We start from the raw sequence: 85,062 nt of genomic DNA, 5'->3' as shown, positions 1-85,062 counted from the left end.
ACGGGTGCCACAGGCGACGTTGGCGCTACGGGGCCTGCCGGACCTACGGGTGCCACAGGCGACGTTGGCGCTACCGGACCTGCCGGACCTACAGGTGCTACGGGCGACGTTGGCGCTACCGGACCTGCCGGACCTACAGGTGCTACGGGCGACGTTGGCGCTACGGGGCCTGCTGGACCTATCGGACCTATCGGGCCTATTGGCGACACTGGACCTGTCGGACCTACGGGCGACACGGGACCGATTGGACCAACTGGACCGACCGGGCCATTTGGTCTTGGCTTTACCGGTCCAATTGGACCGACTGGACCTACAGGACCTATCGGACCTACGGGGCCAACTGGTCCTACTGGACCCACTGGGCCGACCGGACTCTAATCTTCTATTATTACCACATCATGGACTTAAACGACGTATCATATCCTACCGCCAAAGCCTCTTAGCAAGTTATGGCTTTGCCATCCTTGCCCTGCCGCAATTGCGGCAGGGCTTCTATAATCAGGTCTCTTTTAATTCCAATTTTAGGTTTGACCTCAATCCTTAAATGGTTCCCAAAGGAGTGATACTCAATTGATCAGTATCAGCCTGTGCATGATCGTCAAAAATGACCAACATACCATCGGCCCTTGCCTTGAATCGGTCCATCATATTGTAGATGAAATCAACATCGTGGACACAGGTTCACAGGATCGGACTATTGACATATGTCGCAGCTTTACAGATCGGATTTTTCCGTTTGAATGGGTAGATCATTTTGCCCTTGCACGTAACTATTCATTTGAGCAAGCTACGCAGGAGTACATTCTCTGGCTGGATGCCGATGACATTTTCAAGGAGCAGGATGCTATCAAGCTGCTTGAGCTAAAGCATACTCTTGATTCCTCAGCTATATCAACCGTGGATGCAGTGTCCATGAAGTATCATTATGCCTTCGATGATCATGGCAATGTCACCCTGCATTTTCGTCGGAATCGCTTGGTCAGACGGTCGGCCGGGTTCCGTTGGCATGGAGCCGTGCATGAGTATCTCGCCGTAGACGGAAATATTCTACATGCGGATATTGCCATAACTCACACCAGAACACATACCCATACCCCGGGCCGAAATCTGCGAATTTATGAGAAGCAGCTCGCCCAAGGCCATGACTTCTCTCCCCGCGACCGCTACTATTACGCTAACGAGCTTAGAGACAATGGAAGATATGAGCAGGCCGTGCAGGCTTACCGAGACTTTCTAAACACCGAACAAGGCTGGGTAGAGGACGCAATTAGTGCATGTGGCAAAATGGCTGACTGTCTGCAACAACTCGGCAAACTGGAGGAAAGTATTACCGCGGCTCTCCGTAGCCTGACCTTCGATACGCCTAGAGCGGAGCTTTGTTGTCGGATGGGTCATTATTTTTTGCATAAAAATGAGATTCCCAAAGCCGTTTACTGGTACGACATGGCTACCACTCTGAATCCTCCTAACACGCTGGGCCCGGTACAAGACGCATACCAAACATGGTTTCCTCATATCCAGCTATGCATTTGCCATTTTCGGCTAAAAGACTATACACGTGCGAACTGGCACAATGAGCAAGCAGCCACGTACGTTCCCAATGACCCGCATGTCCAGCATAATCGACAATATTTCAGCTCAATCCTGAACCCTTCCCAATAGAGATGCCTCCCATAGCCAGCCATCATTCTTTAAGTCAGTCAAAGGAGGAGCAAACCAATGCAACCACAGAAACGGTACAAGATAGCGGTCTATGCCATCAGCAAAAATGAAGCCCGATTCGCCAAGCGCTGGATGAACTCCATGCGGGAAGCTGATGTTGTCATTGTAGCCGACACCGGTTCTACAGACGACACCGTTGCTCTACTGCGCGAGGCGGGTGCAGAGGTACATCCTATTCAGGTAGTCCCTTGGCGTTTTGACAAGGCTCGCAATGAGTCCCTGCGGCTGGTCCCTGACGATGTAGATATTTGTGTCTGTACAGATCTGGATGAAGTCTGGGAGGAGGGATGGCGGTCGCGCCTGGAAAGCAACTGGAAGGATGGAACGACTCGAATGCTGTATGCCTTTACACATGGACAGCCTGGAAGGGATACCGCTTATACATGGTTCTGGAAAGAAAAAATACACACTCGTCATGACTACCACTGGGTACGCCCGGTTCATGAAGTGCTTGAATATATCGGGGAAGGCGAAGAATACAGCATCCGATCAGAGCAACTCCGCTTGTATCATGATCCCGATCCGCACAAGTCACGCAGCCAATACCTTCCACTGCTAGAGCAGTCTGTACGTGAATTTCCCGAGGATGATCGCAATATGCATTACTTGGGGCGAGAATATATGTATCATGCCCGTTGGGACGAATGCATCACTACGCTGCAACAACATCTTGCCATGCCACAGGCGCGCTGGGCCGATGAACGCAGCGCTTCGATGCGTTTTATCGCTAGAGCGTATAAGGCAACTGAACAATGGCATGAGGCTGCACGTTGGTTATACCGTGCTATTGCGGAAGCGCCCTATTTACGTGAACCTTACACGGAAATGGCTCAGCTTGCCTATCATACACGGAACTGGCCCGCCGTCTATCATATGGTCGAAGAAGCGCTGCGCATTTCGACACGACCAGATACGTATATGCAAGAGAATTTTTGCTGGGATGCTACTTTGTATGATCTTGGAGCCCTCGCTTGCTATGAGTTGGGCCTAATACACAAAGCCTGTGAATTTGCGAAAGAAGCAACAGAACGCTCCCCGGAAGATTCTCGCCTTCGCCATAATTATGCGCTAATTCAATCCAGGCTTCCATAGAAACCCACACCCCGTCCTGTAGGTTGAATAACTTGGTATAAGAACTTGTGGTTGGCAAAGGAGGTTATTGAGATCAAAGTTCTATTTACTTTTTATATACCCAGCGGTGGCGTGGAAACCTTGAACCGCCAACGCTGTAAAGCGCTCATTCAGGACGGGATTGAATGTCATCTTCTCTATTATCAGCAGGGTACAGGGATGCAAAACCTGCAAGGCGATATTCCGGTGTTCATGACTTCCTCTGAAGAAGAAATTCGAAAACTGGTGGAGACTCATCGCTACGATGCAATTATCATCTCTTCGGACTATCCTATGCTCCCTAGACTGCGAATGTTGGGCTATCAAGGGATATTAATCTATGAATCACAAGGCTTTGGCACTCACGAAGAAGCTGCTTGGGTTGTTGCAGATGCATCTCCGTATCTTCAAAATTATGCTGACGCGGTGCTTCTACCCGATACAACTCACCTCGTGCAGCTATTTTCCAGCATGTGTCCATGGCTTGATCGTTATGTATTTCCGAACGTATTGGATACTAGCGTATTTAATTATGTACCTAACACTCCCCCGGTTAATCCGGTCATTGCATGGGTTGGGCGGCTTGAGCCCAATAAGAATTGGCGGCATTTTATAGACATATCTTACTGGATGCTGCAAAATCGTGCCGATCTTCGGATTTGGATGTTCTATGATGACACCTTGTCGCAGACGGAGGATAAAATACAATTCGAGAACATGCTTGCTCAGCTTGGCATGTCCACGATCATTGAGCGTTTTAAAAGCGTGCCTCATGCGAAAATGCCTTTGTATTATTCCATGATTGGCGACTCGGGTGGGTATCTGCTCTCGACTTCACTGGTGGAGGGATTCGGCTACGCGGTAGCTGAGGCCATGGCCTGTCGTTGCCCGGTCTTAAGCTCTGATTCAGACGGAGTACGAGCATTCATTGACCATAACGAAACCGGCAAGTTTTATCAGCAGGGAGACATTTTACAGGCGGTACTGCAAGGACTAGACCTCATGAACAACGTCCCTCATCGCGAATCTATCCGCCAGAAGGGGCGGACACGGATCGTTAACCTGTTGGCGCCAGATAAATATGTGCGCTCCTTCCGGCAGATGATGAGCTCGTTGGGTGTACGTTAACCTGCTATTGTAGTACATGCCGCAAAAGTCTGTTTCATGATCCAAAAAAGCTGACGACAACCCTATTTTTACACACGGGCCATCGTCAGCTTGATGCGTTTGCTGTGCATTACTGAATATTAGGGAACTATCTGATCTTCAATAAACGTTCTCCTGCATGAATATCCTTCGAGTTTTCAGCTAAGATATCTGTGTACACCGCAGTATTGGTTACTATAACAGAGGTGGTGAGATCATATCCTTCATCCACTATAGCTTTTGGATCAAATTCAACCAGCTTGTCCCCTTTTTGAATCGTATCTCCTTCAGACACAAAAGAAGTGAAATGTTTCCCTTTTAAGCTAACCGTATTAATTCCAATGTGAATGAGCAGTTCAACTCCATCCTCAGAGATCAGTCCAATCGCATGTTTTGTTTTGAAAACGGTAACAACAGTTCCGTTAAACGGTGCGTAAGCTACCCCTTCTTGGGGGATAATCGCGGCTCCCTGACCCATCGCACCACTGGAGAAAGCCTCATCTTTCACTGCGGTCAAACGAATCAATTCACCGTTTAAAGGACTAAATACCGTTTTTTCTTCCGCTTTGTTTTCAACTGCAACCTTAATTTCAGGCGCGGGTTTTGCATTCTTATAGCCGAAAAGATAGGTCAGAATAAATCCGACTACAAAAGCGACAACCAAAGAGATAATAAAGCCAATAAAGCCTGCATCTATCCCCTTTGGATTAATGAATAAAGGGATACCAAAAATCCCGCCTGAGGCAAATCCATATGCTGTTGAGCCGAGTAAGCCCGCTGCAGCTCCTCCTACACCCCCAGCGATCGAGGCTAAAATAAACGGTTTTTTGGTGGGTAGCGTAACCCCGTAAATAGCTGGTTCAGTAACCCCCATCAAACCCGCGATGGTAGCAGAAGTCGCAATAGGTTTTAATTTAGGGTCGCGTGATTTCAAAGCAATGGCAAAAGCCGCACCTGTTTGCGCAAACGTAGTACAGAACAGCATACCGTTAATCGGATCAAACCCGTTCGTAACTACATTATTCAGGAGAATCGGAATGAACGCCCAGTGCAAGCCAAAGATAATAATCCCTTGCCAGAACCCAGCCAGAACGAGACCAGCTATAGCCGGACTTAACTGGTAAATCCACATGGAGCCTTTGGCTAATCCATCACTGATTATAGTTGCTATCGGCCCGACAACCAGAAAAACAATCGGTGATATAATGACCAAGGTCAGAAAAGGCACAATGAACATTTTAATGGATGCAGGTGCATACTTACTAATAAATTTTTCAACCTTAGCTGCCAAGAACGCCCCAATAATGATAGGTATAACAGAAGAAGTATAATTAATCAGAACGACAGGTATGGTCAAAAAGGACAGCGCCGTTTTATCCGTAAAAGCCGAAGTAATGGTCGGATACACCAAGGCGGCCCCCAAAACAGCAGATAGATACGGGTTTCCTCCGAATTTTTTACCTGCTGAAAACCCTAGAATAACTGGAAAGAAATAAAACATAGCGTCTGCTGTTGCATATAAAATTTTGTATGTGCCCATCTGATCAGTCATCCAGCCCAGAGATGTGCATAAAGCCAGCAATCCTTTTAGAATCCCCACAGCAGCGAGCACACCCACAACGGGCATGAACACGCCTGAGATCACATCGACAAATCGGCTGAACAGGCTCGCTTTTTCATTCTTTTGATCGTCTTCAACTGTCTGGTCTCCGTGCTTTACTCCCATCGTATCCAAAAGAGCCTCGTATACTTTGGGAACCTCATTCCCGATGACCACCTGGAATTGGCCGCCACTTTCCACGACGGTAATGACACCGTCAATCTGTTTAATTTTTTCTTTATCTGGCAATTGGTTATCCTTTAATTTGAATCTCAAACGAGTGACACAGTGAATGACACTATACACATTTTCGTTTCCCCCCACCGATCTAAGCACTTCTCTAGCTGTCTTTTGGTAATCCATCATGATCACTCCTGGATGCGTTTTCTATTTCTCCACTCCACCTGTTAGCTTACTCCTGTTCTTCTCTGGTTTTATTTCGTTCCGATGATCACAACATCGCTTTCAAAACCATGCATATCAATGACGGATTGATCAGCCTGGACATCCACCTCCGTTTGGGCAAATCGTCTCTCCGCTAAATCAATGGTTGTAAACTTGTAGTCCTGCACGTTGATATTTAGCCGCACCTTCGTGTTAACCGGGATATACAAGACGAGGGTATTCTCGTTCCCCGCAGCTCTGATCTCCTCTGTCTTGTTTAAAACAATATCCAACGGCTTTATGCCAATCAGGTTGTACATTTCAAACAAATATTTGATAAAGGAATAATCCCATGCGCCCTCAAAACGCAGTGCTGTTCTCCAATCATAGGGACTATCAAAGCCCTCTCCTTCTACAATTCCGAACTTCTTGCCTTTTTTATGCCAACTCCAAATGCCATGCGCTCCATAGGTAATCCCCGCTCCCCCGCCTGCCAGAAGACTGTGCCATGCTGCTTTTCTGGCATCTAGTGCAGTGTATCTTCCATACACATTGCGGCTGTAACTGATCTGTTCATAGCAAGGTTCTCCATTGATGACGGGACGTATCTCCGACTTGTGATAAAAATGCTGAGCAATCTCATGGGCGACATGCTGAAACTCCGAATTATGTCCTGATTGATACATATAAAATCCAAGATCCTTGTGTTGCTCAAAAGCTTCAGGAATTTCCCTCAATCTCCCTTGGATATGCAGCGTAGTCAAGCTTGTCGGGCTTAATTGTTGTACCGTTTCCAGCGCCTTCAAATAGTACGCATTAGCACGTTCTGTAGGAAAATCAGTGTCCCCGCTGATCAAATAAACAGGCTCGAATCGGGAATAGCGGTTTACAACATAAGTTACATAGCTTTCAACGCAATCCAGCGGCATTTTATTGCCCTTCTGAAACATTTCAGCCCATGTATCCGGTACATAGTTACACCACAACAGAACCAGTGCTGGAATAAAGCCGCGCTCGACAGCCATCTGGATCATGACTTCCGCCCGCTCAAAATAAGCTTCGTTTAAGGTATGGTAGTCAAAATCTCCATTTTCCAGTATTGCAAACGGCTGTAGATTCAGGTCTGATTCGCTGGCATCCCATTGTCGGAGCATATTGATCTGTAAAACGTTGAAACCCTGCATTTTTCGATAGTCCAGGTAATCGCTCCACTCTTCAATAGTGGCGTTGGTAAATACGCTCCAGACGGTATCTGCCAAGTAAAAGAAAGGCTTGCCCTTTTTCACAAAACTTCTTTGATTTTCAGCCATGCTTAAGCTCAAACAAATCACCCTTTCACTCATAAACTAAACTAAACTAATGTATAATTTTATACGATATCGAATAAAATAAACTAAATAAAGCGTTCACAATTGAATATTAACACTATGTATCCGAAAAGGTCAACTCATTTTATCTGTTGTTTGTTTAGTTTAATTTATAAACTAAACTTTATTATATAATCATGATATAATTTATATAGTTTAGTCCAAATGGGAGGTTCCACGTTGAAAATAGATGATATTGCGAAGCTTGCCGGTGTTTCAAAATCAGCCGTCTCTTTAGCATTTAATAACAAACCCGGTGTTAGCGAAGAAACCAAAGAACATATATTAAGAATTGCCCACGAGCATGGATATAGACCACGTACCATGAAGTCAAATAAGGAATTTACGAAGAATCACCATGTCATTCGTTTTGTTGCATGCAAAAATACAGGCATCGTGACCGAGCAATATGAATCACTTCCATTTTTCAATGAATTGATCCATCATATTACCCATCAGGTGAGAGAACATGGTAATACTTTGATTTTCTCGTCATTTGATAGCCATAGCCTTGAAGAAGAATTGTCTGCTCTGGAGAAGGACCAGCCTTCTTCAGGTATACTTCTGCTGGGCACCAATTTAACATCCGAGACTATTCATTCCTTACAATCCATTCATTCCAATATCGTTATTTTGGATACCTGCTTTGAACACGTTGATGCCAGTTTTGTATCGATTAATAACTATCTTGGGGGGTACCAGGCAGGCCAATATTTAATCCAGTCCGGACACAGAAATATAGGATACGTACAATCCAGTACCAGAATTCTTAACTTTACAAAACGAAAAGAGGGGTTCATGGCTGCTTTAGAGGAGCACAATCTTGCCATAGGTCATGGGCTTACATTTGATATGCACCCGATGCTTGTCATGTCACAGGACGCATTTAAAACAGCTATTCATAAACTGAATGAGCTGCCTTCGGCCCTATTTTGTGAGAATGATTATATGGCGATCAGTGCTATTAAAACGTTTCAGGAAATGAACATTCGAGTGCCTGAACAAATTTCCGTCATGGGGTTTGATAATATTCATGAAGCTAAGGTCATTAGCCCGGAACTCACAACCATTCATGTGAAAAAGGATATTTTGGCCCGAACGGCTGTAAACTTGCTGATGGAAAGGCTTAATCACAATCAGGAGCACCATACTCAGGTTCTTGTAAATACAGAGGTTATTGAAAGAAGGTCTTGTATAGACGCAGAATTATAATCAAGTGAATAGAAAAAGGCCGCCATATAGGCGGCCTTTCAGCTTTTATACTTCTGAATTGTGATTTTATAGCGAATGGATCTAAGCGTTACCGGAAACGATAAATTCTCACTTCTCCTCATTATCTTTAACTATCATGAGAGCTTCAATTTCTCGTCATTCGTTAAAGTCTTCCTCTGTCAAATCCAGGTTTACACTCGCAGCGGTTCGGCTACCGTCGGCCGCAGCAAAAATCAACTGAGAAGGCATGAAGTATGAAGAATCACCCGCAGCATATACACCAGGAATGGAGGTTCTCCCCGCTCCATCCGTTTGAATCCCGCCCGACTCGGTCCTTTCACAGCCCAAACGTTCTCCAAACGGTGCACTTTGCACAAATTGGGGGGTCACAAAGCCGCCGGCCCTTGGGACTTGAGTACCGTCCGTAAAGGACACATACTCCAGCTGTCCATGGTGACCGATGAACGCTGCAACAGGCTGCTCCATTACCGCGACTCCTTTAGATTGAAGTCGTTCTTTTTGCTCGTCCGACAAGAATGCCTGACCGTTCGTGCAGACAAGCAAATCCTTACTCCAGTTCAGGAGCAGTTTGGCTGTGTGATATATAGCTGGCGACTCAGAGACGAGGACAAGCGGTTGATCCCGTAACTCCCAGCCATCGCAATAAGGGCAATTAAACAAACTTCTTCCGTAGAACGTGTAAAAACCTTCGATCTCAGGGAATATCTCCTTTACACCCATCGCCAGTATCAATTTTCGCGCTTGAACACGAAGGCCTGAAGAATCAAATACCTCGAATCCGGATTCATTTTTCGTAACTGAAATAACCTCGGTTTGCAGATGATGCACAGACGGATACCGCAGTGCTTCCTCATAAGCTACGCGGCGGAACTCGGCTGGCGTTACGCCATCTCTCGTAATGAAACCGTGTGACGCATGCGTAACCGCATTTCTGGGCCGGTTATTATCGATCAAAGCCACACTTCTTCTTGCCCTGCCCAGTACAAGGGCTGCATTCAATCCAGCGGGTCCTCCCCCAATAATAGCGCAATCGTACAGCATAACATCCAGCTCCTTTTTTCAAAGATATTAAAGACTATTTATATCTATAATTAAAACAAAAAAAAACACTTCACATAACTGGCGATCACCTTCTCTCTATTTATAGCCGCTCCCCTTTATACTTGCGCTTGCTTTTGGGCTAAATCGACCAATTTCGTATTTTTAAGATGGCCCTCCATTTTTTCCTCCGCTTCCCTCATTACAGCTTGAATCAGACATTCTGATCCATGGACAAAATCACATTCAAACAAAGAATTCGTCCCTTCAATCGCATGGATAATATCCAAAAAGGTAATATCGTCTTTATTGCGGGATAAGCGATAGCCCCCATTGGCTCCAGAGACCGATTCGATCATCCCCGCCTTCACAAGCCTCGTCAAAATTTTTGAAAGATACGTGGGTGAGACATTTTGGGATTCGGCCAATTGCTGGACACCTACGGGCTTCACCGACGAATCCTCAACGAGCATGAGCATGGTGTGCAGTGCATAATTGGTTGCTTTGGTAAATTTCATAACTACACCTCATTCACAGACTTATTGTATCTATAATATCTCTGAATCTGCAGGAATGTCAAGATTATAGGTTAAGTATAGAAAATCGAAGGAAAAAATTGCATTTTGCCTTCACCTCAATAACATCCGACCTTATAACAGAATGTTTGACTTGGGCTGGCCTGCTAGAGCGGGCGAAAGTATCACTCGCTCCTTCATGTTTTCCAATTGTTATGTAATTTTTTTCAATAAACAAGAAACAAATTCACGATTTCCACGTCTATGTATATAGATTTAATTTTAGGAAAACCTTGGATCAAGTCCTGAAGCCCAATATTTTTTTACAAAGGAGCAATTAAAATGAAAAATCCAAGATTAAAATACGCTACTGCTTTCCTGTCTAGTATAGTGCTTGTGGGAAGTGTAAGTGGCTTTTCTATTGCCAATGCTAATAGCACTTTACGCCCTAATACGCATGTTCAAAGTTCAGTTAATACTATAAATCCATCTGTTTACCAGTCTATAACCAAATTTAAAAAGAGCGAGACCCCAAATCAGGTGATTTGGAAGGAGAACAACGTTTCGTTAGTGGCCAAAAAAATGGAGCTAGAAAATGCACCAAGCTCTGAGAAGAGTGTTATTACATCTATAACGATCAAAACAGGAGAACAGAATTACACCATTAAAACAGATGGATATAATGATAAACTGCGTAATATATCGAGCGCAGTATTATCTCCTTCTAATACATGGTTGGCTATCCAGGCACGGCGCAGTGCAGGAGATACGTTATTACTGATCAATCTTAAAACCGGAAAATCTACCATTGTAAATGATCTTTTAAAAGCTAAAGGCAAAAAAAATGTAGAATCCATTGCTGCTTATAACTGGTCACCTAAAGAAGATCAAATTGCCTTTTCGTACGGTGATACATCAAGCAGCTCCATAGCCATTTATAACACCAAGAAGGATGCCTTTATATATCTTCCTAGGGAAACGGATTACATTAGCACAAGTCTGATTTTATGGCATAAAAATGGAAAAAGTTTAGACTATATAAGTGAGTATCCATCTGACCAAAAGAAGTTGTACAGATACTCAATGGACAGCAAAAAGGTGAAACCTGTTAAAAAAATTAGCCAGAACGAATTTCAAAAATGGTTCAAACTTGATAAATACAGTACAAATTAATACCAAATAGGGCGGAGTAAATCCCGCCCTTTGAATTTTTTGTTCTAGTTTATTGTGATTTTGCCGGAACTTCCGTTTTGCTCAAGCACTTGAATTAGTGCTCTTTGGTCACTGTTAGAAAGTCGGATGCAACCGTATGTTGGACGCAGAGGATACCAAGTCAGAGATGTGCTTGTAGCAGGGTCTCCGCCATGAATCATAATTTCGTCGCGGCCATTATTTGTAGCAGTCAGGAAGTTCCCACTTACTGCTTGATTCAGCCACACACGCTTATAAGGACCATAAGAATAGTCGGAGTCACCTTTCGCATAAACAATTGTTTTCGCAACCCCCGTAGGAATGTCTGCATATTTAAGTCTCCAGTTCGTATGGTCGTTACCATTCTTCGGATCATTTGATCCACGGCCTAAAGCTTCTACAGGTCCAAATACCAAACTACCACTATCGTTATAAACTTTCAGTGTTCCTTTGTAATCTCGATTAGATGGAAAATTAGCAATAATGTGATAACCCATTGTTAAACGCCTCCATTTAGTTTAGTTGAGAGTAGATTTGATAGAGTCGCTAACATCTAAATGGCTCCACATTCTTTAATGTTAGTCTTCAATTCCCTCTCACTTATGTAGGTGATTTAAGGCTGCGAATTACAACCAAATCGTGTAAAATGTTAGAATATATATTTTTTTCCAATTCATGTACTTTGCTCGATGATCCCCTACTCTTATTCTAGATCAAGAAAATTCCTCGCTGAATTTGAATATCCCCTATAGCTAGAATAGTTATTGTATAAACATTTGGGTTACCCTGTATAATTTGAATTTATAGACAGGATGTGAGAAGAGTCGAGGAGTATATTCCAATATCAACCCCAGCAAAAGATTAATAAGCTGCCTCCAGTAGCGTAACCAGAAGCAGCTTATCGTCAAGGGCTCTTTATTTTTTGTATGATGAACTCTTTCATAAACTCATCATCTCATCTATTTTTCGTTCCTCGAAATTGCCAACAAGCGAACGACTGAATAATGCGCTAATGTAGAGATACACCCGCAGAGGATCGCTATGGGAAATCTATAGAATGAAAAGGAGAAACATATCATGGCTAAACACACAATACAAATTCCACCGAATTTTATTATGGGGGCAGCGGCTTCCGCCTGGCAGACAGAGGGCTGGAGCGGTAAACAGGAAGGTCAGGACTCGTATCTGGACGTATGGTACAAAAATGACCGCTATGTCTGGCACAATGGATATGGACCCGCGGGTGCAACTGATTTTTATAATCGTTACGCCGAGGATATTGCGCTGATGAAGCAGATTGGACTGACTCATTATCGCACCTCTATTAATTGGTCCCGCTTCTTAACGGATTATGAGAATGTGGTGGTGGATGAAACCTATGCGGATTATATGGACCGGGTCATCAATGAGTTAATTGCAAGCGGAGTCGAGCCGATGATTTGTCTGGAACACTATGAATTACCTGCTTATTTGCTCGACAAATATGAGGGCTGGTCTTCCAAGCATGTGGTAGAGCTGTTTGTGAAATATGCGGAAAAGGTGTTTGAACGGTACGGGGATCGGGTCAAGCACTGGTTTACGTTTAATGAGCCCATTGTTGTACAGACTCGCGTCTATCTGGATGCCCTTCGCTATCCCTATGAACAAAACACACGGAAGTGGATGCAATGGAACTATAACAAAACGCTGGCTACCGCAAAGTGCGTACAGCTTTTCAAAGCCAAAAATTATAGTCAGAACGGGGCTAAAATAGGTGCTATTTTGAATCCCGAAGTGACTTATGCCCGATCCAGCGCCCCTCATGACCAATACGCTGCACATGTGTATGATTTATTTTACAATCGAATATTTCTGGACCCGCTTATTAAAGGCGAATACCCGCAAGAATTGTTCGAGCTTATGAGCAAGCATGATATTGCATTTGAGGCTACAACGGAAGAACTGGCCTTGATTAAGGAAAATACCGTGGACTACGTTGGAATCAATCTTTACTATCCCCACCGGGTCAAAGCGCAGAGTAAAGCGTGGAACGAAAACAATCCTTTTCACCCCTCTTACTACTATGAGCATTTCGATCTTCCGGGTAAAAGAATGAACAAGTCACGGGGCTGGGAAATTTATCCCAAGATCATTTACGATATGGGCATACGTATCAAGAACGAATATAACAATATCGAGTGGTTTGTCGCGGAAAATGGCATGGGCATTGAGAATGAAGCTGCTTTCAAAAATGAGGAACACATCATTCAGGACGACTATCGGATTGACTTTATAACTGAGCATTTATACTACACGTTACAAGCTGTAGACGCAGGCTCCAACTGTACAGGTTATATGCTGTGGGCCTTCACAGACAACGTTTCTCCTATGAATGCTTTTAAAAATCGTTATGGACTGGTGGAAATTAACCTGGAGAATGATCGAAGTCGGCATTTGAAGAAATCGGGCTACTGGTATCAATCTATTATCAAGGAGCGCTCATTTGTTGCTGATCTGGATGAAGAGTATAAGTAGTTAAATGTACAAGCTGGCTGGCGAAAACATATAAATTCGTCCAAACCAAAAAGAGGCTGAGAGGTTTTCTCAGTCTCTTGGTTGATTCGCGTGCTCGTTAGCCCTATACGCCTTCTTTGCCTGTGCCCATACTGCTCACGTACGTTTCCTTTAGACCGGCAGAGATACCGTATAGCGGTTCCCAACGAAGCCAATGTCTGGCGACTGCGTTGCTCAGACAGCTGTGGTGAATATCTCCCGCCCGCGCCGGTGAATACACAGGGCGCACAGACGAACCGTGCAGCTTTAGTAAATCATAGGCCAGCCGATTGATGGACGTCGTTCGCCCCGTGCTTACATGCACCGTGCGTTGGTCCGCTGCATGTATAGCCGCCATATTGGCTCGAACTATATCCTTGACGTACACAAAGTCACGGGTTTGCGTTCCGTCGCCGTGAATGAGCAAGGGGCTTCCTTTTTTCAGCCGCTCTATAAAAATAGCGACGACACCGCCCTCTCCCTTCGCTGCCTGACCGGGACCATACACATTTCCGTAACGCAAAATCGTGTAGTTCAAACCGTACAACCGATAAAAAAGCCGAATATACGATTCTGCGGTCAGCTTGGACAGTCCGTAGCCTGAAATAGGCTCCACGGGATCGTCTTCCTGAATACATTGCTTTTGCAGCTCTCCATATACGCCGGATGTGGAGGCAAATATGATTTTCGACACACCCGCATCACGACAGGCCTGCAACAAATGAATCGTCCCCAGCACATTCACATCCGCATCCTCATCGGGGTGATGGATGGATTGCTGCACATCAGCCTGTGCAGCCAAGTGAAACACAATATCCGGGCTTTCCCGAATCAGCAGCGTCCTGGCTTCAGGGCTGCGAATATCTGCAATATGCATGACCGCGCGCGGGTCTACATTTGCAGCATTCCCGGTCGTCAGATTATCCAGCACAAGCACTCTGACGCCCGAGTCAGCAAGCGCACGTACCAGCTGGGAACCAATAAATCCGGCTCCTCCGGTGACCAAAGCCTTCACTAGCGCACCCTCCTTTTAAACCGAAGCATGTATCTTCCCTTCGCATCATGTTATGCGATGCTCTACAGCTTGGCGCAGGCGCAAGCACAGGTGGAAGACAATCTATACGTGTTCCTATAGTCTCCGCACCTCAGACATGAAGTCTGACGTTGTCCAGCATATAACGCCACATTTCATCCTGACCGTTCCATATATCCTCGGGTGGCAGGGCTACTGAAACCAATCGCTCCAGTCCCCAATTCAGCTCCGTCACACCTTCAGTCCCTGTATAATCCACGTATAACAAGCGAAAATCATAGGTAACCCTCTGTGACAACACATCATGCAGTTCTACCACCTGCTCCCGGCTGCCACCGACACGAACCAGCAGCAGACGGGAAGCCAATGCGAATTTCTCCAGTAAACGTGCGATGCGGCGATCAAGTGTCGTTTTGAATGTAGGATAAGACGCCAGCTGCTCTGATGTATTCTGGCTAACCGGAAAATGGTGTGCTGCTGTAACCTCATAGGACGCATCCTCAACCAGGAAGTTATGACCTCCGTAATCATGCCCTGTGACACGCAAGCTTTCAACATCCATAAAACGGGCAAATCGCTCATTCAGTAAACGACTGATCTGTGACAAATTGCCAGAAATCATCCAATCCAGCGGACCTGCATACGGACGCAGTCCGTTTTTATCCAGCTGAATCGATGGTAAGCAATGCCCTCCCAGGCTAAACACTGCGTCATATTCCCCTTGCAACCGTTCAAGCACGACGACCTCCCCTTTTCGACAAGGACATTCCCTCAAAAAGGGTGCGCCAGTGTGGATCACTCTTGTAATTCCATACATCGGCAAAAGGCATTTCCACTGCGCATACATGAGGAAGCTGCCAATCCACCTCCGTCAACTCCGTTACACCGGAACAATTCACCACTAACAACCGAAATTCATTCGCTACGATCCCCGACAAGATCCGCTCCAGTTCCTCTACTTCTTCATAGGTGCCCAGCATACGGACGAACAAGCTGCGCTTGGCCATCTGTGTTTTTGCAAAAAAACGTTCGATACGACGGTCTATCTTTTCCCTGAACTCGGGATAGGTCACCAGCTCTGCGGACGTGTTGCGTTCCTGCGGAAAATCGTGTACCGAGATCACATTATAAGCAATATCTCTGACCATATAATTCAGTTGGCTCGTACCAACGACACTTAAATTAGGCAAATCCATAAAACCTGCAAACCGATTCTCAAGCAAGCGATTCACATCAGAGAGCGTGTCAGACATCATCCAGTCCAGCACCCCGGCAAACGGCCGCAAACGGTTCTTTTCCAATTGAATGGCAGGTGTACAGTTTTGCCCTAGACTGAAGACCGCGTCATATTCCCCTGCCAGCTGTGCGAGTCTCATAGCCGTGCCTCCTTTGTTAATGCGACCCGCCCCCTGATCTAGCTCTATGCTTCTTCTGTAGTCAAATAGGGGCTTCAGGCCGCAGATTGTTCCACTCTACATTACATGCACAGCATGGCAAAAAGGGTTGGACACTGGCGCGCTTTTTGTCAAAGAGGCGTACAACTATCCAGTCCACTCGCGGTCATTTTTCATATCATATAAGGCTGGTAACCTAACGGAATTCAAGGAGGCATCATGATATGTCTGTGTTTCTTTTAACTGTCGATCATCATCTCGCTTACCACAGCGCCCATATACAAAGCTGCCATGTAACCTTTTTCAATCGTGAAAAGAGATCCGTTGATGTGCTGTTGGAAATGGGGAATGATAGTGGCGTTTTCAGGCGGCAACTTCTTCGGCTGAGCCCTTCTCCCGAAGCTGGATCTGTATTGGAGATCAAGGATATAGAGGCAGCCCAAAATCCATTTTATCTGCGAGTGGTCACGAATATTTACAATCCAGAAACGCTGTTTATCCTGGCGGAATTTGTGGAGAACGGGAACGTAGTCGCTAAGCGGACAGCCAGTCATTTTACCGTAACACCTTAATGAACAGGCAGAGGAGGAAAATTGTATGTTGTTGAAATATACAGTTCAAAACAAAGCTGAAGCAGGCACATATGCACTGCCTTTTCAGGTTACCGAACAGGAGATCGTGCTCTCTACATTGATCATTCCTGCGAGTGAAGCTGAAGGACGTATTGTTATCGAAGTCTCTTTGGCATGGGAGAATCCGCTGCTCAACTGGGATATTGGGGAGCTAGATATTCGATTGCGCCGCAACGATGAGCAGGGACCCGTGCTGGATTGGCTGCAGGACTCCTGTTATCAGGAGGGATTTGCCGAGTTAAGCTATGAGGAAACAGCACAACAGGCAGAACCTCATGTATACTGCTTGACTGTACAATCAGCTGACCACCGTGCTGTTGTTACGGGACCACTTATGATGCGAGGCTCGGTTTATGTAGACCAAATGGATGACAACCCGGATGAACAATGAGCTGAAATAAACTAAAGGCAGGTGGGAATGTAAGCCCGACCTGCCTTTTTATATGGTCTGTATGCTCATGGCCCAGATTGTTTCAGCCGTTCCAAAATGTCAGCATCCGGCAGCTTATAATCCTCTGGCAACGAGGTGTTAATTCGGTTCCAGATTGCGTAATCGACCATCTGATCTGGATGTGACTGCTGGATTTCAAAAATACGGTTGTACAAGTCTCCAACGATAGGAAAAGTCATGCTCTCCCTCCTAACTATCGAATCAACGCACTTGATTAAGCGCTTGCCCATAAATATTGACGAGCCGTTCAATCATAACATCCAGCGACCAGTGCGCGGTTCCCCATGCCTTGGCACGATTCCCCATAGCGATCCGTACTTCATCCTGAGCGAGTAAATGCTGCAAATGAGCTGCAAGTGCCTCCACATCGCCAACCGGGGAAACCAGTCCAGTGTGTTCATGCTTCACCATTTCTGGCAGTCCACCCGCATCCGATACCACTGCCGGAAGCCCCATAATCTGTGCCTCCATGACCGAAAACGGCTGATTATCCTGTATGCTCGGATGTACAAAAAGGTCCGCCAGTTGTAAAAGGGCAGGTACATCTTCACGATGTCCGAGAAATACCACGTCTTCTTCCAGCCCCAGCTCCTTCGCCTGTGCCTGAAGCTCTTCCCTCTTATCTCCCTCCCCAACAATCCAGCAAACCCAATCCGTACGGCTTGCTTTCAACAGGCCAAGAGCGCTCATTAAATAATGTAGCCCTTTGATATAGACCAGCCGAGAAGGACAAATGATAACTTTTTTCCCCTCAGGTCGTGTCATGTCTGTTCCCCTGGCATGGACTTCCCAGAAGTGTTCGGTGTCTAAGCCATATTGGAAAGTGGCAATCTGCTGCTCAGGCACTTCGAACTCACGCACAAGCGTCTGCTTCATCCATTCTGTAGACGTAATCGTAATATCAGCGGAAATAGCGCCATAATGCTCCAGCGCCCAATAATATTTCCACATCAGCGTCTCGCGGTAACCCTCTTCATGATCCCGCTCCAGAGCCATCATGACTTCACGAGCCAGCGAGCCATGAATATTTGCTACCAACGCACTGTCTTTGCGTTTGACCCGACTTAGAGCACGAGTGGCTATGACATCTTGCGTATGAATCACATCATACTGCTCAACCCCGAAATAGGCTGCCGCCAGTTCCATACAGTATCGATCCTTTTCCACCGTCTGCACCCATGAATCCAAATGTAATACAGGGGCAGCTGATTCATTCAGCTTCGTATGCAGCAAGGGCAGCAATTGATCCTTCAGCAACTCCTTATCTTCAAAAACAATATGGTATTTAGGGGTATCCGGTCCGTTCCCCATCAAGTCTACCGTGTGACCCAGTAGCTCAAGTCTTCGTTTTATTTGCAGCATAAAGGGCCACACACCACCCAAATGAGGAATCGGCCAGTACGTAGCCAACAAAATTTTCAAAACAGCCCCACCTCCTCTGTCTCGTACGTTAAGCTACATTCCGTTGCTTCCGTAAATTTGCTGGAAACCCGATAATGCGTCTGTCCAGACCGCAAAAAAACCGTTATTCGGCACGATCGTTACATCAATAAAATTGCCGATCGTGACCACTGGAACAGGACTAATCCCGTTAGGATTAAAGGAACTGTCTGTTATTCTGAGGTTCGTAAATGTATTCCCTCCGTCAGATGATTCTGCAACAAATACATCTAATAAAGAGGCTATGATTTGATTGGTGTAGTACACAATCTTAATCACACCGGTCACGGGCGAAACATCAATGGCCGGGAAAAAATGCTGTGCTCCTGCACTGGCTCCTGTCACCGATTGCGGCGCAGTCCAGCTTAATCCACCATCCACGGACCGGGCAAGCAGCACATCCGCATACCCTGCCCGATTATCCTGCCAAACCGCATAAAGCGTCCCCTGATTCGGGCTGGTGGAACGATCTATGGCAATGTTGGCCGTCGGCAATACATTAAAGCCAAAACCGACCACAGGCAGCGGACTTGGAACCGGGACGACAGAGGACACTGGCAGCGAGGAACTGAACGAAGTCCCCCCATTGAAGGACACAATGACCTGATATTGGTTAACCGGATTCGTCACAATGTACCCGACATAAATCACCCCTGTAATGCTCACAGTGATTTCTCCGCGCGTGATCTGATTGGAACCAGGAGTGAGCACCACAGGTGTATCCCATGTGATTCCTCCATCCTGCGAGCGTTGAAAAAACATGACTGAGCCGCCGAAAAAGTCGGGGTTATACTGATGCGTATAACATAAATAAATGTTGCCAGTATAGGAGCTGACCTGTGAAGTATCGAATTTCACGCTGACTTCCACATTATTGACAAACGTCCCATACCCTCGTTGGGCAATCACGGGTGGATCAAATGTATTCCCATTGTCTCTGGACACATAGGTAGCGATGGTACCGCTCAAGCCGTCTGCGGTAAATACGTGACAGGCTATGACGAACAAATTGGGAAAACCATAGCTGACGCTATGGGATTCAGCCCCTACATAACCGACTGGCAGCGGTAAAATCTGCTGTGTGAAGGAGACACCGCCGTTATCTGAACGGTATACTGCTGTCAACGGCGGTCCGGTCGTAAAATCAATGGCAGCAGCTACTATGGTACCGTCGAGCAGATTGAAAGCCACACTCGGCTCCTGTGCCAGCCTTCCACTGGGCGTAAGCTGTACGTTCGGCATCAGGCTTCACCTCCCGGTACGCCAGCGAAAATCGTTAAACTGCCTGTGCGCGTATCCGTCCAGACGGATATATAGCTGTTCGGTGGTACAATGGCGATATCAATGTAGTCGCCGATCAGTTCTGATTCGCCCCCACCTACATTCGGGTTAAAGGAAGTCGTTGTGAGACGACTGTTCGTAAAGGTATTGCCCCCATCTGATGATTGAGCGGCGAACACATCCAGATTAAAGCCGTCCAGGCGATTCGTATAGTACACGACAACGACCAGTCCCGTCTTAGGCGACACTGAAATCGCAGGAAAAAAATTTTGTGAGCCGGGCGGGCTGTCCGTCACAATGACTGGGGCGCTCCAGGTACCGCCAAAATCACTGGATTTGGACAACAAAACATTGCTGTAGCCCTGACCAAAATCCTGCCACACGGCATATAGCGTATTTGTTGTAGAAGGTACCCCCGAGCAATCTGCTGCCAAGCAGGGAGAATTCAATACACGAAAATCATATCCGGGGACGGGCAACGGACTAGGTACCAGCGTTATGTTGGACACAAGAATATCACCGCTAAAGGTGGCACCTCCATCAAAAGACCGCCGGATAAAGAAAGCCGGGGTTTGCGGCCCCGTACGAATCCAGCTGACATATACACTGCCATATTTGTCGACCGCAGGCTCAGGCCGCTCTGTGGAGGACTGGATATTGGAAAGCATTAACGGTCGATCCCAGGTCAATCCTCCGTCAGTGGAGCGCTGGTAGAAGGCCGCTGACCGAGCATTAACCTCTACGTTGTATTGGCGGTTATACGTAACGTAGACATGCCCTAGATACGGACTTGCCCCTGCGTTATCTGTCGTAATATTGGTCCAGTCATTATTAATGTAATCTCCATAGCCTGGGTTAATGACCACCGGAGGATCAAAACTGGCCCCATTGTCCGTAGAACGATAGATCACGACAGCCCCGTTCTCATTTCCCGGAAACACGTGTGCGGATACGATAAAAATATTGGGGAACAGATAGGCCACCATTCCTGCCTCTGCTCCTGTATATCCCGGTGGGAGTGGCAGTAACGTATCGGTCCAGTTCGCCCCGGCGTCCAGTGAGCGATACAGTCCAATTAAAGGGGGCCCGCTGCTAAAGTCAACAGCTACAGCCACAACGATATTCGGATTCAGCAAATTAACAGCAACACTAGGCTCAAACTTGGGCAGGCCGCTGGGTGTTATCTGAAAATTCAAAGGCATCGCGAGCATTCCCTTCATTATATATAGATATGCCTGAAGTGCTTCTATCAAAATGTACTTTTTTCGGTATAGCCTACAGACAACCATACAAGCTTTCCTCTCCATAGATTCATAGTATAGAAGCATCCCTACGAAGGGATTCCATCATACTGTTTTGAGAGGATGATTCTATTGGCTTTTACAACCGGATATATGACAAACACAAGGGATTTTGGTACTGCCTGCTCCAATGTTGTTGTAAATTTGGTCAATGAGGACACAGTGAACGCGGCAACCGTGACCATCCAAATTTTTTTCTCACTCGTACCGGATACCAAGACACCACTATACGTAACATCGGTTAATTTGCCTGCAAACTCGATTGCACGCCGGACCTTCTTTATACAAGGGGTTCTTGCCTATGAGGTGCAATACAACGTAGTCTCCGTCGCTCCAGCCAATGTTGTGCTTTCCAACTTTGGACTGGATCAGTTTGGTAATGTTGTACAGGAGCATCGTGTTCTCCAGTCCGAGCTGACCACAATCCCGGCACTGTCCCCTGTTATTTAAAAGCCACCCTGTTCCAGTGCCTGATGCAATCTGTGGGTATAATACACGTAATTCCATTCCGGCGGCACGGACTGAACTCCTCGGCCGCTGCCGATGGTTGAGTGGTCATCTGTATAGTAGGAAAAGGCATGTGTATCCTGCAAAGGGCGCAATAAATCCGTAAGATACAACAAATCTGTCACGGCAATATAAGGTTTGACACCGAAGCATACAACAAAGCGTGTTGTCGTTTCACCAATCGCCTGAATCAGTGCTTCCTTGACGGAATAATACGGTCTCGGCGTTACGATTAGCCGAGGGTCAAGCATTATTTCCAGAAAGGAAGAAGCTCCCTGTTCCGGCGTAATATCCAGCAACCGCACGATGCAATTACTGTAATGCTGCTCCAGCAGATTATCGAGCAACGGCTCAGCTTGAGCCATATCTGTAATAGGCATTAAAATGGTCATCTCAAGTGGGATACCCCGGCGGGCCCTGGCCTCATGTTTGGCGATTTGAAATGCATGCCGCCAGCGTCGGTGTTCTTTTTGGCTGCGCAAGCTGGCCGATACACTAAAAGCAGAATCCACCCGATAATCCATCAGGATCTCCGGAATGAATTTCATGCTACATGTCTCGGTCAGCCGCAGCCAGTAATCATAATCCTCTACAGGTTGCAGCCGATAGCCGTCGATCAGACGGGCATATTGGCTTTTGTACATAAATGACACCCCGACAATGCTGGCGTTCAACAATTCGTGATGCGGCTGACTTTGGTACCGAATCAGCGCTTGTTGATGCTGCTGGTCGTATAACGGATTACCCGCAGCGTCAATCTGACGGAAGGTGGAGAACACAAGTCCAAGCGAATCGGGCCCCCGCTCTAGCTCGCACCGCAATCGTTCGATAAAGGATGAATGATACACATTGTCGCTGGATACCCAGGTCACATACTTGATCGCTGGATCTTTAAACAACTCATCGAATCCCCGGTTAAGGGCATGGGATACTCCTTGGTTCTGAGGGAGTGTAACCAACTGAACGCGCGGGTCTCCCATTGCTGCGTGAAGCGCCGGCTCTATCATTTCCGGCGCCCCGTCAATCACAATGATGAAGCGAAATGCCCTGTAGCTCTGGGCTAGTACGGATGAGATCGCGGCTTGCAGATAACCAATATCCTGTTTGTACAGCGGCATAACAATCCCCGTATCTACCATATCAATCCCCCCTGACAAACTTTCGCTTCATGAGGATAAACCGCCCAACATCTGACTGAAGCGATCTCGATAACGTGCTTGGGTGATGTTGTACTCCTGTTCCACAGCAGGCCAATATTTTTTGGTTCCCATTTCATCATGCCAGCGGTAGTTAACCAAGGACTCGTTCAGAAAAGGAAATGGATATCCTGCCAGCATTACTCGGTACCACATATCCAGATCATGGGTGTACGGCAGCAGTTCATCGAACAAACCGATATGTGCAAACAGCTCCTTTTTGAACATCACCGTACATCCATTGACCGGATTCCCCTGCTGGAAAAAACGGTAAAACTCCGTCAGGGACGGAAATACAGCAGCTGCCTGATAGGCTGTGACTTGGCTGTGTTGATTGATAAAATTGAAATTAGTATGAGAGATGTATGCACCCTGTTCGATCATAAAAGAAACCTGGTTATTAATTTTGTCCCTATGGTAGGTATCGTCGGAGCTGAGCCACGCAATATATTCACCGCTGGCATGCCGGATACCATGATTCAAAGCGCTGGCTGTTCCACCGTTAGATTTGCCCAAATAATGTATATAGGGAAGATAGGGCTGAAGCATATTAACATGTGTGGTGGACCCGTCATCGACGACAATAATCTCAAGCGGCCCATAGGTTTGTTCCAATGCGCTTTGCAAAGCCTGATCCACATATGCACAGTTATAAAAGGGAATGACGATCGTTACTTTTGGTCTCATATCGTTCCTTCCTTTCCAGCTCGGCGGTATTGAATCATATCCTCCAGCGATTGCCCCAGCTGTATGGTCGGCTTCCAGCCCATCTCCTCCAGCTCCTGCGCCCGATATGCCTCCGTTGCCGCTGGCTCGGCTATATCTCCCCATTGTATGGGAATAGATATTTTCGCCAGCGCAACCATACGTTCCACGATATCTCCCAGTTCCACAATGCGGCCTGTGCAGACCGAGTAAATTCGGCCTGGCACTCCCTTTTCCAATAGCACGCCATAGGCGCGAACTGCATCACGAACGTCGAGAAAATCACGCTGCGCATGTCGGGAAGACACGCGAAACGGGGCTGCCTCCGTTACGAATTGCTCTTTCATGCGTTCTGTCCGAACGATATACCCCGCGAGTAATGCACAAAAACCGGTGGATGGACCCGGGCCAATCAGGTTGCAAGGCTCTGCCAACATGACAGATTGCTCGAACAGCGCGCCCCACGAGAGCGCGACTGCCTCTTGAATGCTTTTGCTAAGGCTGTATGGATGCGTTGGATGGTATGGTGCCTGTAAAGCCGTCTTTAGCCGAGAACCCGCAACAACAATTCTGGCTTGGGGGAAAGGTCGCAGTACATCGAGCAGATACAGGGTGGACAGTACATTGGATTCCATATATAGCAATGGACTCTGCCAAGATTCAGGTACGGAATTTTTGCCACCCAGGTGAAGCACATAATCCGGAGCAATGTGTCGAATCACTTCGCCCAGACGTTTCTTGTCGAGCAAGTCGCACACATAAGGTGTAATACAGCCACGTGTGCCCGCTTCCAGGCTGAAATCCCCATCATTTTCAGTCTGTGAGGACAATTTTGTAGCAGAAGCGGCAGTGCGAGTCAGCGCTGCCACCTCCCAGCCAAGTTTTGCAAAATAGCGGCAGGCATGCATCCCGGTATAGCCCGCCGCTCCGGTAATGGCTATGACTGGCCGACGTTGTTCCGCTGTGCTTCTGTCCATTCCAGCAGCTCCTTCAGCATGATGCTGTAGTGAGGAACATCGTAGAGCAGATCGGCCCGGGTAGAACGAAGCGTCCGGTCCTGCACCGGCTCATCCTTCGGCACGATCCGAATATCCTCTCTCTTCCAGATATCTTTGAACAGAAGCAGCAAATCATGCTTGCTGATCGGTTCAGGGTGAACCAGATGAATGAGTCCGTCCAACGGCTCATTCATCAACACTTGTATCGCTTTTGCTAATTCCAGCGTTGTGACTCCATTCCAAAAGACCCGGCGGTATCCGTCAACTTCTCCGCTCTGTTGCAAGAACCAGTGCAGCAAGCCAATCCCGCCTGACCGAATCTCCGGTCCGATAATAGAGGTACGGATGGTCAGATGCCGTGGCGCCTTTACTTCTCCGAGTATTTTCGTCAAAGCATAGGCACTTGTCCCATCAGGTTGATCTGTCTCCTCATATAAGCCAGGAACCCGCTTTCCTTCGAATACGCAATCCGTGCTGATATGAATCAATCGGGCACCGATACTGTCCGCCGTCTGCCGGAGAAGATGCGGCAGCAATCCATTGATTTGGTATGCCGCAATCTGATCTTTCCCGGCATATTGATTGAGTACGCCAACCGCGTTAATAATTACGTCTGGCTGTACACTCCGTACCAGCTGCTCCACCATAAAGCTGTCCTTTACATCCAGCAGGAGACCGCCCTTATTTGCGGAATCACGGGTGGTATAGAACACGTTATACCCGCTCTGGTTTTGAAAATACTTAACCAGAACATGGCCTGCCATGCCGTTCCCGCCCAAAATAAGCAGCTTCATTTGATGAACCCCCCGCTTTGGAGAATGCTTCGAATCTCCTCTTTTGACATCAAATTGAATTCCGAACTAAAGCTGCTGAACGATACCGGAGGGCACTGATTATAACGGTCCTTTAATTGAGGAATATTCAGTGTCGGGAGAATGACCAAATATTGCTCGTCATATACTACCGTTGTCAGGCTTTCAAAGTCGCTCATCAAAATCTCGTGTATTTTCTCACCGGGACGGACGCCCTTTTCTATGATTTCTACATTTTCCACGCCTGAATCCTCAATGAGCACCTCAGCCAAATCCACAATACGGCAGGTTGGCATGGTCATGATAAAAATTTCGCCGCCCACGCTTTCTACGGAAGCTTTGAACAGTAGACTGATGGCATCACGCAAGGTCAGGAAGAAGCGGGTCATGTTCATATCTGTGATGAAAACCTTGCCCTTTTGGCGAATCTGGCTTTGGAACAAATGCACCACGCTTCCGTTTGTACCCAAAACATTACCGCCGCGTACCGTCACAAAACGTGTATCACTATTTAGCAGATTGGCGTAAACAATCAGTTTTTCTCCAATCGCCTTCGTCATACCATAAAAATTGGAAGGGTTGGCCGCCTTGTCAGTCGATATATATATGACCTTTTTTACCTGATTGGCAACAGCGGCCTCGATCACATTTTGGGTGCCTACGACATTCGTTTTGAGCGCCTCATAGGGCTGATCCTCACAGACAGGTACGTGCTTGAGAGCCGCCAAGTGGAATACATAGTCTACTCCTTGGCAAGCGGTAGTCAGCGCATCCTTATCCCGAATATCCCCAATACAGAAGCTGAGCCGTTCATCCTCAAACTGCCTGTTCATTGCAACCTGACTCGATTCTCCGCGTGAAAAGATAATGACCTCTTTGGGGTTACGCGGCAATAACTGGGCAACCAGCTCATGCCCCCAGGAGCCGGTACCGCCGGTAACCAAGATACGTTTGTTTTCAAACATGCCGTTTCCCTCCAAGCAGAAATTTTACTACCTTATCCGACACATCTTCCGCCAGATAGCCTGCGGGACATTGCCACTTATGAGATATCCCGGTCATTAAGGCTACCGCATTGGCTATAACCTCGCCATCAAGACCGGACACGATATTGCTGCCGCAATCTACCGTTTCCGGCCTTTCGGTCGTGCGACGCATCGTGACCGTCGGCACCCCCATGACACAGCATTCTTCCTGTACGGTACCGCTGTCCGTCAAAGCGCAGCGGGCATGTCGCTCCAGCAGAACGAAGTCAAAAAAACCGAACGGCTCGTGGAATTCTACCAGCGGATCAAGCTGGATCGGCGGGTGGCTTGCGATCCGGGCGGCCGTGCGGGGATGAATACTGCAAATGACACGCTGCCCGAACTGCCGGGCTACCCGGTTTAGACCATCCAAAATAGCCAGCAAATGCGGCGGATGGTCGACATTTTCAGCTCTGTGGGCAGTGACCAGGAAATATTCTCCAGGCGACAGTCCTAACTTTTTCAGAATTTCGCTGCCGGATACCTCTTTCTCATAGTGTTGCATTACTTCATAGATCGGATTTCCAGTCAGTATAATTCGTTGGCTTGGAAAGCCTTCGCGTAGTAGATGCTGCTTGCTTTGCTCTGTATAAGGCATATTAATGGTAGAAATCGCATCAATGACGCGCCGATTCTTCTCCTCTGGCACATCCAGATCATAGCAGCGGTTCCCTGCCTCCATATGCACAACGGGGTAACCCATACGTTCCGCAAGCAGGGCACATAAGGCGCTGTTCGTATCACCTAGCAAAAGTACATGATCCGGGCGTTCCTTGTTTAAAATGTCCTCCATCTGCGAGTACATGGCAGACAGTTGTTTGCCCAGCGTTCCCGCTTTCTCCTGAAGCACATAATCCGGGGCGCGCAAACCCAGCTCGCGGAAGAATTGTCCGCTCAGGCTTTCCGTATAATTTTGGCCCGTATGCACAAGCACATGTTCATCTGCATAATGGTCCAGCTTCGGAATAATCAGGCTGAGCCGTATAATCTCCGGTCTTGTGCCGAGCACGGTCAATATTTTCATGGTTTTGGAACCCACCTTTGCTGTCGTTGTTTCATAGAACTGTGGAGTTCAATGAATAATAGCCATCCAGCAGACTGGCTGTGCTCCGGCTTAACGTTCATCTCAACGGTCCGGTGTATATTCACCCGGACCGTTGTTTGGAATGCTGTCTAGCCTTGAGTATGACTCGCTTCTGCTTGTGCGCTTTGGATCGCCGTGACAGGAGTTTGAGTTTCCGCTTGAGCTTCTGTTTGGACTTGGATCTTCGATATAACGGGGACCCGTGAATTTTCTTGAGACGGCTTCTGCCAGCGCTTCTCTTGTACCTGCGATTCCGCAGTCTGGTATGCTTGCGTCCCTTTGGCCATCTTGCCCGAATACTACGCTTGCGGCGAGGCAACTCAGATGGTGCCTCAGGCAAAGGGGGAGCTGGTTGTGGCAAGCCCTGAATAGCTGCATATTCAATTGGCGGCAGGCCCAGCACCGGCAGTTGATTAACCACCGATTCGGGAAATTCTCTAACAGTGTGGGCATAAGCCTCAGGTATAGCAGTGACCTGACGCAGTCCTTCGCTTTCCCTCGTCCATACCGGTCCACCCGGCTGCTGAATCAATGGGAACCAATGCGGATGATGACATACCCATTGACTGACCATGACGTGCAGACTGCTTCGGTAGGAATCGGGTCCGTACACACGCGTAGCCGCACTGTTGTTACGCACACCAATTCGTTCCATTTCCTCGGGATGATCGAGCAGGTAGCCTACTTTTTGCGCCAGAATGTCGCTGTTTCCCGGCTCTACCAAAAAATCTGTATTTCCAGTAGCCTCCATCAATTCCACAAGCCCGCCCTGAGCAAAGGCTACTACAGGCTTGCCGTAAACCAGACCCTCCAGGGCCGTCATACCAAAGCCCTCCTCCACCATGCTAGGAATCACAACAATATCCATTGCGCTATAGGCTGTGGAGACGGACTCCTCGAATGAACTGAACTGGAAGCGGCGGCTATAACGGGACTGGCGAATCAAAGAGACACATTTTACGTAATACTCGGAGTCCACTGAGCTGCCGATGATCCAGAAACGACACTGCGAATTGGTTTCACACAGCTTTAGAGCCATTTGGACAAAAGGCAACAGCCCTTTGGCTTCGTAGATAAAAGATGAAATATAACCAATGCAGATATGAAAATCCCGCAGTCCCAGCTTTTCACGTTTCCTCTTCCGTTCCAGCACATGCTCTTTGGGAGACGGCATTTCCATATCCCGACATGGAGACAACACCGTATGCTGACGTGTCAATCCCCCGCCATACAAAGGACGCATAACCGCTTGCGAAATGCCGATGACCCATTGGCTATAGCGCTCAATAATGGAGACAGAAACTGGCGTATGCGCATTTTGATTAATGACCTCAGTTATTTTCCAGATCACCGGAATATTAAGCTCTTGGGCAGCCATAGCTGGCATGACGTTCACACAGGTATTGACCAGCACCACATCAGGCCGAGCTTGCCCAAGCATCTGGAGCAACGGCGCGTACGCCACATGATTCCGCAAATTCTCCGCATCCTGCGCCAATCCCTCGTACGGGGTATACATGCCATGCAGCATGAATAGATTCTGAATCTGGACAGTGATCCCACGCTTGCGGGCCATTGAGGTTAGCCGCCCTTCACCAGGCGTTACCAGAATGCAATCGAAATACGTACGAACATCTAGGCAAAATTGCAGCAGCAGCTTTTCCGCCCCTGTAATACTGCGAACGTTGCTGACATGGCTGAATAGCATCATTTTCGGCTTGATCGGAGTTCACCTCCTTTAAAAATAGCAACCATCGGACGTGTGAATGGCCTTAAGGGAATATGACCGATAGCAGTTGGTCAATCCGGTGACCATACGTGTGCTCCCGCAGGGTTCGTTCCAGCGCACGCAGAGCAATCTCACGGCGCTCCTTTTCATGCGTTAAATAAAACTCAACCTTCTCCAGCAGTTCCTGCTGAGAACTGTAAGTTTCAATCTCTTCGCCTGGCTTGTAAAAACGAGCCAGATCGTCTCTTGTATCCGTCAGTTGCAACGTGCCACTGGCGGAAATTTCAAACGTGCGAGGATTTGGCGAAACCCCCGGAATTTTCAGTGAGTTGTTGTTCACTGAATCATCCTGGTGGGAACGATGAAGATTAATTACGATTTTGCTGCCGTTATACGTATCATTTGTCTCAGCCGGAGACATCCAGCGTCCCAGCTCAATTTTGTCACCATACGACTGATAATCCGGGAGACGATCCCACCAGATTCCGTTGATTTTAATGTTACGAGCCATGAGCTGCGGCATAATCGGATTGAAGAAATAGATGCGATTCCAATAGGCTGAGCCTGTAAATCCAATCTCACGCCGGACTGAAGCAGGCGAGCTGAGTGGGAAATAGTGAGTCAAAAATGCCCCAAAGGGCAAATAGTGCACAGACGTGCAACCCAACTGACGATACAGTTCTATACAGTTCATTTCTAAGGTGAACACATAATCATAATTCGTCACAATTTTGGTCGTCGTATCGGTGTAATAGGGATCGTCCGTCAGCCAGATGGCAGTGGGAATGCCCAACTGGCGTACTGCAGCCACCTGTTCTAACGGTAGATCCATCCCATCCAGTGCCAGCATCAGATTCGGACGAAGCTGAGCGGCAATATCTCCTACCGGCTGGCGCGGGTCTGTTACGGTAACCTGAGCCGTCATGCTCTGCAACGTGGTAATGACCGCCTCATCCAGCGGAGAATACGGAAGGCCTTTGCCCGAGACGACATACAGTACATGGATCTGTCGAGAAGGGAACGTTGCTTTGGTTCGCGACATAATCGCGTTAGCACGTCCGCGCAGGTATCCCTCGTCGTATCCGTCATGGATTCCCGCAGCTCTCCCCTTCTCCCAGGAGGCCGCCGCCGTCTGGTGAACAGCTGGGTCATACGGTCCTGTCGTAGATATCGTCATCACTTTCACTCCTCACTGTTTATGGTGTTTACTTTAGGCCATCGCCTTGTCCAGCAATTCTTCCATACGATTCGAGTACCTATGCTTTTGCATGGTTGTGTGCAGTGCGCGCCAGGCTATGCGTTCGCGTTCCCAGTCATGCTTGAGATAGTAGTCCAGCTTCACTTTCAATTCCTCTGCTCCCGAGAAGGTCTCAATGTCATAGCCTGGTTGGTAATAACGGCTCAGATCCTTTCGCACATCCGTCATTTGAAGCGTTCCGCAAGCAGAAATTTCGTATGTCCGAGGATTGATGGACTCCGCTGACAACTGGTGTGTATTCCGATTATCCAGTCCGGGGTCTGTCGGGCGGTGCATATTGATAACAATTTTGGAGCCGTTATAGTATTGAGCGGTCTCTTCCGGTTCCATAAAACCCGGACGGATAAAGCGTTCCAGCACATCCCGCCGGGTTAGCCGATCCCAGTGCCCACCTACGATCAGCACTCTTTTATCCGCCAAGAAGGGAGCAAGGTAGTCAAACAGCTTCACACGGTTCCAGAAGGCATTCCCAATGAAGCAAATATCATGCTGATGCTCACGCTCTACCCGACGTGGATAAAAGATACGGGCTGACACAGCAAGCGGCATATAGTGGACCCTCGTTACTCCTTGATCCCGATAAAACGGCAGACAAGAAATTTCATGCGTAAAAACGACATCGTAGGATTGACAGATCAACGCCGTATCCTCCGTAAAGTAGGGATCATCTACAAACCATATGGCCGTCCGAATGCCCATGGCTCGTATTTGTTGTACCTGTTCCAGATGATCCGCTGGAAAAACATGCAGCCCGTTCATGACCAATAAGAGGTCTGGACGGTGAGCCTCAGCGTCAGCCAGCATCGTGGCAGGAGTACCGATGGCGCACGAGCTGCATATTTGGCTCAATGCTTCTTGCACACCTGTGTCTATAGCTGCGAAACCTTGCGGAATATACAACACTTTCAACTGGCGAACAGCAGGTTGTATTGCCACGACCTGTGACAGAGCAGCCGTGCAACCGCCCATTCTGCGCCCTTCCCGATAGCCGCATCGGTGTGCTTCGCGTTCATTTCCGCTTCGTTGATCATTCACATCCTTCACCCTGTCCTGTTGTAGGATAAACTTCTGTCACTCCTAAACTATATGCACAGGGGTCAAACGCATCATGGACGACTGCCACTGCCCGGACAAAATTGGCGTTTGCCCGTCCAACTACCGAAACGCAAATAACCCCGAAGCTGCTAGGCTTCGGGGGGTTAACCGTAATAGATGATTTTCATAGTTTACTGTGCCTTGTAAGCGACCTGGTGGCCATCTTCATAACCTTTGGCAAAGCCTGAATTGAAACCCTCATTGTAAGCAGCATCATATCCCTGCTGGAATGCCTGCGGGTCATGCTCCAATACAACAGGAGCGGGCTGTGGGTTCTCCGCAGAAGGAGCTGCGGCTGGATTAGCTTGAGGTTTTTTCCGCCGCCGCAGAAGAGAACGTCTTCTACGCACTGAATGAAGCCCCCTTTTACGGCGTCTAAGAGCAAGCAGACGTCTTCTTCTCCGTTTTAATCTGCGAATGCTAGAACGCCGGGCATCTTTACGTCTTTTGCGGGCTTTGTCTCGAGTTGTGCGTTCCCACCTTGTACTCATTTTCATTCCTCCTTTGCTTTCTCGTCTGGGTTTCATTTTTTTGAACAGGCACATGGAGCCACGGCTTCGTCGGTTTCCCATATACCTGTCTTCTTAAAGGAATACCCGCCAACATTTTCGTGATTTCTCCCTGATAGTTGCTGAGTATACGGATGGTCTCTTCCAGACGGGGAGCCGACATATCCACATGGGGCGTCAAGTCCGCAAGACTGGTCAGCATCCGGGCAACGGCGTGCTGGCTGGCAGCAATAGACTCCATCATATCCAGCTTAATCTCACGTTCACGCCTCATGCTCATTAGTTCATATCCCCCGAGCCCATGCCTCCCATCATCCCTTCCATTCCGCCGCCCTGCTGCTCATCCTGGTCCAGCAATGCTTTGAGGTTGCTGCATAGTCCAGTCTGAAGCCGGGTTAATCCCTCCAGCATTTCCACCATCTGCTCGTGAACTTCCAAAGGCCGTCCCAACTGCTCTTCATCGGTGTCAAATGCGTGAGGCGCCAGATGATTCAGCGTCCAATTACGCATTTTTTCTGCTTCGACTGCCTTGGCCTCCAAAATCATAGACACATTCCGCTGCATCTTAGAGGCTGCGTCCAGCATGTGAATCATTGCTTTTTCCCTACTCATGTGTTCACTCCCTACCCTCGATTGTTACACTACTCCTCTTCCGAGTATGCCGTCTCCTTCACGACACGAACGAGCATTTCAGCCATTGCTTCCTGAAGGTCGGCAATACCGTTCAAATAGGCAACAATGCTTTTGTTTACTTGTCCCGAGCTATCCATAATGCCCGGAATTCCATCAAAACGCGGCTCCTCATCCGGCAGTTCATGTATGATCTGTGCCATGCGCACGACCACCTGCCGTTCCGCATCCAACAGCCTAGACATCTGCTGCTGCGAGTGCGAAATATGAATCAGCAAATCATCTAACTCGTTATGCATAAGCCCCTCCTTTATGTGTTCCGCCGTGCGGAACGCACGAAATACCTACGGGCTTTCCGCTACTACAGCGTATGCCGCAGCGAGTAGTCGGTTCCGCCTAAAAAAGCCTATTCGATCATCACAAATGCCCTCGCAACACCGGTGGAGCAATAATAGGCTGCTTCTCCGTCAATGCCGACAATTCTTCGGAGGACAAAAACTGAATTGGATAGTCCTCAGCCCGCCAGCTCATCACAGCGTAGAGGGTAAGGAACGGTCTTTTCCAGCCGTTGCCGATTTGGTACAGTTGCCCACCTTCAGCATACAGTAACTCAATCCATCGTTTGCGTTGAGCCGGGATATGAAGTGTGGGCAACATGGACATGTTCCCCAGCTCAGGAGCCACCAGCACGGGCAAGGGTTCCTCAGGCGCCACAGCTACAGGCGGGGCGTCAGCGCTGCCGGAGACCGTCGCCTCCGGCTCACCTACCAAGGGAAGCGCCAACAAATCAAGCTGAGACACTCTAACGAGACGCACATGTTTATCTCCCGCATCACTGGCTCCATGCAGCCGCCGTCTACTTCCCGGCTCTATCCGAAATACTGCCCCGGACGGTCCCTGAACAAGCGCTCCGACGGGATAAAAACTTGCTGCTGATAAGTGGGTTTCCTTACTTGATAATCCTCCTTGGCCGTGCGGCTCTGCTGATCCATATTCCGGGTCGTGGAACAGCTTATCCGCGTCCCCCCACTTTTGGACAAAAAAGGATCGGTTCCGGCTCCTTTCCTCCGTTGAACCGATGCTTCCGGTCGTTTGAGGAAAACCATAAACCGTATCCCGATCACTTTCTGCAAAATGGATAAACGCATCTCCGGCAATTGCCATACGTATCCCCAACAAGCGAGCACGCAGCAGCCAATCTGCATGGGCTTCCTCAATACTGTGGCAGCCTTCATCCCAATATCCCGTCTTTATCAAAGTGTCTCTGCGCAGTAGTAGACAAAATGACGCCAGGCTTTCAGTCTCTCGCCATGCATCCGGGTTGGGAATATTATGGGCCATGGCAAATGGACGCACTTCATTTTCATTCATATCAGGAACCTCAATCTGCTGTTCTCCGAATGGACCATTCGTTACAGGGCCGACAACTCCCATACGCGAATCGCTGTATAAACAGCCCATCAACCGGTCCAGCCAGCCAGGAGTCACCATCGAGTTTGGGTCCAGTACAACAATAGTTGTACCTTTGGCCATCATCAGTCCCTGATTCAGACTGCCGATCATCTGAACATCCTTTGTTAGCAGCGCATAGCGTACAGCGATGCTTTTACGGAGCAAATAGGTAGGTGTCCCGTCCGTCGAGCCGCAGTCCACTACAATAATTTCGTGAGGATGGCTCGTATTCTCCTCAATATGATGAATGCAAGCACGGAGCTGTTGAAGCTGATTGCAGGACACAATGATAATACTTACGCCTTCAAAAACCTTGCCGAACGAAGCCTGACCCAATTTCCTGCCTTGCTCCTGGCCCCTGTTATATCCTGACCAATAGCCCTTCCTTCCGAGCCGTTTGCTGTGTTTCCTTTGCGTACTCAGGCGTTTCATGCCGTTCACTCCTCCGGGTGGCATTATGCCTATACTATATGCCTGGCCCGGCTGGATGGTGTTTCATTGAAATCAAGGTAGAAGTCCCTTCATCTTCACTCCAGCTTCCTGAAGGGAATCGAAGGTTCCTGCGTCGCTCCAGTAGCGCCGTAAAATATCATATTCCAGCTTGCCTTCAGCAGCATAACAGTTATTAACATCGGTGATCTCAAGCTCACCACGGGCTGAAGGCGTTATTTCCCGGATCTTATCGAATACGGCAGTATCGTACATATAGATACCCGTAACGCAATATTTGGACTGGGGATGCTGCGGCTTCTCTTCAATCCGCGTAATGCTCTCCGGGCGCTCGGGATCAAACACGGGTACCCCGTAACGACGGGCATCTGCCACTTTTTTCAGCAAGACTCTGGCGCTCCCCGGTGGTTGTTGTTTGAAGCGTTCGATGACAGGTCCCAAGTCTTCCTTGAACAAATTATCACCTAGCAAAACAGTAAACTTCTCTTCTAACTGCATGTAGCTTCTTGCCAATTCGAGTGCTTCCGCAATGCCACCCGCTTTTTCTTGAATCCGGTATGTCAATTGGACACCATAATTACTGCCGCTGCCTAAAAAATCAGTGTACAGTCCGGCCGATTGTTTACCAATAATAATGAGCATATCGGTAATCCCCGCTTGTCGCAGCCTTTCAATACCATATACGATCATCGGATACTTGCCGACCGGAAGCAGATGCTTGTTGAGTAATGTAGTCAACGGATGAAGGCGCGACCCGGTTCCTCCTGCGAGAATAACCCCTTTCATATCTTCCTTCCTCCTTCGACAGCATGTTCAGTGCATGGGATTCCCGTTTCGATAAACACTCTGGGATCTACGCTCCATTTTTCTAAAAATAATCGATAATTCCGCTCGACCAGCTCTTCGAGCCAGGAAGATTCCGAGCGCGAAAAGCTCGCATTTCCCTGGTGATAGACAAAACAGTCATTGCACATTAGCAGCTTGTAGCCATGCACGCGTGCACGCAGACAATAGTCGTCATCCTCATAATGTCCGGGGCTGAACCGTTCATCCAGCAATCCGATCCGTTCCATCAGCTCACGACGGAATAACAGGCAAAACCCGACCAACCGCTTGACCTCTTGCCATCTGGAGGGATTACTTGCATTATTCTGCTCCGCATACCTCAGACAGCTGGCCATATCTCCTTCTATTCCGTGAATCTGCTGAATACCGCTGGCGTAATTCGTCACCGGTCCCACCAATCCCACTGTGCTTTCACTATGCAAAGCAGCCAACATATTCGATAGCCATCCCCGTGTAACCGTCACATCATTGTTTAAAATGACGAATTGATCACCCGAAGCCAGTCGGAGCCCCCTATTACAAGCTGCTGGAAAGCCCCTGTTTTCAGGAAGACGTATGCTGATTAGCCGCTCAGATGCGCAAAAATCATCCGTCCCGTCATTCGAAGCGTTGTCCACAACAATAATTTCATACGGTGCATCTATCGTATGTGTTCGAATCGCCTCGATACACGGCTTTAATAAATGCAGGCCATTATAAGTCGGAATAATGATGCTCGTCAGACTCATCGTGCATTCCTCCCTTTGGCAACGTCTACCCGTGTTGGAACAGGCCCTAACGGAGAATACCCGGCTACCTGAAACACGGCCGTCAGCGCCTCAGCATGATCGCCGATGATTAACTGCTCCATAGCGTTCCCTTTCCCGACATTGAAGGTCCGCTTGCGGTTTGTTTTAATCACATCGACAGCATGTACGGCTGCCACGATCATGCCATGCAGAATCGCCATCGCATGGGCCTTCGGCGGTACCGCAAGCACGGCTGGCCCAAGTTGATCCAGCACACGCCGTGATAATGCATGCGGTACAGCGGTCAATGAGCTTGCTCCAAGATCGGACCTGCGCAGTACGCGATTCAGAAACCCTTTACACCGTGTGACGCTGTCCTGCTGGGTATAAGGCGGCAAATGTCTGCCCAGATCATTAAGCGCCACATCCGTTCCCTGATCCACCGCTTGAAGAAAAGGCAGCAAATCAGACGCTGGGATCGGCAAATCTCCGTCCACGAACAGTATAATATCAGCCTGCGTCAGACGTGCGCCTACCGCACGGCCAACATCATGCCCCAGACGACCCGGTACGTCGACGAGAGTCGCGCCAGGATGACGTTTGGCTACGGCGGAGCGCGTACCATCCGTACAGCCGTTTAATACGACCACGATATCCGCAAGCGGAAGTTTTTCCAGCTCACCCAGTACCCGGTCAATCGTAGTCTCCTCATTACAGACGCTGACCACGGCTGCTGCGGTCCCCTGCAATACAATATCACTGGAGGCTTCACGTTCCTCAGTCAGATGGACTTCGGGCATTTCTTTTGCCCGAGGTGAGAGCTTTCTCACCCTGCGGCTATGCATCGAAGCCGTTGTTTCTCGTTTTCGCTGTACACGTCTTAGCCCCCAGCCCGGGTCTTCACGCTTTCTTCTGCGATACGCTCTAGTCACGTTTTCACCTCATCTCTGATCCGTTTGCGCTCCAAATCCGTATATCCCGCACGTGCTCCCAGACGTGATGTAAGCCAGGCAATGGCATCCAGGTGATCCTGGACAATTACACCTGCCAGCGGGTCCTTGCCGTTCTGTTTTTTACGTGTTGCGTTCATTCTACCGACAGCTATTCCATGTACAGTCACCACTCGCAACCCGGAGACGATGGACATCACTTGAAATAGCGGAGGTTTCTCCAAGGACTGTAGACCTATTTCCTTTAAAGCCTTTTGACTTATGGCGTGTGGAATGCCAGTCATAGAGGCTCCCCCTAAATCAGCACGATTCGACAAGATATTCAATACATGCTTTGCCTCAACTACAGGATGTATGGGCGTGCGATTCACAGGTCCATGGTAATCATTCAGCACCACATCCGCTCCTGCACTTACGGCCTGTATAAATGGCCGAAGTCTGACGCAGGGAATGACGATATCACCATCCAGAAAAAGCAGGATCTGTCCGGATGCCGCTTCCGCTCCAATACGACGGCCAACATCATGTCCGAGCGGTTCCGGGAAGGAAAGTACACGAGCCCCCGCCGCCGCAGCCACCTTCGCCGTTCTATCGTGTGATCCGTTCTCAACGACGATAACCTCTGTATGTGGATGGACATGGCGCGCTTCGCGAATCACAGCTCCGATTGTTCTTTGCTCATTCATGGCCGGAATAATGACAGATACGATAATCTTTCCCGCTGATGATGGTTCAGATGGCCGCGCTTCGCCGATTTGTGCCCCTCTCACCGTTTCGAGTACATCGCTCTTGTCAGAGACTATCGGCTTCTTATCCATGTTCGGCATTCGGTACGGCAGCCACATCTTAGAATGATAATAAGCCCTTGAATGCCGCCTCCGATTAATCTTGAATCCAGCTCTTCCACGCTTTTTCATGCTCCCGTCTCACCTCCCTTGCTGCTGTATAGATGAACAGCATGATTAGGACAGTTCAACATAACCTATGCGGTCCAAAAGCCGTGTGTAACGGCAAGCGTGGAGTCTTTTCGACACAGCAATTTTCGACTTTATTTTACAAAACTTATTATTCCTATTAAATAAATGAGTTTTTAGGGTCTAAAGAATCATTTTGGATAAATTTGTTACATAGATCTTCTCGTCCGTCATTCTCTGTGCTAATATCAGAGCCAGATGATGGGAGTTCGAAAAATCAACTTTTGTTTTTTTTGCATAAGGCAACTTTTTTCCATTATCCGCTTTTATTCCACTATCTTTTTATACGACAGGAAGGGAGGAGTTTGTTACCTTTTTAGGCTACTTGCTTCAAATGCAGTACCCTCTTTTCACGCACGCTTCATGAAAAACACTTCGGTATTTCTCTTCATGTTCCATTCTTCTATTCCAGACGACAACACGACCTACATAAATGGCGTAATGCCTTATTCAAAGCAGGATAATTCGTCCTGACATTAATCGAGGAGAGTGAATTTTTATGAAAAAAGTATGGTTTTCGCTTCTTGGAGGAGCTATGTTATTAGGGTCTGTGGCGTCTGGTGCATCTGCGGAGAGTTCCGTTTCGGGACCAGCACAGCTTACACCGACCTTCCACGCCGAGCAATGGAAAGCTCCTTCCTCGGTATCAGGGGACGACATTGTATGGAGCTATTTGAATCGACAAAAGAAATCGTTACTGGGGGTGGATAGCTCCAGTGTACGTGAACAATTCCGAATCGTTGATCGGACAAGCGACAAGTCCGGTGTGAGCCATTATCGACTGAAGCAGTATGTAAACGGGATTCCCGTATATGGAGCTGAGCAAACTATTCATGTGGGCAAATCTGGTGAAGTCACCTCTTACTTAGGAGCGGTGATTAATGAGGATCAGCAGGAAGAAGCTACGCAAGGTACAACTCCAAAAATCAGCGCTTCTGAAGCGGTTTACACCGCATATAAAGAAGCAGCTGCACGGATTGAAGCCCTCCCTACCTCCGACGATACTATTTCTAAAGACGCTGAGGAGCCAAGCAGTGTAAGTAAAGATACTTACGCCGAAGCATCTAACAACGACAAAACGCTTTCTGTTGATAAGGACGAGCTGAGTCTTGATAAGGCATCTGTCCTGAAAGATAGCAAAATTGAAGCAGTGGAGGCCGAAAAAAGTTCCATTGCCAAAATCGCTAATCTACAGCCTGAAGTAGATCCTAAAGCAGAACTCTACTACTACCCTAAAGGGGATGACCTGCTGCTAGTTTATGTGACAGAAGTTAATGTTTTAGAACCTGCCCCACTGCGTACCCGCTACATTATTGATGCCAATGACGGCAGCATCGTATTCCAGTATGACATCATTAATGAAGCGACAGGCACAGGTAAAGGTGTGCTTGGTGATTCCAAATCGTTCACTACTACCGCTTCCGGCAGTAGCTACCAGTTAAAAGATACCACACGCGGTAACGGTATCGTGACTTACACGGCCTCCAACCGCCAAAGCATCCCAGGCACCCTTTTGACAGATGCTGATAATGTATGGAATGATCCAGCCGGTGTGGATGCCCATGCGTATGCTGCCAAAACCTATGATTACTATAAATCCAAATTTGGACGCAACAGCATTGACGGACGTGGTCTGCAACTCCGTTCGACAGTCCATTACGGCAGCCGCTACAACAACGCTTTCTGGAACGGCTCCCAAATGACTTATGGAGATGGAGACGGTAGCACATTTATCGCCTTCAGCGGGGACCCCGATGTAGTAGGGCATGAACTTACACATGGTGTCACAGAATATACTTCGAATTTGGAATATTACGGAGAGTCCGGCGCATTGAATGAGGCTTTCTCGGACGTTATCGGTAATGACATTCAACGCAAAAACTGGCTTGTAGGCGATGATATTTATACGCCAAACATTGCAGGCGATGCTCTTCGCTCAATGTCCAATCCTACTCTGTACGATCAACCAGATCACTATTCCAACCTGTATAAAGGCAGCTCCGATAACGGCGGCGTTCATACAAACAGCGGTATTATCAATAAAGCCTACTACTTGTTGGCACAAGGCGGTACTTTCCATGGCGTTACTGTAAATGGAATTGGCCGCGATGCTGCGGTGCAAATTTATTATAGTGCCTTTACGAACTACCTGACTTCTTCTTCCGACTTCTCCAACGCACGTGCTGCTGTGATCCAAGCCGCAAAAGATCTGTACGGGGCGAACTCAGCAGAAGCAACTGCAGCTGCTAAGTCTTTTGACGCTGTAGGCGTAAACTAAATCATATACACGATCCTCCTCATTTTCTCGTCCATAGACCTTTGCCATTGTGCAACTGTCACTTGGCTCTGCCCATACCATGGACGAAAAATAGGGGTGCAGTGTACAAGTCTGCACCCCTTCCCCCCTATTTATGGCGCCCCCTCAAAGGGGCGTCCTTTTCTCTTATAAAAGTAATCCTGTATCTCTTGCTTTTTGCACAGCTTCTTCTCGATTGTTGACTCCCAGCTTGTCATAGAGAGTGGAGGCGTAATTTCTTACTGTCCCGTTGGATAGGTAAAGTTTCTCAGAAATTGTTTTATAACGGTTTCCTTGAGATAAAAGATTCAAAACCTCTAGTTCACGTTTCGTTAAGCCATACTCTTCTCCATCTGACCTCGGTCCGACTGACTCTTCATCATCATTTCCGTCCCACATTCTATGGAACAAATCTTGGTTAATTACCGTGCCTCCCCGATAGACGAGGCGAATCGTTTCAGCCAGTTCACGCGATTCTATGGATTTCAGCAAATAGCCGTCAGCGCCGCTTCGCATGATTTCCTTCGCCCTCTCTGTATCCTGAAACGTTGACAGGATGAGGACGCGAATGTCAGGCCATGTCTCCTTGATTATTTGGGTTGCTCGAATCCCATCCTGATTGGGCATCTCCAAATCCATTAATATTAAATCCGGATTCAGGCTTCTGCACAATTCCACAGCCTGTTCCCCATCTTCGGCCACCCCCACTACCTCTAGGTCCTCCTGTCCGTCCAAGATGGTATGGAGACTGTCTCGGATAAACGAATGATCATCGACGATACACAAGCGGATTCGTTCATCGGACAATTGTACCAGTCTGGGTAACACACATGAGATGAACGTCCCTTCGCCTTTTTCGGAGTATACAGTGACTCTCCCTTGCAACTGTGTCGCACGTTCTTTCATTGCAGTTAATCCGAAGCCATCCTTCCACTCCCCCACTCCGCGGCCATTATCCTGTACATCCAATCTCGTCTGTTGCGGCTCAAAATGCAGTGACACAATGATTTCGGTGGATTGTCCGTGGCGTACAGCATTAGTCAGCGATTCCTGCAAGCACCGATAAAGCGTCATTTTCGCTTGTTTGGAGACTATGTACTCTTCCCCTATTATTCGAGTGCGTACATTTACTTTTGCATGTTTCTGGAACTCCTCTGCTAATTGTTGCAAAGTAACAGTCAAGGGAAGCGATTCTTGTGGTGAATCTATTTGATGCAAATAGGCTCTCACTTCCTCCATACTGTTACGGGCCAATTGCAATAATGAGTCGATTTTCTGCTCTCCATCTTTTGTTCCTAATTCCGTACGCAATATTTCCAACCCCATAATGATCGAGGTATAGGAATGCCCCATCGTATCATGCAAATCTTTGGAAAGTCTATCGCGCTCCTCCAACAAAGTAATCTGCTCAATCTGAGATAGGTACTGTTCCAGCACAAGCTTCTGATTGCGAATAATTTCATTTTGGCGGTAATTAGAAACGAGTAAGTGAAAGGAAAATCCCATCGCAAAAGCCAGACCGATTTGTGGGATAATCGCCCATAGATCTGTTCCTGGGGAAAATATTGCAATGAGCAACGGAAACAAAACAATGGTGATCGAACCTGACCAACGGAATGATTTATGAGCACTATTTGCCGCGATCATGAAAGTTGGCATTAAAAATGCAAGATATGCCGCCGGAAATAATAAGGTTAAGTAGAAGCACACTCCGCCAAACAAAACCATCTCAGTAAGCAGATAGTAGCGATAACTGAACATTAAACAAATCCAAGGTACTGAAAATGAGACGACTTCCCAAAGAATGATGATCCAAAGGGGCACAGTTAAATGGTCTTGGTGTTGGATCGTAGTTATCATCAATGAGAACCAGATGACAAAACGTATACAAAGCAATAACCAGTCATACCAGAGCCATTGTTTCCAAGCTGTAAACAAATTATCACTCCTTAATAGCTTTGAACATAGAGCGCGTGTACATTCCAACGATTTGAACTAGGCTCTTTCCAATGCGGGTATTGATCCAGACGAGAATACACCCAGCGATCATGACACTTATAGCCTTTTCCCATGAATCTACAGCAAATCCCCATAAGTATATATCAAGATGTTGAAAAAGTATCGGTGTAACGATAATTACGAGCGGAGCTATGTACAATATAACGGCACATATAAGGCTAATCACCCCAATAAAAAATTTCTGCATAAGCCAAAAAACAGCCCTCCAATTGCTACTATTAAGAATGGCTTCTCCCGCTTTCATCCATTTATCCCTTCCACTGTTTGTCCTTGTCGGAATTGGCTCTATCGATATATCCGTATAAACCTTCGTCTGGATGCGTTCATATTGGACAAACATGTGAGTTGTTCGCAACACACACGCCAACAAGGGAATGCCCACGAAGATAACCGTCATCGCCAACGCAAATGTAATGCTGACCAAATAGAAGCAAAAATAAAACAGTCCCGATCCGAAGGTAAACAACAAAAAGTAGAAATCTTGCAACCTTTTGCGAGCTGATTCTTTCGTCATTTGATTCTCTCCTACTCTTTCTTTTCTTTGCTAATACGTTATGAATTGCCCTTCGAATCTAACTTGTTATCTGTCACATACGGTAGTGTCAAAGTGTCATATTTGTAGGTCATGACTATAAAACAAGCTGTACTAAGCTCTTTTTTATGTCATGCATTAGCTCCTTTACCTTCCCTCCAAAGAATTTATTGCTGCCTCAAGAAGCAAGCGCCTTGCTCGATTTAGCTTTTGGCTATTATGCTCTGCCGATTAAAAAGAAGTAAAAAAACGCCATTCTTTCCTTATAATCATAGGAAAGAATGGCGTTTTTTCATTCCTGTTTCAGTGTCTGAGGTTGTTCTAACATTACCATAAACAAAAGCTGTGTATATTTATTATCTATGATGTCCCCATCGCAATCCAGAGAATCCATCCCTCACATATCTGACCCGGTTGTCTGCGTTCCACTGTAAGCACTGCCGAATCCCTCTGTCGTTGTGTGACGGACACTATCACTCCCGGTACGCTCGCATTGGCGGTGATTGCATATTGCGTGTCTATAAAAGGCTTATCAAACACAACGTTCACTTTGCTTGTAACTTCTTGTGCAGAAAGATAAAAAGAAGTGCTGCCAAATTGAGGTAAAGTCACTTCACTGTCAGTAGTCCCGTCATCGGTCACTGAGCCATCATGAATGGCATTCCGACCTAATTCTTTTTCAGTCTGAGAAGCTAGATGGTTTTCTTGCTCTAGCAAGCGTATTCGCTGCTTTGGACGCTGTCTCCCTTCCGCAATGTGAATACTGGTTATGGAACAATCCAATAACGAATCTTGCTTGGTCTGACCTTCCGTCTTCATAGATGCCATGTCGTGTTCCGTTCCGCATTCGGTATCTGAGTCAGGCACAGACAACAGCAGCACAGATGCTCGATTCATCTGCATCGCTTCCTCTAGCGTTTTGGGAAGCTTATGCTTTTTCCATGCCGCTTCCTCTACAGCTTGAAGCGAGGTATTCTTCTCTACGGGGACAGGTATACTTGCCGTTCCACGCTGAGTGGGTCTGTGACTGCCAGCGCCAGCAGGCGAAACCGTTTTCTCCTTGTTTACACGGGGAGAGGGGACAGTATTGGAATGGTTACGCCGTGCTATTTTTTTATCCTTAGGGCTATGGTTCGTGCGATGGTTCATGATGACCGCTCCTTTGACACAGGAGTGAAACAGCGGTCGCTCCGCTGCATTCACCCAGGTGGGAATCATGGCCTAATGCCTATGCGATAGCCTATGCACGTAACCACGACCACGTCACTCAATTGCACAGTCTGTTACAATTTGAGCCCAGCGTTCTGCAGAGTGCTGCCATAAAAATTGGCTCCGCACCTCCCCCAGCCCGGCTTCTCCCATCCGTTGCCGTAAGTCAGGCTGCTGGAGCAACCTGATGATGGCGTCGGCCATTTCCTGCTCGCCGTGTGACGGATAAACCAACCAGCCTGTCTTGCCGTGTTGTATAACCTCCGGAATACCACCGATTCGTGAGGCTACCACAGGCACGCCTGCCGCCATGGCTTCCAGATTGACCAGCCCGAAGGCTTCAGCTTCTACTGAAGGAACAACCGCCACATCGGCTAACTGATATAACGAGGCCAATGCCGGATGCGGCACATAACCCAGGAAGTGCACATGCCTCGCCAACCTTAGTTTACGTATCTGCCGATGCAATGCTGCGGTGTATGGCGTGAGGCGGTCGTGACCGTAATAGGCACTCCCTGCTATAAGCAGCAGCACGTCCGGACAGGTATGGACGATACGCCGCAAGGCCTTTAACAAGCGATGAACTCCCTTCCCCGGCACCAGTCTGCCTGCATATAACACGATTCGGCGGCCTGACCAGCCGAAGTCTTCCAATCGAGCTGACCTGATCGCTTCTGCTGCAGGAGTCCACCGTGGTAGGAAATCGCCAGGATGAATACCCAGCTTGTTGATGACGATGCGCTCTCTGACCGCATCGGGACTGTCAGAAGCCACAACAGCCCCTAAATACGCACTGTTCACAATAATACGATCCAGCGGCAACAGCAGCCTACCCATGTCCTTCCGTTTGAGGTGAGGCTCCCGGATGAACGTGGTGGAATGCAAAGTCAGCACAATTTTGCTATTGGGCAAAGCCTCGCGAATGGCATAAGCAACTGCGGGGCGGTTGTGTACATCTATAACCGCAGGTAACCATCTTTTCAAATCAGCAATTACCTCGGGGATATAACCCGCTCCCCGCGTATAGCGCATACAAGGAATTCCGTCAACATCGCCGTGATCCGGTGTTTCTGCCCCTCTTATGCCATAGATCTGTGCCTGAAGCTTATGGCTAGCCAGTGGTACCATACGAGCAATTACCCTCTCCACTGAACTGCTGCGGGACGAAGGTATAACAAAAGAGCCCGGTGTAATGACTGCTACCTTCAGCCTCTGCATCACCTCACCTACTTTCCTTACCTTATTCCTTCACCCTTCAACACTCATCTTGTATCATATCGTCTCTTGCTCTGAAAGGTGCTTGGCTTATGACTTTGGGCATATCGCAAGGCTAGCGTCCATGCCTGGCCGATCTTTGATACATATGATGGACTAGAATCACAATATGGTCAGTTGGATTGACGATAAGGAGGGCGGACATACTCATGTTGCATGTCGGCGTCATGCTCAACCCGGCAACTTACCGGGGCATTCCCGTCATGAGGACGCGATATGAATCTATCGCCAATTACGAGGAGGCCGGGTTAAGCTACGAGCTAATCCCCTGCTTTCTTCGTCTGGAAGATATTCATATATCGACCGGAACATGCCGGGCTTTTGTTAAAAACGGCAACGAGTATCGGCAGATGACTCTTCCGTTGCCGCCAGTCATCCACAATCGCACTCTCTATCGGCAAAATGAAAATGCCCGCGATATCAACAGGCTGGTACACAAGGGATTCTATATTTTTAATGAACAAAACCGTTTCGGCAAAGACCATATACATGCAATTCTACAGGAAGACCCTCTGCTACATTCCCACCTGCCCAAAACATTGCAAGGCGATCCTTCTTCCATCCGCACCTTGATGGAGCAAACCGGGGATGTTGTAATTAAGCCCAGTAGCGGCAGCGTGGGTAGAGGAATTATGCGGCTGAGGCATTCCAGCGGAAGCTGGACATTGCAATGTGCTCATCCAACGATACCTGGGCGTTGGTCCACACTACGGTTGAATGTCGGAGAACTCCCTTTATTTCTGCATAAGCGACTGATGCGTGTGCCTCATATCATTCAGGAAACCATTCCGCTTGCTTTATGCGACAATCGTCCATTTGATATCCGTGTGACAGTTCAGCGCGGATATGGCGGAATCTGGGGCGTGACAGGCATGTTTGCCAAAATTGCTCCATCCCACACTTTCGTCTCTAATGTAGCCCAGGGCGGCACGGCCCGTTCCCTACCAGAGGTGTTATCACGAACAGAGACGGTGCAGACCTCAAACATAGCCCGGCTGATGAATGAGCTAGAGAGACTCTCATTGCAAATCGTCCACCGATTGGCACAACACCTACCCCGTCTCGCTGATGTCGGACTGGATCTGGGAATTACCCATGAAGGCAAGATTATTTTTATCGAATGCAACGGTCGTGATCAGCGCTATGGCTTTAGCCAGGCAGGCATGAGTAATGTCTGGAAAGAAACATATGCTCAGCCGATGGCTTACGCTCGTTGGCTTCTCGAACGAATGTCTTCGTCAGGCATCGAACGTTCACCTGGCCGTCCCCTGTATTGATTTACGTCACATTCTGTGTCAATATAGTTCAGAGCGGCCGGACAGGTTCCGGCCAAGACGGCTCGGAAATGAACAAGGGGGATCTGTAATGGCAAAACAGTGGCTGCGGCTTATGACGGAGCTATCATCGCGCAAGTGGGTGTGCCGGATTGTGGGCTCCTTCGCGCAAAGCGGTGCAAGCCGACTTTTTATCCCCACCTTTATACGTACGTACCAGATCCAGACGCATGAGGCGGAACAGGATTGGAAAGAATACCGCTCCCTGAACGCCTATTTTACACGCACATTAAAAGCGGGCATGCGCCCGATTGATACGAACGCCGAGGTGATGACCAGTCCGGTGGATGCACGGATTACGTTTACCGGCCCAATTACGTCTGGTACTCTTTTGAATGTCAAGGGGCAAGACTATACGCTGGAAGAGCTTCTTAACCGCTCTCCGCGTCTTGAGAAGTACACACACGGCTATGCTTTTGTGCTCTATCTCAGCCCGGCAGAATACCATCGCATTCATGCACCGGTATCCGGTACACTGGTAGAAAAGGAACATCTGCGTGGCAAAGTATACCCAGTGAATGACTTTGGCTTGCAGCATATGAGAGGAGTTCTTAGCCGCAATGAACGACAGATTACGTACATGGCCCACGAATATGGTGAGGTGGCAGTTGTCAAGGTTGGCGCAATGAATGTGAGCAGCATCAAATATACCGATGAACAAGCGACTTCCTGGACAAAAGGTGACGATCTCGCCTATTTCGAATTTGGCTCAACCGTCGTTTTGCTGACTGAAAACGGCACATTTGAGCCAGACCCCGCATTGAAGCTGGGGGATGTGGTGAAAATGGGACAACGTCTTGGTAGCTTTCGACACGATCCTAAAGCATAAATAAAGGATTGTAACAAAAAAATAGCTGCACATTTGAGCATGGGGATCGAATGATTCAAATGGCTCATACGAAAAAGGACCCAGCGTAACTGCTTCGGTCCTTTTTGATTTATCCTTTATATTCGTCATGCGCTAATAGCTTATCGAATCTCAGACGGACTTTTTCCTGTATACTGCTTGAATTGGCGGCTGAAAAAAAAGATGTCGCGGTACCCCAAAGCCTCCGCCACCTCAGTTACATTCATTCCGGCATGTAGCAACAGATGCTGCGCGCGCTCAATCCGCATGCTGATAATATGGGATTGCACGGAAACACCTAGCAGCTCCTTGAATTTTATCGAAAAATAACGCGGTGACAGCCCTGCACGTGCTGCCAAATCCTCGACTCGATGAGGAAGTCCCGGATGCTGGCGCACGTAGTTGGCCGTTTCTCGAATGACCTCGGTGAGCTGGTTACTGGCCTGTTGCTCCTGCGGTTCCTTCCGATCTGCACGCAGCAGATGAATCATCAGTTGCTTCAGGATCAGCCGGCCCTCCTCATCAGCCCCATAGGCACGCTCCAGACGCAGACGGACATATCTGGCAAGCATATGCTCCACCTCGAACGTTTCTTCCAGCATGCGGTAGCTGGCTGGAATTTGCTTGGGTTGTTCGGTGAGATCAAAATGAATATAAGTAAGTATGAGCGGCTTTTGCGGATTATGTGTGGCACGGGTATCGTCTCCCGGCTTGAACAAAAAACAACTGCCCTTGCTCACCGGATAGGCTTCCCCATTTAATACAACCGTTCCTTCTCCACTCCATACATAAAATAAATCATAGTTTGGCATCGGCTTCTCGCGTACCTGCCATTTCCAGCCCGGCTCGCACACAATTTTGGCAAAGGCCGGCAGCAGGATAAACGATGACGCAGATGTATCCAGCAAAATCTGTACCTCCTTTGGTTCATCTCTGGTTGTCCTGTTATCCCGTTATTTTATAATATAAGCGCAGCGCCACGATTAAGCAAAAAATACGCTCTTATGGCCCCTAATGCTTGTGCGTGACGCTTACCGTGTGTAATGCTATAATATGTAATCAAAATGACTTGGAAGGATGAAACGGGAATGAATCCACTGGCAGCGCAGTTAAATCAAAACATTCAGACAGGCAACGAGCATGTATATCAAATGCTTTCTCTTTTAGGTAAAGAGATTTATTTTCCAAAAGAAGGGATTTTGAGTCAATCCGCCGAGGCAGGGAAACTTGCCAAAAAGTATAATGCTACGATCGGGATTGCTACTGAAGGCAATGGTCCTATGCATTTGGAGGTTATTCAGGAGAAGCTGTCCGCTTACAGTCCCAAGGATTTGTATCCTTACGCTCCCCCTGCGGGCAAGCCTGAACTTCGTAGCGTATGGCGTGACAAAATGCTGAAAGAAAATCCTTCGCTGGCTGGAAAAGGCTACGGCCTTCCTGTAGTTACGAACGCGCTGACCCACGGTTTGAGCATCGTTGCCGACCTGTTTACGGATGAAGGAGATGCTGTCATTTATCCAGATAAAAACTGGGAGAACTATGAACTAACTTTCGGTATTCGCCGTCATGGACGTTTGGTGAATTTCCCGTTGTTCACAGAGGATCACCGTTTTAATAGTGAGGGACTACGCGAGTCGCTACTGGCGCAGAAAGAATACGGTAAAGCGATCGTTGTACTGAACTTCCCAAACAACCCGACAGGCTATACACCGGGCCTTGAAGAAGGTAAAGCAATTGTCGCTGCCATTCAGGAAGCGGCGGAAGCAGGCATCAATGTCGTAGTTGTGACAGATGACGCTTATTTTGGCCTGTTCTTCGAGGACTCTCTGCATGAATCACTATTCGGTCAGCTAGCCGGGCTTCATCCGAGAATTTTACCAGTCAAAATTGACGGAGCTACCAAAGAAGAATTCGTTTGGGGCTTCCGTGTCGGATTTATTACCTTTGCTTCGGAGCATCAGGATGTACTGAGCGCACTGGAACAAAAAACACTAGGGATTATCCGGGCAACGATTTCGAGCGGTCCTCACCCATCTCAAACCTTCGTACTGGATGCTCTCAAATCACCAGAATTTGAACAACAGAAGAATGAAAAGTTCCAAATTATGAAGGGGCGGGCTAATAAAGTCAAAGCGTTGCTCGATAGCGGAAAATACGGGGATGTATGGAGCTACTATCCTTTCAATTCAGGCTATTTTATGTGTCTCAAGCTGAACGGCTTGTCTGCTGAACGACTGCGCACACATTTGTTGGAACAATATGGGGTAGGCACGATTGCACTGGGTGAATACGATCTTCGTATCGCGTTCTCATGTATCGAAGAGGAGTATCTGGAAGACCTATATGACATTGTGTATCGTGGTGCACAAGATTTGTTGAACGCCTAATCTGTCTGTATCAGGTTAAATATATAGCATAACTAGCGGTATGCCAGATATTAGGGCATACCGCTTTTTGGGTCGGCTGACTATTGTCCATCATACGTCCGCACAATTATCCTTCCGCAGCGAGCAGAGGTTCCTGTGCCAGTGGCAGCAGGATGACGACCTCCGTTCCCACTCCGGGCTCACTTTCATAGCGTATACTCCCGTTCATGGCTTCAATAATTCGAAAGGAAACGACCGTTCCCAGTCCTGTTCCTACCTCTTTGGTTGAAAAAAACAAAGTACCCACTCGTTCGAGATGCTCCTGGCTCATGCCTTTTCCAGTATCCCTGATACTCAGACATGCCTGCTCTTCCTGTATCGCCAGCTTTATGTAAACCCTGCCTCCATCTTCCGCAGCTTCAATCGCATTTTTCGTCACATGTATTAACGCCTGTAACAGCTGGTTACGATCTGTATGTACATAAATTTCATTCTTTAGCTCTGTATACAGCCTTACGCCTTGCTTGGTCGCCATTGGCTTCAGAAGCAAAACGATCTGTTGAACCATGCCAGACAGATCCATTCGTTCTGTGTTCCCAATCTGCGGTCTGGATAAATTCAGATAATCGCTAATAATTCTTTCAGCCCGATCCACCTCTGCCAGTGCCAAAGCAACATATCTGCGATTTTTCCCTTCTAATCCTGACTGAACCATTTGCAGGAACCCTTTTACAACGGTTAAAGGATTCCGTACTTCATGGGCCATAGAGGCTGCCAGTTCACCCAACGTATTCAGACGCTCGGCATATTTAATTTTTCTTCTCATTTCTTCTCGCTCCAAACTAAACTCCATCCAGAAAGAAGAAGCTCCAATACTTAGGAATTGAATCACACCGAACCAGAGTATTGAACGGATCAGCTCCATCTCATCCTCATCCAGTCTGCCATTGATCCAAGAATGTATTAAAAGAAAAATCAGCATGACCCCAGTAATCCATATACTCATTACCATATTCATGCCCACTCGAAGCAACATGCTTTTGAGCTGCATAAATTTGTTTCTTACCAAGAGAGGTCCCAAATAACACAACATCATGCTCGGAAGCCCCACCACCATAGACTCAGGGCCTACATACATGCGAGCCATTACCATTAGCGTCACATTCATTAGACCTGCCGTAGGACCAAAATATAAAACAGAGAGAATCAAAGGAACATACCGAAGATCCCAATATAATCCGTACCAAATGTACGAAAACATAAGGCAAAGCACCGAAGAAACACCCAGCACCCCTCCCATAAGCAGCAGGGTATGCTTCCTATGCCGATGATCCGACAAAGCGCTATATACGAGTAACGGTACAAACACAAGAAATATGTTCACGAGCAGCTTATCTACCAGCATCTCGTCTTTCCCACTTTCCAAGTGATAATGATTACATACTTCTTCTATTCTCGATAATACGTACCTTTTCCTCTCTCATCTCCTGCATCTGATGAAAAATATAGGGCGATTCGGCAACACACCAGAACATTGGCCCACGCAATCCGGAAACCCACTTCATAAGATACGATGTATCCTTTATCACAATGACCGAGAGGAGAATGAGCATGGGAGCAGAAGAAACAAGAGGCGGTTACGGTGGTTACGGCGCATTCACAAGCACAGGAACAATTTTGGTACTGTTCATTTTGTTAGTTATCATCAGCAAAACGATCTTCGTTTAAGCAGACCGATATCTGCACCCACGACTACCATAAGCAGTGAATGTACAAAAAAGGCTAATCCGCAGGCAGCTCAGCTTTTGCTGCTTGCGAATTAGCCTTTACTTTATTCACACAGATATGGGTCACACTTCTTCCTCATCCTGTCCATCCAAACGCCATTTTTTGGCTTGAGTACCACGGAGCAGGAACACAACAAGGACTCCCCCAACCAACGTGAGCAATGTAGACAGTAAGTCCTCCGTTCCTTTTGCCAGAAAAGGAAGCCACAGCACCACCGCAGCCGGCAACGTCAACCGAACAACAAAGTCAAGAAAAGACGCACGGCGACTATGCGCAGGAATCGGATATAACTGAAGCCACAACGAATCCCTGTGATACTGTCTCAAAGAAGTGATCTGAACACCTATGAGGAATATAAAAAATAAATATACGGCAATACCAATCCAGCTAGCATGGGTGATATATATAATTAACAGACCCAGAATACCTAACCGAATGACAATGCCTGCTGGTTCTGTACGCAAGAACGTCTTAAACAGCAGGTAACGATACGCTCCCTTTCTGTTCCAAGGTATGTTGCCACCCAGCCAGGACAGCCAGCGGCGCGGCGTCACTCTCTGTGTAAGGGCAGGCACATCGACAAACCAGCCCAACGTACGCATCACGCGGGCAGCCTGCATAGCCTCTGTGCGGATCAGTTTTTCCCAAGCCACTAGCAGCTTGACCGGCAAACGCAGAACAAGCACGTACACCACGCCAACCAATACGATAAACGGCAAGCTGTGTAACGGAGGCTGCCATAGCCATGCGGCTACCATCAGCACAGCCAGCACCCACCGCAGTAGACGATAGCCTATGCTCCCGCCAACCGATACCATGCGAAGCTCCTGCCAGCCGCCGTAGCTAAATAGCACCTTCAGTAGCACGAACAGCAGCAGAGTCAGTAGCAGCGGCTTAGGTGCAGCATCACTGCGGATATACAACGGCCACAAAATCATGGACAGCAGCAGCAGACCGAATATTTTGTACACCACGCCTCGAATCCGGCTGGCCTTAAAATATTGTGGCATCGCGTACTCCTGGGGACGAAGGAAGACTATATCTGCCGCATTCAAATACGTTCGAAAGCTCGCATGCGCAATTGGAATAGCTACAATAAGCATGATCCAGCGGATGGGCAAATCCGGCGGAATATGCATGAGTAGTGACGTGTACCATGCGGCAAAGGCAATCAGCGCAAAGCCGAAGACCACTGCAAGGCCGCTCTGAATGACATAGCCCAGATAAGGCAGCACCTGTCCCCAGAACGCTAGACGTCTTTCTTTATGCAAACGTTGCAAATCCATGCTCATTCCCTGCCCTGTACCAGCTCATAAAATGCATCTTCCAGCGGCATGCCCGGCTTACCCGCCTGTGCTGTCACTTCATCCAGCGTACCCTGAGCAATGATGGCACCCTGATGAAGCACAATGAAACGATCGCAATAATTTTCAATCGTGGACAAAATATGAGAACTGAGCAAAATAGACGAGCCCGAACGTTTCATCTCCAACATAAAGTCAAGCAGAGAACGAATGCCGAGCGGGTCCAAACCCAAAAAAGGCTCATCGATGACATACAACGGCGGCCCCGCTAAAAATGCGCACATAATCATCACTTTTTGGCGCATCCCTTTGGAGAGATGCATCGACATACTTCCGCTTTTATCCCGCATACGGAACAAATCCAGCATTTGATCACTGCGCGTGCGGAAATCTGCTTCGCTGACTCCGTACGCTCTAGCCGTGAACTCCATATGCTCCATCACTGTCATTTCAGGATACAGCTCTGGAGCTTCAGGTACAAAAGCAATAGCTCCCTGATATACCTCGGGATTCTCATCCTGCTTATGCCCCTGTACGCGAATCTCTCCGGCCTGCGGTGTCATCAGACCCAAAATATGCTTCATGGTCGTACTTTTCCCGGCCCCGTTCAAACCGATCAGTCCCACCATTTCGCCCGGCTTCACATCGAGCGAAATCTGATGCAGCACCGGGCGTTTGGCGCTGTATCCACCAGTCAGTCCGTTAATTTGCAACACAGGCTGTTGTTCCATGGCTCCCCCTCTTCTCCCTTACTCGTTCGGTTTTGATCCTTTTTCCTTCAGCCATCTTGGCGCACCCTTGTTTTTACGATCACGCTCGCGCTGTGCCTTTCCTGCTTTGGATAAGGCTGCTCCTTTGCTCTTGCCTGGAGCTGAACCGTTCACGGAATTCCTGCCTGGACGTCCTGCTTCAGTCCGAACAGGTGTCTTGCGATTTTCCGTCACTGTTCCATTGGAATTGGATCTAGTTACAGATGGCCTTACAGGGACACGTTTGGCATCCGCCGGGCGCGGCACCACAACTCGACCTCCGTACAACGCACGCTCTGCAATATCGATTCCCAGTTCACGAGAAAACTTACGCATGATGAACGTTTCGCGGTCAGTCACAACCGACACTACTAATCCTTTGCGTCCCATACGTCCTGTCCGTCCTGCGCGGTGAACATAAGCTTGACTATCCGTAGCCGGGTCAAAATGAATGACCATTTCAAGGCCCTCAATATCCAGACCACGGGCTGCCACATCGGAAGCGACCAGCACTTTGAGCTTGTCCTCGCGGAATCGGGCCAACACGTTGCTGCGCGTGACTTTATCTGCATCTCCATACAAGGATGCCGTAGTTAGACCCATATGCTTGAGCTTGGCTTCAATTTCCCCAATAGCATTGGTTGTATTCACGAACACCAGCGCTTTTCTCGGATTAAAGTGCCGTACCAGACGGCGCAGCATATCCACCTTATCCCGTTCTTCGGATACAAAGTAGTAATGTTCCAGTCCACTGGCCGTCTTCTGGTCAGGATCAATCCCAATTTCTACGTAATCAGGCATCTCCCGTTGTGCCAGCGACTGAATTTCATTATTCAGCGTTGCGGACAGGAATACCAATTGACGGTCACGTTGGGCAGAGCCCAGTATATTGGTCACATCGCCTGCTCCGCCGAGCTGGAACATCTGATCCACCTCATCGATGACAATCGTTGTAATATTGTGCATCTTCAGCTTTTTCGAAGCGATGAGTTCCCGTACACGGCCAGGTGTGCCTACCACAAGCTGTGGGTGATCCTTTAGCTTTTCGATTTGGCGCTTGATGGCTGCCCCACCAATCAGACCCAGTACACGGATTCCACGATGCTCTCCGTAGCGCTGACCCTCACGTACAATTTGCATGGCCAATTCCTGGCTTGGAGCCAGTATGAGCTTTTGCGTAGCCTTTTTCTGTGGGTCAATCGCTTGTAGCAGCGGTAGCAAATAAGCCAGTGTTTTGCCTGTGCCGGTTTGCGAGCGTGCCAATACATGCTGTCCCTTCATTATTTCCGGTATAGCCTCTGCCTGAACTGGCGAAGGCTGTGTAATTTCATGCTCGGTCAGTTTGTCCAGCAGATCTTGTTCAACGCCGAGCGCTTCAAAATTCGATGTCATGAAAAGGTCCAACCCCTATACGTAAATTCGTTACTCTCCATTATATGCGAAAATAGCCTTGTTACCAAATCACCAAAATAAAAGATGTCCCTCACCACACCTAATGGCTACGGGACATCTATTATTTCTTATTCATCACACCATGCCCCAGCCTGTCGATCAGTCTGGGAGCTAATTGATACAGCTTGAGAAAAGGAGATACCCACTGTGGCAGATTAACCTCCTCCTTACCAAGCTCCATCGCCCTTACGATATGCTGTGCCACCTTATCAGGTTTTAGCATAAACCAGCCAACATTCCGCACATAACCCCCGGAGGGATCTGCCAGCTCAAAAAACGGTGTATCAATCGGCCCGGGGTTAATCGTCGTTACGGTCACTCCACTTCCGCGCAGTTCTTGCCGGAGCGCATTACTGAAACCGAGCAACGCATGCTTCGTGGCCGTATAAGAAGCCGATTTGGCTGTCCCGATTTTCCCAGCCATCGATGCTACATTAACAATCTGCCCACAGTTCCGCTCTGTCATTTGTGGCAGAAATGCCTTGATGCAGCGAACAACCCCCATATAGTTCACGTCCATCATTTGTTCGAACTCTGTCAGGTCGGTCTCATTAAAATACTCAAACTTACCGTACCCCGCATTGTTGAGCAATATATCAACCCGTCCGTATTCTTCCAATACTCGTGCAGCCACAGCCTCTACCTGCTCCTGGCAAGTTACGTCCAGTGGGATCAGCTCGTGCCTGCCGCTGATTCCCGCAGATACTTGCTTCAGTCGTTCCTGCGAGCGCGCTGTTAAAATAGGAATCGCGCCCTTTGCGCTCAACAACTGAGCACAAAGGGCGCCAATCCCACTGGATGCACCTGTAATCACAATTACCTTATCCTGCAATGTACTCATGGTCATCCCTCCACATTAAAGAAACTCACTTCTTTAATATTAAGAGATCATCACCTGAATATCCAGCTCACCGATTCCTTCCACCGAAAGCGGAATACAAAGGGCACGCTGAGGCATAAAAGTGGTCAAGTTTTCTGATTTCATGACCTGCGGAGGGGTGATATCCACGACAATTCCTTGACTGGACAAAATCGTACTCGCATTGCCACTAATCATATTGCCTAATTCCGAAATTGCGCTTTTTCCCATCTCGTCAATTTCAGTCAACACAAATCCGCCCATCATCGCCGATACCATACGTAGCGCCACCTGTTCATTCAGGCCGAACACAATATTTCCGCTAAGCTGTCCAGTCATCCCGATCATAATCCAGATATGGTCGTCCACCAGCTCGACATTTTTCACACCGAGATTTCCGGGTAAAGGAGATACTTGGATCAATTGTTCAATGACCCGTCTCGCCGACTCCAAAAAAGGATTTATCACTTCTGCCTTCACGATCATTGCGCCCCTTTACGATGGGCTTTTAGACACACAACAAAAGTCCCATTTTAATTTGAGTTTTTTATTCAAATAATGCTGTATAACGACTCAACCTGCAATAAAATGCTCTCTCTATCACTTATCGACAGCAGTCCGGCAATTTTTTATAGCTAAAACACAAAAAATGTGAATAATGTCCTATATCTTTACTCCATGCCGAATTTAGACAGGTTAATTTTAAAGTATATCAGGACTTTAGTCTTTATTTCCCAATATACCACACTTTACGATGTACTGCTTCGATTCATTGCCCTTCCTGCTCGAATAACCTATAATCTAATGAAATAAAGCATAACGATGGTTTTACATATAAACAAGTAGATTGGCTAAACTCAGTCTATACAGCTGCGACAAGCTAAAGAAAAGAGAGGAGGAACTTCATGAACATCAGTCAACTTGAAACGCTTATCATGATTTCCAAAACGATGAGCTTCCGTAAAGCCGGAGAACTTCTCAATTTGACGCAGCCGGCAGTGTCCGCCCAAATCAAAAGTCTGGAGGATGAGTTCAAAACCATTCTGATTGACCGCAACCAGCCCGTCACCCTGACCGACCGGGGAGTTGTTTTTTTGGAACACGCCGAGCGCATATTAGAGGTAGTTGAGGAATTAAGACAGAGATTGTACGACTTAAACGAAACACCGCAGGGTCACATTGCACTGGGTACCACAACATCCATCGCCATTCAAATTTTACCGCGTGTGCTCTCCTACTTTCAGGATCAGTTCCCTCTCATCAAAACCTCCATTCAATCGATGGCTTCCTCGATGATCTATCAGCAGGTGGAGAACGGACTTATTGATGTTGGTATCGGTTATCTGATCGAACGTAATCCCAATCTAAGCACTTCAGTTCTGTACTATGATTCCTTTGAACTTGTCGTGTCTCCTACTCATCCGCTGGCCTCGCAACCACATGCTACCATTGAAGCCCTTCGGGAAATTCCGCTCATTCTGCTCTCTCCCGATACGGTAGGACGGAAATTCGTGGACGATGTTTTTAAAAAGCACCAAATCGTTCCCCATGTTGTGATCGAGTTGTCCAGCAGTGAGGAAGTCAAACGGATGGTTGAAATCAATCTCGGGGCTGCCATCATTTCCAGATTGTCAGTCACTTCTGAACTGCGTACAGGCACATTAAAAATGATCCATATTCCCGAGCTGGAAGTTAGTCATCCAGTAGGGGTGATTTATAAGTCCGGCCGTTATCTAAACTCAGCAATGCAGCAATTTTTAAGCGATCTGAAGGGGATGCCGGAGACGAATTTCACCAGTTCTGAATAACGTAATTCGCTATGAACAACATACACAATATAAACCTTGGTTACGAAAGGAAGACAGTCCATGAAATTTGATCTGCACACCCATCATTTCCGCTGCGGTCATGCAGACGGCAACATTCGGGATTACATCGAAGCAGGTATTCAATCAGGCTTACAAGCTATTGGTATTTCCGACCATTCCCCCTTCCTATGTAGCGAAAAGGATCAGGCTTTTCCTAAAATTTATATGGCCAAGTCAGAGCTTGCTGAATATGTAAAAGAGGTGCAGGAGCTTAAGAAGGAATACGAGGGCCGTATTGACGTGCTTCTTGGATTGGAAACGGATTATTTCCCTGATTTTGCTGAATTGTATCGTTCTACTTTGGCTCCTTATCCATTTGATTACCTTATCGGGTCGATTCACAATGTTGAAGGGGACAGCATTTTTAACCGCAACCGTTGGAAAAAACTAAGTGATGCTCGCAAAGTCGAGGTCAAACAAGCCTACTATGCGCTCATTCAGCAATCTGCGCGAAGCGGCATGTTTCAGATTTTAGGTCATATTGACGCCATGAAGGGGAATTTCCCTGCCTTTTCAGACATTCCTGCCGATGAAGCCATTGACGAAACCTTGCAAGTGATTGCAGCATCCAATGTGGCGATTGAAATTAACACTTCAGGTAAAACCAAGCTGAGTGGCGGATGGTACCCGTCTGCTTCTATTTTAGAAAGAGCGCACCATTTTGGTGTGGAGGTTACTTTTGGTTCGGATGCCCATAAGCCTTCGCGGGTAGGCGACGATTGGGAAGACGTAAAGGCGATGCTGAAGGATATCGGCTTCCGGGAATGGGTTTATTTTAAAGAAAAACGTAAAATTCCTGTGGCGCTTTAAAAGGCATGAAAGGTGGGATCGCTGATGCAATGGGATGCTTAGGTATTTCTTTATAGAGTAATAATCCCATTGCAAAGGCGAACACTACGCTTCTCCAGATTCAAATCCTCGCTCTGCTACCAATCGCCTTAAACCGTACAGCTCCATTATCTTAAATAAATAACATCTTTGTGTGAGGAGAATTACATATGCAATTGGAAGATCCTATGGACAAGCTCAAAAGGCTAAAGCATGACATCACGCGCTTTATGCTCATCTATAAGTTTGCACTCGATGAAATGGAAACCAAGATTGAAATATTAAAGCAGGAGTTTCAGGCGTTGCACGATTACAGCCCTATTGAGCATACCAAATCACGCCTTAAATCTCCTGAGAGCATCATGAACAAAATGCTTCGTAAAAATAGCGAGTTATCGCTGGAGGCTATCAAAGATTCTATCAAGGATATCGCGGGCTTGCGTATTACTTGCTCTTTTATTTCTGACATTTATGATGTCAGTAACATGCTTCAGAGACAGAGTGACCTCAAGGTGCTGGAAATCAAGGATTACATCAAGAATCCCAAGCCGAACGGTTATCAAAGCCTGCATTTGCTGATTCAAGTTCCTGTATTCATGTCGGACTGTGAGGAACTAGTCTGCGTAGAGGTGCAGATTCGAACCATTGCGATGGATTTTTGGGCAAGCCTGGAGCATAAAATCTTTTATAAATACAACCAGTCTGTTCCCGAGAGTCTGACACGTGAATTAAAGAACGCAGCGGATTCCGCTAATGCGCTGGATCTGCAAATGGAACGTCTGCATCGTGAAATCAAGGAGATTAAAGATGCCAGAGGTGAAGAAGACTCTATGGAAGAGCTTCGAAAGATTATGATTAATAATCAGCAGATTACAGTACCAGCCAATTTTTTGAAGCTTCTAGGGGAATAATTTGAATCAACTAATAGCGTGATTATTCAAAAATTGAAGAATAGAATCATTGATTAAGATGGGCTGCTCTCTAAGCATATGCGGTCGATGACTACAACCTAGAGCAACTTGATAACGTGAATCTTGGACGCATGAGCATAATTCCTGAAGCTGCTCTTCTGTGGCAAAGTCGTCATGTTCACCGGCGATAAATAATGCAGGGCACGTAATGCGGCTTAACTCATTACGTGTCAATTGCGGATATTGGCGCCAATCCTGAGCGCTCTGACGCATAAATTCCTGCCAATTACCTTGATGTGCTTCCTCATGGCGTTCCATCATTTGATGGATCATTTCATAGCGTTCGTTCTTAATGAGCCACTCCGGCTCAAACTCATCTGCCCCCTCAGGACATGCGACTCCACTACACCCAATGGTGGTAACGGTGTCCTGTATCTTTTACATTCCTTAGTCCGTCTATCTTAATATAAATGAAAACCATTCCATGAGGAGTGATGTAAGTATGAAAAAGGTACTTGTTTTGGGAGGAACGCGCTTTTTCGGCAAGAGACTGGTGGAACGTCTGCTGGACAGTTCCGAGAACTCCATTACTATTCTCACGCGGGGCCACACAAACGATTCGTTTGGTGACCGCGTTCAGCGGATCTGTGCAGACCGTACCGACTCGCAAGCGCTCGCTAAGGCGGTAAGTGGGCAAGTATGGGACGTTGTTTATGATAATATTTGCTATTCTCCAGATGAGGCCAGCGAAGCCTGTCGTATTTTTGATGCAACAACCAAAAGATACATTATGACCTCTAGTCTATCTGTCTATAATCCAAGCCCGGAAGCGCTGACAGAAGGGATCTTTGACCCTCAGGCTTATCTGGTTCGTCAGGGCGGGAAGGACGATTTTACATATCAAGAGGCTAAGCGGCAGGCTGAAGCCGTTTTTATGCAACAAGCTACGTTCCCTGTAGTGGCTGTTCGTTTTCCGATTGTATTGGGAACAGATGATTATACGAAAAGACTTCATTTTCATATTGAACATATTCGTGCAGGCCAAGAAATTGGAGTACCTAATCCCGCAGCCCATATCTCATTTATTCGTTCCGATGAAGCTGCAGATTTTCTGCTTTGGCTTGGTTCTGCTCATTTAACAGGCCCTGTAAATGCTTGTTCCGACGGTACAGTAAGGATTGGAGATATCATTTCCATTATCGAGCAGGTCACGGGAAAACAAGCTGTGATCCAAGAAAAAACAGCAGACGAGCATATGTCTCCATTCGGTATTACACAGTCGTGGTACATGGATACATCCAATGCCCAGTCAGAGGGATACTCATTCCTCTCCCTAAACGAATGGTTACCAGAGCTGGTAATCAGCCTGAACCGTACCTATGAATCATAAAAAAAGAGGACCCGAAGCTTCGGGTCCCAGCAATATATATGATTCAAAGGGGGTCATGTCTATGTTGTACCCAGTCTATATTAAAGTAGTTTTGCAGTTATATTTCATTTTTGTAACAAAATGAAACATAGACAGGATCTGTCCAATCCATATTATCCCGAGTTAAAGAACCAAAAAAAGAGGACCCGAATGATCGGGTCCCAGCAACATATATTATTCAAAAGGGGGTCATGTCTGTATTGTACCCGTCCTGTGTTAGAGTTGCTTTGCAGTTATATTTCATCTTTGTAACAAAATATTCCAATGTCATTTCTAGGCATAATCCCCTTGGGTCATTGAAAATACCAATACACTCGGCACCTCTCCTGAGGGATCATAGGCACCAATGGTGCGCAGCAGGCGCATCTTATTTTTCATAAGCACACGCATAGAAGCCTGGTTATTCTCTTGGCAACGGCTTTCGATCCGCTGGAGCTTCAAAGATTCGAAACCAAATTTCAGCATTTCTCCCACAACTTCTGTAGCCAGTCCCTGTCCCCAAAAAGGCCGATCCAGAATATAGCCCAGTTGTGCCTCGCCCCTTCTTTCATTCCATTGCTGAAAAGAAACGATACCGAGCAACGGTGAGGAGGATCGTTCGTTGAATTCCTCATGCAGATTGCTTTCTCCTGTATTTTTCCGATGCCATTCCACTGCGAAATGCAGGGAATCCAGGGAGTCAGCAGATATTTTAATTTGCGCAACCAGACGCCTCATTCTTGCATAGACTGGCTTGCGAATTCGATTCACATATTGGATTACCAATGGATCGGATAAGATCCGCTCCAGCGCAGGATAATCCTCCGCTCTGAGCTGGCGCAATCGGACTCGGCGAGTGTAAAGCTCCGGCAATCCGAGACGAAGCATTTCTCTGGTCAGCACAATGTTCCCTCCTGCGGATGGATTCTGCTTTTAGCCATGCATATTTCTATACTTAATCCAGGTCCTGAATTCCCCGGTAAATTCCGGTACGCAGCTCTCGAATATAATATGCCAAAGAAGGCACATCTGCCTCCTCTGCTTGTTTTACTGCCAATTCTATATCATAGGGTACACGTACAAACTGAATGGAAAAAGGCGTGAGCTGCTCCTCTCCCCATTGCCCCTCTAAAATGCAGTAGGAAGCCTGGGTGATATCCAACGGATTCCCGACACTCCCAACGTTAAAAAGTGTTTTTCCCTGAAAATGCTGGATAAAAGCATTATGCACATCACCATATCCCACGACCTCTGGAGCAAAAGGTACTTTTCCACTTTCCTCTGCCAGTGGATCGAACATGGCAAGCCTTTTGGCCGACTCATCCCATGGCTGCACACGGTGATACACGCTTTGCGGCGAGGCATGCACCAAGCGGATACGGCGTCCGCTCATTCTGAAATCATAATGAAACGGTAACTGTGCCAAATACTGTACTCGCTCTGCACCCAAACGTTCGGCTTGCCAGCTAAAATTGAGATCATCCGTTATGCTAACCAACTCATCCCAATTGCCTCGAACGACGACTTCACAATGTTGGCGGATAGCATCCAGCACCTCGCACGGGCTAGGCCCTTTGCCGATCAGATCCCCCAAACAAAACACACGGCTAATGCCTCGGGAAGCAATATCCTCCAGCACCGCCTCACAAGCAGGCCAATTGCCATGAATATCTGAAATGACAGCAACACGATCCATCTGAATCTCACTCCTTTGTCCCGAAACGACTACATCTCTACACTACATTCAAGCCAACATTATGTAGTTCCAACATATATGATGAAGATGAAAAAAAGATCATGGCCTATTGGCCAGATTTTAACGTAATGACACTAAGCTCCGGTCTGCACAGCACCCGTATCGGCAAATGTGTCATACCAATGCCGCGGCTGACATACAGTGGCATTCTATCCGTTCCCACATGAAACAATCCCTGAATGTACTTGCGTCCACCTGGGGGCGGCATCGGTGCTCCAATGACCGGCAAACGTACCTGTCCCCCATGTGTATGTCCTGACAATTGAAGATCAAAGGACATTTGTGCCGCCACATCTGCATAGTCCGGCTCATGCATCAGCAGCAGCTTGCACATCTCATCAGGCAGTCCGTGGATAGCACGCTGCGGATTGGGCTTGCCCATGATGTTATCCTCTAAACCGACAATGGCCACACGTTGTCCCGCGCGCTCTATAACCGCATGCTCGTTTCTCAGCAGCGTAAACCCGGTTTTGGGATATAGCTCCTGAACGCCGGCTGGCAAGCCTCTATAATCATGATTGCCCAGAATTGCAAACTTACCAAGGGTAGCGTGCATGGAATCCATAACTGGAACAGCAGCCTTCATAGATACGGAATAATCATCTACAATATCTCCTGTAAAACAGAGCAAATCCGGCTTCAGGCCTGCTATCCGGTCCGCAAGCTCGCTCAGATCCTGCTCATCCATGTGAAACCCTAGGTGCACATCACTGAAATGCACCACCCTAATTCCGTCAAATGCAGACGGAAGGCGAGGGAGAGACAAGTTGAAGCGTGTAATCTCCAAATGATTAGGCTCCCATAAGGAAGCATATCCTCCAGCCAGAAGTGCAGTTCCTGCAGTGGCCAAAGCCGCTTTCTTCAAAAAACGGCGGCGGGAAGGATTGGCTGGCTCATTTGATAAGGAACGCCGCGAAGAACCGGGAGGGATAGCGGCCTCCTGTTGTAGGCCATCCTGACTCTCGCGGCGGATTTGCGGCGTCTTCTTCATTATGCGTTCCCCCTTGCGTTCTGTCCTTTCTATCTCATTTCTCAGATTTCCCTACTGTCCAGAAGCTCTAGCGATGAGTGGATAACCACTGCTCTGCATAGTCAACCAAATCTCGTTGCCTTGCGAAAAAACATGAAGCCTCTCCAATGTTCACCCGCGTAAAGGATGTGGGACATTCCCGCTCAAAATCAAGTCCCAGCTGCTCAAAATCATCCGAGGTAATATTATAATCCTGAAAAGACACCCACGCTTTGGTCCCATCCACCATCATAGGGGCTTGATGCGTGACAACTTCACGTCCATTATAGGCTGTTCGATATTCTGCCAAATGTAAGGAGGTGTTGCTGTCATGTCCGCAGCCCAGCAACAGTACATAGGCATCTGCCTCATACAGCTTTGCCAAGGGCGAATGCTCACCCAGCCCAAAATCAAGCTCATGCGCTTCCAGCAAGCCTAAAGCAGCAGGTCCACGCCCCGCCAGAGAAACGTGCGGATGCCCGCTGCGCACTGTTCCCGGCAGGCCACGGAACGTTTCTACAATGACGCCCATCCCTCCGGTCAGCGTCCAGGGCGGATCATAAGCGGGCATTTCCTCGCGGACCAGTTCCCACCATGACTCATCCAGAGGCGGGTTCATCCAGGTGGACGGATCTGTCAAGTCGTGTGACTGTGTTGGCATCACCAGCGTTCCTTCCCGGCCAATCGCTTCGGTTAATGCGGCAAGAATGGTGGAGGCCCCGCCTGGAACAAAGCGTCCAAAGCTGCGCATTGACGAGTGAACAAGCAATGTCATACCGCTCCGAACTCCCAGCTCCTTTAATCCTTTCATTACATCCGACCTCGTGACAGGTCGATTCGTTATCGGTTGCACAGTCACCTGTCCAGCCTCCTTTTCTCCAAAACGATACACAATACTCTAATTATACCATAAGTGCTGTCCCTCGCTCCTTCCTCCATGTTACCCTCCATCATTCCTGAGCGCAAAAAAAACAGGCTTTCTCCGGTTTGGGAAGAAGCCTGTTTGAGTACAACCTATGGGCTGGCTCTGCTACACAGTCAGCCAGCGCTTGAACATATGCTTGGTCGTTTGCTTGTTCATTTCGGCAATGGAAGTTGTCAATGGAATGCCTTTCGGGCAAGAGCGTACGCAGTTTTGCGAATTACCACAGCCCTCCAGCCCGTCGTCCGTCATCAATGCATCTAGGCGCTCCTCCTGATTCATTTCCCCTGTCGGATGGCTGTTAAACAGGCGAACCTGAGATATGGCCGCAGGTCCGATGAACGTCGTCTTCTCATTGACGTTCGGGCATGCTTCCAGACAGACACCACAGGTCATGCACTTGGACAGCTCATACGCCCACTGACGCTTTTTCTCTGCCATTCTAGGACCCGGTCCCAGATCATAGGTACCGTCAATCGGAATCCACGCTTTGACCTTCTTGAGCGCGTTAAACATCCGGCTGCGGTCAATGACCAAATCCCGTACGACCGGGAATGTGCTCATCGGCGCAATCGTAATCGGCTGCTCCAGCTTATCGACAAGCGCCGCACACGCCTGACGCGGTTTGCCGTTAATCACCATGGAGCAAGCTCCACATACTTCCTCCAGGCAGTTCGACTCCCAGCACACCGGAGCCGTCTCTTTACCTTGGCTGTCTACCGGGTTACGCTGAATTTCCATCAGCGCGCTGATCACGTTCATTCCCGGTCTGTAGGCCAGTTCGAATTCTTCCGTATAGGAACTAGCATTAGGCTCATCCTGACGAGTAACCACAAACTTCACTGTTTTATTCGACTTCACTGCTTGCTCCGACATCTAAATACACTCCCTTCTGTTATTTGCTCTTGGAATAATCTCGAACACGCGGCTTGATCAGTGAAACGTCGACCTCTTCATACGAAATTTGTGGTCCTTCCGGTGTCCAATCTGCAATCGTTGTTTTCAGATAATCTTCATCATTGCGGTCCGGGAAGTCCGGCTTGTAATGGGCCCCGCGACTTTCGTTACGCAGCAGCGCCCCTTTGGTCATCGCTTCGGCCAGCTCCATCATGTTCCACAACTGCCGTGTAAACGCAGCACCCGCATTATTCCAGCGCGAAGCGTCATTAATGTTAATGTTCGAGTAACGCTCCTTCAGCTCCTTGATCTTGTGAATCGTAGCTTCCAGCTTGTCATTATAACGAACCACGGTCATATTGTTCGTCATCCACTCACCCAGCTCTTTATGAAGAACATAGGCATTTTCTTTTCCATCCATGTGCAAAATATGCTCGTACTTCTCAGTCTGCTGATGGACTGCCGCATCAAATACCGAAGAAGCTACATCCTGGGCAGACTTTTTCAAGCCCTTTATATATTCCACAGCCTTTGGTCCAGCCACCATTCCACCATAAATGGCCGACAGCAACGAGTTTGCACCCAAGCGGTTCGCTCCGTGATACTGGAATTCACATTCACCAGCTGCGAACAGACCCGGTATATTTGTCATCTGATTATAATCGACCCACATGCCGCCCATTGAATAATGAACAGCCGGGAATATTTTCATTGGGATTTTACGCGGATCGTCGCCGACGAATTTTTCATAAATTTCAATAATGCCGCCCAGCTTTACATCCAGCTCTTTTGGGTCCTTGTGGGACAAATCCAGATAGACCATGTTCTCGCCATTAATACCCAGTCCATCATCAACACATACGCTGAATATTTCACGTGTCGCAATGTCGCGAGGGACCAGATTTCCATAAGCTGGATATTTTTCTTCAAGGAAATACCATGGCTTCCCGTCTTTATATGTCCAAATGCGACCGCCCTCTCCCCGTGCCGACTCGGACATGAGACGCAGCTTATCGTCACCGGGTATAGCCGTTGGATGAATCTGTATAAATTCACCGTTCGCGTAGCGAACGCCTTGCTGATACACTGCACCGGCAGCTGTACCGGTATTAATGACAGAATTCGTAGTTTTGCCGAAAATAATTCCGGGACCACCCGATGCCAAAATAACGGCATCCGCTGCAAAAGTCTTCACTTCCATCGTACGCAAATCTTGCCCGCAAATCCCTCGGCAGATGCCTTCATCATCCAGTACAGCCTGTAAAAACTCCCAGTTCTCGTACTTGGTCACCAAACCAGCAGATTCCCAGCGCCGCACCTGCTCATCGAGAGCATACAGGAGCTGCTGTCCTGTCGTCGCACCAGCGAAGGCTGTCCGATGATGCTGGGTACCGCCAAAGCGGCGGAAATCAAGCAGTCCTTCCGGTGTCCGATTGAACATAACACCCATACGGTCCATGAGATGGATGATTCCCGGAGCCGCTTCGCACATCGCTTTTACCGGTGGCTGGTTGGCCAGAAAGTCACCGCCATAGACTGAATCATCAAAGTGAATCCAGGGTGAGTCTCCCTCACCTTTGGTATTTACCGCACCGTTAATGCCGCCCTGCGCACAAACGGAGTGGGATCTTTTTACCGGAACCAAAGAAAATAAATGAACGTGGACTCCCGCCTCTGCTGCCTTGATCGTAGCCATTAGACCTGCCAGACCGCCGCCCACGACAATAATGTTGGATGCTGCCATTTCTGCTCACTCCTTCTTTTCAGGATTTGTACTAAATCCCCTTTTACACTCCAAAATAGAATCTCAACAGGATGTATCATTTAAGTAACTCATTTACAGTAGCTGTTTAAAAGCGCTGCATTGCACCAAGGCTGTTGCCGTTTCCTGAAACTCCGCGCTGCGGAATGCAAGCAGGGAAGCAACGAAGCCGATCGACACCACCACGAACAGGGTCATACAGATATAGGAAGATACTTTTTGGGCACGGGGTCCCACGGTAATCCCCCAACTGACCATAAATGCCCACAGTCCATTAGCAAAGTGAAAAGATGCCGAAACGACACTGATTAAATACAAAATAAAATAGACCGGGTTCGTCACTATACCATGCATTACGCCGCCTAGCTCCTCATGAGTTACATTACCCAGGGCCACCTGAAAGCGTGTGTCGTATACGTGCCAGATAATAAATACAAACGTAATGACGCCAGAAATACGCTGGAACAAAAAGCGCCAGTTACGCGAATAGCCAAACCTTTTGACGTTCGGGTCAGCCTGATAAGCGATATACAAGCCATAGATTCCGTGGAACAGTAATGGCAAGTAGATGAATAACGTTTCTAATACAATAACCAGCGGCAAACCATTCAGGAAGGCCACGCTGCGATTAAAACCTTCCTTGCCGCCCTCCACCGCTGTGAAGTTCGTCACCAAATGCTCAACAAAAAATAGAGCCAATGGAATGACGCCAAGAAGCGAATGCAGCTTTCTGGAATAAAATCCTCTCATCTAGGTCATGCTCCCTTCTCCCAATAATTGCGTTTTCAATAGTAATATAACATATAAAATGACAGTTCCCGACAGGGAATGTTCAACAAGGTGTCCCTTATAAGGAAAAACAAAAGTGTGAACATCTTGTGTCGCTTTCATGTTACTCCTTTTCGGCTTATAATGGAATTGCAATATACGTATTAATTATTATGTCTTTTTTGCATATAGAGAGGAAGTGGAAGATTTGTTTGAGGATTTGAACGCTTTTGCCGTCATTGTCGAGCAGTCCAGCCTGAATAAAGCCTCCAAACTGCTGAATTTGTCCCAACCCGCCCTGTCTCGCAAAATTGCCAAGCTGGAGGAAGAGCTGGGTGTCCATCTCTTTGATCGTCGGGGCAAACGGCTCGAAATTACATCGACGGGCCGATTTGTATATACTTTCGCGCTGGAGCAACGGCAACGTCAGCTTCGCTTCTTACAAAAGCTGTCTCAGCACAAAAATGAAGCCCAGAGCATGCTTACTCTGGGCGCAAGTCTTACGACACTCCAAACGACGTTGCCTACCCTCGTCGAAGCTTTCATGAGCAAGCATCCTCAGACTGAGCTAAAGCTGCTCACCGGCAAGACGCATGAAATCGTTGCCTTTGTACGCGACAAAAAAGCAGACGCCGGCGTTGTCGGGTCTGCCATTCATGAAGCTGGACTGCGTTGCATTCCGTTATTTGACGATCATTTGGAGCTAGTCGTCCCCATCGGACATGAATTAACTGTCAAGACAGGAACGGCTTCAATGAAGGACTTGCAAGGATTGCCGATGATTATTTTCTCCAAAGGAACCTGGTACCGCAGTCTGACGGATGACTTGTTCCAGCGTAGCGGCATTATGCCGGATATCCGCATGGAAATCGACTCCTTCGAGGCGATTGTACGCCTGCTTCCCACCTGCAAGGCATCCGCTTTGCTGCCCAAATCCTATTTGCGCAGCGAACTGCTGCGAGATAATGGACTTACTGCATTGTACTTGCCTGATTTGAAGGAGACACGCCGAACGACCTCCCTCATCTACTCAGAAACGGCCGATCTCGGCCCAACAGCACGACGCTGGATTAGCGAGACACGCGCATCGTTTGCAGGCTACCGTATGGTATAGAGGATTTAACCCTCTTCATTGACATTAACGACCTCATCCTCAAAGCGGCCGATATTATCATTGGAGCCGATAATGACCATAATATCGTCTGCTTTCAGCCGATCCATAGCTGTCGGTGCGATCAAGATACCATTCGCCGTATGAAGCGCCACGATGCTGCAACCAAAGCGGGTGCGCGCATTTAATTCTGCCAACGTTTTGCCATTCAGACATGCAGGCACATTAAGTTCTACAATGCTGTATTCCTTGGACAGCTCCAAATAATCGAGCAGATTAGGCGTGACCAGCTGATGCGCTACTCGAATACCCATATCCCGTTCCGGATAAATGACTCGGTCCACCCCAAGCTTCTCTAACGCACGCCCATGCAGCACAGATATGGCTTTGGCTACGACTTTTCTCACACCCAGCTCCTTCAGCAAAATGGCGGTCAGGATGCTTACCTGAATATCATCACCAATCGCAACAATGCCGCAATCGAAATTACGTATGCCGAGTGACCGCAACGCATCCTCATCTGTAGCGTCTGCCACGACAGTATGTGTCAGAATCTCACTCATACTGTCCACAACATCCTCATTCCGATCAATGCCCAGCACCTCGCACCCCATATCCACCAATTGCAAAGCCAGGCTTGAGCCAAACCGTCCCAAGCCAATGACTACAAACTGCTGCGTTTTCATATCTACTCGAAAACTCCCTTACCCTATAATTATTTTACCTTCTGGATGACGATACAATTCCTTACCCTTTTTCGGTCCCAGTGCATAAGCTAGCGTGAGTGGACCCAGCCTGCCTGCAAACATCGTCAGAGTAATCACCAGCTTGCCTACAACTGTCAAATCAGGTGTAAGCCCCATGGACAGTCCTACCGTACCAAAGGCAGACACCGTCTCGAACAAGATCATCAGAAAATGATGATCTTCGGTTGCGGACAGAATCATCGTCACCCCAATCACGAACAGCAACCCCAGCAAGGTAATAGTCAAAGCCTTATAAATGCGTGCCTGCGCAAGTCGGTACCGGAACAGCACAATGTCTTCCCGTCCCCGCAGCATCGAAAACACCGCTCCAATGAGCAGAGCAAATGTAGTGGTCTTAATCCCGCCTCCAGTGGAGCCAGGCGAAGCCCCAATAAACATGAGTATGATGATAAAAAACTGCGTAGCCTGCCGCAAGCCTGCAATGTCCAGCGTGTTGGCACCTGCGGTGCGAGGGGTAACGGACTGGAATAAAGAACCCAGCAGTTTACCACCCCAATCAAGCGAGCCAAGCGTCTTCGGATTCGTAAACTCAAATACAAAAATGACAAGCGTCCCGACGACAATCAGAGCAGCTGTCATGCTGAGTACCACCTTGGTATGCAAGGATAGTCTCTTACGCTTGCGATAATCTGCCAGGTCAGACATCACTACAAAACCAATACCACCCGAAATAATGAGAAACATGGCTGTAAAATTAACAATCGGATCATATACATAACCTGTCAGGCTGCGAAATTCACCGAACAAATCAAAACCAGCATTATTAAACATGGAAATAGCATGCCATATTCCAAAATAAATCGCCCTGCCTACAGGCATATCAAACGACCAGCGAATCGAAAAAATGATTGCACATACGCCCTCAATCATCAGCGAGTACCATAGCACCTTACGGATCAATCCGACAATCCCTTCGACCGAGGTCTGATTCATCGCTTCTTGCAAAATAAGGCGCTCCCGCAAGGAAATCCGACGTTTGAACACCAGCGCGATCAAGGTAGCCATGGTCATAAAGCCAAGACCACCGATCTGGATCAGCGCAACGATAACGATTTGACCAAAGGTTGTAAAAAAGAGCCCTGTATCCTTAACGACAAGCCCGGTTACACAGGTCGCGGAAGCGGCAGTAAACAAAGCGTCTATAAACGCAAGTGGTTTTCCTGTTGTATTAGAAATGGGCAGCATTAACAATAAACTACCTATTAGAATGATAATGGCAAAGCCTGCAACGAATATTTGCGGTGGAGAAAGCCGAAGCCAGCTTGCATTGGGATTCATTTATTCATCACTTCTCCTCCTTGGTGAACTATGAGCATGGAGATCGCTCAGCTCATAAAATCACCAATTCTTTTCAGTTTCTTTTATAAATCAGAAAAGTATCCGCAAAGCGGGATACTTTTGCCTTTCAATACTCACTACACTTTATACGTAACTACCTCATGGAACGTTTGATGACTTTAAGGCGGGCAGCAGCGAAGCGGTCCATTTGAATCTGGAGAAGCGATAGCGCTCGCCTTTGACTCTGAATTTTACCCTTATCAAGGTCTAGAAAATCAAAAAAATTCAGTGGCAACAGCGATTGGAAGATCAAATGGAACGCGCAGCGTCCTTAACTCAGCAAACTTTTATTCACACTTATACACACAAAAAAAGACACCGGAAAACCGAGTGCCTGACTTGGTTCCTGCCCACAGCCTACGAGGTTAGCTGACGGATTCGGGCAGCACAGTATGCCCTATTTACACTTCCGGTCCATCAGGATCGGCTGTAAAATTCACCCCAGTAACATGGTTCCCCCGTTTTCTCACAGAAATTCGGCTTAAATGTATGTCATTACCCATATATTTCATAGGCATTGCCTCAAGATTATAATCCTTCTCTATCCAGATCACAAAACCGATTTCGCCGAAAAAACGTGAAATTGGCTTTAATTTGCGATTGGGCATCGCTTAATCACAGCTTATCTAATTTTATTAAAACTTTAAAGTGCTTTCACTCTGTTTTCATGAATATCGCTGGTCTGTTGGCGGGAACCTGTGCAGTATGATATCTTTAATGGATGTTCTTATTTACAGATTAAGGAGGAAACTCATGAATCCTATCGGGAAACCGGTCGTGCTCACGGCCAACTTCAAAAAATTAGGCTTGCTGGGCGGGGTTGGCCTGATTTGCTTTTTTATCTTTCAATTGCTTATTCCCTCGCTTAGCAATCCAAGTCCGGAATCATTGATGAATGCAAAGGTCATCAGCAAACAAGAAGCGATCGTACACGCATTGGACTTCGCCCGTTCTGAGCTGGGCTATACGGAATCACAGCCAGAGAAGCCTGTCGTGACCTATCAGGCTGAAACAGATTTGTACGGTTATTTATCCAGAGAAAAACTGCTTCAAGCGTACGATCGTACATGGAAAAAAAATTATCCTTATGAAACCTTTCGGGTTGATTTGCCTGACTCCTCAGCGAAGGGCAAGCTGCAAATTCATGTGGATTTATCCACTGGGAAGGTCGTTAGCTTTAAGCGGATCACCTCCAGCACCAATTACACACAGGCTGATGTTTCTACAGATGAACAAGCACGAAGCAAGCTTGTACGTATAGCTGAGGGCGACATGACGCTTGAAGCCAAGGAGCAGGCTGCAGCAAAATGGATCAAACGCTTTGGCTTTAAGCCATCGGAATTGAAGCTTGCGACCACTGAGGGGGAAGGTGGATTAAAATATACTGTGGACGAAAAGAAAATCGGCGCCTCGGTCCTTACGCTGGCTTTTACCTTTGAAGATGGGGATGTTCGCTCGTTTACCCAAAGCTTTGCTGCCCCTTCATCCTATACCGACTATGTTAAAAATCAAACATACTGGGCGAATTGGATGACTTATGCGGGTTATGCCCTATTTAGCTTTGTCCTGGGCGTACTTGCCATTGTGTATGCGTCACTCACCCGACGACATACTTCATTTGTACGCGGTATTGTTCTGTCCATTGTTTATTTTATTGCTAGTATAGCTGGGACCATGAACATGCTGCCTTTATTACAAGCTGAAGCAGGCAGTAAGGGCATGCTTATATTTCTTATGGTATTCCAGGTCGGTGTTACCTTCTTCATGGCTGTAGCTCTCTACTTCTCCTTGGTTGGTGGTGACGGGCTTATGCGTCAGGTTGGACTAAATGCATGGCCACGGGCCAAAGAGCCGGGCTACGGGCTGTATGTGCTTCGCAGTATGTATGTCGGTTACTTGTGGGCCTTCATTTTACTCGGCGTACAATCCATTTTGTTCTTTGTATTGGAGCGTACATTTAATACATTCTCCACTACAGACGCCACGCAATCCCCTTACAATATGGCTTATCCATGGCTACTACCGATTATGGCCTGGATGGCAGGTATTGGAGAAGAGACTGTTTACCGTCTATTTGGTATTCCGATGGTAAAAAAAATAGTCAAAAATACGTTTGTTGCTTGTCTGATTACTACGCTTATTTGGGCACTGGGACATACGCTTTATCCAATCTATCCAGTGATTTCAAGACCTATTGAGCTGACTTTTCTTGGTTTGCTGTTTAGCTTCGTGTTCCTGCGTTACGGCTTTATCGCTGCCATGTTCAGCCACGTTATTTTTGACAGCATATTAATGGGGCTTAGTGTGATCAGTTTGGGAGACACCGTGAATGTGAGCGCAGGTCTATTCTGGATCTTACTTCCGGCTATTGTAGGCTACATCATTTACTGGTTTAGTCCTAAAAAACCTAATCGAATCATGTTTGAACCCGTGAAAAAAGAGGAGCCGTATTCTACGACTCCTCCTCCCGAAGGGCAGCTATAATCTGACGAGCAAGTTTATCCCCAATAGAGAGAGGCCGGAAGTCTTCGACGCTGGCCTCTCTTATTTTTTTGAGCGATCCAAAATGCTTAAGCAGCAACTTACGCCGTTTCTCTCCAATGCCCGGAATGGAGTCCAACTGGGAAGTTACCATAGATTTGCCGCGCTGCTCACGGTGAAATGTAATGGCAAAACGGTGAACCTCATCCTGAATCCGTTGCAGCAGATAAAATTCCTCGCTGTTGCGTGCAAGTGTTACGGCCTCAAATGTATCCCCCATCAGTAATTGGGAAGTTCTGTGTTTGGCATCTTTCACCAAACCACACACAGGAATAAACAAATCCAACTCATTTTCCAATACATCGGTTGCCGCTTTAATTTGTCCACGCCCACCATCGACAATGATCAAGTCGGGGCGTTCAAGATTTTCCTTCAGCACACGTTCATATCGACGCCGAATAACTTCACGCATCGTTTCATAATCATCTGGTCCCTGCACAGAACGGATCTTGTATTTTCGATACTCCTTCTTGGCAGGCTTGCCATCAATAAAGACGATCATGGCCGAGACTGGATCAGAACCCTGAATGTTAGAGTTATCGAACGCCTCTACCCGATGCAGACTATCCAGCCCAATGGCACGTCCCAGATTGCTTGCAGCTTTAGATGTCCGTTCTTCATCCCGCTCGATCAGCTTAAACTTCTCATCCAGAGCAACACGTGCATTTTCCGTCGCCATACCCGTCATTTGCTTTTTCAGCCCGCGCTGTGGCACAAGTACTTTTACATCCAACCATTCAGCCAGAGCGCTAGCTGCTGCAGATGGGTCCTCCAATCCACCGGATAGTTGAGTTTCTGTTTCTGTTTCGGGTTCTTTTTCCCCGGTTCCTTGGTCACCAACTTGGGCTGGATTCGTTCCTACTGCATAAGCTGCTCGTGCTTCGGCTACCAGCAACGGGTCAGCAGGACGGTCTGACTCCGTTTGCACTGCTTCCTCATCTGTAATCCCGGTAGTCTCGGCTGTAGTTGCACTGTAAAGTTCACTTTCTGCTGCAATCGGTTGATCGACATCAGTCGATTTTGCTTTCGTCAGCTTAGGAGAATCCGGCAACAATATCTCCTGCGGCACTGCCGGGTTGTCACTGTAATATTGCGTCACATAGGACATAAAATCACTGTAAGCTTCACCGTAGAAAGGAAAAGTCGACATATGGCGCTCGATCATTTTACCCTTGCGTACATATAAAATCTGTACACACATCCAGCCCTTATCTACCGAAAAGCCGAATACATCTCGGTCCTTCGCATCAGAGGTGGTGATTTTCTGCTTTTCCATCATCGCGTCGATACTTATAATCTGATCGCGCAGCTCCTTGGCACGCTCAAAGTACAATTCCTCTGCGGCCTCCTGCATTTTACGCTGGAGATCCTTTTTAATTTCCTCATGTCCCCCGCTCAAAAAGGAACCGATCTCCTGACTGATCTGATCATATGTTTCCTTCTCGACCTCTTTTACACAAGGTCCCAAGCATTGATGCATGTGATAATACAGACACACTTCTTTTGGCATCACACCGCACTTGCGTAACGGATACATACGATCCAGCAGCTTTTTCGTCTGATGTGCCGCGTAGGAATTGGGGTACGGTCCAAAATATTTCGCTTTATCTTTCAGAACGCGACGGGTTACCTCCAGCTTGGGGTGTGCCTCGTTCGTAATTTTCAAGTACGGAAAGGTTTTATCATCCTTCAACAGCACGTTATAACGTGGTTGGTGCTTTTTAATAAGGTTGCACTCCAGAATGAGCGCCTCCATATTGCTGCCTGTAACGATATATTCAAAATCACGAATATCAGCAACCAGTCGCTGCGTCTTGCCGTTATGGCTACCTGTAAAATAGGAACGGACCCGGTTTTTCAACACTTTGGCCTTGCCGACATAAATGATGGTGCCTTCGCTGTTCTTCATCAGGTAACAGCCTGATGCATCCGGCAGCAATGCTAATTTGTGCCGTATGTTCTCCAGCGCCTTCTCCTGGTTCTGCAAGTCCTCCGCATAGGATTTCATTCGCCCGGTTCCTCCTTCCATTCTTAATGACTGCTCAACTTACTACTTATATTATATAGTAATAATGCACAAAAACGCCTCCGGTATATATAACCGGAGGCATTGACTGTTCATGGCGCTCCACCAAGCCCCCGCAGGAGCATGGGTCACATTCCATGATTATTGGTGTTTAGTAAGCATGCTTTTCAATGCTTCTTTGGAGTTCAAACCTACCACTTTATCAACAGGCTGTCCGTCTTTGAAGACGATTAGGGTAGGAATACTCATCACGCCGAAACGAGAAGCAGACTCTGGATTTTCATCCACGTTCACCTTCGCGATTTTGACACTATCGCCAACTTCTGTAGACAGATCCTCCAGAATTGGAGCGATCATTTTGCAAGGACCGCACCATGGCGCCCAAAAATCAACCAAAACGGTTCCTGTGCCTTCGACTTCTGCGTTGAAGGATTGATCGGACACGTTAACAATTGCCATTGTATGTTCCTCCTTTATAGAAAAGTCAAGATTATTATAACCTGTAATGTCTGTTTCGACACCTTTTAATTATATCACAATAGTCTTTTAATTGTAAGATATCAAAAGAGCAGACGAATGAACACTTACCCTCGCTGATTTTTCCCCTTGACGGTAATGACATCCACAAAAGGACGAATCCGGTCCATCAAGCGTTGTCCCTTGTACATTTCCTCTCCGTCTTTGCTTGTAAAGCTAAGATGCTTCTCTAGCCCTTGCAGTGAATAATTAGAAGTATAAAAGGTCGGTTTACGGTTCATTCGGTAATTCAAAATGGAGCCCATTACATGATCCCGTACCCATGGACTCAAATTTTCAGCACCAATATCGTCAAATACGAGCAGATCACAATTTTTAAGCATTTCGGTCGTTTCCTTAAGCTTCTGTCCATCCTGAATCATGGACTTTAAATCCTCCACAAAATCAGGCATGTACACAATCACACCGTTGAAACCCGACAGAGCCAACTCGTGCAACAGATAGCCCATCAAAAAGGTTTTCCCCGTACCAAATGTACCTTCCAGATAGAGCCCTTTTTTTAATAAACCCTGACTTTTAGTTTCTTCAATATAGCGGAATACCTGATTTACTGCGGGCACGCGTTGCAAATCCTTGCGTGCAATCTCAACGGCATTATATCCTTCCAACAACGCGCGCTCATCCACATAAAAGCTTTTAATTCGTTGACGCACTCGTTGTTCATGCTGGGAGGCAACTAGCTTGGCGCACGGGGTCCGAATGTCCACCATTTCCGCTGTTCCATTGGGATACTCCACGCCCAGCTTGCAAAAGTGACCCTGGAAATCGTTAGGACACTGTTCCAGTCCCGGACAGTTGTCGCAATTTCGGCGATCCCGGGTATACTGAAAGAGCATACTCATATTAAGTCGCAATTGCGTTTCGTCTACATCAGGATGTGCAGCACAAAATTCCTTCACCAGCGGATCATTTAGAACCTGATCGGCTACGCTGCGAGTACGTTGGCGAAACGAAGGGTTCTGCATCTGCTGAAGCAAATCACCGAGTGATTCCAAGAATGCTCCTCCTTTCTAAAATGTGCAGAGTTATGGAGGGCGATTGACGCTTCGCTGCCGACCGCCATAAAGTCGACACATTATTGAATTGGCTTCCATTACACCTTTTTCTGTTTACCGGATTGCAGTCGTTCGGCCAGGCGAAGCAGTTCATCCAATTCCTCCTCGGATACGGATTCCTCGGAAGGCTGATCTTGTACGATCGGAATAGACGGCTTGGCAGGCCCATTGTTTTTGGCATACGTGCGGGATCTGCCCCCGGAGGAAGAAGCAGTAGACTGTTTTCCTTTTACCTTGGCTTGATCCCTTATATATTGAACGGCTTTTTCGTAAGTGTTTACCTGCTTTAGCAGCATGTTGGAGGCAACGGCCTCGACAAAGTTGCGGTTAATCCGCTGATCGCTCCCCGATACGAGCAGTGACATTAAATAATGGATCAGCACATTGATGACTTCTCCAGGCAACTTATAGCTGATATCAATCTTCTCGAATATATCCAGCAGGTTACCGGGAACCGTGCCGGGGAAAAAGGTTTGCAGCAAACGGCGATAAGGCTCGTTGCGCAGCATCATATTATATTGGTGAATGTCACACTTGGCTGTGAATTGTGGGGGAACCTCTACATAAAATTCCATTTCCACAGCCTGCTCTGCAGGCGGCTCTTCAGGTGTGGAAGTTTCCCTCTGGCGCAAGGCAACCACCTTGGCAGCCTGCACCTGCTGTTCCTCCTGACGCTTCCGTTCCTGCCTGGAGTGTTGGCTAGCCCGAAGCTGAAGCTCGTCGAGCAATAAATCGCCTGCTTCGGTAAAAATGCCGTCCTCATCCAGCAAGCGACTGATATCCTGTACAGAGAGATCAAATTTACGGACCACGTAATTGACCATACCCAGTTGCTCGTGTTCAAATCGAAGACGCTCCACGTGCTTGCGATTGGCGGATTCACGCGGAAAACGAAGAATAATATCTGCATAGTTCAATGCTTCCTCCGATTCGGACGCTAATGCTCCAGTCTGGCGGCTCGTGGATACTTCGGATAGCGCCTGTTCCAGTTCATAATCTATAACATGGGTGTTCAGCTCAAACAGCTCATAAAACGGAACCGATATATTCTCTTTATTATGGGAAGATTGCGACCATTCGCTAGATTCCCTGCTCCACAACGATTCTCTCAGAGAAAGCACTGCAAACTTACCGATTTTGTCTCTCAACAAAAGGGTAAGGTGCTGCGTTCTGAAAAATTCAGCAGGTGCGAGCGGTGGTTGCATCTCATATTCATACATATAATCGTCCGTTTCGGGCGCATACAACCTGGACGTCTGCAACAGACCGACAGCCTCCAGCTTGGAGGTCTGTTCAATCAAATACTTGCGTCCCTTCTCACTTGGCTCCAGTCCCAGTGTCAGAAAAAGTCGACGTTGCTGTTCCAACGGCGAATAACCAATCTGTCCGACTGGCACATGCTGGAACAACAGTCGATATAGACTGACCGCAAATGCGCCTACCATCGGCTGATAGACACTTCCCAGCATCAATTCATCCAGTGCGCTCAAGCCAAATTCCCGATAAACGCAGTAGCGGTGGTTCTCAGTATAGTGCAGCAGGTTTTTCATCCGCATTCCGACATTCTTCCTTTCCTGACATAACGTTCTCCAAGATGTTTTTCTATTCTATCATACTTGCCCTCGGGTGGGACCAACAAAATAAGGGCAATTGTCCTCCTTTTTGGCAGCCGTATTCGTCCGAGTTCTTCTTTTTTCGAGAATACTAACTATTTTATGACTTTGTGACCTGCATCATGGAAAAATAATATTCTTCACACTTCTTTCATTGGTGAAAAGCTCCAAATTGAGCTACAATATAATGGTTAAACATCACGTATTGGATACAGGAACGATATACGGAAGTACACATATTTCGGCTAAGCCGATTACATTTACAGATCGTAAAGGAGTGTAGATCGTGAATCAACATCAACCTCAACAAACCCCAGCAACACCCAACGAAGTAACCTCCACACTGGAAGGCTGGTACGCGCTTCACGATTTCCGGTCCATCAACTGGACGGCATGGAAAACTGCAGACGATGAAGAGCGCGCGGGAGCACTGGACGAGCTTCAAGAGTTTATGAAGGAATGGAGCGTTACCGAGGAAGCAGGTCTGGGCAGCTCAGCTGTCTATACTGTAGTCGGACAAAAGGCTGATTTTGTTATGCTGCACCTGCGTGAAACGCTGGAAGACCTCAATAAATTGGAAAATGAATTCAACAAAACAACCTTCGCCAAATATACGACCAAAACTTATTCTTATGTAAGTGTGGTGGAACTGAGTAATTATTTGAGCAAGGAAGAAGATCCAATGCAAAATCCACAAATTGTCGCGCGCCTGAAGCCTGTATTAAACAAAGCTCGTTATATTTGTTTCTATCCAATGAACAAGAAACGTGATCTGGATGACAACTGGTACATGCTTTCGATGGACGAGCGTCGCACCTTGATGCGCAGCCACGGTTTAATTGGACGCAGCTATGCTGGCAAAGTAAAGCAAATCATCTCAGGTTCCATCGGCTTCGATGATTGGGAATGGGGCGTAACCCTGTTCTCCGACGACGCACTTCAATTCAAGAAGCTAATTTATGAAATGCGTTTTGATGAAGTAAGTGCCCGTTACGGTGAATTTGGTTCCTTCTATGTCGGCAGCGTGTTGAACGAAGAAACATTTGAAGACATGCTGAAGCTGTAGGACTCTAATATATAGAAAAGAAAAGCAATAGAAAAAAGGTTTCCAGGCTCTGGTAGGAGTCGTGGAAACCTTTTTCTGTTCTTATTGTTTTTAGGTGCATCTTGACTACTTGGCTGAGATTAGAAAAATCGCCCTTTTTTCAATACCAGTGGAATGCCGCCAATGATGAACAGATAGCGTAGATCTACGATCTTTTTCAACTGTGCGGCCACCCAGCCTTTGATTTTGCGTTTACCTACTACGGCGACGGCTTCGCCCTTTCCAAGAGATGCAACTGTACCCTTATTGGAGAAGACGAACTTGTGCAGCTCCTTTTTGCGGAGCGTAGCGGCCAGATTCTTGGCACAAAGCACTCCTTGCTGCATTGCAATTTGGGCAGTCGGTGGATAAGGGCGGCCTTCGGGATTAAACATCAGAGAACTGTCCCCGATAATGAAAATATCATCGTGACCCGGTGCACGCAGAAAATCGTCGATTTTCACCCTTCCACGCATCACTTCGAATCCGGCTTTCTCGATCAAACCGTTCCCACGGATTCCACCTGTCCAGACGACCGTGCAGGCTTCAATTTTCTCACCCTCACCGACAATTACACCATTCTGCTGGCATTCCTTAATCGGGACTCCAATACGGAAGTTAACCCCTTTACGCTTGAGGACATCCATCGCATACTCCACCAGCTCAGGATCAAACCCTGGTAATGCTGTAGGAGCTGCCTCGACGTTAATGATTTGAATTCGGTTAAAATCGATGTCGTAAGCTTTAGCCAGCTGTGGCAGACGATCTGCCAACTCCGCTACAAACTCAATGCCACTAAAACCAGCGCCCCCTACGACGAAATTTAGGCGACCTGGCTTACCGTCATTTTTATACAGGGCCAGCTGGTATTCAATATGCTCTCGAATCAGGCGCACAGAGTTAATACTGCGAATCGTCAGTGCGAATTGATCCATTCCTGGAATACCGAATGTCTCCGGCTCCCCACCTAATCCGATGACCAAATAATCGTAGGATAGCGAGCCATCCTCCAGCACGACTTTTTTCTCATTTGGTATGATTTCCTTCACTGTTCCTTTGACTAAATCCACCTTGAACTCATCGATTAGCTGCGCAATCGGAATCCTCGAATGCTCAATCGTATCCGTGCCTGCCGCAGGCATGTGAAGATGTGTCGTAATATAGTGGTAATCATGACGGTTGATTAGCGTGACAGTTGCCTCGTTGTGCTTGAGCTCCTTTTGCAATTGCTGAGCCGTCAATATACCGCCATATCCGGCGCCCACAATGACAATTTTGGGAATACTGCTCATGCTTCTACCCCTTCCGATATACATAATCATTCAATATTCACAACTTTTCTCTTAACACGGTTAACTTATACTCACCGGAAAGTCTTCATCAAATATTAATCGCTTTAACTTTGCAAGAGGAACCCAGCAGTTTATAATGATAAGCAGTGAATCATACGTTCGGCGGCTATCTGAACCTCTATGCGGCTGATTCAATATCTACAATTCATACTATCCCTTTCGGAGGTGTTTTTAGAGTGACAGCTCAATCCACAGGTGCGGAGATCCGCGATCTGATCATAATTGGAGGCGGTCCAGCCGGTATTTTCGCCGCTTTTTACGGAGGAATGCGTCAGGCATCCGTCACCTTAATTGAAAGTATGCCCCAACTGGGCGGCCAGCTTGCAGCCCTTTATCCTGAAAAATATATTTATGACGTTGCTGGCTTTCCTAAAGTGACTGCACAGGAACTGGTCAACAATTTGGTTCAACAAATGAACCATTTTAATCCAGAGGTGCAGCTAGAAGAGAAAGTCGTATCGTTAGAGAAGAAAGAAGAACGCCACTTCATCGTCAAAACAGACAAAGGTGGCGAGTATCATGGTAAAGCGGTTATTATTACCGCTGGCGTGGGTGCTTTCGAGCCGCGCAGACTGGAGCTTCCAGGTGCCGATCGTTTTGAAAAAACGAACCTGCATTACTTTGTCAGCGACCTGAGCAAATTTGCAGGTCGTAAGGTGCTAATCAGTGGCGGCGGTGACTCTGCTGTAGACTGGGCCCTTATGCTGGAACCGATTGCAGAACAGGTTACATTGATTCATCGCCGTGACAAATTCCGCGCGCATGAACACAGTGTCGAGAACCTCCTCGCTTCCAAAGTAAACGTGATTACACCAACGGAAATTGCAGAATTGCATGGGGAAGATACGATTACAAAGGTCACTCTTGCTCATGTAAAAACCAAAGAAACTCAGGAAATCGAAGTGGACGATGTCATCGTTAACTTTGGATTTGTATCCACACTTGGCCCAATTGCTGAATGGGGAATTGAAATCGAAAGTAACTCCATCGTGGTCGATTCTCGTCAGGAGACGAATATTCCTGGCATTTTCGCTGCAGGAGACATCACTACCTATCCAGGCAAGCTCAAGCTGATCGCGGTTGGTTTTGGTGAAGCTCCTACAGCAGTCAACAACGCCAAGGTCTATGTAGATCCAGACGCCAAGTTGTCTCCCGGACACAGCAGTAACATGAAATTGTAGTTAATTTAGACTTGACAAAAAAGGGTATTTTACTCCAGATTTGAACCTTTGGAGTGAAATACCCTTTTTCACGGTGTGCCTATTCGTTGCAGTGATTGTCCGTAAAGTCATCCGAACCCTGAATGACTTTACAGTCGCAGTACGAGAGCTTGTCCGGTCTAATGAAGGACTACGGCTGTATTCATCTCTAGATTTCTTTTGTGAATTTCAGCCAGCAACAGTGCAATGAAGTCACATTCAAGTTTAAGCTCGATTGCCATCTGATAGGAATCCAAAAGCATTTCATCCGTCAGCATAGCCATCCTCGACACAACCTTTCCTTTTATTTCAAAATCTATTCTATCAAAATACCAAAAACGGAACAAGCGTTCTATTATCCACAGTCAATTGTGGAAATCCTGTGTATAAATTGTTGGTAAGTGTCGTTAACCCTTATATGTGACAGGGGATAATGTGGACAATATTTATACACAGAATTTTGGCGATTAAACGCAAAAAAAAATTTTTTTATGTTTATACAAATATATTATATTTAGCATCTTGTTAATAGATTATAATGGAAACTTTTTGAAGAAAACCTGAATTTATTGAGGTCTTGTGTTTACCTCTAAAATCCATACCCGTCCATTCCAATCAAGCCCGTAATCAAATCCCAGTTGTCCGATCCCGGGAAATCTTCTTTCAAGTATAGGAATACAGTGCTGTGTAAGTTCAACGATCTCCCGCCGCTTTCGTCTAGCTAGCCGTCGCGGATATATCATTCGAAGTGCCTCTGTTCCCTTCAGCAAAGTTCCTCCTTTGCACAGATTCGTTATGACCAGTCCGGGACGAGCATGACGCGCCACCACTGCACGAAACTCCCATTTTCCCCCTTCCTTTACGACTTTGACTCGATAGTCAACAGGTCTACCTTGGATACTTGCTAGTTGAATACCTTGCTGAATGAGATACGGACGTTGGATTCGGAGCTTATTGATTCCGGCCACAAGCGCTCTAAAATGGCTGAACCGATATGTTTGTTCCATACGCGTACAGGTGTAGCCGTTCCCCTCCTTTGCCACGCGCATGACTCCGACACCTCCGCCTCCTTTTACGGGTTTTATAAATACAAAAGCATGCCGCCGTAGCATTATGCGCAATTGTTCTTCACTATATAGACAGGTTTCCGGTATATAAACGGCGGTATGTGGATGATGGAGGAGCGCCTTCGTCTTTAGCCATTTGCTTGCAAGTTGTCTCATCTAATTCTCTCCTTTCGCCGTCAGCTATACTTATACATACTCAATAGAGGTGTGCTATTCTTGGGTGATTGTCAGGATCATGTGTCTATTTCGACAAGATCATGACGAACGGTAGCATGCACCGGACAACACTGGTACAATGACAATAATCTGAATACCATTTAGAACGGAGCAGTTAAATTTGCTGCAAATTGTTTCTTTCAACAAGGAGGTCAACTCATGAATAGCAAAATTGGCATCATGGACATTGGCTCAAACTCCATACGTCTCGTGATCTATGAAATGACAGAGACTGGTGCTTATCGAATTGTGCAGGAATGCAAAGAAGCTGCCCGACTGAGCGAAAAGGTTGGGGCCAACGGCCGTATGGAACGAGAAGCAATCCGCAGCATCGCTCCATTGCTACGCCAATTTATGGAAGTTTGCCGTATGCACGGGGTTGTTCGTATGCGTGCAGCAGCAACAGCGGCCATCCGCAATGCGGCCAATTCGGACGAAATTGTTCAATGGATTGCGGAAGAGACAAATTTAACATTGGAAATCCTGAGTGGGGAGCAAGAGGGCTATGCCGGTTTTCTGGGCGTAGTGAATACAATGAATGTGAGTGACGGCATTATTATTGACATCGGGGGCGGCAGTACCGAAATTACGCTGTTCCGGGATCGAACACGGCTGCATACAGTTTCATTTCCCTTTGGCGCAGTCAATATGAATTGGCGCTTTGGACGTGAGGTCAAGA

Annotated in this window: 81 protein-coding genes, 1 pseudogene and 1 riboswitch (1 of these 83 cut by a window edge); of the genes and pseudogenes, 24 read left to right on the top strand and 58 right to left on the bottom strand. The window is 47.5% G+C overall.

Annotation, left to right across the window (positions count from 1 at the left end; genetic code table 11):
• The 4 genes and pseudogenes from HFE01_RS19680 to HFE01_RS19665 all read left to right on the top strand — a co-directional run.
• Nucleotides 1-372 (top strand): annotated as a pseudogene (locus HFE01_RS19680) (hypothetical protein); the annotation flags it as partial.
• Nucleotides 373-570: 198 nt separating this feature from the next.
• A complete protein-coding gene (locus HFE01_RS19675; protein WP_167438364.1) occupies nucleotides 571-1,662 on the top strand; it encodes a glycosyltransferase in 1,092 nt (363 codons plus the stop codon).
• A gap of 57 nt (nucleotides 1,663-1,719) precedes the next feature.
• Nucleotides 1,720-2,814, top strand: coding sequence for a tetratricopeptide repeat-containing glycosyltransferase (locus tag HFE01_RS19670; protein WP_167438363.1), 1,095 nt, complete (start codon nucleotides 1,720-1,722; stop codon nucleotides 2,812-2,814).
• A 51-nt stretch (nucleotides 2,815-2,865) separates the two neighbouring features.
• Nucleotides 2,866-3,960 (top strand): glycosyltransferase family 4 protein, encoded by a 1,095-nt coding sequence (locus HFE01_RS19665; RefSeq protein ID WP_167438362.1) that lies wholly within the window; start codon nucleotides 2,866-2,868, stop codon nucleotides 3,958-3,960.
• A 127-nt stretch (nucleotides 3,961-4,087) separates the two neighbouring features.
• Here HFE01_RS19665 and HFE01_RS19660 read toward each other — a convergent pair whose 3' ends face one another.
• Nucleotides 4,088-5,941, bottom strand: coding sequence for a beta-glucoside-specific PTS transporter subunit IIABC (locus HFE01_RS19660; protein ID WP_017427339.1), 1,854 nt, complete (start codon nucleotides 5,939-5,941; stop codon nucleotides 4,088-4,090).
• A gap of 71 nt (nucleotides 5,942-6,012) precedes the next feature.
• Nucleotides 6,013-7,293 (bottom strand): glycoside hydrolase family 140 protein, encoded by a 1,281-nt coding sequence (locus HFE01_RS19655; RefSeq protein WP_026065445.1) that lies wholly within the window; start codon nucleotides 7,291-7,293, stop codon nucleotides 6,013-6,015.
• A gap of 216 nt (nucleotides 7,294-7,509) precedes the next feature.
• Between HFE01_RS19655 and HFE01_RS19650 the strand changes: the two genes are divergently transcribed.
• Nucleotides 7,510-8,541 (top strand): LacI family DNA-binding transcriptional regulator, encoded by a 1,032-nt coding sequence (locus tag HFE01_RS19650; RefSeq protein WP_017427337.1) that lies wholly within the window; start codon nucleotides 7,510-7,512, stop codon nucleotides 8,539-8,541.
• A gap of 156 nt (nucleotides 8,542-8,697) precedes the next feature.
• Here the strand turns inward: HFE01_RS19650 and HFE01_RS19645 are convergent, their stop codons facing one another.
• On the bottom strand, nucleotides 8,698-9,603 hold the full coding sequence (locus HFE01_RS19645) for an NAD(P)/FAD-dependent oxidoreductase (RefSeq protein WP_017427336.1): 906 nt from the start codon (nucleotides 9,601-9,603) through the stop codon (nucleotides 8,698-8,700).
• Between the two features lie 116 nt (nucleotides 9,604-9,719).
• On the bottom strand, nucleotides 9,720-10,118 hold the full coding sequence (locus HFE01_RS19640; RefSeq protein ID WP_016820094.1) for an Rrf2 family transcriptional regulator: 399 nt from the start codon (nucleotides 10,116-10,118) through the stop codon (nucleotides 9,720-9,722).
• Between the two features lie 339 nt (nucleotides 10,119-10,457).
• On the opposite strand from HFE01_RS19640, the gene HFE01_RS19635 reads away from it, so the two are divergent.
• Nucleotides 10,458-11,288, top strand: coding sequence for a TolB-like translocation protein (locus HFE01_RS19635; RefSeq protein ID WP_045244870.1), 831 nt, complete (start codon nucleotides 10,458-10,460; stop codon nucleotides 11,286-11,288).
• Nucleotides 11,289-11,332: 44 nt separating this feature from the next.
• Here HFE01_RS19635 and HFE01_RS19630 read toward each other — a convergent pair whose 3' ends face one another.
• Nucleotides 11,333-11,803, bottom strand: coding sequence for a L,D-transpeptidase (locus HFE01_RS19630; RefSeq protein WP_016820092.1), 471 nt, complete (start codon nucleotides 11,801-11,803; stop codon nucleotides 11,333-11,335).
• A gap of 580 nt (nucleotides 11,804-12,383) precedes the next feature.
• Here HFE01_RS19630 and HFE01_RS19625 point away from each other — a divergent pair.
• Nucleotides 12,384-13,820, top strand: a complete 1,437-nt coding sequence (locus HFE01_RS19625; protein ID WP_167438361.1) for a glycoside hydrolase family 1 protein — start codon at nucleotides 12,384-12,386, stop codon at nucleotides 13,818-13,820.
• A 103-nt stretch (nucleotides 13,821-13,923) separates the two neighbouring features.
• On the opposite strand, the gene HFE01_RS19620 is transcribed toward HFE01_RS19625, so the two are convergent.
• From HFE01_RS19620 to HFE01_RS19610, 3 genes are all read right to left on the bottom strand, one after another.
• Nucleotides 13,924-14,853, bottom strand: a complete 930-nt coding sequence (locus HFE01_RS19620; RefSeq protein ID WP_044787324.1) for an NAD-dependent epimerase/dehydratase family protein — start codon at nucleotides 14,851-14,853, stop codon at nucleotides 13,924-13,926.
• 130 nt (nucleotides 14,854-14,983) lie between these two features.
• The gene (locus HFE01_RS19615; protein ID WP_167438360.1) at nucleotides 14,984-15,610 is read right to left on the bottom strand and encodes a DUF1796 family putative cysteine peptidase; all 627 of its coding nucleotides are present in this window, start codon (nucleotides 15,608-15,610) and stop codon (nucleotides 14,984-14,986) included.
• A complete protein-coding gene (locus tag HFE01_RS19610) occupies nucleotides 15,603-16,247 on the bottom strand; it encodes a DUF1796 family putative cysteine peptidase (RefSeq protein WP_025365720.1) in 645 nt (214 codons plus the stop codon). The genes HFE01_RS19615 and HFE01_RS19610 overlap by 8 nt, the downstream gene beginning before the upstream one ends.
• Before the next feature lie 242 nt (nucleotides 16,248-16,489).
• Here HFE01_RS19610 and HFE01_RS19605 point away from each other — a divergent pair, with 242 nt between their 5' ends.
• Both HFE01_RS19605 and HFE01_RS19600 read left to right on the top strand, forming a co-directional pair.
• Nucleotides 16,490-16,837, top strand: a complete 348-nt coding sequence (locus HFE01_RS19605) for a hypothetical protein (protein WP_167438359.1) — start codon at nucleotides 16,490-16,492, stop codon at nucleotides 16,835-16,837.
• A 25-nt stretch (nucleotides 16,838-16,862) separates the two neighbouring features.
• The gene (locus HFE01_RS19600) at nucleotides 16,863-17,288 is read left to right on the top strand and encodes a hypothetical protein (RefSeq protein WP_167438358.1); all 426 of its coding nucleotides are present in this window, start codon (nucleotides 16,863-16,865) and stop codon (nucleotides 17,286-17,288) included.
• A 65-nt stretch (nucleotides 17,289-17,353) separates the two neighbouring features.
• Here the strand turns inward: HFE01_RS19600 and HFE01_RS19595 are convergent, their stop codons facing one another.
• From HFE01_RS19595 to HFE01_RS19580, 4 genes are read right to left on the bottom strand one after another with little or no spacing between them, the layout of a single operon-like run.
• Complete coding sequence (locus HFE01_RS19595; RefSeq protein WP_167438357.1) at nucleotides 17,354-17,527, bottom strand: hypothetical protein; 174 nt, start codon at nucleotides 17,525-17,527, stop codon at nucleotides 17,354-17,356.
• Between the two features lie 22 nt (nucleotides 17,528-17,549).
• Nucleotides 17,550-18,770: a glycosyltransferase family 4 protein gene (locus HFE01_RS19590; protein WP_016820084.1), complete on the bottom strand. Its 1,221-nt coding sequence runs from the start codon at nucleotides 18,768-18,770 to the stop codon at nucleotides 17,550-17,552.
• Nucleotides 18,771-18,803: 33 nt separating this feature from the next.
• Complete coding sequence (locus HFE01_RS19585) at nucleotides 18,804-20,030, bottom strand: sialidase family protein (protein WP_016820083.1); 1,227 nt, start codon at nucleotides 20,028-20,030, stop codon at nucleotides 18,804-18,806.
• A complete protein-coding gene (locus HFE01_RS19580; protein WP_107734674.1) occupies nucleotides 20,030-21,358 on the bottom strand; it encodes a sialidase family protein in 1,329 nt (442 codons plus the stop codon). Before HFE01_RS19580 ends, HFE01_RS19585 begins: the two co-directional genes overlap by 1 nt.
• A gap of 105 nt (nucleotides 21,359-21,463) precedes the next feature.
• Between HFE01_RS19580 and HFE01_RS19575 the strand changes: the two genes are divergently transcribed.
• Nucleotides 21,464-21,820 carry a hypothetical protein gene (locus HFE01_RS19575; protein WP_228552471.1) on the top strand — a complete coding sequence of 119 codons (357 nt, stop codon included), beginning with the start codon at nucleotides 21,464-21,466 and terminating at the stop codon, nucleotides 21,818-21,820.
• Here HFE01_RS19575 and HFE01_RS19570 read toward each other — a convergent pair.
• From HFE01_RS19570 to HFE01_RS19485, 18 genes are all read right to left on the bottom strand, one after another.
• Complete coding sequence (locus tag HFE01_RS19570) at nucleotides 21,817-23,016, bottom strand: glycosyltransferase family 2 protein (protein ID WP_107734675.1); 1,200 nt, start codon at nucleotides 23,014-23,016, stop codon at nucleotides 21,817-21,819. The two genes, HFE01_RS19575 and HFE01_RS19570, sit on opposite strands and share 4 nt — an antisense overlap.
• Before the next feature lie 27 nt (nucleotides 23,017-23,043).
• Nucleotides 23,044-23,760, bottom strand: coding sequence for a glycosyltransferase (locus tag HFE01_RS19565; protein ID WP_017427324.1), 717 nt, complete (start codon nucleotides 23,758-23,760; stop codon nucleotides 23,044-23,046).
• Nucleotides 23,757-24,755, bottom strand: coding sequence for an NAD-dependent epimerase/dehydratase family protein (locus tag HFE01_RS19560; protein WP_107734677.1), 999 nt, complete (start codon nucleotides 24,753-24,755; stop codon nucleotides 23,757-23,759). The genes HFE01_RS19565 and HFE01_RS19560 overlap by 4 nt, the downstream gene beginning before the upstream one ends.
• Nucleotides 24,716-25,570 carry a dTDP-4-dehydrorhamnose reductase family protein gene (locus HFE01_RS19555; protein ID WP_107734679.1) on the bottom strand — a complete coding sequence of 285 codons (855 nt, stop codon included), beginning with the start codon at nucleotides 25,568-25,570 and terminating at the stop codon, nucleotides 24,716-24,718. Before HFE01_RS19555 ends, HFE01_RS19560 begins: the two co-directional genes overlap by 40 nt.
• Nucleotides 25,567-26,553, bottom strand: coding sequence for a polysaccharide biosynthesis protein (locus HFE01_RS19550; protein WP_016820076.1), 987 nt, complete (start codon nucleotides 26,551-26,553; stop codon nucleotides 25,567-25,569). Before HFE01_RS19550 ends, HFE01_RS19555 begins: the two co-directional genes overlap by 4 nt.
• Nucleotides 26,546-27,637 (bottom strand): non-hydrolyzing UDP-N-acetylglucosamine 2-epimerase, encoded by a 1,092-nt coding sequence (gene wecB, locus HFE01_RS19545; RefSeq protein ID WP_107734680.1) that lies wholly within the window; start codon nucleotides 27,635-27,637, stop codon nucleotides 26,546-26,548. The genes HFE01_RS19550 and wecB overlap by 8 nt, the downstream gene beginning before the upstream one ends.
• 121 nt (nucleotides 27,638-27,758) lie before the next feature.
• Nucleotides 27,759-29,408, bottom strand: coding sequence for a glycosyltransferase (locus HFE01_RS19540; protein WP_019688494.1), 1,650 nt, complete (start codon nucleotides 29,406-29,408; stop codon nucleotides 27,759-27,761).
• Nucleotides 29,409-29,469: 61 nt separating this feature from the next.
• Nucleotides 29,470-30,603 carry a CgeB family protein gene (locus HFE01_RS19535; RefSeq protein ID WP_016820073.1) on the bottom strand — a complete coding sequence of 378 codons (1,134 nt, stop codon included), beginning with the start codon at nucleotides 30,601-30,603 and terminating at the stop codon, nucleotides 29,470-29,472.
• A gap of 33 nt (nucleotides 30,604-30,636) precedes the next feature.
• Nucleotides 30,637-31,728 (bottom strand): CgeB family protein, encoded by a 1,092-nt coding sequence (locus HFE01_RS19530; RefSeq protein ID WP_019688496.1) that lies wholly within the window; start codon nucleotides 31,726-31,728, stop codon nucleotides 30,637-30,639.
• A gap of 182 nt (nucleotides 31,729-31,910) precedes the next feature.
• Nucleotides 31,911-32,270 (bottom strand): FliH/SctL family protein, encoded by a 360-nt coding sequence (locus tag HFE01_RS19525; protein WP_049789276.1) that lies wholly within the window; start codon nucleotides 32,268-32,270, stop codon nucleotides 31,911-31,913.
• Nucleotides 32,218-32,568 carry a hypothetical protein gene (locus tag HFE01_RS19520; protein WP_107734684.1) on the bottom strand — a complete coding sequence of 117 codons (351 nt, stop codon included), beginning with the start codon at nucleotides 32,566-32,568 and terminating at the stop codon, nucleotides 32,218-32,220. Before HFE01_RS19520 ends, HFE01_RS19525 begins: the two co-directional genes overlap by 53 nt.
• Nucleotides 32,568-32,900, bottom strand: a complete 333-nt coding sequence (locus HFE01_RS19515) for an alpha-helical endospore appendage domain-containing protein (RefSeq protein ID WP_044787308.1) — start codon at nucleotides 32,898-32,900, stop codon at nucleotides 32,568-32,570. The genes HFE01_RS19520 and HFE01_RS19515 overlap by 1 nt, the downstream gene beginning before the upstream one ends.
• Before the next feature lie 29 nt (nucleotides 32,901-32,929).
• A complete protein-coding gene (locus HFE01_RS19510) occupies nucleotides 32,930-33,217 on the bottom strand; it encodes a nucleoside-diphosphate sugar epimerase (protein WP_107734686.1) in 288 nt (95 codons plus the stop codon).
• A 118-nt stretch (nucleotides 33,218-33,335) separates the two neighbouring features.
• Complete coding sequence (locus HFE01_RS19505; RefSeq protein WP_107734687.1) at nucleotides 33,336-34,802, bottom strand: glycosyltransferase family 2 protein; 1,467 nt, start codon at nucleotides 34,800-34,802, stop codon at nucleotides 33,336-33,338.
• 72 nt (nucleotides 34,803-34,874) lie between these two features.
• Entirely contained in the window at nucleotides 34,875-35,606 is a 732-nt protein-coding gene (locus HFE01_RS19500) for a sugar phosphate nucleotidyltransferase (RefSeq protein WP_107734689.1), read from the bottom strand.
• Nucleotides 35,603-36,394, bottom strand: coding sequence for a glycosyltransferase family 2 protein (locus HFE01_RS19495; protein WP_107734691.1), 792 nt, complete (start codon nucleotides 36,392-36,394; stop codon nucleotides 35,603-35,605). The genes HFE01_RS19500 and HFE01_RS19495 overlap by 4 nt, the downstream gene beginning before the upstream one ends.
• Nucleotides 36,391-37,326 carry a glycosyltransferase family 2 protein gene (locus HFE01_RS19490; protein ID WP_107734693.1) on the bottom strand — a complete coding sequence of 312 codons (936 nt, stop codon included), beginning with the start codon at nucleotides 37,324-37,326 and terminating at the stop codon, nucleotides 36,391-36,393. The genes HFE01_RS19495 and HFE01_RS19490 overlap by 4 nt, the downstream gene beginning before the upstream one ends.
• Nucleotides 37,323-38,261, bottom strand: a complete 939-nt coding sequence (locus HFE01_RS19485; protein WP_107734695.1) for a glycosyltransferase family 2 protein — start codon at nucleotides 38,259-38,261, stop codon at nucleotides 37,323-37,325. Before HFE01_RS19485 ends, HFE01_RS19490 begins: the two co-directional genes overlap by 4 nt.
• Nucleotides 38,262-38,817: 556 nt before the next feature.
• Between HFE01_RS19485 and HFE01_RS19480 the strand changes: the two genes are divergently transcribed.
• On the top strand, nucleotides 38,818-40,596 hold the full coding sequence (locus HFE01_RS19480; RefSeq protein ID WP_167438355.1) for a M4 family metallopeptidase: 1,779 nt from the start codon (nucleotides 38,818-38,820) through the stop codon (nucleotides 40,594-40,596).
• A gap of 165 nt (nucleotides 40,597-40,761) precedes the next feature.
• On the opposite strand, the gene HFE01_RS19475 is transcribed toward HFE01_RS19480, so the two are convergent.
• The 4 genes from HFE01_RS19475 to HFE01_RS19460 form a co-directional block, all read right to left on the bottom strand.
• On the bottom strand, nucleotides 40,762-42,375 hold the full coding sequence (locus tag HFE01_RS19475) for a helix-turn-helix transcriptional regulator (RefSeq protein ID WP_243208224.1): 1,614 nt from the start codon (nucleotides 42,373-42,375) through the stop codon (nucleotides 40,762-40,764).
• A gap of 181 nt (nucleotides 42,376-42,556) precedes the next feature.
• Nucleotides 42,557-43,147 (bottom strand): sensor domain-containing protein, encoded by a 591-nt coding sequence (locus HFE01_RS19470; protein WP_107734701.1) that lies wholly within the window; start codon nucleotides 43,145-43,147, stop codon nucleotides 42,557-42,559.
• Between the two features lie 378 nt (nucleotides 43,148-43,525).
• A complete protein-coding gene (locus HFE01_RS19465) occupies nucleotides 43,526-44,314 on the bottom strand; it encodes a WIAG-tail domain (RefSeq protein WP_243208223.1) in 789 nt (262 codons plus the stop codon).
• 114 nt (nucleotides 44,315-44,428) lie between these two features.
• Nucleotides 44,429-45,592 (bottom strand): glycosyltransferase family 4 protein, encoded by a 1,164-nt coding sequence (locus HFE01_RS19460; protein ID WP_016820058.1) that lies wholly within the window; start codon nucleotides 45,590-45,592, stop codon nucleotides 44,429-44,431.
• A gap of 206 nt (nucleotides 45,593-45,798) precedes the next feature.
• On the opposite strand from HFE01_RS19460, the gene HFE01_RS19455 reads away from it, so the two are divergent.
• Nucleotides 45,799-46,926: a YheC/YheD family endospore coat-associated protein gene (locus HFE01_RS19455; protein WP_107734705.1), complete on the top strand. Its 1,128-nt coding sequence runs from the start codon at nucleotides 45,799-45,801 to the stop codon at nucleotides 46,924-46,926.
• 88 nt (nucleotides 46,927-47,014) lie between these two features.
• Complete coding sequence (gene asd, locus HFE01_RS19450) at nucleotides 47,015-47,812, top strand: archaetidylserine decarboxylase (RefSeq protein ID WP_019688505.1); 798 nt, start codon at nucleotides 47,015-47,017, stop codon at nucleotides 47,810-47,812.
• A 140-nt stretch (nucleotides 47,813-47,952) separates the two neighbouring features.
• Here the strand turns inward: asd and HFE01_RS19445 are convergent, their stop codons facing one another.
• The gene (locus HFE01_RS19445) at nucleotides 47,953-48,738 is read right to left on the bottom strand and encodes a helix-turn-helix domain-containing protein (protein ID WP_016820055.1); all 786 of its coding nucleotides are present in this window, start codon (nucleotides 48,736-48,738) and stop codon (nucleotides 47,953-47,955) included.
• A gap of 180 nt (nucleotides 48,739-48,918) precedes the next feature.
• Here HFE01_RS19445 and HFE01_RS19440 point away from each other — a divergent pair, with 180 nt between their 5' ends.
• Entirely contained in the window at nucleotides 48,919-50,217 is a 1,299-nt protein-coding gene (locus HFE01_RS19440; protein ID WP_167438354.1) for an aminotransferase class I/II-fold pyridoxal phosphate-dependent enzyme, read from the top strand.
• 106 nt (nucleotides 50,218-50,323) lie between these two features.
• On the opposite strand, the gene HFE01_RS19435 is transcribed toward HFE01_RS19440, so the two are convergent.
• On the bottom strand, nucleotides 50,324-51,601 hold the full coding sequence (locus HFE01_RS19435; RefSeq protein ID WP_167438353.1) for an ATP-binding protein: 1,278 nt from the start codon (nucleotides 51,599-51,601) through the stop codon (nucleotides 50,324-50,326).
• A 206-nt stretch (nucleotides 51,602-51,807) separates the two neighbouring features.
• On the opposite strand from HFE01_RS19435, the gene HFE01_RS27085 reads away from it, so the two are divergent.
• Entirely contained in the window at nucleotides 51,808-51,924 is a 117-nt protein-coding gene (locus HFE01_RS27085; RefSeq protein ID WP_013372853.1) for a hypothetical protein, read from the top strand.
• A gap of 122 nt (nucleotides 51,925-52,046) precedes the next feature.
• On the opposite strand, the gene HFE01_RS19430 is transcribed toward HFE01_RS27085, so the two are convergent.
• From HFE01_RS19430 to HFE01_RS19410, 5 genes are all read right to left on the bottom strand, one after another.
• On the bottom strand, nucleotides 52,047-53,270 hold the full coding sequence (locus HFE01_RS19430; RefSeq protein WP_029515208.1) for an ABC transporter permease: 1,224 nt from the start codon (nucleotides 53,268-53,270) through the stop codon (nucleotides 52,047-52,049).
• 2 nt (nucleotides 53,271-53,272) lie between these two features.
• A complete protein-coding gene (locus HFE01_RS19425; RefSeq protein ID WP_016820051.1) occupies nucleotides 53,273-54,019 on the bottom strand; it encodes an ABC transporter ATP-binding protein in 747 nt (248 codons plus the stop codon).
• 18 nt (nucleotides 54,020-54,037) lie between these two features.
• Complete coding sequence (locus HFE01_RS19420; RefSeq protein ID WP_167438352.1) at nucleotides 54,038-55,429, bottom strand: DEAD/DEAH box helicase; 1,392 nt, start codon at nucleotides 55,427-55,429, stop codon at nucleotides 54,038-54,040.
• Nucleotides 55,430-55,550: 121 nt separating this feature from the next.
• Nucleotides 55,551-56,330, bottom strand: coding sequence for an SDR family NAD(P)-dependent oxidoreductase (locus tag HFE01_RS19415; protein WP_016820049.1), 780 nt, complete (start codon nucleotides 56,328-56,330; stop codon nucleotides 55,551-55,553).
• A gap of 39 nt (nucleotides 56,331-56,369) precedes the next feature.
• The gene (locus tag HFE01_RS19410) at nucleotides 56,370-56,828 is read right to left on the bottom strand and encodes a chemotaxis protein CheX (RefSeq protein WP_167438351.1); all 459 of its coding nucleotides are present in this window, start codon (nucleotides 56,826-56,828) and stop codon (nucleotides 56,370-56,372) included.
• 425 nt (nucleotides 56,829-57,253) lie between these two features.
• Between HFE01_RS19410 and HFE01_RS19405 the strand changes: the two genes are divergently transcribed.
• From HFE01_RS19405 to HFE01_RS19395, 3 genes are all read left to right on the top strand, one after another.
• A complete protein-coding gene (locus HFE01_RS19405; protein ID WP_016820048.1) occupies nucleotides 57,254-58,156 on the top strand; it encodes a LysR family transcriptional regulator in 903 nt (300 codons plus the stop codon).
• A gap of 60 nt (nucleotides 58,157-58,216) precedes the next feature.
• On the top strand, nucleotides 58,217-59,026 hold the full coding sequence (locus tag HFE01_RS19400) for a histidinol-phosphatase (RefSeq protein ID WP_017427306.1): 810 nt from the start codon (nucleotides 58,217-58,219) through the stop codon (nucleotides 59,024-59,026).
• Between the two features lie 188 nt (nucleotides 59,027-59,214).
• Complete coding sequence (locus HFE01_RS19395) at nucleotides 59,215-59,955, top strand: GTP pyrophosphokinase (protein WP_107734710.1); 741 nt, start codon at nucleotides 59,215-59,217, stop codon at nucleotides 59,953-59,955.
• A gap of 6 nt (nucleotides 59,956-59,961) precedes the next feature.
• On the opposite strand, the gene HFE01_RS19390 is transcribed toward HFE01_RS19395, so the two are convergent.
• Entirely contained in the window at nucleotides 59,962-60,288 is a 327-nt protein-coding gene (locus HFE01_RS19390; RefSeq protein WP_243208221.1) for an alpha/beta fold hydrolase, read from the bottom strand.
• Between the two features lie 169 nt (nucleotides 60,289-60,457).
• Between HFE01_RS19390 and HFE01_RS19385 the strand changes: the two genes are divergently transcribed.
• Entirely contained in the window at nucleotides 60,458-61,345 is an 888-nt protein-coding gene (locus tag HFE01_RS19385; RefSeq protein ID WP_107734712.1) for an NAD(P)H-binding protein, read from the top strand.
• A 312-nt stretch (nucleotides 61,346-61,657) separates the two neighbouring features.
• Here the strand turns inward: HFE01_RS19385 and HFE01_RS19380 are convergent, their stop codons facing one another.
• The 7 genes from HFE01_RS19380 to HFE01_RS19350 form a co-directional block, all read right to left on the bottom strand.
• Nucleotides 61,658-62,266: a GNAT family N-acetyltransferase gene (locus HFE01_RS19380; protein ID WP_031462155.1), complete on the bottom strand. Its 609-nt coding sequence runs from the start codon at nucleotides 62,264-62,266 to the stop codon at nucleotides 61,658-61,660.
• A gap of 52 nt (nucleotides 62,267-62,318) precedes the next feature.
• On the bottom strand, nucleotides 62,319-63,059 hold the full coding sequence (locus HFE01_RS19375) for a metallophosphoesterase family protein (RefSeq protein ID WP_044788094.1): 741 nt from the start codon (nucleotides 63,057-63,059) through the stop codon (nucleotides 62,319-62,321).
• A gap of 106 nt (nucleotides 63,060-63,165) precedes the next feature.
• Entirely contained in the window at nucleotides 63,166-64,110 is a 945-nt protein-coding gene (locus tag HFE01_RS19370; RefSeq protein WP_107734713.1) for a metallophosphoesterase, read from the bottom strand.
• 67 nt (nucleotides 64,111-64,177) lie between these two features.
• Nucleotides 64,178-64,987, bottom strand: coding sequence for an AAC(3) family N-acetyltransferase (locus HFE01_RS19365; protein ID WP_107734714.1), 810 nt, complete (start codon nucleotides 64,985-64,987; stop codon nucleotides 64,178-64,180).
• Between the two features lie 171 nt (nucleotides 64,988-65,158).
• Complete coding sequence (gene sdhB, locus HFE01_RS19360) at nucleotides 65,159-65,926, bottom strand: succinate dehydrogenase iron-sulfur subunit (RefSeq protein WP_013372870.1); 768 nt, start codon at nucleotides 65,924-65,926, stop codon at nucleotides 65,159-65,161.
• Between the two features lie 19 nt (nucleotides 65,927-65,945).
• The gene (gene sdhA / locus HFE01_RS19355) at nucleotides 65,946-67,691 is read right to left on the bottom strand and encodes a succinate dehydrogenase flavoprotein subunit (protein WP_016820039.1); all 1,746 of its coding nucleotides are present in this window, start codon (nucleotides 67,689-67,691) and stop codon (nucleotides 65,946-65,948) included.
• Between the two features lie 93 nt (nucleotides 67,692-67,784).
• Nucleotides 67,785-68,459 (bottom strand): succinate dehydrogenase cytochrome b558 subunit, encoded by a 675-nt coding sequence (locus HFE01_RS19350; RefSeq protein WP_016820038.1) that lies wholly within the window; start codon nucleotides 68,457-68,459, stop codon nucleotides 67,785-67,787.
• Nucleotides 68,460-68,685: 226 nt separating this feature from the next.
• Here HFE01_RS19350 and HFE01_RS19345 point away from each other — a divergent pair, with 226 nt between their 5' ends.
• Nucleotides 68,686-69,591, top strand: coding sequence for a LysR family transcriptional regulator (locus tag HFE01_RS19345; RefSeq protein WP_016820037.1), 906 nt, complete (start codon nucleotides 68,686-68,688; stop codon nucleotides 69,589-69,591).
• 5 nt (nucleotides 69,592-69,596) lie between these two features.
• On the opposite strand, the gene HFE01_RS19340 is transcribed toward HFE01_RS19345, so the two are convergent.
• On the bottom strand, nucleotides 69,597-70,274 hold the full coding sequence (locus HFE01_RS19340; protein ID WP_013372875.1) for a potassium channel family protein: 678 nt from the start codon (nucleotides 70,272-70,274) through the stop codon (nucleotides 69,597-69,599).
• 18 nt (nucleotides 70,275-70,292) lie between these two features.
• The gene (locus HFE01_RS19335) at nucleotides 70,293-71,633 is read right to left on the bottom strand and encodes a TrkH family potassium uptake protein (protein ID WP_019688514.1); all 1,341 of its coding nucleotides are present in this window, start codon (nucleotides 71,631-71,633) and stop codon (nucleotides 70,293-70,295) included.
• 399 nt (nucleotides 71,634-72,032) lie between these two features.
• A riboswitch (cyclic di-AMP (ydaO/yuaA leader) is annotated at nucleotides 72,033-72,185 on the bottom strand.
• 261 nt (nucleotides 72,186-72,446) lie between these two features.
• On the opposite strand from HFE01_RS19335, the gene HFE01_RS19325 reads away from it, so the two are divergent.
• Nucleotides 72,447-74,177, top strand: coding sequence for a CPBP family intramembrane glutamic endopeptidase (locus HFE01_RS19325; RefSeq protein ID WP_025365751.1), 1,731 nt, complete (start codon nucleotides 72,447-72,449; stop codon nucleotides 74,175-74,177).
• Here HFE01_RS19325 and uvrC read toward each other — a convergent pair.
• From uvrC to HFE01_RS19305, 4 genes are all read right to left on the bottom strand, one after another.
• Entirely contained in the window at nucleotides 74,146-76,242 is a 2,097-nt protein-coding gene (gene uvrC, locus HFE01_RS19320) for an excinuclease ABC subunit UvrC (RefSeq protein ID WP_167438350.1), read from the bottom strand. The genes HFE01_RS19325 and uvrC overlap by 32 nt on opposite strands.
• A gap of 159 nt (nucleotides 76,243-76,401) precedes the next feature.
• Nucleotides 76,402-76,719 carry a thioredoxin gene (gene trxA, locus HFE01_RS19315; RefSeq protein WP_010347861.1) on the bottom strand — a complete coding sequence of 106 codons (318 nt, stop codon included), beginning with the start codon at nucleotides 76,717-76,719 and terminating at the stop codon, nucleotides 76,402-76,404.
• Nucleotides 76,720-76,844: 125 nt separating this feature from the next.
• Complete coding sequence (gene dnaI, locus HFE01_RS19310; RefSeq protein WP_016820033.1) at nucleotides 76,845-77,792, bottom strand: primosomal protein DnaI; 948 nt, start codon at nucleotides 77,790-77,792, stop codon at nucleotides 76,845-76,847.
• Between the two features lie 98 nt (nucleotides 77,793-77,890).
• Nucleotides 77,891-79,408 (bottom strand): replication initiation and membrane attachment family protein, encoded by a 1,518-nt coding sequence (locus HFE01_RS19305; RefSeq protein WP_013372881.1) that lies wholly within the window; start codon nucleotides 79,406-79,408, stop codon nucleotides 77,891-77,893.
• 343 nt (nucleotides 79,409-79,751) lie between these two features.
• Between HFE01_RS19305 and hemQ the strand changes: the two genes are divergently transcribed.
• Nucleotides 79,752-80,531 (top strand): hydrogen peroxide-dependent heme synthase, encoded by a 780-nt coding sequence (gene hemQ / locus HFE01_RS19300; RefSeq protein ID WP_025365753.1) that lies wholly within the window; start codon nucleotides 79,752-79,754, stop codon nucleotides 80,529-80,531.
• A gap of 119 nt (nucleotides 80,532-80,650) precedes the next feature.
• On the opposite strand, the gene HFE01_RS19295 is transcribed toward hemQ, so the two are convergent.
• Nucleotides 80,651-81,841, bottom strand: a complete 1,191-nt coding sequence (locus HFE01_RS19295; RefSeq protein ID WP_019688517.1) for an NAD(P)/FAD-dependent oxidoreductase — start codon at nucleotides 81,839-81,841, stop codon at nucleotides 80,651-80,653.
• 236 nt (nucleotides 81,842-82,077) lie between these two features.
• Between HFE01_RS19295 and HFE01_RS19290 the strand changes: the two genes are divergently transcribed.
• Entirely contained in the window at nucleotides 82,078-83,082 is a 1,005-nt protein-coding gene (locus HFE01_RS19290; protein ID WP_016820026.1) for an NAD(P)/FAD-dependent oxidoreductase, read from the top strand.
• Between the two features lie 158 nt (nucleotides 83,083-83,240).
• Here the strand turns inward: HFE01_RS19290 and sda are convergent, their stop codons facing one another.
• Nucleotides 83,241-83,384 (bottom strand): sporulation histidine kinase inhibitor Sda, encoded by a 144-nt coding sequence (sda, locus tag HFE01_RS19285; protein WP_007431918.1) that lies wholly within the window; start codon nucleotides 83,382-83,384, stop codon nucleotides 83,241-83,243.
• Nucleotides 83,385-83,666: 282 nt separating this feature from the next.
• The gene (locus HFE01_RS19280) at nucleotides 83,667-84,323 is read right to left on the bottom strand and encodes a YheC/YheD family protein (protein ID WP_019688518.1); all 657 of its coding nucleotides are present in this window, start codon (nucleotides 84,321-84,323) and stop codon (nucleotides 83,667-83,669) included.
• Nucleotides 84,324-84,542: 219 nt separating this feature from the next.
• On the opposite strand from HFE01_RS19280, the gene HFE01_RS19275 reads away from it, so the two are divergent.
• On the top strand, nucleotides 84,543-85,062 hold the beginning of the coding sequence (locus HFE01_RS19275; RefSeq protein WP_019688519.1) for a Ppx/GppA phosphatase family protein. 1,016 nt of this gene lie beyond the right edge of the window; only the first 520 of its 1,536 coding nucleotides appear in the window; its start codon is at nucleotides 84,543-84,545; its stop codon lies beyond the right edge, outside the window.

It is taken from the genome of Paenibacillus sp. EKM10P (assembly GCF_011800655.1).
GTDB lineage: Bacteria > Bacillota > Bacilli > Paenibacillales > Paenibacillaceae > Paenibacillus > Paenibacillus polymyxa.
The sequence above is the reverse complement of the archived record's forward strand: the minus strand, read 5'-3'. Positions and strand labels throughout refer to the sequence as shown.

Bases quoted from the DNA above. Each gene is read 5' to 3' on its own strand.
- HFE01_RS19670 (WP_167438363.1), top strand. From the start codon at position 1,720: ATGCAACCACAGAAACGGTACAAGATAGCGGTCTATGCCATCAGCAAA.
- HFE01_RS19660 (WP_017427339.1), bottom strand. From the start codon at position 5,941: ATGGATTACCAAAAGACAGCTAGAGAAGTGCTTAGATCGGTGGGGGGA.
- HFE01_RS19645 (WP_017427336.1), bottom strand. From the start codon at position 9,603: ATGCTGTACGATTGCGCTATTATTGGGGGAGGACCCGCTGGATTGAAT.
- HFE01_RS19640 (WP_016820094.1), bottom strand. From the start codon at position 10,118: ATGAAATTTACCAAAGCAACCAATTATGCACTGCACACCATGCTCATG.
- HFE01_RS19635 (WP_045244870.1), top strand. From the start codon at position 10,458: ATGAAAAATCCAAGATTAAAATACGCTACTGCTTTCCTGTCTAGTATA.
- HFE01_RS19630 (WP_016820092.1), bottom strand. From the start codon at position 11,803: ATGGGTTATCACATTATTGCTAATTTTCCATCTAATCGAGATTACAAA.
- HFE01_RS19625 (WP_167438361.1), top strand. From the start codon at position 12,384: ATGGCTAAACACACAATACAAATTCCACCGAATTTTATTATGGGGGCA.
- HFE01_RS19610 (WP_025365720.1), bottom strand. From the start codon at position 16,247: ATGAGACTCGCACAGCTGGCAGGGGAATATGACGCGGTCTTCAGTCTA.
- HFE01_RS19605 (WP_167438359.1), top strand. From the start codon at position 16,490: ATGTCTGTGTTTCTTTTAACTGTCGATCATCATCTCGCTTACCACAGC.
- HFE01_RS19600 (WP_167438358.1), top strand. From the start codon at position 16,863: ATGTTGTTGAAATATACAGTTCAAAACAAAGCTGAAGCAGGCACATAT.
- HFE01_RS19595 (WP_167438357.1), bottom strand. From the start codon at position 17,527: ATGACTTTTCCTATCGTTGGAGACTTGTACAACCGTATTTTTGAAATC.
- HFE01_RS19585 (WP_016820083.1), bottom strand. From the start codon at position 20,030: ATGCCGAACGTACAGCTTACGCCCAGTGGAAGGCTGGCACAGGAGCCG.
- HFE01_RS19580 (WP_107734674.1), bottom strand. From the start codon at position 21,358: ATGGTTGTCTGTAGGCTATACCGAAAAAAGTACATTTTGATAGAAGCA.
- HFE01_RS19575 (WP_228552471.1), top strand. From the start codon at position 21,464: ATGACAAACACAAGGGATTTTGGTACTGCCTGCTCCAATGTTGTTGTA.
- HFE01_RS19570 (WP_107734675.1), bottom strand. From the start codon at position 23,016: ATGGTAGATACGGGGATTGTTATGCCGCTGTACAAACAGGATATTGGT.
- HFE01_RS19565 (WP_017427324.1), bottom strand. From the start codon at position 23,760: ATGAGACCAAAAGTAACGATCGTCATTCCCTTTTATAACTGTGCATAT.
- HFE01_RS19560 (WP_107734677.1), bottom strand. From the start codon at position 24,755: ATGGACAGAAGCACAGCGGAACAACGTCGGCCAGTCATAGCCATTACC.
- HFE01_RS19555 (WP_107734679.1), bottom strand. From the start codon at position 25,570: ATGAAGCTGCTTATTTTGGGCGGGAACGGCATGGCAGGCCATGTTCTG.
- HFE01_RS19550 (WP_016820076.1), bottom strand. From the start codon at position 26,553: ATGTTTGAAAACAAACGTATCTTGGTTACCGGCGGTACCGGCTCCTGG.
- wecB (WP_107734680.1), bottom strand. From the start codon at position 27,637: ATGAAAATATTGACCGTGCTCGGCACAAGACCGGAGATTATACGGCTC.
- HFE01_RS19540 (WP_019688494.1), bottom strand. From the start codon at position 29,408: ATGATGCTATTCAGCCATGTCAGCAACGTTCGCAGTATTACAGGGGCG.
- HFE01_RS19535 (WP_016820073.1), bottom strand. From the start codon at position 30,603: ATGACGATATCTACGACAGGACCGTATGACCCAGCTGTTCACCAGACG.
- HFE01_RS19525 (WP_049789276.1), bottom strand. From the start codon at position 32,270: ATGAGTACAAGGTGGGAACGCACAACTCGAGACAAAGCCCGCAAAAGA.
- HFE01_RS19520 (WP_107734684.1), bottom strand. From the start codon at position 32,568: ATGAGCATGAGGCGTGAACGTGAGATTAAGCTGGATATGATGGAGTCT.
- HFE01_RS19515 (WP_044787308.1), bottom strand. From the start codon at position 32,900: ATGAGTAGGGAAAAAGCAATGATTCACATGCTGGACGCAGCCTCTAAG.
- HFE01_RS19510 (WP_107734686.1), bottom strand. From the start codon at position 33,217: ATGCATAACGAGTTAGATGATTTGCTGATTCATATTTCGCACTCGCAG.
- HFE01_RS19505 (WP_107734687.1), bottom strand. From the start codon at position 34,802: ATGAAACGCCTGAGTACGCAAAGGAAACACAGCAAACGGCTCGGAAGG.
- HFE01_RS19500 (WP_107734689.1), bottom strand. From the start codon at position 35,606: ATGAAAGGGGTTATTCTCGCAGGAGGAACCGGGTCGCGCCTTCATCCG.
- HFE01_RS19495 (WP_107734691.1), bottom strand. From the start codon at position 36,394: ATGAGTCTGACGAGCATCATTATTCCGACTTATAATGGCCTGCATTTA.
- HFE01_RS19485 (WP_107734695.1), bottom strand. From the start codon at position 38,261: ATGAAAAAGCGTGGAAGAGCTGGATTCAAGATTAATCGGAGGCGGCAT.
- HFE01_RS19480 (WP_167438355.1), top strand. From the start codon at position 38,818: ATGAAAAAAGTATGGTTTTCGCTTCTTGGAGGAGCTATGTTATTAGGG.
- HFE01_RS19475 (WP_243208224.1), bottom strand. From the start codon at position 42,375: ATGTTCAGTTATCGCTACTATCTGCTTACTGAGATGGTTTTGTTTGGC.
- HFE01_RS19470 (WP_107734701.1), bottom strand. From the start codon at position 43,147: ATGACGAAAGAATCAGCTCGCAAAAGGTTGCAAGATTTCTACTTTTTG.
- HFE01_RS19465 (WP_243208223.1), bottom strand. From the start codon at position 44,314: ATGAACCATCGCACGAACCATAGCCCTAAGGATAAAAAAATAGCACGG.
- HFE01_RS19460 (WP_016820058.1), bottom strand. From the start codon at position 45,592: ATGCAGAGGCTGAAGGTAGCAGTCATTACACCGGGCTCTTTTGTTATA.
- HFE01_RS19455 (WP_107734705.1), top strand. From the start codon at position 45,799: ATGTTGCATGTCGGCGTCATGCTCAACCCGGCAACTTACCGGGGCATT.
- asd (WP_019688505.1), top strand. From the start codon at position 47,015: ATGGCAAAACAGTGGCTGCGGCTTATGACGGAGCTATCATCGCGCAAG.
- HFE01_RS19440 (WP_167438354.1), top strand. From the start codon at position 48,919: ATGAATCCACTGGCAGCGCAGTTAAATCAAAACATTCAGACAGGCAAC.
- HFE01_RS19435 (WP_167438353.1), bottom strand. From the start codon at position 51,601: ATGCTGGTAGATAAGCTGCTCGTGAACATATTTCTTGTGTTTGTACCG.
- HFE01_RS27085 (WP_013372853.1), top strand. From the start codon at position 51,808: ATGGGAGCAGAAGAAACAAGAGGCGGTTACGGTGGTTACGGCGCATTC.
- HFE01_RS19430 (WP_029515208.1), bottom strand. From the start codon at position 53,270: ATGGATTTGCAACGTTTGCATAAAGAAAGACGTCTAGCGTTCTGGGGA.
- HFE01_RS19425 (WP_016820051.1), bottom strand. From the start codon at position 54,019: ATGGAACAACAGCCTGTGTTGCAAATTAACGGACTGACTGGTGGATAC.
- HFE01_RS19420 (WP_167438352.1), bottom strand. From the start codon at position 55,429: ATGACATCGAATTTTGAAGCGCTCGGCGTTGAACAAGATCTGCTGGAC.
- HFE01_RS19415 (WP_016820049.1), bottom strand. From the start codon at position 56,330: ATGAGTACATTGCAGGATAAGGTAATTGTGATTACAGGTGCATCCAGT.
- HFE01_RS19405 (WP_016820048.1), top strand. From the start codon at position 57,254: ATGAACATCAGTCAACTTGAAACGCTTATCATGATTTCCAAAACGATG.
- HFE01_RS19400 (WP_017427306.1), top strand. From the start codon at position 58,217: ATGAAATTTGATCTGCACACCCATCATTTCCGCTGCGGTCATGCAGAC.
- HFE01_RS19395 (WP_107734710.1), top strand. From the start codon at position 59,215: ATGCAATTGGAAGATCCTATGGACAAGCTCAAAAGGCTAAAGCATGAC.
- HFE01_RS19390 (WP_243208221.1), bottom strand. From the start codon at position 60,288: ATGATCCATCAAATGATGGAACGCCATGAGGAAGCACATCAAGGTAAT.
- HFE01_RS19385 (WP_107734712.1), top strand. From the start codon at position 60,458: ATGAAAAAGGTACTTGTTTTGGGAGGAACGCGCTTTTTCGGCAAGAGA.
- HFE01_RS19375 (WP_044788094.1), bottom strand. From the start codon at position 63,059: ATGGATCGTGTTGCTGTCATTTCAGATATTCATGGCAATTGGCCTGCT.
- HFE01_RS19370 (WP_107734713.1), bottom strand. From the start codon at position 64,110: ATGAAGAAGACGCCGCAAATCCGCCGCGAGAGTCAGGATGGCCTACAA.
- sdhB (WP_013372870.1), bottom strand. From the start codon at position 65,926: ATGTCGGAGCAAGCAGTGAAGTCGAATAAAACAGTGAAGTTTGTGGTT.
- sdhA (WP_016820039.1), bottom strand. From the start codon at position 67,691: ATGGCAGCATCCAACATTATTGTCGTGGGCGGCGGTCTGGCAGGTCTA.
- HFE01_RS19350 (WP_016820038.1), bottom strand. From the start codon at position 68,459: ATGAGAGGATTTTATTCCAGAAAGCTGCATTCGCTTCTTGGCGTCATT.
- HFE01_RS19340 (WP_013372875.1), bottom strand. From the start codon at position 70,274: ATGAAAACGCAGCAGTTTGTAGTCATTGGCTTGGGACGGTTTGGCTCA.
- HFE01_RS19335 (WP_019688514.1), bottom strand. From the start codon at position 71,633: ATGAATCCCAATGCAAGCTGGCTTCGGCTTTCTCCACCGCAAATATTC.
- HFE01_RS19325 (WP_025365751.1), top strand. From the start codon at position 72,447: ATGAATCCTATCGGGAAACCGGTCGTGCTCACGGCCAACTTCAAAAAA.
- uvrC (WP_167438350.1), bottom strand. From the start codon at position 76,242: ATGAAATCCTATGCGGAGGACTTGCAGAACCAGGAGAAGGCGCTGGAG.
- trxA (WP_010347861.1), bottom strand. From the start codon at position 76,719: ATGGCAATTGTTAACGTGTCCGATCAATCCTTCAACGCAGAAGTCGAA.
- HFE01_RS19305 (WP_013372881.1), bottom strand. From the start codon at position 79,408: ATGCGGATGAAAAACCTGCTGCACTATACTGAGAACCACCGCTACTGC.
- HFE01_RS19295 (WP_019688517.1), bottom strand. From the start codon at position 81,841: ATGAGCAGTATTCCCAAAATTGTCATTGTGGGCGCCGGATATGGCGGT.
- sda (WP_007431918.1), bottom strand. From the start codon at position 83,384: ATGGCTATGCTGACGGATGAAATGCTTTTGGATTCCTATCAGATGGCA.
- HFE01_RS19280 (WP_019688518.1), bottom strand. From the start codon at position 84,323: ATGAGACAACTTGCAAGCAAATGGCTAAAGACGAAGGCGCTCCTCCAT.